Source organism: Streptomyces sp. NPDC090119, assembly GCF_044747085.1.
GTDB lineage: Bacteria > Actinomycetota > Actinomycetes > Streptomycetales > Streptomycetaceae > Streptomyces.
In genome coordinates this window covers 284,655-399,997 of sequence record NZ_JBIVDK010000001.1, presented here as the reverse complement: position 1 = coordinate 399,997, position 115,343 = coordinate 284,655, and the positions used below count along the sequence as shown (strand labels likewise).

Here is a 115,343-nt window from a genome sequence, read left to right as displayed (position 1 = left end):
TCCTGGCGCTCGCTGATGGCGGCCGAGATCATCGCGTCCTTCCCCGATCTGGGTGTCGGCCTCGGCCAGTTGCTGGAGAACGGCCGCAACGCCCTCGACATGGCGATGGTGTTCGAGGCCATCCTGCTGATCCTGTTCGTCGGCATCGCGGTCGACCTGCTGATCTTCAGTCCGCTGGAGCGGTGGGTGCTGCGCAGCCGTGGCCTGCTGGTGAAGAGCTGAAGTCCCATGTTCCACAAGCCCGTTCTCCTCGTCGTCGCCCACGGCAGCCGTGACCCCCGGCATGCGGCGACCGTGCACGCCCTGGTGTCGCGGGTCCGGTCCATGCGGCCGGACCTGCGGGTGGTGACCGGCTTCCTCGACTTCAACGTGCCCTCGGTGCCCGCGGTCCTGGATTCCCTCGCGGCCGACGGTGTACGTGAGGTGGTCGCGCAGCCGCTGCTGCTGACCCGCGCCTTCCATGCCAAGGCCGACATCCCGGCGGTGCTGCGGGAGGCGCCGCGCGGGATGCGTATCCGGCAGGCGGAGGTGCTCGGCCCGTCGCCGCTGCTGGTCTCGGCGCTGGAACGGCGCCTGTACGAGGCGGGGCTGAGCCCTGCCGACAAGTCCTCGACCGGGGTCGTGCTGGCCTCGGCGGGGTCCTCCGACGCGGAGGCGATCGCGGTGATCGCCGACATCGCGCGGGAGTGGTGGCGCACCGGTTGGTGTGCCGTGCGACCCGCGTTCGCCTCCGCCCAGCTCCCGCGCACCGAGGACGCCGTACGGGAGCTGCGCGCCCAGGGGTGCGAGCGGGTGGCCGTGGCGCCCTATGTGCTGGCGCCGGGCTTCCTTCCCGACCGGATCGCCCGGGGCGCGGCGGACGCGGACGTCCTGGCCGACGTGCTGGGCCCCGCGCCGGAGGTGGCGCGGGTGCTGCTGGACCGCTACACGGAGGCGCTGCGGTCGCTCCCGGTGGCCGTGGGCGCCTAGAGGTTGAGCGCGGTGGTCAGGCGCCGGGTGTACTCGAGGGTGCCGGTACCGGCGGCGGCGCCGATGCACAGGTCGTCGAGCTGGTGCCGGATGCGGCCGCGGTTGGGCGGGAAGCCGTCGTCGGCCGCGAGGGCCAGCTCGGCCACGATGATCTCCCCGTGGGCGAGGAGCACCGGGTACTCGGCGTGCAGCGCGGCGACGAGCCCGTCGGCGAGCTGGATCAGGGTCTCCAGGTCGGTTCCGTCGCCGCCGGGTACCGGGCGGCCGGAGGTACTGCCGGGGTGGTTGTACGCGTTCACGTTCTGTCCTCACTCCTGATCCGGGGGCCTTACGGGGGCCGGGCTGCGGCGAGGGAAGCGTGCCGGGTCGGCTCGGTCGGCGACGTTACCCACGAAGCGGCCGAGGGCACCAGCAATCAACCTCTTTGGAGTGAAGGGGGGTTGACATTCTCCGGCTATCGACTAAGGGGGCCGGTTCAGCCGGTCAGCTCGACCAGTTTGCGCACGGTGTTCCAGTTGCGGGTGGTGGCGATCAGGCCCTTGGTGACGCGCGGGCGGGCCAGTTCCTCACCGAGCTTGGAGCGGCCGAGCCCGTCGGGGGCGTAGAGGTACAGACAGCGGTCGCCGAGGCGGAACTCCTCGGGGAGGCGGGCGGCGGTGTCGATCCCGGCGAAGCGCTCGGCGTCCACGGGGTCGGAGAAGTAGGTGACGTGCAGCTGCTTCGCCTCCAGCTCGTCGGCGGGGAAGGGGCAGGCGTCCGCGACGGCGGTCAGATAGGCGTGGTCCCGCACGATCACCTCGACGGGGAAGCCGAACCGCTTCTCGATGGCCGCGCTCAACTCCCCGGCGAGAAACCCCTCGTCCCCCTGGGAGGCGGTGAACACTGCCTGTCCGCTCTGGAGATGGGTGCGTACGTCGTCATGACCCAGCTCGGTGAGGAGAGTTCGCAGGTCGGCCATCGGGAGCTTCTTGTTACCGCCCACGTTGATCCCGCGCAGCAGCGCCGCGTACGTCGTCGTCATGCGCCCACGATAGAACGGCCGTCGTGCCCCGTGGGGGCGGGCACGACGGCCGTACCGGGCGGTACGCCCGTTGCGGGAAACTCTGTCGGATCGAGCGGGCCCGGAGCAACTCCTCCACGATCTTGTGACTGGTTCAACAACGTTTCTCCACCGAGGTCAGCGTCCCGGCAGCTCCGCCTCGATCAGGTCGGCGGCGCGCGTCGTGCCTCCTTCCCGCACCATGCCGGCCTGGATCTCCTTGAGCAGGCGGGCCACCTCCGGGTCGTCGGCCAGGGCGAGGGCGGTCGCGCGCAGACGGTCGGCCGTGGCGTCCTCGGTGGGCAGCACCCGGGCCACACCGAGCGCCTGGAGCATCTCGGCGTTGCCGAACTGGTCGGCGGCCTGAGGGACCGCGATCATCGGGGTGGCGGTGGCCATCCCCTCCTGGCTGCCGCCCGCACCCGCGTGGGTGACGAACAGGTCGGCCTGCCGGAGCACGGCCAACTGCGGCACCCAGGAGTGCACTTCGACGTTCCTCGGCAGCTCACCGAGTTCGGCCGGGTCGACGTGCCGTCCGATCTGGAGGACGAGATGCCAGCCGGGCAGGTCCCCGAAGGCCCGTACGCACTCGGTGTAGAAGGCGGCCCGCTTGGTGAAGGCGGAGCCGAGGGAGACGAGGACCACCTTCTCGGCGCCCTCGGGCCGCTGCCAGGTGCCCTGGTCGGTGCGGTCGCCCTGGCAGGCGCCGACGAAGCTGTACACGCGCTCGTCGACCCGGTCGGCGTTCGGCTGGAGCGCCTTGGGGATGAGGACCAGGGAGCGGGCGGGGCGGCCGGTGAACGGGTCCGGGTGCTGGGTGATGCCGTTCTCCACGAGCCATTCCGTGAACCGGGCGTAGTACGCCTGGCCGCGCTCGGTCTTCAGCGGCTCCGCCCACATGGGCTCGGCGACCTCCTCCTCGTACCCCTCCCAGGCGACGAGGTTCGGGGAGAGGGAGACGGCGGGCACGCCCCAGCGGTGGGCCAGGACGCGGGCGGGATAGGAGGCGATGTCGTGCAGGACCAGGTCGGGTTCGTCGCCCTCGTACGCCTTGATGAGCTGGGGAAGCGCCTGGATGGCGTCGGCGAGGAAGGGCTCGACGTTGTCCAGCAGCGTGGTCCCCCACGCCGAGGGGTCGGCGTCGGGGCCGGGCAGGGTGGAGGTGTAGGGCACGGGTACGGCGCCCGTGGCGGCGACCTTCTCGGCGAAGAGCGGCGGGATGGCGTAGGTGACGCGGTGGCCGCGTGCGACGAGTTCCCGGATCACCTCGATGCTGGGGTTCACATGGCCGTGCTGGGCGATGGAGAACATGGCGATGTGGGCGGGGCGTTGGGGGGTCATGACCTTGAGGCTAGGTGGGGCCCGGTGGGCCGCTCCAGCGAATTTCGCCCCGACCGGTCAACGCTGGTAGCGGGCGAGGACCAGGTTGCCGTCCTTCTCCAGGCGCTCGCGCAGCTCGGTGAGGCCGATGGCGCCGCTGTAGTACTCCTGGAAGGCCGGGGTGGCGATCTTGTCCTTCCATTCCGGGTAGCCGCGCACCGACTGGGCGGGCGCCGGGCGGAGGTGGGCGGCCAGGGCGGTGCCGGTGGCCCAGCCGTGGTCGGTGGTGTGCAGGGCGGGGTCGGCGAGGGCCTCGGTGCCCGTGGGCAGCATCCAGTCGCCGAGGGCGAGCCGGACCATGTTCTTCGGCCGCAGCAGGAAGTCGATGAACTGGGCGGCCTCCTTCTTGTGCGGGCAGTCCTGGGCGATGGAGAGGGTCTGCGGGCTGACGCCCTGGGTGAGCCCGTCGGCGCCGGCCGGGGCGGGCAGCACCTCCCACCGGAAGCCCTTGGGCGCCTGCTGCTCGATCTGCTGGCGGTAGGAGAAGCCCAGCGGGACCATCGCGTACCGCCCGCCGAAGAAGCCGGGCAGCGTGTCCGAGCCCCCACTGCCGAGCGTGGAGGTGGGCGCGCTGCGGTCGCGGGCCACCTGGTCGTGCACGGTGCGCGGTACGACGGCGTCGGCGGCGCCGAACCGCACGTTCACCTTGCCGTCGCCGCCCCGCTGGAAGAGGGTGCCGCCCGCCGAGAGCCCGAGGTTGAGGGTGACGGACACCGGCTCCTTCAGCGGCCAGGCCACGCCGTACTTGCCGTCGCCGCTGAGTTCCCCCGTGATCTGCCGGAACTCGGCCCAGCTCCAGGGGTGTTCGGGGGTCGGGATGCGCACTCCCGCCTTCCGCAGCCAGGCGGAGTTGGCGATCAGCACGCGGGGTTCCTGGAGGAAGGGCACGCCGTAGACGCCCTTGCCGAAGGTGGTCGCCTGCCAACTGCGCTGCGGGATGTCCGACTTGAGCCGGGCGGGGAGCAGCTCGCTCAGGTCGGCGAGGTCGCCTCCGTAGGCGAAGTCGGCGAGGTCGTCGGAGGCGTCGTGGATGACGTCGGGGGCCTCACCGCCCTCGAAGGAGGTGAGCAACTGGTCGTGTACCCCGTCCCAGTTGCCCTGTACGTACTCGACCCGGACGTCGGGGTGGGCGGCGTTCCACTCCCGCACGAGTTCCTTGTTGGCGGCGACCGACTCCTGCTGCCAGGCCAGGGACTGGAAGCGCAGGGTGACGGGTCCGCCGTCGTCGTGGCCGCCGGAGGAGCAGCCCGCGAGGAGCAGCAGGAGGGCGGCGACCGCCGTGGTGACCTTGGTCCGCATCAGCTCTTCACCGCTCCGGCGATCAGGCCCCCGGTGATCCGCCGCTGGAGCAGGCCGAACACCACGAGGGAGGGCAGGGTGGCGAGGAACGCGGCCGCGGCCAGCGGGCCGAGGTCGGCGACGCCCTCCGCGCCGATGAAATGGGTGAGCACGACCGGCAGGGTCTGGTTGCCGGGGCTCTTGAGCAGCACGAGCGCGAAGAAGAACTCGTTCCACGCGGTGACGAACGCGAACAGCGCGGTGGCCGCGATCCCCGGCGCGAGCAGCGGCGCGGTCACCGAGACGAGGGTCCGCAGCCTGCCCGCCCCGTCGAGGGCGGCCGCCTCCTCCAGCTCCACGGGGACCGCCCGCACGTACCCGACGAGCATCCACAGCGCGAACGGCAGCGACCACACCACGTACACCAGGGTCAGTCCGGCCAGGGAGTCGATCAGCCGCAGCTCCTTCAGCACCAGGAACAGCGGGATGATGATCAGCACGAACGGGAACGCCTGGCTGACCACGACCCAGGCGCTCGCCGCCCGCGCGAGCCGGTTGCGGTGCCGGGCCATGACGTACGCCATGGGGGTGGCGATCAGTACGGCGACGACGGCCGCCCCGAGCGCCGCGAGCAGGGAGTTGAGGGCGGCGTGCAACAGGGGCTGCTCGTCGAACGCCTGCCGGAAGTTGGCGAGGGTGGGGTGGCGCGGAATCCAGGTGGGGTGGAGGCTGCCGAGTTCGCGCGGTGGCTTGAACGCGGTGGACAGCAGCCACAGGAACGGGAACGCCAGGAAGATCAGATAGGCCAGCAGGGCGGCGTACTGCCCCGCGCGGGCCGCGGGCCGGGTCCTCACGCGTCCTCGCCTCCCCTCAGCCGTCCCGCGAGGAACACCGCGAGCACGATCGAGATGACGGCGACCATCACGCAGCCCATCGCGGCCGCGTAGCCGAACTGGCCGTAGCGGAAAGCCTCCTCGTAGGCGAACAGCATGGGCAGCCGGGTCTTTCCGCCGGGTCCGCCGCTGGTGAGCACGTACACCAGGGCGAAGGAGTTGAAGTTCCAGATCAGGTTGAGCGCGGTGATGGAGAGGGCGACGGGTCTGAGCGCGGGCCAGGTGACCGTGCGGAACCGCCGCCAGGCTCCGGCGCCGTCCACGGCGGCCGCCTCGTGGAGTTCACGCGGGGTGTTCTGCAGCCCGGCGAGCAGGGCGACCGTGGTCTGCGGCATCCCGGCCCAGACGCCGACGACGATGACGGCGGGCAGCGCGGTGGCGAGACCGCTCAGCCAGTCCCGTCCGTCGCCGAGGCCGAGGTCGCGCAGCGTCTCGTTGAGGATGCCCGCGTCCGGGTTGTAGACCAGCCGCCACATGATGCCGACGACCACCTCGGGCATCGCCCAGGGGACGATGGCGAGGGCGCGGGCCAGCCAGCGCAGCCGCAGTTCCTGGTTGAGCAGCAGGGCGAGGCCCAGCGCCAGCAGGAACTGGGGCACGGTCACGCCGACCGCCCACACCAGGCCGATCCGGAACGACTCCCAGAACAGCGTGTCGTGCAACAGGTCCTGGAAGTTCAGCGCGCCGATCCAGCGGGTCGGCGCGGTGCGGCCGGACTGGGCGTCGGTGAAGGACAGCAGGATGCCGTACAGCAGCGGGCCCACGCTGAGCACGAGGATGGGGATCAGGGCGGGCAGCACCAGGAACCAGACGGCGTGGTCGCGGCCGCCGGGGCGCGCGGGCGGTCGCCGCGCCTCGACCGGTGATGTCACCGGCGATCTCACCGGTGATGTCATGGGATCAGCCCCTTTGCCTGGCTCGGTTGGCGTGCTCATGTTCGTGAACACAGCGCGCCCCGTCAAGTGACCGCACACCGTCCGACCTGTGCGAATGCGAGACTGGCCACGCGACAGGGCAGGGATCACAGACACAGGCCATGGAGGCGGACGATGGACGAGGCACGGGCGCGGGCGGTACTGGCCGGGGCGAAGGTGCTGCCCCCGGCGGCGGACGCCCGCCTGCTCGCCCTCGGCGAGAACGCCGTGTTCGCCGCCGGGGACCTGGTGGTCAAGGTCGGCCGGGACGCCGAGTTGCTCGACCGGGCCCGCCGCGAACTGGCCGTCGCCTCCTGGCTCGCCGAGTCCGGGGTGCCCGCGGTACGCGCGGCCGAGCCCGAACCGCTGCTGGTGGACGGCCATCCGGTGACCGTCTGGCACCGGCTGCCCGACGCCGTACGCCCCGCCGAACCCCGCGATCTGGCCGAGCTGCTGCGGCTGGTGCACGCGCTGCCCGCGCCGCCGGTGCCGCTGCCGCCCCGTGAGCTGCTGGGCGGGGTGGAGCGCTGGCTGCGGCTCGCGGGCGACGCGATCGACCCCGAGGACGCGGCCTATCTGCGCGCCCGCCGCGACGGCTTCGCCTCGGCCGCCGCCGCGCTGACCCCCCGCCTGACGCCGGGTCCGATCCACGGGGACGCGCTGCCCCGCAATGTGCACCTCGGCCCGGACGGCCCGGTCCTGGTGGACCTGGAGACCTTCTCCGCCGACCTGCGCGAGCACGACCTCGTGGTGATGGCCCTCTCCCGCGACCGCTACGGCCTGCCCGCAGACGCCTACGACGCCTTCACCTCGGCCTACGGCTGGGACGTACGCGAGTGGGACGGCTGCTCGGTGCTCCGCGGCGCCCGCGAGACCGCCAGCTGCGCCTGGGTCGCCCAGCACGCCCCGGCCAACCCCAAGGCCCTCACCGAGTTCGAGCGCCGTGTCGCGTCCCTCCGGGACGGGGACGAGTCGGTGCGCTGGTACCCGTTCTGAGCGGGGCCGGTACCGCCTACGGCACGGTGACGTCCGTGAGTTCGCGCACCGGCCAGATCCGGTCGATCACCGCGTCCGTCTCGCCCTTGCGCCGCAGGAACGCCTCGAAGTCGGCGGCCCATTCGGCATACCACTCGACCTGGGAGCGATGCAGCTCCGCCGGGCCCAGCTCGGCTATCTTCGGGTACCGCTCGGCTATCGCGGTGGCGAGCCGGGCGGCGGCCAGGGCGTCGGCCGAGGCGTCGTGGGCCGCGTCCAGCAGCACCCCGTACTCCGCACAGACCGCCTCCAGGTTCCGCTTGCCCCGGCGGTAGCGGTCGACCCGGCGGTCGATGGTGTACGGGTCGACGACCGGGGCCGGGGCGCGGCCGCCCAGCCGCTCGGCGAGCGAGGGCAGGCCGTAGCGGTGCAGCTCGGCGGAGAGCAGGGTGAGGTCGAAGGCCGCGTTGTACGCGACGACCGGCATGCCGGTCTCCCAGGCGGTGACCAGTGCGGACGCGATGGCGTCGGCCACCTGGTCGGCCGGGCGGCCCTCGGCCGTGGCGCGTTCATTGGTGATGCCGTGCACGGCGACCGCGTCGGCCGGTATCTCCACGCCCGGATCGGCCAGCCACTCGCGGCGCGCCACGGGCTCACCGGCCCTGACCTCCAGCACGGCGCCCGTGACGATGCGTGCCTGGCGCGGATCGGTTCCGGTCGTCTCCAGGTCGAAGCCGATCAGCGGCTCCCGGTGCCAGCCCATGGGCGGCCCCCCTTCTTGGTGGTGCTTTCCCCCAGTGGCCTCCACCATGACACGGGGCACTGACAACGCCCCCGGCCCCCGTCGGCGGCGGGCCTCAGGACACCGGCCGCGAATCCGCCCAGGCCATCTCGAACTCCTCCCGATAGGTGGGGAAGAGTCCGGAATCTACCGAATGGTCCGACTTGACCACGCGGCTGCCGCCCCGCAGCACCAGCACCGGCGACTCCATGCCGCGCGCCCCGCGCAGATAGGACTGCACCACGCCGATGCCGTCGGCGCCGTCGCCGTCCACCAGGTAGGCGGTGAAGCGCGGTGTCTCGTCGTACACCTGGATCTCGAAGGCGCCGGGGTCGCGCAGCCGGGAGCGGACTCGGCGCATGTGCAGGATGTTCATCTCGACCGAGCGGGCCAACTCGCCTCGCTTCATGCCGAGTTCCCGCTCACGGCGCTTGACCGCGCTGGAGGCCGGGTTGAGGAAGAGCAGCCGGACCCGGCAGCCGGACTCCGCGAGGCGGACCAGGCGGCGGCCGGAGAAGTTCTGCACCAGCAGGTTGAGCCCGATGCCGATGGCGTCCAGCCGACGGGCCCCGCCGAACAGGTCCTCGGCCGGGAACTGGCCCATCAGCCGCACCCGGTCGGAGTGCACGGCGACCACGTCCGCGTACCGGTCGCCGACCAGGTCCTCGACCGCGTCGACCGGCAGGCGGGCCGCCGAGGGCACGTCACCGGCGGCGCCGAGCAGCTCCAGCAGCCGTGCGGACGCGCGCTCGGCCTGGTTCAGCACCGCCTCGGACAGGGCGCGGTTGCGGGAGACGACATTGCGGGTCACCTCCAGCTCGTCCAGGGCGAGTTCGAGGTCCCGGCGCTCGTCGAAGTACGGCTCGAAGCACGGCCAGTGCTGCACCATCAGCTCGCGCAGCTGGGGCAACGTCAGGAAACTGAGCACGTTGTCGTCGGCCGGGTCGAGCAAGTAGCCCTTGCGGCGGCTGACTTCGCGCACCGCGACGGCCCGCTGCACCCACTCCTGCCCGGCCGGTCCGGCGGCGGCCACCACCCAGTCGTCGCCGTGCACGGGTTCGTAGACCGGGCGCAGCACGGCGGCCACCACGGCGCGCAGCCGCTGCTCGACAAGGTTGAGCCAGATGTAGGCGCGACCCGCCCGCTGGGCCCGGGTGCGCACCTCCAGCCAGGCGCCCGCGTCCCAGTCGAGTTCCGGTCCGATCGACCCCGCGCCCATCGGACGTGCCAGGGACACCGCGCCGGGCGGGACATCCGTGGAACCGCTCCCCTCGTGACCCTCGCCACCAGGGGGCAGCTCCAGCCCTCCCGAGCCCACCCTGCACCGCCTTCCGTCCCCCGGACCTTCCCCGTCCCAACGATCAAGGAAGGGTACTCCGCGAGCGGTCGGCGGTGCAGCCGGATGGACAGGTCGGTTTCTCAACTTCCGTGCCGTCAGTGGCCGTTCCGGCCGCCCGGCAGCGGATGGAGTGAGCGGAGTCATAGCGGCGCGAAGCCCGCTCACCGGGGCGCACCGCTGGTGAGCGGCCCGTATGCCGGTGGCCCCCGCCCGGAGCACCCCGTCCGGCCGGGACCGGGTACGGCTCGCCGGGCCTACGGCGGCTTCCCTCCTTCGGGTGGGGGTAGAGGTGATCCATGACCACGGGTCGGCCGGCAGCGGAGGGCGGTAGTCGTCAGGTGCCCTCACTTTCGGGGAGACTCGCCGCCAACGCGCCCCCACCGGGGCCCCGCACCTGGAAGAGTCGAGCGCATGCAGGTCTGGCCTGGAGAGGCGTATCCCCTCGGCGCCACCTATGACGGTGCCGGTACCAATTTCGCGGTCTTCACCGAGGCCGCGGACCGAGTGGAGCTGTGTCTGCTGCACGACGACGGCTCCGAGACGGCGGTGGAACTGCGCGAGAGCGACGCGTTCGTCCGGCACGCGTACCTGCCCGGCGTGATGCCGGGACAGCGGTACGGGTTCCGGGTGCACGGCCCCTTCGCACCCGAGCGGGGGCTGCGCTGCAACTCGGCGAAGCTGCTGCTCGACCCGTACGCGAAGGCGGTCAGCGGGCAGGTCCAGTGGGGCGAGGAGGTGTACGGCTACCACTTCGGCGCCCCCGATCAACGCAACGACCTGGACTCCGCGCCGCACAGCATGAGTTCGGTGGTGATCAACCCCTACTTCGACTGGGGTGACGACCGCCCGCCCCGCACCGACTACCACCGCACGGTGATCTACGAGGCCCATGTGAAGGGCCTGACCATGCGTCATCCGGGGTTGCCGGAGGAGCTGCGCGGCACCTACGCGGGGCTCGCCCACCCGGCCGTCATCGAGCATCTGACCCGGCTCGGCGTGACGGCGCTGGAGCTGATGCCGGTCCACCAGTTCGTCAACGACCACCGTCTGGTCGACATGGGCCTGAACAACTACTGGGGCTACAACACCATCGGCTTCTTCGCCCCGCACAACGCGTACGCCTCCTGGGGCGACCGGGGCCAGCAGGTGCTGGAGTTCAAGTCGGCGGTGCGGGCGCTGCACGAGGCCGGGATCGAGGTCATCCTCGACGTGGTCTACAACCACACCGCCGAGGGCAACCACCTGGGCCCGACCCTGTCGTTCAAGGGCATCGACAACCCGTCGTACTACCGCCTCACCGACGATCCCCGGTACTACATGGACACCACGGGCACCGGCAACAGCCTGCTGATGCGCTCGCCGCACGTCCTCCAGATGATCATGGACTCGCTGCGGTACTGGGTGACCGAGATGCACGTCGACGGGTTCCGCTTCGACCTCGCGGCCACGCTGGCCCGGCAGTTCCACGAGGTGGACCGGCTCTCGTCCTTCTTCGACCTGGTCCAGCAGGACCCGGTGGTCTCCCAGGTGAAGCTGATCGCGGAGCCGTGGGACGTCGGCGAGGGCGGCTACCAGGTGGGCAACTTCCCGCCGCTGTGGACCGAGTGGAACGGCAAGTACCGGGACACCGTACGGGACCTGTGGCGCGGGGAGCCGCGTGCGCTGGCGGAGTTCGCCTCCCGGCTCACCGGCTCCTCCGACCTCTACCAGGACGACGGGCGCCGCCCGCTGGCCTCGATCAACTTCGTCACCTGCCACGACGGCTTCACCCTGAACGACCTGGTCTCGTACAACGACAAGCACAACGACGCCAACGGCGAGGAGAACCGGGACGGCGAGAGCCACAACCGGTCCTGGAACTGCGGGGTGGAGGGCGACACCGACGAGGCGGACGTGCGTGAGCTGCGCGCCCGGCAGATGCGCAACTTCATCGCCACGCTGATGCTGTCCCAGGGCGTGCCGATGATCAGCCACGGCGACGAGTTCGCCCGTACCCAGCGCGGCAACAACAACGCCTACTGCCAGGACAACGAGATCTCCTGGGTGGACTGGCCCGAGCTGGAGGAGATGGAGGGTTCGGAGGGGGAGGACGAGCGGGCCGCACTGCTGGAGTTCACCCGGGCGATGGTGGGGCTGCGCAGCGAGCACCCGGTGTTCCGGCGCCGCCGCTTCCTGCACGGGCGCCCGGTGGAGGGCACCCGGGACGAGCTGTCGGACGTCGCCTGGTTCACCCCGGAGGGCGAGCGGATGGCCCAGGCGGACTGGGACTCGGCGCCCGCCTCCGCGCTGGCCGTGTTCCTGAACGGCAACGCGATCTCCGAACCGGGACCGCGCGGGGAGCACATCGCGGACGACTCGTTCCTGCTGATGTTCAACGCCTCGCACGAGCCGCTGGACTTCCTGGTGCCGGTGGACCACGGCAGGCAGTGGCAGGTGGTCGTGGACACCGCCCAGCCGGAGGGGGTACCGCCGGGTCAGGGTCCGAAGGTGGCGGCCGGTGACCGGCTCACGCTGCCGGACCGCAGCCTGACCGTGCTCCAGCGCCCGGCGTGACGCGTACCGGCCGGGGACACGGAGGTGTGTCCCCGGCCGGTGTCCGGATCGCGTGGGCCGGATGCGGACCCGGATGACACGAAGAGCCGCAGGCGGGGTACGTAGCTCTGCATGACTTCAGTGCGACCCGGACCAGGGGTGCCCACGGCCACCTACCGCCTACAGCTCCAGCCCTCGTTCCCCTTCGCCGCCGCCGAGGCGGCCGTGCCTTATCTGGCGTCGCTGGGCGTCTCGCACCTGCATCTGTCCCCCGTCCTGGAGGCCGTCCCCGGCTCCACCCACGGTTACGACGTCGTGGACCACGCGCGCGTACGCGCGGAGCTGGGCGGCGAGGACGGGCTCAGGGCGCTGTCGCGCACTGCGCGGGAGCACGGGCTCGGTCTGGTGGTGGACATCGTGCCGAACCACATGGCGATGGCCCCTCGCTACAACCGCGCCCTGTGGGAGGTGCTCCGGGAGGGCCCCGAGTCGCCGTACGCGCGCTGGTTCGACATCGACTGGGCCTCGCGCGGCGGCCAGGTGCTGCTGCCGGTGCTCGGCGGGCCCGTCTCCGCCGAGCGGGAGCACCTGGTGGTCGACGGCGACATGCTGCGCTACCACGACCACCTCTTCCCGCTGCGCTCCGGCACCGAGGGGCTGCCGCTGCCCGAGCTGCTGGACGCCCAGTGGTACCGCCCGGTGTGGTGGCGGCTGGCCCGCACCGAGCTGAACTACCGGCGTTTCTTCAGCATCTCCGAGCTGATCGGGGTACGGGTGGAGGACCCCGAGGTCTTCGACGCCACCCACGGCAAGATCCTCCAGCTGCTGGCGGAGGACGTGATCGACGGCCTGCGCATCGACCACCCGGACGGTCTCGCCGACCCGGACGCCTATCTGGCCCGGCTCGACGAGGCGACCGGGGGCCGCTGGACGGTGGTGGAGAAGATCCTCGCCGACGAGGAGGAGCTGCCCGACTCCTGGCCCGTCGCCGGAACCACCGGCTACGACGCCCTGCGCCGCATCGACGGCGTCTTCACCGGCCCGGCCGGTGCCGCCGAACTCGAAGCCCACTACCGGGCGTTCGCCGCTCCGCAGCTCGACCGGGGCGGCGACTGGGACGCCACGGTGCGCCGGGCCGCGTACAAGGTGCTCACCCATGAGCTGGCCGCCGAGGCCGACCGGCTCACCCGCTCGGCGGTCCGGCTGTGCGCCGCCTCTCCGGACCTGGCGCTGCGCGACCGCGCGCCCTGGGCGCTGCGCACGGCCCTGGAGGAGCTGCTGGTCCGGATGCCGGTCTACCGGCCGTACACCTCCCAGGACGCCGCGGGCATCGTCACCGCGGAGGCCGCGACGGAGGCCCGGCAGGCGTTCGCGGTGTCGGAGGAGGCCGACGCGGTCGACCTGGTGCGCGGGCTGCTGATCGGTCCGGACGACAAAACCGTGCCCGAACTCACCGAGTTCCGCGCCCGGTTCGCCCAGACCGCCTCCGCGCTGCGGGCCAAGTCGGTGGAGGACACGGCGTTCTACCGCTACGTGCCGCTGCTCTCGGCGACCGAGGTGGGCGGCGATCCGGGCCGGGTGGGGGTGTCCCCGGCGGAGTTCCACGCCTACTGCGCCCGACTGGCCCGCTACTGGCCGGACACCGGCACCGTGGTGACCACGCACGACACCAAGCGCAGCGCGGACGTCCGGGCGGCGCTGAACGTGCTCACCGAGTGCCCCGGCCGCTGGGCCAAGCTGCTCGCCGAGGTGAGCCGGGAACCGGAGGTGGTACCCGACGGCCAACTGGCCTGGGCCGCCTGGCAGACGGTGTTCGGGCTCGGCCCGGCCGAGGAGGAGCGGGTCCGCGAGGCACTGCTCAAGCACGTCCGCGAGGCGGGCATGTACACCAGCTGGACCGAGCAGGAGCCACCGTACGAGGACGCGGTGACGGCGTTCATCGCCGCCGGGCCCTGCGGGCCGCCCGGTGAGCGGGTGGCCGCCTTCCGCAAGGCGCTGGAGCCGCACATCCGGGCCAACGTGCTGGGCACCGCACTGGTCCACCTGACGATGCCGGGCGTGCCGGACGTGTACCAGGGCACGGAGAGCGAGTACCGGGCGCTGGTCGACCCCGACAACCGCAGGCCGGTCCCCTTCCCGCCGACCGCGCCGGGCGAGAAGGAGGCGCTGACCAAGGCGGCGCTCCAGCTCCGGGCACGCCGTCCGGAGGTCTTCGGCACGACGGGGACGTACGCCCCGCTGCTGGCGGAGGGTCCGGCGGCCGAGCATGTGCTGGCGTTCTCCCGCTCCGGGGACGTGATCACGGCGGTGACCCGGCTCTCCGTCCACCTCGACGAGGCGGGCGGCTGGCACGACACCCACCTCGCGCTGCCGCCCGGCCGGTGGCGTGACGCGCTCGCGCCGGACCGCGAGTTCAGCGGGGAGGTGCGCGCGGAGGATCTCTTCGCGGCGCTGCCGGTCGGGCTGCTGGAGCGGATCGACGAGCAGGGCTGAGCGAGCGAGGAGGGCCGGGTGGCGGAGGTCCTGGGGAGCCGCCACCCGGCCTCGCGTTCAGCCCTCCAGGGCGAACACGTCACCCGTCTCGGCGCGCAGCTGGCACGCGTTGCCGAACGTCCGCTCGAACTCGATCGGCCGGCCGTTCCAGCGGCCCTGGGCGTGCGCGCGGACCGGGGCGTAGATCAGCGGGCAGAGGGTGTCCGGGTCACTCAGGCGGCTGAAGTCGCCGTCGGCGGCAGCGAGTTCAGCGCACGCCTCGGCGGCCTTCGGGTGGCCCTGCGGCGGGTCGCAGAGCAGCAGGGCGGCGCGGGTGCCGCCGCCGGTGGTGCCGGGCCGGGTGACGGTGAGGGAGAGCCAGTCACCGGACGCCGCGTGGGCGGTGGTGCCGGGGGCGAGCAGACAGGTAGCCATGAGGGTGGCGGCGAGCGCCGCCGTACGTGTCAGACGGTTCATGTACGGTGCATCGGCACGATGGCCGGGCCGCGCCAGCCCGACTCACCCGAACGGAAGCCGGAACGTCGGTTCCAGCACACCAGTTCGGGTCCGGTCGGTCAGTCGGCCGCGAGCCGGTAGGAGACCGTGCCGAAGCCGACGAGGTCCCCCTCGCGCACCGCCACGGCGCCCAGCACCCGGCGCCCGTTGACGGTGGTGCCGTTGGTGGAGCCGAGGTCCCGCAGCACCCACATGCCGTCCTGGTGGCGGAGTTCGGCGTGCACGCGGGAGACGGTCTCGTGGTTCAGCCGCAGCCCGCTGGCGGGATCGCGGCCGATGCGCAGCGGGTGGCCGTGCGTCGGGTGGGGCAGCAGCAGTTTGGGCAGCCGTTCGGCGTGCCAGGCCCGGCGCAGCCGGACGCCGAAGCCCGACACGGCCCCGACGGTGCCGAACAGGGCGCGGCTCAGCCGGTTGCCGTCCCGCAGATCGGCGGTGAGCACGGCGAGTTCGCGGGGACTGCGCGCGGCGAGCGCCAGTTCCATCCGGTGCACGAACGTGTCGTGCGACAGCTTGCCCAGGGCGACGCCGTCCCGCAGTACCCGCAGCGCCTTGTCGCGTTCCGCGTCGGAGACCCGGGCGGGATACACGGGGAATTCGAAGGACGACGTCACATTCGTGATTGTCGGGCAGCGCACCCCGAGGTGTCCAGAAGAGACAACCGGCGCCCCGACACGTCCCCTTCCACGACACCCGGCCGAAAAGCCCGGATTCGAAAGCGGATTGATCGAATTCACGGCACGATGGACCGACTGCATCACGGTGAGCAGACGAAGGGGAACCGTCCGTGAAGTTCGAGGTGTGGGCACCACAGGCAGACCGGGTCGCGCTCAGTTGCGAGGGCGCCACGCGGACGATGGAACCCGATCCGCAGCGGACGGGCTGGTGGACGGCGGAGGCGGACGCGACGGACGGCGCCCGGTACGGCTTCGCGCTGGACGACGGCCCCGTCCTGCCCGACCCGCGCTCGCGCCGCCTGCCGGACGGCCCGGACGGGCTGAGCGCGGTCGTCGACCAAGACCGGTACGAGTGGCGCGCCGACTGGCCGGGGCGCGGGCTGCCGGGCGCGGTGCTGTACGAGCTGCACGTGGGCACGTACACCCCCGAGGGCACGCTGGACGCGGCCGCCGACCGGCTCGGCCACCTGAAGGAACTGGGCGTCACTCACGTCGAGTTGATGCCGCTGTGCTCCTTCCCCGGTCGGCACGGCTGGGGGTACGACGGGGTGGCGCCGTGGGCGGTGCACGAGCCGTACGGCGGGCCGGAGGCGCTGAAGCGGTTCGTGGACCGGGCGCACGACCTGGGCCTCGGTGTCGTGCTGGACGTGGTGCACAACCACCTGGGCCCCTCCGGCAACCAACTCCCGGCCTTCGGACCGTACTTCACGGAGACGCACCAGACCCCGTGGGGCGCCGCGGTGAACCTGGACGCGCCCGGCTCGGACGAGGTGCGCGCCTACTTCCGGGACAGCGCCCTGGCCTGGCTGCGGGACTACCGCCTCGACGGGCTCCGGCTGGACGCGGTGCACGCCCTGCACGACGACCGCGCCCTGCACTTCCTGGAGGAGCTGTCGGCGGCCGTGGACGCCCTGGGCGAGGAGGAGGGCCGCCCGCTGTTCCTGATCGCGGAGTCCGACCTGAACGACCCCCGGATGATCACCCCGCGCACCGAGCACGGCCTGGGCCTGCACGCCCAGTGGAACGACGACTTCCACCACGCCCTGCACACCGCCCTGACCGGCGAGTCCCAGGGCTACTACGCCGACTTCGCCGAGGCCCCGCTCGCCGCGCTCGCCAAGACCCTGACCGGCGGCTACTTCCACGACGGCAGCCACTCCAGCTTCCGGGGCCGGGCCCACGGCCGCCCGCTGGACCGGGCCCGGCTGAGCGGGCACCGGCTGCTCGGCTACAGCCAGACCCACGACCAGATCGGCAACCGCGCCCAGGGCGACCGCCTCGCCGCCACCCTCTCCTCCGGCCTGCTGGCCTGCGCGGCCACGCTCACCCTGACCTCGCCGCTCACCCCGATGCTGTTCATGGGCGAGGAGTGGGGGGCCGGCACGCCCTGGCAGTACTTCACCGACCACACCGACCCCGAGCTGGCGGAGGCCGTACGGCGGGGCAGGCGGCGGGAGTTCGCGTCGCACGGCTGGGCCGAGGAGGACGTCCCCGACCCCCAGGACCCGGCCACCCGCGATCGCTCCTGCCTGGACTGGTCCGAGCCCGACAGCGCCCCCCACGCCCGCCTCCTCGCCTGGTACCGCCGTCTCATCGCGCTGCGCCACGAGCGCCCCGACCTCACGGTCCCCGACCTCGCGGACACCAAGGTCGCCTACGACGAGTCCGCCCACTGGCTGGCCTTCCGCCGGGGTGACATCCGCGTCGCGGTCAACCTGGGCAAGGAACCGGCCGCCATCCCGCTGGGCACGGGCCACCTGGAGATCCTGGCCGCGTGGGACGAGTCGGTGGAACCGCCCGGCCCGGACGGGCTGCTTCAGGTGCCCGGGGAGTCGTGCGTGGTGCTGTCCCAGCCTTAGGGCCCGCGTCCGGGCTCGGGGGCTACTCCTCGTCCTTGAGCTCGGTGACCCGCTCCAGCATGATCGGCTCCCACGCCCTGAGCAGCGCGGACCGCAGCGGCGCGGCGGCCGGGGTGTCCAGGTGCTCGGTCAGGGCGATCACCGTGTCGCAGCGGGCGAGCCAGAGGCCGCGCAGGCAGGGGCGGGGGCCGTAGCCCGCGAGGGTCGCGGCGCGGACGGCGGCGGGGGCGCCGACCGAGGTGGCGAGGGCGGCGATGTCCTCGGCGGGGTCGCCCAGGGACGCGCCGGTCCAGTCGAGGACGGCGCGGACCCGGCCGTCGGCGCTGATCAGCACGTGGTCGTCGGTGAGCCGGTGGTGGGTGAGGACGGCCGAGCCGGGCTGCGCCGCGAGCTGCGTGGCCCCGGACGGGGTGAGCTGGCGCAACTGCCCGGCGTCGAACTCGTCGGCGGCGGCGAGCCGTTCGGCCGCGTGTGCGGCGATACGGCGCAGCGCCCCCAGGGACCGTGCCGCCACGCGCGGCACACCGAGTGTCTCGGCCTGCCGCACCGGGACCGCGCGGAGTCCGGTGAGCAGCCCGGCGAGGTCGGCCTCGCCGAGCGCGGACACCTCGTGCCCGCCGCCGAAGTCACCGGGCAGCCGGGCGTCGAGCGTGCAGGCGAGACCGGGCGTCCAGTCGCCGTAGGCCACTCCGGCCGGGACGGCAACGGGCAGGTGCGGCCGCACCAGGTCGCGCAGCCGTGCCTCGCGCCGCAGCCGCGTGGACGCCTCCCGGTCGGGCGCGAGCCGCAGTACGTGCCGGGCGCCGACCCACCAGGTGTACGGCCGCCCGTCCACGACCGGCCGCACCTGGACCCCCTCCGCCGTACCGCTCCTGAGCAGGGAGCGGACCAGTGCGCGCACGGTGTCCGGGGTGGGGGTCGGTGGCCGGGTCATGGGTCGTGTCTCGCCGTTCCGGAGGGTCGGCGCGGAAGTCTCCGCGCGGGTCTCGTCAGTCCACCACGACCATCTCACGGGTGGTGTCGTTCAGGCGGCGTCCGCCGTCCTCCGTCACCGTCACGATGTCCTCGATCCGCACCCCGAACCGGCCGGGCAGGTAGACGCCGGGCTCGATCGAGAAGCACATGCCGGGTACGAGCGGCTGCTCCTCGCCCTCGATCATGTACGGCGGCTCGTGCGTGGTGACGCCGATGCCGTGCCCGGTGCGGTGGATGAAGTACGGCCCGTACCCCGCGTCCTCGATCACCGCGCGGGCGGCACGGTCGACGTCCTGGCAGGTGGCGCCCGGCCGGACGGCCCGGAACCCGGCCTCCTGCGCGGCCCGCACCACGTCGTGGACCCGGCGCTCCTCCTCGGTCGGCTCGCCCACGTGGACCGTGCGCGTGGTGTCGGAGCCATAGCCGTCCTTGAGGCCGCCGAAGTCGAGCACGACCATGTCGCCGCGCTCGATGACCCGGTCGCCGACCTCGTGGTGCGGGTTGGCGCCGTTGGGGCCGGAGCCGACGATGGTGAAGTCGACCTGGGAGTGCCCGAAGCGGCGCAGCAGTCCGGCGAGGTCGCGGCCCACCTCGTCCTCGCGGCGCCCGGCGAAGGGCAGCGTGCGGATCTCCGCGAACGCGGCGTCGGCGGCGGCACCGGCGGCGGCCAGGAGTTCCAGCTCGGCCGCGTCCTTGACGGCGCGCAACATGGGCAGGGCGTCGGTGAGGGCGGCGCAGGTGAGGTCCGGCAGGGCGCGCTGGAGGGCGAGCAGGTGCAGTGCCCACGCGTTGTCGCTGACGCCGACGGTGCCCTTGGGGTCGAGGAGGTCGGCGGTCAGGGCGTGCGGGTCCTCGCCGTCGGTCCACCTCAGCAGGGTGAGTCCGGGGGCGCCCGCGGCCTTCTCGGCGTCGGGTGCCTCCAGCGCGGGCACCACGAGCACGGGCTCGCGGCCGGGCACCAGGACCAGCAGGGTGAGCCGCTCGGTGACGGGGGGCGCGTACCCGGTGAGCCACACCAGATCCGGTCCCGGCGCCACCAGCAGCGCCGCGAGCCCCGCCTCGGCGGCGGCATCGGCCGCGCGCGCCATGCGGGCGCGGTAGTCGTCGGCGGTGAAGATCGCGGGCGTACTGCCGGTCATCCGGGCCTCCGGGTGTGGTCGTGCTGGCGGGACAGTGGGCCGACGCCCGGTCGCACGGCGCGCGTGACTGCTCGGCGGGGCTGTGGGCGGGCGGTCGGCATGAGGCCATCATGGCGCGCGGCACATACGGCGACCACCGGGTTCACCGGGTTTCCAGAGGTGACGGCGGCTGTCGGGCACGGGTCAACCAGGCGCCCCACGCTCCGACCCGAACGAGTGAGACTGGCCAGCGCGTGGCGGAGGGTAGTCAACGGGTGAAGGTCAGCAGGCGCCGCGCCATCACCGCGGCGGCTCCGGTGGGGGTGCCGGTGTACAGGAGTTCCGTGCGGTGCACGAGACGGGGGGAGGTGAGCGGCAGGGGGACGGTGCCGGGGATGCCGGTGGCGGTCGACAGCGGGAGTAGGGCGAGGCCGTGTCCGGCGGCGGTGAGGGCGGTGAGGGTGCGCAGGTCGGTGCCGGTGTAGCGCAGGGCGGGACGGAAGGCGCCGCCGCCGTTGGCGGTGCGCAACTGGTCGAGGGGGAGGGAGGCGTCGGGGGCGTCGATCCAGCGTGCGTCGGTGAGGTCGCCGAGCCGTAGTCCGGTGCGGCGCGCGAGGGGGTGCCCGGTGGGCAGCAGTACGGCGACGGGCTGTTCGTCGACCCCGTGCGCGGTCAGCGGGGCCACGTCCGGCAGGCTCAGCGGATCGCTCGGCGCGGCCAGCCCGTCGACCAGGCCCAGGTCGGCGGTCCCGGTGGCCACGGCCGTGAGCACCTCGTCCCGGCCCACGACGGAGAGGGCGAGCCCGGTGGCGGGGAGGGCGCCGAGGGCATGGGGGCCGAGCGCGGTCGGGGTGGTGACGAGGGTCAGGCCCTGCGCGGGGGCGCCGGCCAGGCGTGCCACATCGGCGCGGGCCGCGTCCAGGCGGAGCAGCAGCGGGCCCGCGTGCTCCAGCAGCCGTTCCCCGGCCGGGGTGGGGGCGACGGGGCGGCGGGTGAGCAGCGGGGCACCCAGGTCCAGTTCGAGGGCGGCGATGTGCTGGGAGACCGCCGACTGCGTGTACCCCAACTCCCGTGCGGCGGCGGAGAAGGAGGCGAGGCGCACCACGGTGACATAGGTGCGCAGCAGATGCGGGTCCATGGGCCTGCTCCCCCGAAACTGCCGCGAAGTGAAAGTGATTCGTTGTGTCGTCAGGGCCTCGGCCTCGACGGCTTCAGAGTACGCGATGTGCTGATTGGTCCCTCGTGGGAGGCGTCCGCAGCGCCCATCAGCAACGCTTATCGACCGTGCATGAATCATCGTTGGACGTGAACGTCAACAGCCGCCCAGGATGGCTGTCATGACCGATACCGCAGTTCGTACCGCCACCGTCGCCCTGGTCGGCGACCGCTCCCCGCATGTCGTCTCGCACACCCGGATACCGCGCCTCCTCGAAGCGCTCGCCGAGCGGGACCGGGTGGTCCTGGACGCCTACTGGATTCCCTCGGAGGACGCCGAGGCGGAGGGCGCGGTGCGGGGCTTCGACGCTGTGTGGGTGCTGCCGGGGAGTCCGTACCGCAGCGAGGCGGGTGTGCTGGCGGCCGTCCGCACGGCACGCGAGGAGCGCATCCCGTTCCTCGGCACGTGCGGCGGCTTCCAGCACACCCTGCTGGAGTTCGCGCGGAACGTGTGCGGCCTGACCGGTGTGGCGCACGCCGAGAACGACCCCGGTGCCGACGACCTCCTGATCGAGCCGCTGTCCTGCTCCCTGCTGGGCCACGAGGCCACGGTGGTCCTGGAGCCGGGCTCGCTGGCCGAGTCGGTGATCGGCTCGACCCGCACCGTCGAGCGGTACTTCTGCTCCTACGGCCCCTCCCGCCACCTCGGCACGCTGCGCGCCCACGGCATGCGCTTCTCCGGTCACGACACCGACGGGCAGGTCCGGGTCGCCGAACTCCCGGACCACCCCTTCTTCCTGGGCTCCCTGTTCCAGCCGGAGCTGTACGGCGACGGTTCCCGCCCGCACCCGATGATCCGGGCGCTGGGCCGGGCCGCGGTCGAGCACGCCGCGACGGCACCGCGCCCGGCCTGACCCCGCTCCCGCTCGGCTCAGCCGATCAGCTGGAGCCGGGCCGGGCCCTGGCCCGGTACGAAGCCGTGTGCCCGGCTGCCCAGCCACTCGGCCTTGTAGCGGTCGACCTCGCGGTGCCAGTTGAGGATGCCCGCGAGCCAGTTCTGGAGGTCGAGGACATAGTTGCCCATCGCCGTGCGCGCTTCCTCGGACAGCTGGAAGTCGTCGTACAGCACGGGCAGTTCGTGGGCGGCGACATGCTCGAACTGCCGCATGCGCTGGGTCATCAGGTCGTGGACGACGGCGAGCGCGGCCGGGTAGTCGATGCCGAAGAAGCTCTGCACGACGAGGATCGCGTTGTGGATCTCCCCCTCGTACTCGATCTCCTTCTGGTACGAGAAGACGTCGTTGAGGAGGCAGGCGTAGTCGATGGCCGCGTTCTCCAGGGAGCGCACCGGACCGCTGCGGTACACCTCGGGCGGGATGGCGGGACCTTGGCCCATCCGGCACATGCTCAGGGTGAGGTCGGAGCCGAAGGTGGCGCGGCGCATCTCGAGATAGTCGACCGGGTCGGGGACGCGCTGCTGCACCTGGTTGGACAGCTCCCACACCCAGCTCTCGGTCATCACGTCGACGGCGGCCTTCAGGGTGTGCCGCTGTTCGACGCTCATCGGCGCGGTGGTCCGCGTCCACAGGTCGACGAGCCCGCGTTCCATGGCGTTGGCGGGGACCACGGCCGGTTCGCCGTCCACGGACATGCACTGGGAGAGCCGGGCCGTGGTCAGGCGGGCGGCGGCCAGGTCGCGGCGGTGGCCGTACACGAGGGGGTAGTAGTCGTCGCCGTACGTCCCCCAGGCCAGCCACCGCGCGCTCAGGTCGAGGGCCTCGGGCGTGGCGTCGGGGTCGAGTCCGGCGGAGCACAGCGCGAGGTCGTACGCGGCGAGCTTGTCCTCGTCCCAGACGCCCTCGCTCAGGATGCCCATGTCCTGGCACCAGGTGACGAGGCTGCGGCGGGCGGCGTCGACGTGCGGGCTCAGCGCCAGCGGGAACGGCATGTGGAAGTCGGGCAGCAGCGACGGGCCGACCTTCTGGAACGGCACATGCGTGTACGCGCGCAGCCGTTCGGCGCCCGCCGAGGCCAGCAGGGCGCGGACGTCGGCGGCCGAGGTGCCGGGGCCGCTCGGCACCCGCCAGGGCGTCCCGGAGCGGGCGCCCTGGTTCATGTACCGGCTGGAGCGCAGATGCCACTCGTGGCCGCCGGACTGCCAGTCCTGGAGGCCCTTGGTGTAGGCGGCCACCGCCGCGACCTCGTCCGGCCGCAGGCCGTTCTCCAGCGCGACGGCGGGTACCTCGGTGAGCGCGGTGTGCTCGAACTGGTGCAGCCGTGAGGTGAGGACGTCGTTGACGGTCTCGGCGGCCTCCTGGGTGGTGCAGCCGAAGAACTTCTCCAGTACCAGCACGCCGTTGCTGTTCTCGCCCTCCTCCTCCACCTCCCGCTGGTAGGAGAACAGGTCGTTGCGCAGATGGACGGCGTCGGAGAAGGTCTCCATCAGCACCCGGAGCGGGCGGGTCCGGGCGACCGCGGCGGGCACCTCGGCGGTCGCGTACTCCACGAGCCCCGCCGACCAGGGCGCGCCGCCCACCTTGCGGCGCATCTCGATGTACTCGACCGGGTTGGCGATCCGCCCCTCGTTGATGTTGGACAGCTCCCACATCGACTCGTTGAGCAGGTGCTCGGTGGCCACGGCGAACCGGCGCCGCCAGTCCGCGGACATCGCGGGGACCGTGCGTGCCCACAGATCGGCGAGGCCCGCCTCGACCGGGTTCTCCGGTTCGGGTACGGGGGTGGCGGGGTCGAGCGGCATGAACAGGGGCAGTCGGTCCAGGTGCGCCTTGCCGGCCGCCCGGTCCTGGGTGCGCTTGAACATGTCGAGGAAGTGGTCGTCGAAGAAGAACACCCACACGTACCAGTCGGTGATCAGCGAGAGCGCCGGGCCGTCGCAGTCGGGGTGGGTGTAGGCGCACAGCAGGCCGTAGTCGTGTGCCTCCAGGTCGGCCTGGTCCCAGACCCCGGAGCCTTCCAGCATGCCCATCTCGCGTGCCCACGCGGTGGAGTGGGCACGGGCCTCGTCGAGATGCGGGTTGAGCCGCGCGGGATACGGCATGTAGAAGTGCGGGAGTTCGAACGGCTGCGTCATGGCGGGGGGCTACCCGGCGGGCAAATGGGTCATCCGTCGCGACTTGGATGATCACACCATCGCGTGAACCGGTACCGAAACCGGGAACTCGCACCGCTCTGTGTGGCGTTGACCGTCACAGCCAGCCCTCTGCCCAGGGCCCGTTTTCCGGCCCTGCCGTCGACATCCGGCCAGCCCTCCACCGGAGGCCGTCACTCCCCTTGCCCGCCCCTCGGGCCGGGGCCACGGTATGGGCCATGATCCCCTCCCCGCCTCCCCGGCACCGATTACCGCACTCCTCCGGCCCGGTGTCCTGGCAGGACGAGCCCGGCACGGCGGACCACCCGCCCGGTCCCGGCTTCTGGGCGGTGACCCGGCACGCCGACGCCCGTCACGTACTCCAGGACGCGGCGACGTACTCCTCCCTCCCCCACCCCGGCGAACTCCCCCTCCTGAGACAGCTGCTGTCCCACCTGGACCCGCCCCAGCACACCCGGCTCAGAGAACACGCGGCCCGCGCCCTCACCCCCGAGCGCGTCGCGCGCTTCACCGGAACCGCCCGCGAGCGCGCCCGCACCCTGCTCGCGCGGGCACTGGACACGGCCCGCTCGGCCGACGGCGTCCTCGACCTCGCCGCGGCCGTGTCCGATCCGTACACCTCGCTCAACCTGGCCGATCTGCTGGGCATCCCGCACGCCGACCGGCGCCGTCTGCCCCGCTGGACCGGGCCGCACGCGCCGGAGGACATGAGCGGCTACGCCCGTCAGCTCATCGTCCACCGCCGCCGCTACCCGGACGACGACCTCACCACGGTGCTCGCCCACAACGCCCAACTCACGTCCGCCGAGCTGGAGATGCTCGTCCCCCTGCTCCTGACCACCGGCCTCGCCCCCATGCGCGACGCGGCGGCGGGCGGCCTGCTGACCCTGGCCGAACACCCCCAGGCCTACCGGAAGCTGCGCGAGGGAGCAGCGGAACTCGATTCCGCCGTGGAGGAGTTGCTTCGTCGGCACCCGCCTCTGCTCACGATGCGCCGTACCGCCGCCACGAACACCGAACTCTCCGGCCGACGCATCCGGCGCGGCGACGAGGTCGTCGTCTCCCTCGCGGCCGCCAACCACGACGAGCGGGTCTTCGCCGACCCCGACCGGCTGGACCTGGCCCGCACGCCCAACCCGCATCTCTCGCTCGGCGTGGGCCCGCACCTGTGCCTGGGCGCCGACTTCGCCCGACTGCAACTGCGTGTCCTCTACGAGGAGGTGCTGCGCGTCCTGCCGACCCTGCGGCTCGCCGGGCCGGTGCCGCGGTCCGGCTCCGGCGTCACCAACGGGGTCGCGTCACTGCCCGTGCGGGCCGTGTGACGGGTTGACCTGGATCAGGGCGTGGCTGCCGCCGGTGAGCCACTTCGTCCCCTCCGCCTGGTCCAGCGCGGCCTCGGTGGACGGGGAGAGACCGGTGATCACCTCGGACTTGAGGGTGCGCAGCGCGGCCACCGGGCCGGGGAAGTAGGCGGTCACCTCGTCGAAGGGCGTGGTGGGCGGCCAGTACCGGTCGCCCACCAGACGGCGGTAGTTGAGGTCGCCCTTGAACACGGTGAGGGTGGCGGCGGCGAAGTCGGCGCGCAGGTCGTCCGGCATGTCGGCGTAGGGCAGCGGCGAGCAGGAGAAGGGGTGGGCGCGGACGGTGAGGCGGCCGTCGCCCAGGGCCGACCAGAGCGTGTCGCCGTACTCCCGCGCCAGTCCGGAGGCGGAGCGCAGGCGGCGCAGGGCGTCGATCACGTCGGCGGTGGTGGCGTCGGAGACGTAGTACGGGTCCGGCTTGACGTGCAGGACCGCCCGGCCGACACGCGGCTCGGTGAGGAGCGCGGCGATGAGCAGCAGGTCGGGGACGAGTTCGCGGCCGGCGTTGTCCGCGACGAGGCAGAGGGTGCCGGTGCCGCCGGGCGGAAGGAGGGACCAGAGGAGGTCGCTGTCGTCGGCCACCAGGCCGGGGGCCGCCTCGCGCCGCTCACCGCCCTCCGAGGAGAGCTGGAAACTGAGGTCGGCGCGGTTGCCCCACAGGGAGCCGCTCAGCAGGGCCCGGACGCGTTCGTCGGCCGGACGGTCCCGCAGTGCGTCGAGCGCGGACAGTTCGTCGTCGGTCTCGGCGGAGTCGAGTTCGCCGGTCTTGGACGGGCGGAACGGGTCGATGCCGCGCCAGGCGCCGGGCCCGAAGTAGCCGACGGCGCCGAGCAGCAGGCGGTAGAAGTAGCTCTCGGACCACAGCCAGGGCACGTCGAACCAGGACCGGCCCGCGTAGGTGTCCATGCCCCAGTCCACCCAGCGCGCGTGGTCGGGGGCGTCGGCGGGGAGGGGTTCGATGACGCCCTCGGTGCAGTTCTTCAGCAGGGCGTCCAGCGCGCGCCGCTGCGGGGGCTCGTAGGGAAGGGCGTCGCGGACCTGGCGGATGATCGCGGGGTGCCGTTCGGCGAGCGTACTGTGCGGGAAGGAGCCCGGTTCGTCGGCGCGGATGACGGGCGCGGTGGGGGCGGCGTCGGACATGCCGTCACCGTATCGCGCGGGTCAGCCGATCCTGGTCTCCCGCTCCAGCTGTGCCGCGAGGGCCAGATAGCGGGGGCGGCGGTGCACCGGGACCAGGCTGCGGAGCATGAGGTACCACATCTCGGCGACCCTGCGGGGCAGTCGCGCGGGCGGTTCCAGGGTGCGCCCGGCGACGCGGGTGCCGACGAAGAAGCAGACCAGGGAGTGGGCGACGATCCCGGCGTCCAGATCGGCGTGCACATCGCAGTCCCGGACCGCGCCGTTCAGCTTGCGGGAGGTGAACTCCAGCCACTCGGTGAAGGGGTGCCGCAACGGTGGCCGCATGGTCAGGTCGGTGGTGACCAGGCGGAGTCCGGCGCGGGGCACCGGGTCGTGCACGGCGAGGCGGGCGAGGGCGAACGTGGCCCGCATCAGCGCCTCCAGTGAGGAGCAGCCCCGGTTCTCGACCTCGGCCACCACTTGGCGGGCGGCCGCCGACTGGAGTTCGAGGATGGCGTGGGCCAGGTCCTCCTTGGCGGCGAAGTGGAAGTACAGGGCGCCCTTGGTGACGTTCGCGTGTCCGACGATGTCGCTCAGACTGGTGGATTCGTACCCTTGCCGGTCGAACAGGTCGGCCGCGGCCGTGATGATCGTCGTCCGGGTCTGTTCAGCGCGCAACTGCCTCGCCATCGGCCGACCCCTCTTCCTGCACGAACGGGACACGCGGTTTGTTTTGATGCCTCGCATACGATAACTCACCCAGCGGCAACGGGAGTCACGCGGGACGCACCGGGATTCCGCGTTCTTCCACACTTCCTCCCCTGCTCCACCGGGGTGAACTGGGCCTTCCGCTTTTATCCGACTCCTGGCCTTCCGGGTGCACCGCGTCACTTACGCGAAGATTCACCGGCGGCGGGGGGCACGTCAAAAACAGCCGACGCGGTCGGTGAATTGACTTCTTCGGCTCGCCGGGGCGTGAACGCCCAAGCGCCGTAAGCCGTATTGGGGGTCGCGACCCTTCCACCCGCCCCGCCGAGGAGACGTTCCGGATGACTCGGATGACCGCCCGCCTGAGCACTCTGGCGGCCGCGGCCGCGACCCCGCTCCTGCTGCTGCCGTGGACGGCGGGACCGGCCCAGGCGCACGGTGCCCCCACCGATCCGGTCAGCCGGGTCTACGCCTGTTCGCCCCAGGGCGGCAGCGCCAACGGGACGGCCGCCTGCCGGGCCGCGATCGCGGCGAACGGCGCCCCCTTCACCGCGTGGGACAACCTGCGGGTGCCGGGCGTCGACGGCCGCGACCGGCAGGTGATTCCGGACGGCAAGCTGTGCAGCGGGAACCTCTCCGCCTACCGCGGTCTCGACCTGGCCCGCGCCGACTGGCCCGCCACCCGGCTGACCCCGGGCGCCCGGATGACCCTGACGTACGCCTCCACGATCGCCCACGAGGGCACGTTCCGGCTGTACTTGACCAAGCCCGGCTACGATCCGGCGAAGCCGCTGAAGTGGTCCGACCTGCCGGACCGCCCGTTCGCGGAGATCAAGAACCCGCCGCTGAGCAACGGGGCGTACCACCTTCAGGCGACGCTGCCCTCGGACCGGACGGGGCGTCAGATGCTGTACACGATCTGGCAGAACACCAGCACGCCGGACACCTACTACTCGTGCTCCGACGTGGTGCTGGCGAGCAAGAAGGCTGCCTCGGGCGGCGGTTCGGGCACCACCCGGCGGCCCGCACCGACCAAGAGGCCGGCCTCGAAGGCGCCGACCCCCTCCGCCCATGCCTCGCACCCGGCGTCCGCGCACCCCTCGACGGAAGCGTCGACTCCCGTGCCGCGCAAGGACTCCTCGTACGCCGCCGTACCGGACGACGGCAAGCCGGTGGCCGAGGCGACCCGCGCGAAGTCGGGTCCCTCGGCTCCACTGCTGGCGGGCGGTGCGGCCGCGGTGCTGGTGGTCACCGCGGCCGCCGCCCTCCTCCCGCGCCTGCGTCGGCGCTGAACGAGGTCTTGAGAGAGGTCAGTTGACGAAGACCGGCGCGCCCGCGTCGGTGACGGGGGCGTACTTGGCGGTGAAGTAGCCGCTGGCGAAGCACAGCGACGAGCCGGACACCTTCGTGAACTGCTGGTTGGTGAAGGTGATGCTGCTGTCGGCGTTGTCCGCCTTCCCGGTCAGACTCGGCGCCTGGTAGACGCAGTTGATCGAGCCGAGCAGGGTGCGCAGCTTGACCGTGGTCTGGATGGTCGAGCCGCTCGCCGGGGCGACGGAGAGGGTGCCGTCGGAGGCGACGGACGCGGTGTAGGGCAGGTGGTCGACGGTGATGCCGCTGACGCCGAGGACCCCGGTGACGTTGCTGGTACAGCTGGAGCTGTCGAAGGTGTGACCGGTGACCGACTCGGTGGCGGCGCCCGGCGCGGCCGGGTTGCCGGTGACCTGGGCCGTGAACTGGGACGCCGTGCACTTCACGCCGCTGGTGCCGGTCGCGCTGGAGTACAGGGTGGCGGAGGTGCCGGTGGCGAGCGGCGCGGTGAGGGTGTCGCCGACGGCGACGGCGGTGCCGCCGACACCGCCCGTGGTCAGCACGGCGCCGCCGTCGGCGGCGGCCGGGACGGCCGCGGCCAGGGTGAGCGCGGTGACGGTTCCGGCGAGAGCGAGGAGGGTGCGCATGCGGGTGCCTCTCTTCCGAGGTGGGGGACGGAGAGCAGGGTGTGCCGTGATGCGATGCGGGATTCGTTCGGGTTCGGCCTACGGGACGGCCGTCCGGAGAAGCCGGGAAACGGGCGCGTGCCGTTCGTCGGGCCCGGCGCCACGGTCCCGAGGAGATCAGGCAGAGTTGTAGACCGGATGTGTGGTCAACGTCAATACACAGAAGGCGAGTTGGGGCAGCCATCGGCCGTTCTCGCAGGGCCGGGAGCTGCTTTTCACCACTCCCTTGACCCTCCATGTAACCGGCGGTAACTTCCGAGCAGGCTACCGCCGCGTAACCGGCGATCGCCCTTGTCCGCGCCAGGACAACGCGCCACCTGGAACCACATGGACCCGCACCCATGGGAGCAGACATGGCCTCGTCCCCGGACCTCTCGTCCACCGACCCCACCCCCACCCCCGAGCCCGGCCCGGCAGGCGGCGAACGGCGCGGACGCGTCCGGTACCGCCGGGCCGCCGTACTGGCGATCCCCGCCACCCTGGTCGCCGCCGGTCTGGCGATCCTGACCGCCGAGGGCGCGCTGGGTGTGCAGTTCGCCATCTCCGGCATGCCGTTCACGGTCACCGCGACCGAGCTGAACGGCACCGGCTTCGAGCAGTTCGGCGGCCTCGACAACATGGCGGACGGCAGCCCGAACGCGGGTGACACCGGCGGGCAGGTCCTCGTCGTCACCTCCGCGATCAAGAGCGCCACCCTCACCAAGCTCTGCCAGAGCGTCGACCTGGGCGGCACCAACCTGCTGATCAAGGCGGGCCAGGGCGAGAAGAAGGTGACGGCGACCGATCTGACCACCGACTCCACCGAGCTGTCGGGTGACGCCTCCTTCGACAACATCGAGATCGGCAACGACGCCAGCACGCTGAACAAGGCCAACGCCAAGGGCCCGATCGGCGTCTTCTCCCAGCAGGCCGACACCGTGCACATCGCCAACCTGCGCCAGACCAACTACGCGACCACCGCGGCCGTGTTCAAGCTGCCCGGTCTGAAACTGGGCTTCAGCGACTCGGGCTGCTGAGCCGGTGCCGGAGCGTGCGCGCCGGGGAGCGCGGGCGTCCTTCCGTGACTGGCGGGGGCGTCGGCCGTTCTGGGGCGGGCTGCTGCTCGCGCTGGGCGGCGCCGAGATCCTGCTCACCGAGAAGGCGTCGCTGAAGGTCGTCATGCACATCGGCATGCAGGGGCTGGCGGGCTATCTGCTGCCCACCCTGATGGTGCTGCTGGGACTGCTGATCCTCTTCAACCCGGCCCAGCGGCTGTTCTACTCGCTCGCCGGAGTCCTGGTCACCCTGGGCACCTGGCTCACGTCCAACCTGGGCGGCTTCTTCATCGGCCTGCTGCTCGGCGTCGTCGGCAGTTGCCTGACCTTCGGCTGGCTGCCCGACCAGGAGGCACGCGTGTCCCGACGGCAGCGCCGCCGGGAGCGGGCCCGCGCCTGAACAGCGGCTTCCTCGGACCCGACGGCACCCTGCCGCCGGGTTCTCCCTCTTTCAGGTGATACGGGAACTTCTCCCCCGGCATGGCGAGTTCACTGGGCAGCGGGGTCGACCGGCGCCGGGGCGGCGCTCTCGTCCTTCATCGCCTTCGCCTCGCTCTTGAGGATGCGCAAAGACCGGCCCAGCGAGCGGGCGGTGTCCGGCAGCTTCTTGGAGCCGAACAGCACGATGAAGACGATCGCCACGACCAGCAGATGCCAGGGTTCCAGTCCGTTCCGGAGCACGGCCACCCTCCCTTTTCTCACGCGATTCCTGACGGCCGGGGCTCCCGCGCCTCCGGCCCGTTCAGCGATGATTGCTACATTGCGCAACTGTACAACCCAGGGAGAGGCACAAGAGGGCGGCCGATGAGCATCACGAGCAGCCGGGGAACGGCACCGTCACGGCGACGCGGCGGCGGGCGGGGCACCCCGGACGGCGAGAGCGGTCCCGGCGACGCGGGCCGCGGCACCCGGTCCGGCGCGCGGGACCAGCGGCGGCGCCGTGCGCGCAGAGCACGGGTGGCCATCCTCGTCTGCCTGTCGCTGGTGGTCCTCGGCGGCGCGGGCGCGGGCTGGGTGTATCTGAAGCTCAACGGCAACATCCAGACCTTCGACGCGGGCGGCCTCTCCGACAACCGCCCGGCGGGCTCGTCCAAGGGTGAGAACGTCCTGCTGATCGGCTCGGACGCGCGCACCGACGGCAACGCGGCGCTGGGCGGCGGCGACAAGGACGGCGTCGGCCGCTCCGACACCACGCTGCTGCTGCACATATACGCCGACCACAAGCACGCGCTGGCCGTGTCCATACCGCGCGACACCCTGGTGTCGATCCCGCCCTGCAAGCTCCCCACCGGTGGCTGGACCCAGGCCCAGCCCGACACCATGTTCAACGCGGCCTTCTCCGTCGGCGAGACCGACAAGGGCAACCCGGCCTGCACCCAGAACACGGTGGAGCAGCTGACGGGGCTGCGGGTGGACCACACGGTGGTCGTGGACTTCAAGGGCTTCGCCGCGCTCACCCAGGTCGTCGGCGGGGTGAAGGTGTGCCTGCCCAACGACGTCTATCAGAAGGACCTGAACCCCAACCGGGCCACGAAGGGCACGCTGCTCTTCCGGCAGGGCGAGCAGACGGTCGCGGGACGGCAGGCGCTGGACTACGTCCGCCTCCGGCACGGCATCGGCGACGGCTCCGACATAGGCCGGATCAAGCGGCAGCAGGCGTTCGTCGGCAGCCTGCTGAAGGAGGTCAAGGACAAGGGGTTCACCCCGACCAAGCTGCTGCCCCTGGCCGACGCGGCGACCAGGTCGATGACCGTCGATCCCGGACTGGGCAGCGCCGACAAGCTGCTGTCGTTCGCCATGTCGCTGAAGGACGTCGACCTGCACAACACCAAGTTCGTCACCGTGCCCTGGCGGTACGCGGGTTCGCGGGTGGCGGTCGTGGAGCCGGACGCCGGTGAGCTGTGGGCCGCGCTGAAGGCGGACCGTACGATCGACGGCGCCGACGCCAGCGGTGGGAAGGGCAAGGCGACGAAGAAGCCCGGCCCGGCCACGCACTCCCCCGCCCCGGTCTCCGGCCAGGGCATCGCCGTGGCGGTCTACAACGGCACCACGGTGACCGGGCTCGCCGCCAAGGGCTCGGCCACGCTCACCGCGTCCGGCTTCACGGTCACCGGTACGGCCACCGCGCTCTCCCAGAACCACCTGGCGACCGTCGTCCAGTACGGCCCCGGCATGGCGGACCGCGCCCAGACCGTGGCCAAGGTCTTCCCCGGCGCCCAGCTGGAGCAGATCGGCGCGCCCCGGATCAACGTGGTCCTCGGCCAGGCGTACGCGACCGACCCGACACCGTCCTCGACATCGGCCTCGGTGCCCAGCGAGGTGGCCAACGGGGCGCGTTCGGCGGACGACAACCCCTGCGCGAACCTCACCTACGGCTGACGCCGGTCGTGGCGCACCCGCGCCACGGTCAGCGCGAGCGCGTACGGCACGAGGACGACGGCCAGCAGGAGGTAGCGGTCGGCGGGCAGGGCGGTCAGGCCGAGGAGCGCGCCGAGCGGGGTGGCGGGCAGCAGCAGTCCGGCACCGGCCAGCGCGGCCGAGGCCCAGCCGACCGGGCCGGGGCGGGGCCCGGCGAGGTGCCGTCCCGAGCGCAGCAGCAGCATCGCCAGGGCCTGGGTGAGCAGGTTCTCGGTGAACCAGGCCGAGTGGAACAGCACCGGGTCGTCCAGGACGGCACCGCCGTGCGGGGCGAGCGTGAGCACGGCGAAGGTGGCGAGGTCCGCGACCGCGTTCAGCAGGCCGAAGCCGGTGAGGAAGCGCAGGAAGGCGGGTGGCCGCAGCCGGGTCGGCCGGCGCAGCGCGCCGGGGTCGGGGCGGTCGTCGGCGAAGGCGAGCTGCGAGGCGTCGAAGCAGAGGTTCTGCGCGAGCACCTGGACGGGGAGCATCGGCAGGAACGGCAGCAGCAGTCCGGCGGCGAGCATGGCGAGGACGTTGCCGAGGTTGGAGGAGAGCGTGACGCGCAGGTAGGAGGCGATGTTGGCGCTGCTGTGCCGGCCGGCGAGCACGGCGTGCCCGAGGGCGCGGAGGTCCTTCTCGCCGAGCACCACGTCCGCGCTCTCGCGGGCCACGTCGACGGCACCGCGCGGTGCCACGCCCACGTCGGCGGCGAGCATCGCGGGCCCGTCGTTGACGCCGTCCCCGAGGAACCCGACCGTGTGCCCGGCCGCCCGTAGTCCGGCCACGACCCGCGCCTTGTCCTCGGCGGTGCACCGGGCCACGACGGTGACGGCGCCCGGTGTCCCGGCCGCCTGCGGAGCGCCGCCCGCGCGCACCTCCCCCACCGTCAGTCCCAGGTCCCGACAGGCGCGTTGCGCGGTGGCGGGGTGGTCGCCGGTCAGGACGCGGACCTCGATGCCGAGGCCCATCAGGGTGCGCAGTGCCTCGGCGGCGCCGGGGGCCAGGTCGTCGCGGAAGGTGAGCAGGCCGCGGAAGGTGAGGCCGCGGGCGTCCTCGGGCCGGTAGGGCCGGGTGCGGGCGGGGAGTTCGGCGGTGGCGACGGCGAGGACGCGCAGCCCGGACTCCGCCTGCCGCGCGGCGAGGGCGAGCAGCCGGTGGCGCTCGGCGTCGGGCAGCGCGCACCGGTCGAGCACGTCCTCGGCGGCACCCTTGGTGATCAGCACATGCCGCCCGAGGGCGCCGGTGACCACGGCGGTGGCCAGCCGGTGGGCGGGGTCGAAGGGGAGCGCGGCGACCCCGTCGTACTCCTCGCCGACCGGTCCGGCGGCGGTGAGCAGGGCCTCGTCCAGGGCGTCCGGGGCGGGGAGTTCGGACAGGGTGAGGCCCCACCAGGCGGCGACGGCGGCCCGGCGCAGCACCTCGGGGTCGTCCCGGCCGTCCGGCCCGAGCGCGGCCACGAGGACGGGCCGGTCCCGGGTGAGGGTGCCGGTCTTGTCCAGGCACAGCACGTCGACCGCGCCGAGGTCGTGCAGCGCGGGGAGCCGTCGTACGACGACCCGGTGGGCGTCGGCCAGCCGGGACGCGCCGCGGGCCAGGCAGGTGGTGACGATCACCGGGAGCATCTCGGGGGTGAGCCCCACGGCCACCGCGACGGCGAACGGCAGGGTCTCCAGCATCCGGCCGTGCAGGGCGGCGCTCGCCATGAGGACGAGCGGCGGGGTGAGCAGCGCGAACCGGACCAGCACCCAGGAGATGCCGCGCACGGACCGGTCGAAGGCGCTCGGACCGCGCCGGACGGGGGCTGTCTGCGCGGCGGCGAACCGGGTGCGCGCCCCGGTCGCCACCACCACGGCGGTCGCGCTGCCCGCGACGACATGGCTGCCCTGGAAGCAAAGATGGGACTCGGCGAACCGGCGCGGCGCGTCCACGGCCTCCTTGTCGACGGGCGCGGACTCACCGGTGAGCGTGTCCTGCCGGACGGTCAGCCCGCGGGTGCGCAGCAGCCGTACGTCCGCCGGTACGAGGTCGCCGGGGCCGAGCCGGACGATGTCGCCGGGCACCAGGTCGGCGACCGGGACCTCGCGGGCGCGCGGCTCGTCGGTGCGGTCGGCGCGGCGCAGCACGGTCGCGGTGCCGGTGACCAGGTCGCGCAGCGCGGCCAGGGAGCGGTCGGCGCGGCGTTCCCCGGCGGCGCGCAGCGCGCAGCTGACGGCGACCAGGGTGAGGATCACGGCGGCGGCGCCCCAGGAGGCGACGAACGCGGAGACCAGGCCGAGGGTGAGTAGTACGGCGGTGAACGGGTCGCGCAGAGCAAGTACGCACCGGCGCGGCCAGGACGGCGGGGGCGGCGGGGCGGCCGGGGTGTTCGCCCCGTACGCGGCGGACCGGGCGTCCGCCTCGGTGTCGGTCAGTCCGCGCGGGCCGGTGTCCAGGCGCCGCAGCAGTCGCAGCGAGGTGTCCGGCACCGCGGTCACAGCCCGCGCAGGCGGCGGGCCGGGGCGGCGGGAGCGGTCTGTTCGGTGAGGCGGCCGACGAGGAGGTGGACGACATCCACGAGCGCGGCCTGTTCGTCGGCGTCGACGAAGTAGACCTGGCGGCGGCCCTCGCGGCGGGAGCGGACCAGTCCGGCGAGTTTGAGCTTGGTGAGGTGCTGGCTGACGGCGGGCAGCGCGCCGCCGACCCGTTCGGCGAGCCCGGTGACATCGCTCTCGCCCTGGGCGAGCGCCCAGACGAGGTGCAGCCGCGCCGGGGAGGCGAGCAGTCCGAAGGCGGCGGCCGCCTCGCCGAGGACCTGCGGGGACGGGTCCTGGTGGCCGGTTGCGGGCCCTGTCGCCACTGCTCTCCTCCTCACACGGTCTCGGCTGTCCGGTCGCTGTCCGACCAGTCAGTCTAGGTGCCGTGCGGGTACACGCGGACCGCCCGGCGACGCGGTGTGCGTCGGCCGGGCGGTCCGGGTGGCGGGGTGCGCGAGGCGCGGGGGTGCGGGCCGGGTCAGCCGAGGCCGTTGGCCTTCAGCCACTCCTTGGCCACGTCCAGCGGGTCCTTGTGCTGGACCTGCACCTGGGTGTCCAGGTCGAGCAGGGTCTTGGTGTCCAGCTTGGCGGAAACCGCGTTGAGCGCGTCCACACCCTTCTGCGGCACCGCGTTCTTGCGCACGAGGGGCTGGACGTTCTGGAAGCCGAAGAGGTTCTTCGGGTCGCTCAGGACGACGAACTTCTCCTTGGCGATCACCGGGTCGGTGGTGAAGAGGTCCGCGGCCTGCACGAAGTCCTTCTTCAGCGCCGCCTGGGTGAGCGGGCCGCCCGCGTCCAGGGACTTGAAGGACTTGAACTCCAGCCCGTACAGCTCCTTCAGGCCGCTCAGGCCCTGGTGGCGGGTCTGGAACTCCGGGGAGCCGCCGATGACCAGGTCCTTGGCGATGCCCTTGAGGTCGCCGATGGAGGACTTGGCGGTGAGGTTGTACTTCTTCGCGGTGGCCGCGTTGACCGTGACCGAGTCCTTGTCCTCCGCCGGGGAGGGGTTCAGCAGGGTCAGCTTGGAGTCCAGCTTGGCCTCGATGGCCTTGGTGGTCTCGTCGGTCGACTTGGGGGCCGCCTTCTGGTCCAGGTAGGCCAGCAGCGCGCCGTTGTACTCGGGCAGCAGCGTCACGGAGCCGTTCTTCAGCAGACCGTAGGTGGTCTCGCGGCTGCCGATGTTGGGCTGGTACTTGACCTCGACGCCCTTGGCCTTGAGGGCCTCGCCGTAGAGGTCGGCGAGCAGGATGCTCTCGGCGAAGTTGTTGGAGCCGACGACGACGGTGTCCCCGCTCGCCCCGCCTCCGGCCAGCGGGTTGTCGGACTTGCCGTCGGAGGAGCCACAGCCCGCAAGCAGCGTCGTCGCCGCCGCGAGGGCGACCAGCGCCGCCCCTCGGTTCCCCCGGATGGACTTGCTGATGCGGTTGTTGTAAGTCACCTGTTGATCCAAGCCAGTTCGTGATTTGTCAGTCAAGGGAACCGAGGTCACCGATTGGCCTCGATACGCGCGTGTTTGTGTCGGCGGCATGAACGCGCCGGTGAGGCGGTCAGCCACTGCGCCGCACTCCGGGCGACACGGTGAGCTTCGAAAGCGCCCAGAACACCAGCAGGGTCACCAGGGCGAGTCCGGCGACCAGCGTGGCGCCGCCGACGACCTTCTCGTAGTCCTTCTGGTAGAGCCCGTCGATGATGTACCGGCCGAGCCCGCCGAAGTTGACGTACGCGGCGATGGTCGCCGTGGAGACGATCTGGACGGCCGCGGTGCGCAGTCCGCCGAAGATCACCGGGAGCGCGACCGGGAGTTCGACCTGGAACAGGATGCGCGGCTCGGTCATGCCCATCCCGCGCGCCGCGTCCACCGGGGACGGGTCGACGGTCTGGATGGCCTCGTAGGTGGTGACGAGGATCGGCGGTACGGCGAGCACGACGAGCGGCACCATCACGGGCAGCGTGCCGAAGCCGAACCAGATGAACAGCAGCACCAGCAGACCGAAGCTGGGCAGCGCCCGGCCGGCCGTGGCGACCATCGACAGGGCGTTGCCGCCGCGCCTGAGGTGCCCGGCGATCAGGCCCACCGGCAGCGCGATGAGCGCGGCGATGGCGAGGGCCTCCAGGGAGTAACCCACGTGCTCCACCAGGCGCGTGGGGACGCCGTCGTAGCCGTGCCAGCGGGCCGGGTCGGCGAAGAAGGAGTGCGCGAAGTCCAGGACGTTCACCGGGTGGCCCCCTTCTTCGGCATCCACGGGGTCAGCAGGGTGCGGGCGAGCACCAGTGCCGCGTCGACGAGGATCGCCAACAGGGCCGTGGTCACCACGGAGTTCACCGCGAGTTCGGGGCGGTGGTAGAGGTTGGCGTCGTTCAGCATGTTGCCGAGGGCGCCCTGGTTGCCGATGAGCATGCCGACGCTGACCAGCGAGATGCTGGACACGGTGGCGACCCTCAGGCCCGCGATGATGGCGGGCACGGCGATGGGCAACTGCACCTGGAGATACCGCCGTACGGCACCCAGGCCCATCGCCTCGGCGGCGGCCAGGGTCTCCGGGGGCACCGAGCGGACGCCGTCCACGATGGCGGGGACGAGCACGACCAGGCTGTAGACGGCGAGCGGGATCATCACCGTCATCTCGCTCAGTCCGGTGTAGTCGATGAGGATCACGAAGAACGCCAGCGACGGGATCGCGTAGAGCACGGTGGTGACGCCGAGGACCGGCGGGTACAGCCAGCGGAAGCGGGCGCAGAGCTGGGCGATGGGCAGCGACAGCAGGAGCCCGGCGAGCACCGGCAGCAGCGCTTCGCGCAGGTGCAGGCCGATCAGGCCGAAGTAGCTGTGCTGGAGGTCGCTGGGGAGGTCGAAGAAGCCGTTCATCCGGCCGCCGTCACCTCCGGACGGTCCTCGGTGTGCGCGGTGCGGATGGCCTCGCCGATGGTCGCCTGCGAGACCACGCCGACCGCGCGCCCCTCACCGTCGACGGCCACGGCCCAGCCGGTCGGCGACAGCACGGCACCGTCGAGGGCGGTACGCAGCGAGTCCGTGCCCGGCCGGAACGGCCGCCCGTGCGACAGGAGTCGGGCCGGGTCGATGTCACCGGCGGTGAGCGTGCCCGGCTCGCCCCAGCCGAGCGGGCGGCCGTCGGCGTCGGTGACGAGCAGGTACGGGGCGCTGCCGCGCGGGGTGAGCCGGGTGGCGTCTGCGTCGAGGGGGACGACCGGCTCGGTGTCCAGCTCCAGCCCGTCGGACGGGAAGAAGGACAGGCGGCGGATGCCCCGGTCGGCGCCGAGGAAGTCCTCCACGAAGGGATCGGCGGGCGCGGTGAGCAGTTCGGAGGGCGGCGCGAACTGGGCGAGGTGTCCGCCCGTACGCAGCACGGCGACCATGGTGCCCAGCTTCACGGCCTCGTCGATGTCATGGGTGACGAAGACGATGGTCTTGCCCAGCTCGTCCTGGATGCGCAGCAGTTCGTCCTGGAGTCCCTTGCGGACCACCGGGTCGACGGCGGAGAACGGCTCGTCCATGAGCAGGACCGGCGGGTCGGCGGCGAGCGCCCGTGCCACGCCGACGCGCTGCTGCTGACCGCCGGAGAGCTGGTAGGGGTAGCGCTTGGCGAGCGAGCTGTCCAGCCCGACCCGCTCCATCAGTTCGGCCGCGCGCTCGCGGGCCTTGCCCTTGCTCCAGCCGAGGAGGCGGGGCACGGTGATGATGTTGTCGATGATGGTGCGGTGCTGGAAGAGCCCGGCGTTCTGGATGACGTAACCCATGGAACGGCGCAGGGAGTTGACGGGCTGCTGCCGGATGTCGGCGCCGTCGAGGAGGATGCTGCCCTCGCTGGGCTCCACCATCCGGTTGATCATCCGCAGGGTGGTCGTCTTGCCGCAGCCGGAGGGGCCGACGAGGACGGTGATCGCGCGGTCCGGTATGTCCAGCGACAGCCGGTCGACCGCGACCGTGCCGTCCGGGTATCGCTTGGTGACTGAATCTATCCGTATCAAAACGCCGCGCGCCCTTCGGTTGGCAGGAGTGCCAGGAACCGTGCCGGCCGAGTCTAGACGGCACGGGCCACGGCACCCGGAGAGCGCGAAAGGGCGACCGGACCGGGTGCGGGCGCGCGCACCCGTGGTCGTGCCACGGCCGGACGGTCCCATGAATCGGGAGGCTGCTACCCAGTCCCGGCCGTTCCATTCCTACGATCATGTGACGATGCCCACCTCCCGTTTCCGGCAGGTGGGCATCGCGGGGGTGCGGTGTCAGCCCTCTTCGGGCGTGAGGCGCAGCGAGATGCTGTTGATGCAGTACCGCTGGTCGGTGGGCGTCGGGTAGCCCTCGCCCTCGAAGACGTGCCCGAGGTGGGAGCCGCAGTTGGAGCAGCGGACCTCGGTGCGGACCATCCCGTGCGAGCGGTCCTCGATCAGCTCGACCGCGTCGCTGTCCTTCGGGTCGAAGAACGACGGCCAGCCGCAGTGCGAGGCGAACTTGGTGCCGGAGGTGAACAGGTCGGCACCGCAGGCCCGGCAGGAGTAGACACCCTCGGTCTTGGTGTCCGTGTACTCACCGGTGAAGGCCGGTTCGGTGCCCGCCTGACGGAGCACCGTGTACTCGGCGGGGCTCAGCTCCGCCCGCCACTGCTCGTCCGGCTTCTCGACGTCGTACGCCATGAGGATCAGCCCCTTCTACTTCTGCGACAGGCGGTCCAGGATCAGCGGGCCCAGGTCGGTGACGTCGCCCGCGCCCATGGTGAGAACGAGATCACCGGGCTTGGCCATTCCCGCGACGACCTCGGGGATGTCCGCCTTGTCGTGCACGGCGGTGACATCGGCACCGGCCGCGCGGGCGGCCTCGATGATCAGCGCGCTGGTGATGCCGGGGATCGGGTCCTCGCGCGCCGGGTAGATGTCGAGCACCACGGAGGCGTCGGCGAGGGTGAGCGCCTGGCCCATCTCCTTGCCCAGCTCCTGGGTGCGGGAGAACAGGTGCGGCTGGAAGACGACGAGGATGCGGCGGTCGTCCCCGGCGGCGCCGCGCATGGCCTCCAGATCGGCGGTCATCTCGGTGGGGTGGTGGGCGTAGGAGTCGATCACCTGCACGCCCGCCTCCTCGCCCTTGAGCTGGAGGCGCCGCTTGACGCCGGTGTACGCGGCGAGGGCGGGGGCCAGCTCGTCGGCGGGGATGCCGAGGGCGGCACCGGCGGCGAGCGCGGCGACGGCGTTGAGCGCGTAGTGGCGGCCGGGCACGGAGACGGCGAAGGTCAGCTCACGGCCGCCCATCAGGACGGTGACCTGGCTCTTCAGCCCCTGCGGCACGATCTTCAGGACCCGTACGTCGGCGTCCTCGGCCTCGCCGTAGGTCACCGTCTGCACCCCGGTCACCCGGCGGGTCAGCTCGCGGGCGCCCTCGTGGTCGGCGGAGATCACCAGGGTGCCGCCGGGCACGATCTTCTGGGCGAACGTCTCGAAGGATTCGTAGATCTCGTCCATCGAGGCGTAGTTGGCGTGGTGGTCCAGCTCGACGTTGAGGACGATGGCGACCTCGGGGGCGTACTTGTGGAAGCTGCGGTCGCTTTCGTCCGCCTCGGCCACGAAGATCTCGCCCGCGCCGTGCAGGGCGTTGGAGCCGGGCGCGTCCAGGTCGCCGCCGATGGCGTACGACGGGCAGGCGCCCAGCTCGGTCAGCGAGACGGCGAGCATCGAGGTGGTGGTGGTCTTGCCGTGCGTACCGGCGACGGCGATCGGCCGCAGGCCCTCCATCAGCGCGGCGAGCGCGTCGGAGCGGTGCACCACGGGGATGCCCAGCTCGGCGGCGCGGGCCAGCTCGGGGTTGTCCTGCCGGATCGCGGAGGAGACGACGACACAGCTGGCGTCGTCGGCGAGGTGGTCGGCCGCGTGCCCGATGTGCACGGTGGCGCCGTGCGCCCGCAGCGCCTCGGCGGTCGCGGACTCCTTGGCGTCACTGCCCGCCACCCGGGCGCCGCGCTGGGCGAGGATCTTCGCGATCCCCGACATCCCGGCGCCCCCGATGCCGATGAAGTGCGGTCGGTCCATGGCGGTAGGAAGGCCGGGTGCCATGCGATGTTCTCCCAGATACGAGCGGGCCAGAGGGTCTACACCCTATGCGTTGCTCCCCCATGAGTTGCTCCCGCGACTCCCGCACCCCCGGCCGGGGTGCGCCGGGCGGGGCCGTGGGGATGGCGCCGCCCGGCTGACGGTGGCGAGGCGGCCGGGGCCGGGCGCGACGCGCGACCCCGGCCGGACCGGGGGCCGGCGTGCGGGCCCCCGGCACAGGTCCGGACGCCGCACGCCGGCCCCCGGCCCGGTACGGCCGCACGAGGTCCCCGCCCGCGTACCCGGTGCCCGATCAGCCGCCGAAGCCCCGCAGGGCTACGCCTTGCTGTGGGAGAACAGCTTCAGTACCGGTACACCCACCTTGTGGCGGGCGCGGGAGGCCCAGTCGCGGTGGAAGAACTCCTCCACGTAGTGCGGGTCGGTCAGCACGATCACCTCGTCGGCGTGCACCTCGGCGACCAGCGCCTTGAGCGCGTCCAGCGGGTGGTTCTCCACGAGCCTGCCCTCGGCTTGGCTCCCGGCGGCGCGCAGCGCCTGGAGGGACACCTCCAGGGCCTTCTCCGCCACGCTCCGGGCGTCCGAACCCTCGGGCGTCTCACCCTCGTGCACGGCCTCGTCCAGTTCGCCGAGCGCGATGTCGTCGATGGCCCGCAGCAGGCGGTCGGCCTGATCGCCGCGTGGCTGGAGCAGCACGTGGAAGAAGACCGGCTCGTCGCCGTGCAAGGTCGTGACGAACTCCACGTCGGCCGACGTCAGGGCTTTCTCGATCATCAGAACGCTTGTGAACACCAGCCGCCTCTTCTCCTTCGAGGGCCCTCATGACCCTCTGTCCCTCCGTTGGCCCGAACAGGCCCTGCGGAAACCATCCTGCCGCGTAACCGCACGGGGAGCCGGGACTAAGTGTGCCCCCCGGAAGCTAAACGGAACGGTAGATTCCGCTGTTTCAGGGACGGCGGTACCGTCCGAACAGAAATCCGTCCTCCTCCAGCAGGGACGCCAGCGCGAACCGGCGTGGCACCGACACACCGGGACCGCCCGCGATGCGCTGCGCGTCGCCCGCCGTGAGCATGGGCGACAGCGTCAGACACAGCTCGTCCAGCACATCGGCGGCGACCAGTTGGCCGAGCAGCCGCGGTCCGCCCTCGGTGAGCTGCCGGGTGTACCCGAGCCCGGTGAGCGCGCGCACGGCGCGTACCGGGTCGACCCGCCGCCCCTCCCCCGCGACGATCACCCGCGCCCCGGCCCGCTCGGCGGCGGCCACCCGGCCGGCGGGCGCGTCCGTACCGGTGAGGACGACCGTCGGGACCAGCGGCGAGGTGTACAGCGGGAGCGAGAAGTCCAGGTCGAGGCTGCCGGAGACGACGGCGACGGCCGGGGCCGGACCCTGCCCGGCGGCCTCCCGGGCCCGCGCGAACTCGGCTCGGGCGCGAGCGGGCCGGTACCCCTCCTGCCGAACCGTTTCCGCACCGACCAGGACGACATCCGCGAGGGCCCGCAGCGTGCCGAAGATCCGCATGTCGGCGGGGCAGGAGATGGGCTGGGAGCGGCCGTCGTGCTGGGCGGCGCCGTCGAGGGTGGAGACCATGTTGGCCCGCAGCCAGGTGCGGGGTCCGCCGTCGTCGGAGGCGGGATAGGCGTAGGCGGCGGCCAGTTCGGCGAGACTCCACTCACCGGTCCCGTCCGGCTCCTCGCCCTCCCGGTCAGGGGCCCGAGCTGCTGTTTCGTCGGTCACAGGGAACAGGCGTCGCATTCGTGCAGTGTGACATGGCGATTAGCATGGGTAACCGTGTCCTCCACCGCAGCCTCCGGCTCCAGTCCGCTGACCGAAGCGGTTCCGCTGTCCCTGTGCGCGCGCGAGCCGCACGTCCCGGCCGACCGTCTGGTCGCCGAGATGGTGCCGCCGCCCCGCTTCGACTCGGTGCGCTTCGCCACCTACATCCCGGACCCGAACCAGCCCAGCCAGACCGACGCCGTGGGCGTGCTGGAGGGCTTCGCGGCGGGACTCGGCGGCGCCCGGCCCGGTGAGGCCAAGCGGGGCCTGTTCGGCTTCGGCCGCGCGAAGGCCAAGGCCCCGACCGGCCCGCGCGGTGTCTACCTGGACGGCGGCTACGGCGTCGGCAAGACCCACCTGCTCGCCTCGCTCTGGCACGCCACCCCGGCCGAGCCCTCCCGCAAGGCGTTCGGCACCTTCGTGGAGCTGACCAACCTGGTGGGCGCCCTCGGCTTCCAGCAGACGGTGCGGACCCTGTCCGGCCACGCCCTGCTGTGCATCGACGAGTTCGAGCTGGACGACCCCGGTGACACCGTCCTCGTCTCCAGCCTGCTCGGCAAGCTGGTCGAGGCGGGCGTGGCGCTGGCCGCCACCTCCAACACGCTGCCCGGCAAGCTGGGCGAGGGCCGGTTCGCGGCGGCCGACTTCCTGCGCGAGATCCAGGGCCTGTCCGCCCACTTCCGCGCCCTGCGCATCGACGGCGAGGACTACCGCCACCGCGGTCTGCCCGAGGCCCCGGCGCCGTACTCCGACGAGCAGGTGACCAAGGCGGCGTACCGCGCGGAGGGTGCTTCGCTGGACGCGTTCCCGCGGCTGCTGGAGCACCTGGCCAAGGTGCACCCGAGCCGGTACGGTGCGCTGACCGACGAGCTGCGCGCGGTGTGCCTCACCGATGTGCGGCCGGTGCCGGACCAGTCGACGGCGCTGCGGCTGGTGGTGCTGGCGGACCGGCTCTACGACCGCGAGGTCCCGGTGCTGGCCTCGGGGCTGCCTTTCGACCAGCTGTTCAGCGAGGAGATGCTGAACGGCGGCTACCGCAAGAAGTACTTCCGCGCGATCTCCCGGCTCACCGCGCTGGCGCGCGACGCGAAGGCCCTGGTGGCGGAGTAACCGACCGGCCACCCTGTTTCTGATATCTCATCGACTTATGCGGGTCAAGTGCTGATTTCAGCCATTTGACCCGCTTTTTTCACGCTTCCTGCGGCATGTAACCCGCCGTTAACCCTGCAAAGCAGCTCGCCGGGTTAACGTGTTTCTTGACCATCCATTGACCAATGTTTGGTGCGTACAAGAGATACGGATTCCGCAGGGGGGTGCGCATGTTCCGAGGCAGGACGCTCGGCGGGGTGCTCGCCCTGTTCGCGGTCGCGCTGCTCTCCCTCCAGCTCTTCGCACCCGCCGGACCCTTCGCCACCGCACATACGCTCGGTGAGGCAGGGGCCAACGACGCGCCGGGGATCGTCCTCGTCGCCCAGTCGGCGGGCGAAGCCGCGGACACCGTCCGCGAACCCCGCCACCCCAAGACACCGCCCGTCGCCACCCATGCCGACCGGCACCGCCAGCGCGGCACCGCGCCCACCCCGGCGCTGGAGCGCCCCCTCATATCCCGGCGCCCGGCCGAGCCCGCGCCGCCCTCGGGTTCCGGCTCCACCGGCGCCCACGTCACGAGATCCTCCGGAGCCCAATCCCCGGCAGTCCTGCAGGTCTTCCGCTGCTGAGGGGCGGGCTCGCTCCCCCCACCACAGCCGTGCACGTCCGACGCGCCATCGAGGCGCGCCAGGAGGAATCCAGACATCATGCAGCCCCTCATCGACTACGCCCGCACGTTCGGCCGGCGCCCCGAGGAGTTCGCCCGCCTCGCCGAGGGCCAGTCACCCCAGGTCCTGTTCATCACCTGCTCCGACTCCCGGGTCGTCCCGGCCCTGATCACGGGCGCCCGCCCCGGCGAGCTGTTCGAGCTGCGCACTGCGGGCAACATCGTCCCGCCCCACGACTCGCAGCACCCCACCAGCGAGGCCGCCACCATCGAGTACGCCGTCGAGGTGCTCGGCGTGCGCGACATCGTCGTCTGCGGTCACTCGCACTGCGGCGCGGTCGGCGCCCTGGTGCGCGGCGACGACCTCACCGCCGTACCCGCCGTGCGCGACTGGCTGGCCGGTGCCCCGCGTCCGGCCGGGGCCGCCGAGGACCCGGAGGTCGCCGAGGGTGTGCAGTGCCACGCCCTGACCCAGCTGCTGCGTCTGCGCTCGTACCCCTGCGTCGAGCGCAAGACGGCGGAGGGCACGCTCGGCCTGCACGCCTGGTACTACGAGGTGCACACCGGGTCCGTGCGGACGCACCGGGCCGGGACCGACACCTTCGAAGCCCTGTGAGCGCGCCGATGACCGGGCGGGGTCTCATATCCCGCGCGCCGCATCTGCGGCAGGACTTCGCTGCCTCCCTCGTCGTCTTCCTGGTCGCGCTCCCGCTGTGCGTGGGCGTGGCCGTCGCCTCCGGGGTCCCGGCCGAACTGGGGCTCGTCACCGGCATCGTGGGCGGTCTGGTCACCGGGGTGATGCGCGGCAGCAGCCTCCAGGTGTCCGGTCCGGCGGCCGGGATGACCGTGCTCGTCTTCGAGGCGGTCAAGGAGTTCGGGCTGCCGGTGCTGGGCGCGATCGTGCTCGCCACCGGCCTGATCCAGGTCGCGATGGGCGCGCTGCGGCTCGGGCGGTACTTCCGGGCCATATCGCTGGCGGTCGTGGAGGGGATGCTGGCCGGAATCGGCCTGGTCCTGGTGGCCGGGCAGCTGTATCCGGCCATGGCGGCCAAGGCTCCGGACGCCGGGCTGGACAAGATGCTCGGTCTGCCGCGCGGTCTCGCGGGCGCGTTCGGGGACGGCCGGGCGCTCGCGTCGCTGGCGCTGTGCGCGGGCACCATCGCCGTCATGGTGCTGTGGAAGCACCTCCCGGCGAAGGTGCGTACGGTGCCCGGACCGCTGGCCGCGGTGGGGCTCGCCACGCTGGCGGCGCTGGTGTTCGGCATGCCGGTGGCGATGGTGGAGGTGCAGGGGCTGCTGGGGTCCGTCCAGCCGCCGCCGCTGAGCGCCTTCGCCGAGTTCGCGGACGTGGCGGTGCTCGGCACGATCGTCGCGTTCACCCTGATCGCGTCGGCCGAGTCGCTGTTCAGCGCGGCGGCCGTGGACCGGCTGCACGACGGGCCGCGCACCGAGTACGACCGTGAGCTGACCGCCCAGGGCGTCGGCAACACGGTGTGCGGGCTGCTCGGCGCGCTGCCGCTGACGGCGGTGATCGTGCGCAGCGCGGCCAATGTGCAGGCGGGCGCGCGGACCAAGGCGTCCCGGGTGATGCACGGTGTCTGGCTGCTGCTGTTCGCGGCGCTGCTGCCGGGCGTCCTCGCCTACATCCCGCTGCCGTCGCTGGCGGGCATCCTGATCTACTCGGGGGCCAAGCTGGTGCCGGTCAAGTCGCTGGCGGGGCTGTGGCGCGAGCAGCGGGGCGAGGCGCTGGTGCTGGCCGTGACGGCGGTGTCCATCGTGGCGGTCGGCATGTTCGAGGGCGTGCTCATCGGGCTGGCGCTGGCGATCGTCAAGACCGCCTGGGAGGCGTCGCACATCAAGGTCACCGTCATAGACAAGGGCGCGGGCCCGGTCGACGCCTACCTCTCGGGCAACGCGACCTTCCTCCGGCTGCCGAAGATACTGGACAGCCTGGAGGCGCTGCCCAAGGACCGTCCGGTCCGGCTGGACCTCTCCGGCCTGCTGCACCTGGACCACGCCTGCCGCACCGCCCTGGAGAACTGGGCCGAGCGGCACAGCGCGGCCGGTACGGAACCGGTGCGGCTGACCACTCCGGTCAAGCGGGACGAGCACGCCGAGACCCCGGCGGGCTGATCCACCACGGCCGCCGACGGGGCCGGGGCGACGGGAGCGATCCCGGGGCCCCGGCCCTGTCCTCATGTACAGGCCATAGCTTCCGCTCGCATACAGGACGTACTGTTGAGTAAGTGAGCAAATCGGACCTCTCGGTGAGGGGGGCGACCATGTTGGAGATCGTGATCACGCTCATAGCGGTGGCCGGTGGGATAGGTCTCGTCCTGCTGGCCTCGGCCATGCGAGTCGTCAAGCAGTACGAACGAGGGGTCCTGTTCCGGCTGGGGCGGATCACGGGCGAACCCCGTTCGCCCGGACTGACGTTGATCCTCCCGTTCGTGGACCGGCTGCACAAGGTGAACATGCAGATCGTCACGATGCCGATCCCGGCGCAGGAGGGGATCACGCGGGACAACGTCACCGTGCGGGTGGACGCGGTGGTCTACTTCCGGGTCGTCGAGCCGACCAGCGCGCTGGTGCGGGTGGAGGACTACAAGTTCGCGGTCTCGCAGATGGCGCAGACCTCGCTCAGGTCGATCATCGGCAAGAGCGACCTCGACGATCTGCTGTCCAACCGGGAGAAGCTCAACGAGGGTCTTGAGCTGATGATCGACAGCCCGGCCGTGGGCTGGGGCGTCCAGATCGACCGGGTGGAGATCAAGGACGTCTCCCTGCCGGACACCATGAAGCGGTCGATGGCCCGCCAGGCCGAGGCCGACCGGGAGCGCCGGGCCCGGATCATCAACGCCGACGCCGAACTCCAGGCGTCCAAGAAGCTGGCCGAGGCCGCGCAGCAGATGTCGGACACCCCGACGGCACTCCAGCTCCGGCTGCTCCAGACCGTGATGGCGGTGTCGGCCGAGAAGAACTCGACCCTGGTCCTGCCGATCCCGGTGGAGCTGCTCCACTTCCTGGAGCGGGGCGCCCGCGACCCGGCACCCGCCGAGCAGACCACGAAGCCGGAGGAACCACCCGCCCCGGTCGAGCCGGTCCCCCTCTCCGGAACCCCGGATCTCGACGCCGTCACCAGGACCCCGGAACTCGGCGCGATACTCGACCAGCCACCGGAGCGCCTCAGCACCACGGACGGCCCACCGGGGCCCCGGTAGAGCGCGTTCCCCTGCGCCCCGAACACTTGTCCGACCGTTCGTGCGATCACTAGGGTCGGCGCGCGGGGATGTTCCGGTGCTTCCGGCAGCGGACGGCGGACGGGGGGCCTGTGGAGAATCGACGCCTGCACGGATGCCTCGGGACGGCGGTGACACTGGCCGTCGCGCCGGCCACCGGTCTGCTGCTCGGCAGGTCGTGGCGCACCTGCGACTCGGGGACGAACGCCTCGGCCGACAACCTCTTCCTGCTGGTGATCTTCATCCCCGGCCTCTGGACGGTCTCCCTGCTGGCCTGGGTCGCGGTGGGCACCCTGCTCGGGAGCCGTCCCCTCCCCCACGCCATCGCCCTCGCGGTGACGCTCCTGGGCCTCGCCTGGTGCGCCGTCTCCGTCTTCCTGGACGGCACCCCCACCCCCTTCTGTCCCGACGGCGTGCCCCCGTGGTGGCCGAGCCTCGTTCCCGTCCCGGGCTTCTGAGAGATCGCTCCGCGAAGACGCCGCGCGGGTGACCGTGCCGCCGCGTCGGTGGGGGGATGAACAGAGAAGCAACTCGGTAGTCCTATTTTCATACGGTGATTGCACTCGCACGCCGTCTCACCGCCGTCTGCGTCCTGGGCGCGGCTCTCGCCGCCTGCGGTACCGCGGACCCCGCCAAACCCGTGCGCCCGGCCCACGCCGAGCCCCATGCCTCCGCCTCCCCGTCCCCGTCGCCGTCCGGTCCGCCCACCATGGCGGCGGGTCCGGGCGGCCTCACCCCCGTGTTCGAGCACGGCCCGCGCGACCGGGGCAAGACCGTCGCGCTGACCTTCGACGCCGACATGACCGCCGACGAGGGGCCCCGCGCCGCCGCCGGTGAGCGCTTCGACAACCCCGGTCTGATCAGCGCCCTGCGCACGCTGAAGGTCCCGGCGACCGTCTTCATGACCGGCCGCTGGGCCGAGGAGTACCCGGACCAGGCCCGCGCCCTCGGGCACGACGCCCAGTTCGAGGTGGCCAACCACTCCTACAGCCACTACTCCTTCACCGGCGACTGCTACGGCCTGCCGACCGTCGCCCCGGACGGCAAGCTGACGGAGGTCCAGCGCACGTACGCCGCCCTGCGCAAGGCGGGCGTGCCGCACCCGATGCCGTACTTCCGGTTCCCCGGCGGCTGTTACGACCGGGACGCGCTGCGCGCCATCAGCGGCGCCGGAGTCACGGCCATCCAGTGGGACGTGATCAGCGGCGACGCCTTCGCCACGGACGCCGACGCGGTCGTGCGGCAGGTGCTGGACGGGGTGAAGCCCGGTTCGGTGGTCGTCATGCACTGCACCCGCAGCGCCGCCCCGACGACCGAGAAGGTCGTCCGCTCGGTGGTGCCGGAGCTGCGCAAGAAGGGCTACCGGTTCGTGAAGGTCTCGGAGCTGATCCGGGAGTCCGGCACCCCGCGCTGACCGGCGCCGGACTGCTCGTAGGGTTGGCCGACGTGACCCATGTGCCAGCCGCCCCCGGCGACAGCCCCTTCCAGACCGAGCCCACCCCGCGCGACGAGGCCCCGCAGTTCGTGCTGCCCCTCGTCGTACGGATCGAGAAGAGCGCGCCGCCCGACCGTACCGACGCGCTGGAGACCGCCGCACGCGCCGTGCTCGTCCTGCTCGGGGACGAGCGGGCGCGCGGCGACGGCGAGTGGGCCGAGGCGGTACGGGACTGGGAGGACGCCCGCATCCGCAAGGTGGTCCGGCGGGCGCGGGGCGCGGAGTGGCGCCGCGCGACGGAACTGCCCGGCATCACGGTACCCGGAACCGCCGCCGAGGTACGGGTCTTCCCGCCGATCCCGCTGGACGGCTGGCCCAAGGAGCTGGCCAAGCTCCAGGTCTCCGGCACCGAACTGGACGACCCCGAGCCCCCGGCCGACCCCGACCGCACCGCCCCCGTGCTCTGGCTGAACCCGGACCTGAAGATGTCGGCAGGCAAGGAGATGGCCCAGGTCGGCCACGGCGCCCAGGTCGCCTGGTGGGCCCTGTCCGACGCGGCCCGCGAAGCCTGGCGTGCCGACGGCTACCCCCTCACCGTCCGCACCGCCACCCCCGCCCACTGGCGCGAACTCACCTCCGGTGGCCTGCCGTTGGTCCGCGACGCGGGCTTCACGGAGATCGCCCCGGGCTCCGCCACGGTGGTCGCGGACCATCCGGCGCTCCGCTGACCGGCGAACCTCAAATATTGCTCTGAACCCCCCGCCCCGGCGGTTCACGGGCCCGCGCCGGGGCCATACCCCCGGCAGACGAAGGAGGGGGACGGGGATGCGGCTCGGGACGGGGATCGGGTGGCGGCCGGAGATCGCGGACGCCGTGGCGGGCATGCCGGGGATCGACTGGGTGGAGGTCGTGGCGGAGAACGTCTGCCCCGGCCATCTCCCGGAGCCGCTGCTGCGGCTGCTGGAGCGCGGGGTTACGGTGATCCCGCACGGTGTCTCCCTCGGCCTCGGCGGCGCGGACCGGCCCGACGAGGGGCGGCTGCGGGCGCTGGCCGAGCGGGTCGAGGCGCTGGGGGCTCCGCTGGTCACCGAGCACATCGCGTTCGTCCGCGCGGGCGGGCCGCTCACCGCGTCGCCGCCGCTGGAGGCGGGCCATCTGCTGCCCGTGCCCCGCACCCGGGACGCCCTCGACGTGCTGTGCGAGAACGTGGCGATCGCGCAGGAGGCGCTGCCGGTGCCGCTGGCGCTGGAGAACATCGCCGCGCTGTTCTCCTGGCCCGGCGAGGAGATGAGCGAGGGCGAGTTCCTGGCCGAGCTGGTCGAGCGGACCGGTGTACGGCTGCTCATCGACGTGGCCAACCTGCACACCAACCACGTCAACCGGGGCGAGGACCCCGCCGAGGCGCTGGACCGGCTCCCGCTGGAGGCGCTGGCCTACGTGCATGTCGCGGGCGGCTTCGAGCGGGACGGCGTCTGGCACGACAGCCACGCGCACCCCGTACCGCGTCCGGTGCTGGACATCCTGACCGACCTGGCGTCCCGCGTCGCACCGCCCGGCGTGCTGCTGGAGCGGGACGAGAACTTCCCCGAACCAGCCGAGTTCGAGAGGGAGTTGACGGCCATCGGGGAGGCGGTACGGAAGGGGGGCGGGGCCGCGCGCATCCTCCGGGAGAAGACTCTCCCCGTCCCGCCGGACGCCTCCGCCGAGGCCCGGCAGCGGGTGGCCGTGGCCCAGACCGCCGTACTGTCGGCGCTGGTGGCGCGGACGCCGTTGCCCGAGGGGTTCGACCGGGGGCGGATGGGCGTCCAGGCGCGGTCGCTCGCGGTGAAGCGGGCGGACGTGGTGGCCAAGGTGGCGCCCGAGCTGCCGGTGATCCTCGGCGCCGGGTACCGGGAGGCGTTCCTCGGCTACGCGCGCACCCGGCCGATGCGCGGCGGATACCGGCAGGACGCGCTGGAGTTCGCCGCCCAGCTCCTCAAGACGGGCCGCCCCACCGACGCGCGGGCCCGCAGGAGGCTGCGGGAGTGGTGGCTCGACCGCGCGGGCCCGGCACCCCGTACCCCTGGCCCGGCCGCCCGGCTGGCCAGGCGGGTGCTGCCGGGGCGGCGCTGATCCCCTTCCCGACCTGCGGGAAAAACGGAACGTCACATATCGGCAACGCTCTGTCCGCATATTGAACAAGCCATGGTTTTTCAGGGGCCGTTGGCATAGAAAAACCTCATGTTCTGGGTCCTCCTCCTGCTTCCGGCCTGGGCCTTCGCCGCCATCGCCTGCACCCGGCTCTGTCTGGCCGCCGTCCGCGCGGCCGTCGCGGACCGCGCGGCGCGGGCGACCGGCCACGACCGCGAACTGACTTTGTACGAGACGGCGTTCCTGTCCGGCGGCCCCTCCCGCGTCGCCGACCTCGCCATGGTGCGGATGGCCCGGCAGCGCCGTCTACTGCTCGCGCACACCGGCTGGGCCACCGTGGTGGACCCGCGCGGGCGTGACGAGATGGAACGTTCCGTCATAGGCGCCATCGGCCCGCGGGGACAGTCCCGGATCGCCCCCGTACGGGCGGCCGCGGCCGGTACGGAGGCCGTGCAGCGGCTCGCCGACCGGCTGATCGGCGCCGGACTCGCGGTCCCCTACGACACGGGCACGACCGTGGCCGCCGGGGTGCGCCAGGTGCGGGCCGCCGCCGTGGCGGTGCTCGCGCTGGGTACGACCGCGCTGCTCATGCCGGTCCCGGTGAACCTGCCGCGCTTCCAGCTCGCCATGTGGTTCGCGCTGCCCCTCGTCCTCACCCTGAGCTGTCTGGCCATCGCCCGTGTCGAGGTGCACCCCTACCCGCGCTGGGCCTCCCCCACCGGGCAGCGCCTCCTCGGGGAGGTGGCCCGGCGTCCGGCCGAAGACGGCGACGAGGGCTCCTTCCTCACCCGGCTCGCGATGCGGGGCGTGCGCGCCCTGAACGAGCCCGAACTGCGGGCCGCGTTCACCCACCGCGATGCGCCGGGGGCGCACCGGGAGCACTGACGCCGACACACGCGTGCCGGTGCTTGCCTTCCCCGAGGCCGCTTCCGAAACATCCCTTCTGTCGCCGCCGGGCCATGGCAGCCGTGCCATCGCCGGAGCGCACCGAAGGGATGCCCGATGAGAGCTGCCGCCCTGTACTCGGCCGCCGGTTCCTTGCTGCTGACCGGCCTCGCCGTGCCACCGGCCCACGGCGCCCACGGCACGGCCGAGCGGCACGGCACCGCCGTCGCCGCCGCCCGGGCGCGCGCGGCGGGCCTCGACTTCGGCGCCTGCCCCGACGAGGCCCCGGCCGCGATGCGCTGCGCCACCGTACGCGTCCCCCTGGACTACGCCCGCCCCGGCGGCAGGCAGATCGAGCTGACGATCAGCCGGATGCCCGCCACCCAGCGCGACCCGGCCAACAGCAAGCGCAAGGTGCCCCGGCAGGGCGCACTGGTCTACAACCCCGGCGGCCCCGGCGCCTCCAGCCTGAACTTCCCGATGATCGGCGTGGTCCCCGAGTGGCGGCGGATCGCGTCCGCCTACGACCTCGTCGGCTACGCCCCGCGCGGGGTGACGCCCTCGGCCCCGCTGTCCTGCGAGAAGCCGGAGGAGTTCTTCAAGGCGCCCTCACTCGCCCCGGTCCACCCCAACGAGGCGTACAAGCGGGAGCGGATCGCGCGGGCGAAGGCGTACGCGCGCGGCTGCGCCGAACGGTCGGGCAGCGGGCTGGAGTTCTACAACTCGCTCAACAACGCCCGTGACCTGGACGTGCTGCGGGCCGCGCTCGGCGAGCCCCGGCTGACCTTCATGGGCGGCTCGTACGGCACCTACGTGGGCGCGCTGTACGCCACCCTCTTCCCCGGCCATGTGCGCCGGATGGTGCTGGACTCGGCGGTGGACCCGGACCCGGCAAAGGTCTGGTACCGCGAGAACCTGGACCAGTCGGCCGCGTTCGAGGACCGCTGGACGGACTTCCGCACCTGGGTGGCCCGCCACCACAGTGTGTACGGCCTCGGCACGACCCCGGCCGCCGTCCAGCGCTCCTACGACACCGCGAGCGACAAGCTCCAGGCGCACCCCGCGGACGGCAAGGTGGGCCCCGGTCAGCTCCAGAACACGTTCCTGATGGCCGGGTACTACGACGACTACTGGCCGAGCCGGGCCGCCGCCCTCGCCGCCTATCTGAAGGGCGACGCCAAGCCCCTGGTCCGGCTGGCCGCGCCGAGCCCGGAGACGGCCGCCGAGGCGGAGAACGGCAGCGCGGTGTACACGGCCGTCGAGTGCAACGACGCGCCGTGGCCGACCGACTTCCGGGTGTGGGACCGCGACAACACCCGCCTCGCCCGCACCGCGCCCTTCGAGACCTGGGACAACGCCTGGATGAACCTGCCCTGCGCCTACTGGTCCGCGCGCCGTCAGGTGCCGCTCGACGTGCGGACCGGCCCCGGTGAGACCCCGCCGGTGCTGATCCTGGCCGCCGAGCGGGACGCGGCCACCCCGTACGACGGGGCGCTGGAGCTGAACCGGCGGCTGGCCGGGTCGACGCTGGTCACCGAGCGGGACGCGGGTACGCACGGCGTCGGCGGCGGCCCCAACAAGTGCGTCAACGCCCACCTGGACGCCTACCTGCTCGAGGGCCGCCTGCCCGGCCGCCGCGCCGCCTGCGCCCCGCGCCCGGAACCGCGCCCGGAGCCGCGCCCCATCGAGCCGGCCGGACGCGGCACCCTGGAGCGGGACGCGCTGAAGGGCAAGAGCGCCTAGGCGAGCCCCGCCACCAGCTCGGCCACCGACTTGCGGCGGCCGGTGTAGAACGGCACTTCCTCGCGGACGTGCATGCGGGCCTCGGAGGCGCGCAGGTGACGCATGAGGTCGACGATGCGGTACAGCTCGTCGGCCTCGAAGGCGAGCAGCCACTCGTAGTCGCCCAGCGAGAAGGAGGCGACGGTGTTGGCGCGCACGTCCGGGAAGCCACGCGCCATCTTGCCGTGGTCGGCGAGCATGCGGCGGCGGTCCTCGTCGGCCAGCAGGTACCACTCGTAGGAGCGCACGAAGGGGTAGACGCTCACGTAGTCGCGGGGCGTCTCGTCGGCGAGGAACGCCGGGATGTGCGAGCGGTTGAACTCGGCGGGGCGGTGCAGCGCCATGTTCGACCACACGGGCTCGAGCGCGCGGCCCAGCTTGGTGCGGCGGAAGAGGTTGTACGCCTCCTGGAGCTGGTCGGCGGTCTCGGCGTGCCACCAGATCATCAGGTCGGCGTCGGCGCGCAGGCCGGACACGTCGTAGGTGCCACGGATCTTGACGTCCTTCGCGGCGAGCTGGTCGAACAGCTCCTGGACCTCGTCGGCGTAGCCCGCGCGGTCCTCCGGCAGCACGTCCTTCAGCTTGAAGACGGACCACAGGGTGTAGCGGATGACCTCGTTGAGGTCCTTGGCCAGCTTGCCCTTGTTGGGGATGCGGCCGGGCTCGGTGGTGGGGGCGTCGTCACTCATGCCCCCTATTCTCCCGCTCCGCCGTGCAGGCTCTGCACCGGGTTGGCCGTCAGCTCGCGCACCCCGGCGAGGTCACCACCCAACTGGTCGACGGCCGCGTACGCGCCGGCGATGCAGGCCGGGATGCCCACGCCGTCGTACTGCGCGCCGCACACCGCGAGGCCGGGGAGCCCCGCGATGTGCTCGCGAACGCGGGCCACGCGCGCGTGGTGGCCGACCGGGTACTGGGGCAGGCCGTCGGTCCAGCGGGTGACGCGGGTGGCGACGGGCTCGGCGTCCAGGCCGGTCGCGGCGCGCAGGTCGTCCCGGGCGACCTGGACGAGGTCGGTGTCGTCGCGCTGGAGGATCTCGGTCTCGTGGTGGCGGCCGACCGAGGTGCGCACCACCAGGAGGTCCGGGTCCTCGGCGCCGACCCAGCCCCACTTCTGGGAGGCGAAGGTGGCGGCCTTGATGGTGCGGCCGTCCACCGGCGGCACCAGGAACCCGCTGCCCTCGGGCAGGGCCGCGGCGGCGCGGCGGTAGGCGAGGGTGATCAGGGCCATGGAGGCGTACTCGACGGCGGCCAGCTCGGCGGCGGCCGCCGGGGCCTCGGCGCGCAGCAGCGCGGACGCGGCCGGGGCGGGTACGGCGACCACGACCGCGTCCGCGTGCAGCGTGCGGTCCCCTGCCGTGACGCGCCAGCCGGTGCCGTCTCGGCGCAGCTCGGTCACCGGGGTGCGGGTGAGGATCTCGCCGCCGCGCGCCCGTACCGCGTCGGCGACGGCGAGCGGGAGGGTGCCGACGCCGCCCTCGATGCCGAGGAAGACCGGGCCGGTCTGTCCCGCCTGGGCGGCCTTGGCCTGGAGGGACTGGACGGCTGCGGTGAGGGTGTCGTGGGCGCGGGCGGCCTGGTAGAGCTGGGGGACGGCCGAGCGCAGCGAGAGCCGGTAGGCGTCGCCCGCGTACACACCGCCGAGCAGGGGTTCCACCAGCCGGTCGACGACCTCGCGGCCCATCCGGGCGGCGACGTACTCGCCCACGGCCACGTCGTCACCGACCTCGGCGGGCGGCAGTTCGGCGTCCTGCTCGATCCGGGCCAGGCCCTCGGCGGTGAGTAGCCCGGAGAGGGCTTCGGCGGTGCCGGGTACGCCCATCACATGGCCCTTGGGCATGGGGCGCAGGGCGTCGCGGGTCCAGATCGACGCGGTCGCGGTGGCGGGCGGCTGCAGGCGGTCGCCGAGGCCCACCTCGCGGGCGAGGCCCACGGCCTCGGGGCGGCGGGCGAGCATCGACTCGGCACCGAGGTCGACCCTCAGGCCCGCGATCTCGCCGGGCAGCAGCTTGCCGCCGACCCGATCGGTGGCCTCCAGCACCGTCACGCGCGCGCCGCGCGCGAGCGCCCGGTGGGCGGCGGCCAGTCCGGCGACACCGGCTCCGATGACGACGACATGGCCCTTGCTCGCTGCGCTCATGCCCCCCACTCTCTCAGACCGGGCGGGCCGTCCCGGTGGCCGGTACGTCACCGGACCGTGACCGCATCGGGACCGGAAAACGCGGCCGTTCCCGCAGGCCGGGCGTCTAAGGAGGGACAGCACCGCATCTCATCGGGGGGTAACCGACATGCGTACACAGGTCCGGGTCCTGGCGGGGGTCCTGCTCGCCGCCTCACTCGCGCTCGCCGGGTGCAGCGAGTCGGGCGGCGACTCCAAGGCGTCCACCGCCGACGCCCCGACCGCCGCTCCCGGCGCGGGCGGCGGCGCTTACGAGGACGGCAAGTCCGCCCGCCGCGCGCCCCGGCTCACGCCGAGCGTCATCCGCACCGCCTCCCTGGAGGTCGAGGTCCGCGACGTGCCCGGCGCCCTGGCGAAGGCCCGCCAGGTCACCGAGGACGCGGGCGGCTACGTCGGCGAGGAGAGCACCGACCGGGACGACGACGGCAGCGAGCGCACCCGTGTCGTCCTGCGCGTTCCCGCCGAGCGGTACGAGGAGGTGCTCGGCTCGCTCCAGGGCACCGGCAAGCTGCTGCGGCGCACCGCGCGGGCGCAGGACGTCACCGACCAGGTGGTGGACGTGGACAGCCGGATCACGTCGCAGCGGGCCAGTGTCGCCCGGGTCCGGAAGCTGATGGACCGGGCGGAGAAGCTGAGCGACGTCGTCGCGCTGGAGGGCGAGCTGAGCAGCCGCGAGGCCGACCTGGAGGCGCTGCTGGCCCAGCAGGCGTCGCTGAAGGACCGCACCGGCCTGGCGACGATCACCCTGTCGCTGGCCGGTAAGGGCGCGCATCCGGCCGCCGACGACGACACGCCCGGCTTCCTGGACGCCCTGTCGGGCGGCTGGCACGCGTTCCTGACGATGCTGCGCTGGATCGCGCTGGTGGTGGGCGCGGTGCTGCCGTTCGCGGCGCTGCTCGCGCTGCTGGTGTTCCTGTGGCGCCGGGTGGTCCGGCCGAGGCTCCCGCGCCGTTCGGCGCCCGCCCCGGTTCCGGGCTCGCTGCCGCAGGCGCGCCCGGTGCCGGAGAGCGGCGAGCATACGTGACAGGACGTCAGCACCGCTCGCCCCGTAGCGTGTTCCCATGGACAAGCGTGAGGGGCCGCAGCGGCTGGTCGTGATCGGTGGCGACGCCGCGGGGATGGCCGCGGCGTCGCAGGCGCGCAGGCTGCGGAAACCGGACCAGCTGGAGATCGTGGCGTTCGAGCGCACCCACTTCACCTCGTACTCGGCGTGCGGCATTCCCTACTGGGTGGGCGGCGCGGTCGAGGACCGCGATCAGCTGATCGCGCGTACCGCCGAGGAGCACCGGGCGCGCGACATCGACCTCCGGCTGCGCACCGAGGTGACGGAGATCGACGTGGCGGGGAAGCGGGTGCGCGCCCACGACCTGGAGTCCGGCACCGAGTCCTGGACCTCGTACGACAAGCTGGTCATCGCCACCGGGGCGCGGCCGATCCGGCCGGACATGCCGGGGATGGAGGCGGCCGGGGTGCACGGGGTGCAGACCCTGGACGACGGCCAGGCGCTGATCGACACGCTGGCCCGCACGGAGGGCCGGCGTGCCGTGGTCGTCGGGGCGGGCTACATCGGCGTGGAGATGGCCGAGGCCCTGCTGCGTCACGGCTTCGAGGTGACCGTGGTCAACCGGGGCGCGGAGCCCATGGCGACGCTCGACCCGGACATGGGCGCTCTGGTGCGGCGGGCCATGGAGGGCATGGGCATCACGATGGTGGACGACACCGAGGTGACCGGCCTGCGGACCGGCGCGGACGGCCGGGTCCGCGCGGTGGTGACCCCGGACGCGGAGTACCCGGCCGACGTGGTCGTCCTGGGCATCGGGGTGGAGCCCGTCACCGACCTCGCCCGCGCGGCGGGCCTGCCGCTGGGCACCCGCGGCGGACTCCTCACCGACCTCGCCATGCGGGTGCGCGGCCAGACCGACATCTGGGCGGGCGGTGACTGCGTGGAGGTGCTGAACCTGGTCTCCGGGCAGGAGCAGTACATCCCGCTCGGCACGCACGCCAACAAGCACGGCCAGGTCATCGGCACCAACGTCGGCGGCGGTTACGCCACCTTCCCGGGCGTCGTCGGCACCGCGGTCAGCAAGGTCTGCGAGCTGGAGATCGCCCGCACCGGCCTGCGCGAACGCGACGCCGACCGGGCCGGGCTGCGGTACGTGTCGGTCGTCATCGAGTCGACCAGCCGCGCGGGCTACTACCCCGGCGCCTCCCCCATGACCGTCAAGATGATCGCCGAACGCGACACCGGCCGCCTGCTCGGCGTCCAGATCGTCGGCGGCGAGGGCGCGGGCAAACGCGTCGACATCGCGGCGGTGGCCCTCACGGCCGCGATGACGGTGGAACAGATGACCGCCCTCGACCTCGGCTACGCCCCACCCTTCTCCCCGGTCTGGGACCCGGTCCTGGTGGCGGCGCGCAGGGCGGTGAAGAAGGTGCGCGCGAGCAGTTAGCGGCGGCCCCGCGCCGGACTGGCGGGCGCGTACGTGGGCACTGTTCCTGTGTGGTCATACCCGTCCATGACGTCAATCCCGCGCGTCGTACGCCGTATGTGACGTATGCGCTCATCGCCGCCAGTGTGCTGGCGTTCCTGCTGACGCCCGGTGCGGCCGGGGCGGCGGGCGGGGAGAGCCATGTGGCGCAGCTCTGTCAGTTGCACGCGTTCATGGATCATTACGCGGCGATCCCGCGAGAGATGATCCATCATCAGCTGCCCAAGCTGGTGCCGACCGGCCAGGTGGGGACGGGGGCGGCCGGGCCGGGGTGTGTGATGGGGCCGCCGGGCTACGACAAGTCGCCGGTGCTGTCGGTGTTCACCGCGATGTTCCTGCACGGCGGCTGGCTGCATCTGCTGGGCAACATGCTGTTCCTGCTGATCTTCGGCAACAACGTCGAGGACCGCATGGGCCACGTCCGCTTCGCGCTCTTCTACCTCGTCTGCGGCTACGCGGCGAGCTACGGCTTCGCCCTGCTGAACGCCGGGTCCGGAGATCCGCTGATCGGCGCGTCCGGCGCGATCGCGGGGGTGCTCGGCGCCTATCTGGTGCTGTATCCGAAGGCCAGGGTGTGGGTGCTGGTCCCGTTCCTGGTCTTCCTGCCGCTGAGGCTGCCCGCCTGGATCGTGCTGGGCTTCTGGTTCGGCCTCCAGGCCGTGTACTCGTCCGGGCGCGGTGTCGAGGCCGGGACCGGGACGGTGGCCTACGCGGCCCATGTCGTCGGCTTCGTGGCCGGGATGCTGCTGGCCTGGCCACTGAAGGCGGGCACCCCGCCCCCGCCGGAGCCGGGCCGCCTGCTGTTCGGCAGGCGGGCGCGGCACCGTCAGGCGTGGTGAGCGGAGGGTGTCAGCGGGCGCTCGCCCGGTGGACGTAGTCGACCAGGTGGGTCAGCGCGTCCGGCTCGATGTTCGGCATGACGCCGTGGCCGAGGTTGAACACGTGGCCCTCCAGACCGGCGGCCGCGTCCAGCACCTCCTGCGCCTTGGTCTCCACCGTCTTGCGGTCGGTGAACAGCACCGTCGGGTCGAGGTTGCCCTGGAGCGCCTTGCCGGGGCCGACCCGGCGCGCGGCCTCGTCCAGCGGGACCCGCCAGTCGACGCCGACGACGTCCGCGCCCGCGTCGCCCATGAGCTTCAGCAGCTCACCGGTGCCGACGCCGAAGTGGATGCGCGGGACGCCGTACCCCGCGACGGCGTCGAAGACCTTCGCGGAGGCGGGCATCACCGAGGCGCGGTAGTCGGCGGGGGCCAGCGCGCCCGCCCAGGAGTCGAAGAGCTGCACCGCCGAGGCACCGGCCTCGATCTGCACCTTCAGGAACGCGGCCGTGATGTCGGCGAGGCGGTCCAGCAGGTCGGCCCACAGCTCGGGGTCGCCGTACATCATCGCCTTGGCGTTCTCGTACGTGCGCGACGGGCCGCCCTCGACCAGGTAGCTGGCGAGGGTGAAGGGGGCGCCCGCGAAGCCGATCAGCGGGGTGGACCCCAGCTCACGGGTGAGCATGCCGACCGCCTCGGTGACGTAGGACACGTCCTCCGGGGTGAGGTCGCGCAGCCGGGCGAGGTCGGCGCGGGTGCGCACCGGCTCGGCGACGACCGGGCCGACGCCGGGCTTGATGTCGAGGTCGACACCGATGGCCTTGAGCGGGACGACGATGTCGCTGTAGAAGACGGCCGCGTCCACGTCGTGACGGCGCACCGGCTGGAGGGTGATCTCGGTGACCAGCTCGGGCCGCGTGCAGGACTCCAGCATCGGGATGCCCTCGCGCACCTTGCGGTACTCCGGCAGGGACCGGCCCGCCTGGCGCATGAACCACACCGGGGCGTGCGGCACGGGCTCACGCCTGCACGCCTTGAGGAAGGCGCTGTCGTACGTCGCTGTGGGCTGCTGGCCCGTGGGGATCGCGTTGGCACTCACGTCGGCAAGTCTCGCACGGTCCGCCGAAGAGAAGTGCCGCCGCCCCCGGGGGGTGTCATGCCCTGCGCGAAGGCCCGCTTCCCCTTACTCTTCCCCGCATGGCTGCGGCTCAGGGACGATCGTCGGACGGCACCGGCGGAATGGACGACGTGAAGGACACGCAGACGGAGGAGAGAGAGGGGGCCGGGGTGCCCGGGGTTCCCCCTGCCTTCAGCAGCGCGGTGGAGGCGCTGCGGAGCGCGCGGCTGCGGCCGCAGGTGGAGGTGGAGTCGACGCCCGCCCCGCAGCGGCTCGCGCCCTACGCGCACGCGCTGGAGGCGGTGGTCCTCGAGGGCGAGCAGGAGCTGGCCGACGGACGGCTGGTGCTGCTGCACGACCCGGCCGGGCACGACGCCTGGCGCGGGACGTTCCGGCTGGTGACGCTGGTGCGGGCGGAGCTGGAGGCCGAGATGGCCGCCGATCCGCTGCTGCCGGAGGTGTGCTGGTCCTGGCTGACCGGGGCGCTCCAGTCGCGCGGACTCACCTATGGGGAGCCGAGCGGCACGGTGACCCGCGCCAGCTCGCACTACTTCGGCGGGCTGTCGGAGCGGCCCGCCGCCTCGCAGATCGAGATCCGCGCCTCCTGGACGCCGCTGGAGGGCCGGGGCGGGGTGCCGGACACCGCGGCGCATCTCGCCTCGTGGTGCGATCTGCTGGCCCAGGTCGGCGGGCTGCCCCCGGCCGCGCCGGGCGACGCCTCGGTGGTGACGCTGCCGCAGCGCAGGGGTCCGCAGTCCCGATAGCCGCACGAACAGATCATCTTCTCAGCGCCCCGCCGGATCGGCGGGGCGCTGCTTTGTGATCACTTCCCGAACCATCACTTTGTCGATACGGCCACTTTCCGCACTCGAATCGCCTCACCCCGGAGCCGATTCGATCTTCGGATGATCGATCGCGTGTCCGAATTGCACAGATTGTGACTCACTAGATCGTGATCATTCTCTAAAGGCGGACGGGTTTGCTGCCGAAGACGACTGTGACCTTGAAAGCACGGTTCCCCCCGGCTTCTTCCCCACAAGCCGGCCCCCGTCCCCCCACCCAGGAGGCCTGGTGTCCGTTCTCCTCGAGCAGCCCGCAAGCCTGGTCGCCTACCGCCCGAACAAGCCGACCGCCATGGTGGTCGTGGCCGACCCCCGCGTCCGTTCCACCGTGACCCGCCATCTGTGGGCGCTCGGTGTGCGTGACGTGATCGAGGCCTCGTCCGTCGCGGAGGCTCGTCCCCGCATCGGCAACCCTCGCGACATCTGTGTCGCGGACGTCCACCTGCCCGACGGCTCCGGTCTCACCCTGCTGTCCGAGACCCGCGCCGCGGGCTGGCCCAACGGGCTGGCCCTGTCCGCCGCCGATGACATCGGCGCCGTCCGCAACGCCCTCGCCGGGGGCGTGAAGGGCTACGTCGTCACCGGCACCCGTACCAACATCGGCCTGCCCACCCGCCCCGGCGCCGCCCCCATCGGCTCCGCCGCGGCCCGTATGGGGCACCGTCGTCCGCCGGGTGCCCCGAGCCACCCCGGCGGCTACCGCGAACTGTCCGGCCGCGAGGTCGAGGTGCTCCGCCTCGTCGCGGAGGGCCAGTCGAACAAGGCGATCGGCGTCTCCATGGGCCTGTCCGCCCTGACCGTCAAGAGCCACCTGGCCCGCATCGCGCGCAAGCTCGGCACGGGCGACCGCGCCGGCATGGTCGCGGTGGCCCTGCGCACCGGCATCATCCACTAGCCCACTCCCCCAGCCCCCCCCAGCCCCCAATCCGCGCCCTCCTGACCCCCGGTGCCCGTCGGCGGAACGTTCCGCCGACGGGCACCGGCGTGTGCGCCGTGCCGAGTGCGCCGTGCGCCGCGCGGTGTGCGCCCGCGTGCGGCGCGTTTTGGCCGGTCAGTGGGGATGTCGGTCGAACGTGCAGGCCAGCGGCGCGGGCATGCGGATACCCTTGGCATGTGACGGACGCCCAAGAGACCGCAAGCGACAGTTCCCGGCGCGACACCGGGGGTACGCCCCCGGACGCGGGACCTGCTGAGGCGGCGGCGCCCACCCCCCTGCTCGAACCCCGCGAGGGGATTCCGCCGGTCATCGCGGACGCGGCGGCCCTCGCCGAGGCCATCGCCGCGTTCGCCGCGGGGACCGGCCCCGTCGCCGTGGACGCCGAACGCGCTTCCGGTTACCGGTACGGCCAGCGGGCCTATCTGGTGCAGCTGCGCCGCGAGGGCGCGGGTTCCGCCCTGATCGACCCGGTGGCCTGCCCCGACCTCTCCGGCCTCGGCGACGCGCTGGCCGGTGTCGAGTGGGTGCTGCACGCCGCCACCCAGGACCTGCCCTGCCTCCGCGAGATAGGCATGGTGCCCACCAGCCTGTTCGACACCGAGCTGGCCGGGCGGCTCGCCGGATTCCCCCGCGTCGGACTCGGCGCGATGGTGGAGAACGTGCTCGGCTTCGTGCTGGAGAAGGGCCACTCCGCCGTCGACTGGTCCACCCGCCCGCTGCCCGAGCCGTGGCTGCGGTACGCGGCGCTCGACGTGGAGCTGCTGATCGACCTGCGCGACGCCCTGGAGAAGGAGCTGCAGCGGCAGGGCAAGCTGGAGTGGGCGCTGGAGGAGTTCGCCGCGATCGCGGCCGCGCCGCCCGCCGAGCCCCGCAAGGACCCGTGGCGCCGCACCTCCGGGATGCACAAGGTGCGCAGGCGTCGGCAGCTCGCCGTGGTCAAGGAGCTGTGGGAGGCGCGGGACCGGATCGCGCAGCGCCGGGACGTCTCGCCCGGCAAGGTGCTCGGTGACGCGGCGATCGTGGAGGCGGCGCTCGCGGTTCCGGCCAACGTGCACGCGCTGGCCGCGCTGAACGGCTTCGGGCATCGCACGAACCGTCGCCAGCTGGAGCAGTGGCAGGCGGCGGTGGACCGGGCGAAGGCGCTGCCGGAGTCGGCGCTGCCGCAGCAGGGCCAGCAGCTCACCGGCCCGCCGCCGCCCCGCGCCTGGTCGGACAAGGACCCGGCCGCCGCGGCCCGGCTGTCGGCCGCCCGTGCCGGGGTGTCGGCGCTGGCGGAGCGGCTGGAGATGCCGCAGGAGAACCTGATCTCCCCCGACACCGTGCGCCGGATCTGCTGGGAGCCCCCGGCCCCGGCCGACGAGCGGACCGTGGCCGCCGCGCTCGCCGGGTTCGGCGCCCGCGCGTGGCAGGTGGAGCAGGTCGCGCCGGTGCTGGTCGCGGTGTTGTCGGCCAAGCCGGAGTAGGGGCGATTTCGCGCCAAGATCCGTCCGGTCGGCCGGGACCCGGTGTGACGTTCGCCGCTCGCCGGGGTGGGACTGTGCAGCTACGTTACTCATAAGTAGCATGGGGCTTAAGCAAGCGCTCAGCGTCCCGCACCCTGGAGGAGAGCCATCGTGCCTCGTACCGTCAAGGACGTCGTCTTCGTCGACGGCGTCCGCACCCCGTTCGGCAAGGCGGGCCCGAAGGGCATCTATCACGAGACCCGCGCCGACGACCTGGTCGTGAAGGCGATCCGGGAGCTGCTGCGCCGCAACCCCGGTCTGGACCCGAAGAAGATCGACGAGGTCGCCATCGCCGCGACCACCCAGATCGGCGACCAGGGCCTGACCCTCGGCCGCACCGCGGGCATCCTCGCGGGCCTGCCGCAGTCGGTGCCCGGTTACTCCATCGACCGCATGTGCGCGGGCGCGCTGACCGCCGTGACCGCCGTCTCCGGCTCGGTCGCCTTCGGCGCGTACGACGTGGCCATCGCGGGCGGTGTCGAGCACATGGGCCGCCACCCGATGGGCGAGGGCGTGGACCCCAACCCGCGCTTCGTCTCCGAGAAGCTGGTCGACGAGTCGGCGCTGTTCATGGGCATGACCGCCGAGAACCTGCACGACCGCTACCCCACGATCACCAAGCAGCGCGCCGACGAGTACGCGGTCCGCTCGCAGGAGAAGGCCGCCAAGGCGTACGCCGACGGCAAGATCCAGCAGGACCTGGTGCCGATCTCGGTGCGCCGCACCGACGAGGCGGCCGGTGAGACGGGCTGGGGCCTGGTCACCGCCGACGAGCCGATGCGCCCCGGCACCACGCTGGAGAACCTCAGCGGTCTCAAGACCCCGTTCCGCGTGCACGGCCGGGTCACCGCGGGCAACGCGGCCGGTCTGAACGACGGCGCCACCGCGTCGATCATCGCGTCCGAGGACTTCGCCCGCGAGCACGACCTGCCGGTCAAGATGCGCCTGGTCTCCTACGCCTTCGCGGGCGTCGAGCCCGAGGTGATGGGCTACGGCCCGATCCCGGCCACCGAGAAGGCCCTCGCCCAGGCCGGTCTGTCGATCTCCGACATCGGCCTGTTCGAGATCAACGAGGCGTTCGCCGTCCAGGTCCTCGCGTTCCTGGAGCACTACGGCATCGCGGACGACGACAGCCGCGTCAACCAGTACGGCGGCGCCATCGCGTTCGGCCACCCGCTGGCCTCCTCCGGCGTCCGGCTGATGACCCAGCTGGCCCGCCAGTTCGAGGACCACCCGGAGGTCCGCTACGGCCTGACGACGATGTGCGTCGGCTTCGGCATGGGCGCGACGGTCATCTGGGAGAACCCGAACTTCGAGGGGGAGAAGTGAGCAACACCACCGAGCTGCTGAAGGGTGCCGCCGAGCTGTTCCCCGGCGAGGTCGTCACCCAGGCCCACGTACGGCACTTCGAACTGCCCTTCAACGCGGGCAAGTTCGCGCTGATCACGCTGGACAACGGCCTGGACCACACCAAGCCGACCACCTTCGGCCCCGCTTCGCTGGCGAACCTGGACGCCGCGATCGACCAGGTCGAGAAGGAGGCCGCCGACGGCTCCGTCGTCGGCGTCGGCATCACCGGTAAGCCGTTCATCTTCGCGGTCGGCGCCGACCTCAAGGGTGTCGAGCTGCTGAAGCGGCACGAGGACGCGCTCGCCATCGGCAAGGGCGGCCACGAGGTCTTCAAGCGCCTCTCCGGCCTCGCGGTCCCGACCTTCGCCTACTACAACGGCGCGGCGATGGGCGGCGGCGTCGAGGTCGGCCTGCACTGCTCCTACCGGACCGTCTCCAAGGCGATCCCGGCGTTCTCGCTGCCCGAGGTCTTCCTCGGCCTGGTACCCGGCTGGGGCGGCTGCGCGCTGCTGCCGAACCTGATCGGCGCCGAGAAGGCCGTCCAGGTCATCATCGAGAACAGCCTCAATCAGAACCGCCAGCTCAAGGGCAAGCAGGTCTTCGAACTCGGCATCGCCGACGCGCTGTTCGAGGGTGCCGACTTCCTGGAGCAGTCGCTGCTGTGGACCGCGCAGGTCCTCAAGGGCGACGTCACCGTCGAGCGTCCGGCGATCGACCGGGGCGAGGCGTGGGACCAGGCCGTCGCCAAGGGCCGCTTCGTCGCGGACTCCAAGGTGCACGGCGCGGCCCCGGCCGCCTACCGCGCGCTGGAGATCATCGAGGGCGCCAAGGACGGCGACCTGCAGAAGGGCTTCGACGCCGAGGATCAGGCCCTCGCCGACCTGATCATGGGTGGCGAACTGCGGTCCGGCATCTACGCGTTCAACCTGGTGCAGAAGCGCGGCAAGCGTCCCGCAGGTGCCCCGGACAAGGCGCTGGCCCGTCCGGTCACCAAGGTCGGTGTCGTGGGCGCCGGTCTGATGGCCTCCCAGCTCGCGCTGCTCTTCCTGCGCCGCCTGGAGGTGCCGGTCGTGCTGACCGACATCGACCAGGAGCGCGTCGACAAGGGTGTCGGTTACGTCCACGCCGAGATCGACAAGCTGCTCGGCAAGCGCCGGATCAACCAGGACAAGGCCAACCGCCTCAAGGCGCTGGTGACCGGTGTCCTGGACAAGGCCGAGGGCTTCGCGGACGCGGACTTCATCATCGAGGCCGTGTTCGAGGAGATGGGCGTCAAGCAGAAGGTGTTCGCGGAGGTCGAGGCGGTCGCCCCGGCGCACGCGATCCTCGCCACCAACACCTCCTCGCTGTCGGTGTCGGAGATGGCGTCGAAGCTGAAGCACCCCGAGCGGGTCGTCGGCTTCCACTTCTTCAACCCGGTCGCGATCCTGCCGCTGTTGGAGATCGTGCGCGGCGAGCAGACCGACGACGCGTCGCTCGCGACCGCGTTCGGTGTGGCCAAGAAGCTGAAGAAGACCGCGGTGCTGACGAAGGACGCCCCGGCGTTCGTCGTCAACCGCATCCTGACCCGCTTCATGGGCGAGATCCAGAACGTCATCGACGAGGGCACCCCGGTCGAGGTCGCGGAGAAGGCCGTCGAGCCGCTCGGCCTGCCGATGTCTCCGCTGGTGCTGCTGGAGCTGGTCGGCCCGGCGATCGGCCTGCACGTCTCGGAGACCCTCAACCGGGCCTTCCCGGACCGCTTCACGGTCTCCCCGAACCTGAAGCGGGTCGTCGAGGCGGGCAAGCGCGGCTTCTACGTCTACGACAGCGGCAAGCCGGAGCTGGACCCCGAGGTCGCCGCGCTTCTCCAGCAGGGCGACACCGTCCTCACCGAGGAGCAGGTCCGCGACCGCGTCCTGGACGCGGTGGCCCAGGAGATCGGCCTCATGCTGGACGAGGGCGTCGTCGCCGAGGCCCAGGACATCGACCTCTGCCTGATCACCGGCGCGGGCTGGCCCTTCCACCTGGGCGGCCTCACGCCGTACCTGGACCGTGAGGGTGTCTCCGAGCGGGTGAACGGCAAGCGGTTCCTGGAGCAGGGTGTGGCGTCGGTTCCGGCGTAACGGCCTTACGACACATGTGAAGAGGGCCTCCGCTCCCTGGGTTCCAGGGGGCGGCGCGGCACCGCGTGGTTCTAGGTGTTGACCACATCACGCGAGACGCTCGGCTGGGACATCCCAGCCGAGCGTCTTGCGTGGGGGCCATCGCGTTCCTGGACGAGCCGCCCCGCCCCGCCTTCCGAGCTCCGGCGGGGCCCTCTTCCGCGCCGCGGTTCACCAGACGGGCATCGCCGGGTAGTGCTCGCAGGTACCGGAACAGGGTTCACGGGAGGACAGTGACGCGTGCAGCCAGCTGTCCTCGGGGATGCCGTGCACGCGCAGGGTCAGCGGGGCGGGGGCGGAGTGGATGGCGCTGAACACCGACACGAACTCGACCGCGTACGTGCCCGGGCGCCAGTCGTGGGCGTGGGAGACGCGCCAGGTTCCGTCCTCCTGGACGGGGGCCTCGGCGATGAGCCGTCCCTGTTCGAGGACCATCACCTTGTGCACACCGCGCGGCGCAGTACCGGAGAAGCGGGGGCGCGGACCGGACCAGGCATCGGACCTCGGCTCCACGACCTGCGGAGGGTCGAGGCGGTCGAGAACCTCGAACTCCACCGCGGAGGTCGTGGAGACCTCGTTGCCCGAGATTCCGAGCACCTCGACCTTGTGCGGCCCGGCGGACCAGTTGACGACCCGGCGCCACTGCCAGGTGCCCGAGGCGGAGACGGCGGTCCCCCCGAGGTAGCGACCCGCTTCGTAGAAGAGGACGTAGCGGGTCCCGGCCGGTGCCTTGCCGGTCAGCTTGCGGGAGGCGCCGACGATCTGTCCGTCCGCGGGCGAGTCGAAAACGGGCGCGGCGGGGAGGCTCGGCGCCATGGTGAGGGCCAGCTCGGGCCGCTTCACGGTGAATTCGGTGAGCACCGGGGGAACCATGCCCGGTTCCAGCCGCTGCGGGTCGATCAGGCCCTGGGGCAACCCGGGAGTGTGGGCGAGGCACTCGGCCAGCCGCCGGGCCACTTCACGGGCTCCCATGTCGTTGAAGTGGGTGGAGTCGATGATGCCGTCGGGGTGGTTCGGGTGCTCGCCCGGGTCCAGCCACCGGAAGATCCGACGCGCGCGCTGGGGCCCCAGCTGTGCGAGCAGATTGGCGGTGAAGGCGTGCATGTCGACCAGTACGGCACCCGTCTCCACCGCCGCCTTGCGGGTGAGCTCGGGGTAGGCGTCGTTGGTGTCCACCACGTTGCCGGCCTCGTCGAAGGCACAGCGAGCCGTCGCGGTGACCAGCACCGGGATGGCCCCCTCGCCCCGGATGGCCTCCACGTACAGGCGCATGTACTCCATGTACTCGCGCGGCCCGTGGTGCCGGTTGAGCTGGTTGATGCGCTGCTCGACGCTGCCGAAGGCGATGAGCACCAGGTCTCCGGTGCCGACGAGGCTGAGGAGCGCGGCCAGCCGCTCGGTGAAGTAGCCGCGCAGGGTCATGGCGTCCCGGGCGTAGTTGCGCACCTCCTGTCCCTCCGCGAGGAACTCGCCGAGATACTGCCCCCAGCCGGCGAGCGGTGCCTCCTCCTCGGACCGCGGGGCGGCGACCGAGTTTCCGATGATGCAGATCTTCCTCATGTGTTCCCCATATCTTCCTGATGTCTCCAGCAGCCGCCTGTGTCCGGCCCGTTCACCCGGCCCAGGACGCCGCCGACGGCTCCGGGCCGTCGGCGGCCGCTGCCGTACGCACCGCGCACGCCGGTCCACCCCGATCCGGCATCACGCGGCAGCCCCGTGCGCGTTCCGGTCAGCCGACGATCGTCCAGTCGTCGAACTCAGGTGCGCCGGGTTCCGCCTGGTGAGCGGTGGCCAGCCGGGCGTCGGCACCGATCACCGCGATCACGGCGCGGCCCCGCACGTCGAACGCGGCCGCTGGGGCGCCGACGAAGGCGCCGCCCAGTGCCTCTGTGGACAGTTCTCGCCAGGGCTGGTCGCCGGGCAGGAAGCGGTGGGCGACGCCGCCGAGGTCACTGCGGCACGCCACGAGCGTGCCCGCCTGCTCGGACGGTCCCGCGGCCAGCGCCACGGCGCCGTAGCCGCCCCGGCCTCCCACCGACTTCGCGGGCTCCGCCCAGTTGCCCCCGGGGGCGTCCTCCTGGGCGACGAGCACGTTCCCCGTGTCGGGCTCCCGGTATGCGACCATGACCCGGCCGCTGGGCTGCAGCACGGCGGTCACCGGACCTGCGGACGGCGCGAGCCGGAAGCGCGGGGCGCGGACGAGCGGTTCGCTCAGAGACCGGTGTCCCCAGCGGAACACGGCCTCGCGACTGGCACCGAACACGTCGACCCGGCCCCCGGCCGCGGCGACCGCCGTGAGTCCTTCCTGCAGCTCGTGCCCACGCAGGTCGGTCCAGCCGCTCCAGGTGCCGTCAGGCATCACGACGCGGGTCTGCAGTCCCTGTCCGGCGTTGCGCGCGAAGAGGTGCACCCGGCCCGCGCCGTCCCGGACCGCGACGGGCGTACCGAGGTGCCGGTCGCGGTGCGGTGCCCCGGCGGAGGGGTTGCCGAGGCTGGTCCAGGTGCCGAACCCGCCACCGGGCTCGGTCTGTTCGAGCAGCACGATCTCCCGCGTGTGCGCGTCGTCCGCCGCGAGGCGGGACAGCCGCTCGGCGAAGATCTGCCAGCGCCCGTCGGGCGTGAGGCAGACCGCGAGGCCCGGGGCGAGCGGTCCGCCGCCGAGGAAAAAAGGACCCCGCCACTGACCGGTGCCGGGCTGCGTCTCCAGCCACACCGCGGCCTGCTGGTTGACCACGGCGAAGGCGGTGAGCCGCCCGGATCGGTCGGCCTGCAGCCAGTTGGTGCCACCGGGATACCGCGGGTTCGTGCTCTGCACCCACCCGGTCATCCGGGCGGCCAGCCCGACCGAGTAGTCCCCGCTGCCCGCCGGATCACCGCAGTCGTAGCCGTCGGCCGCCGCGTAGAGGTTGAGGAACAGCTCCTTCTGGGCGACGGCCCGGACGCCGAGGTTGTGCGGCCAGCGCTCGTTGTAGTACCCGCGGAAGGCCTCCACCGTGAACGTCCGCCCCTCAGCGGGCCCCTGGTAGCGGTCCAGGGCGAGCCAGGTGAAGAGGGCGGCCGCGGTGTGGTCGCAGTGGTCGGCCAGATCGCCGTAGTCGTGGCGCTGCGGGAACCGCTCGTCGTGCACGAGGCGGTCGGGGTCCGGGTCCAGGCTGCGGATCACGGTGGGACGGACGATGTCCATGATCTGGACGAGGGTCTGGACCAGGCCGGTCCGGGTGTACCAGTGCTGTTCCTGGACCAGCCCGTCGCTGAGCACCAGCGTGGGAACCCGCTCGGTCTCCTCGCGCCACAGCACGTGCAGGCTCCGGGGGAGTCCTACGGGGGTCCCGTGCTGCCGGATGTTGAGGAAGATCAGGGTCACCCAGGGCGCGCCGTCCAGCGAGAAGACCTCCGCCACCGCGCCCTCCGCCGTGGTCAGGGTCATGGGCTTCCACGGTGTGGTGCGGTCGCCCAGCGCCATCGCCGCGTAGGCGGCCTTGATCCCGTTCTGCCGGGCCTTTCCGTAGGCCGCCCGGTCCTCGGTCACCGGATCCGACTGCCAGGGCCGGGGGTTGCGCCCGTCGGAGTCCCCGCTCGTCAGGTAGACGGTCGTGGTGCGGGTGCCGTTCTTCAGCCCCTGGAGGATGGCGGGGTTCACGAAGAACAGGTCGTCGTCCGGATGCGCCATGACCTGCAGTGTCGACGCGGGGGTGTTCACGTTGTCGCTCCTCCCGGTGACGGGACTCGGGGTGTTCACATCGGCCAGCCGGGCAGATAGCCGAGCCGGGCGCGCTCGTTGCGTGTCGATCCGGTCTCGAACTGGCTCGGCACCGGGAAGTAGCTGGGCAGGAAGGCGGCGAGGATCGCGTCCTGTTCGTCCGCGGTGATGTCGCCGTCGTGGTAGTCGTTCAGGCAGAACACGTCGTGCGGCCGCACCGCGAGGAGGCGGCTGAGCCGGGGCTTGTGCTCGGTCAGGCCTACGTTGACGAAGCCGCAGGAGATGCTGCCGGGCACGCTGCGCAGGGTGTGGTAGGCGTAGTAGTGGTGCAGGGACGAGGGGATCGAGATGTCGTCGTGACTGCGCAGCTGGTGGGTGGCGGTCGCGGCCGACTCCTCGTGGTAGTGCTCCGCGATGTCCTCAAGAACACTGCGCCGCAGCGGGTACGGCGCGTGCAGGAAGCCGTTGACCAGGGTCTGGCCGAAGTCCCGCTCGATCAGCTCCCTGTTGTTCTTGGCACCCGCGATGTTGAACTCGTCCTCCGCCGAGACCGGGGCCATCGGTATGGAGGTCGGTGACATGAAGTGCTTGGCCTGGCCGTTGCCGAGGAAGAACAGGTCGGGTCGCACGGTGCGCCCGATGAACATGTCGTCGTTGAAGTACAGGACGTGCTCGGCCAGCCCCTCGATGTGGTGCAACTGGCTCTCGATGGCGTGGGAGTTGTACGTCGGCAGCGTGCCCCGGTCGCCGAAGATCTCCGTGTGGTCCACGACGCGGACCCGCGGGTGGCCGACGTCGAGCCAGTGGGGAACCTGTCGGTCGGTGACGATGTAGATGTTGCGGATCCAGGGGGCGTACATGTCGATGGACCGCAGGGAGTAGCGCAGTTCGTCACGGTCCCGGAACCGGGCCGCGCTCGTCGCCGAGTCCTCCGTGTCCAGACCGAGTGCCGCGAGGGCGGCACTCTTGCGCTCCAGCCACTCCACGTCGCCCCCGTTGACCCAGGTGTAGACGGCGTCGACGGGGAAGGTGATGTCTCCGTGCAGCGTCCGGGTGAACGGCTCGATGCTCGGGTAGGCGCGGCCCGCGAGGGGAAGTGCCCTGCGGCGCAGGGCCTTTCCCGGCACCCGGTCGCCGATGAGCGTCCGGGTGGGGCTCTGCAGCCACGCCGGGTCCTCGGGGTCGGTCTCCCAGAACGAGATCGTGCAGCCGTACACGGCGCCGAGGCGCAGCGTGCGCGAAGGTGAGACCAGATTCTGGTGGACGCGGACGCCGGAGACGGTCGGCGACGCGTACGGGGCGACCAGTCCGGCGAGGACGGTGGCGACCGTCTTCTGCCCCTCGTTCAGGACCCCGGCGTACACGGCCTCCCCCGCATGGGTGCTCACCAGCGCCTTGAACACGGCGTCCCGGTACCCGGCGTGCACGGCGACCGTGTGCCGGATCATCTGGTCACGTACGACGAGATGGGGGATGCCCGCGGCTTCGAGGGCATTCACCGCCAGGGCGAGATTCTTCTGGACGACATCCCAGGGCGACTCCCAGTCCAGCAGTCGGCACACCTGCCCGCCGTCCTTGACGAGGTCGTCCCGCTGGAGCAGCCGCTCCTCCGCGGCCTGCTGCTCGGCCGAGCGCACCATGGTGGCGGGGGTCGGGGCCGCGGACGGCAGGATGCCGTCGGGACCGCTGCGGTGGGCATGCACGGCCTGGCGTTCGGCCTTGACGGCGGCGCGCCTGCCACTGTCCCGTTCGGCGACGAGCTCGTGGAAGATGCGCTCCCACTGGGCGGTGACCGTGGCGGGCGCGAAGCGGTCCACCGAGTCCAGGGCCGCGGCGCCCATGCGCAGCCGCAGTTCGGTGTCCTCGATGAGCAGCATCAGGGCGGAGGCGAGGGCGTCGGTGTCGCCGGGCGGGACGAGGAGGCCGGTCTCCCCCTCGATCACGACCTCACGCGGTCCGTTGGGCGAGTCGTAGGAGACGACCGGCACACCGGCGGCGTGCGCCTCGGCGAGCACCAGGCCGAACGCCTCGCTGCGCGAAGTCAGGGTGGCGATGCTGGCCTTGGCCCACTCCTCCGCGAGATGGCGGGAGTTGCTGTTCAGCTGGACACAGTCGTGCAGTCCGAGCATGTCGATCTGGCGGCGCAGGGCGCCGCTGAGCGGTCCGTCGCCGAAGATCCTCAGCTGCCAGTCGGGGTGGTGCCGGGCGACCGTCGCCCAGGCCGTGATGGCGTGGTCGATCTGCTTCTCGGCGACCAGCCGACCGGCGATCACCACCGTGCGGGTGCGCAGCGTCGAGCGCGGCCGGAAGCCACTGGGCAGGGCGTTGGGAACGACCTCCAGGCGCGGCGCGGCATCGCCCAGGGTCTCGGCGAACCATTCGAGGGTGCGTTCGCTGAGCACGGCCAGGGCGTCGAGCTGGGCCGCGTAGCGGCGCAGGGGCTCCCCGGTGGGGCCGCGCAGCTCCGAGACCCGGTGCTCCTGGTGGACGGTGACGACGTGCGCGGGGGCGTAGCGGACGGCCAGTGCCATCAGCGCGGGAGTAGTGCTGATGAGGATGTCGGTGTCGGTGTCCTGGAGAGCCAAGCCCAGCTCGAGGTCCGACAGCCGGTTGAACACCGGCTCCCAGGGACGCTCGACCACCTGGCTCGGCTGGGCCGCGAGACCGGCCCACACCGAGTCCTCGACCGGGGTGTCACGAAGCGGCCGGGGAGGCGTGGAGGTCAGGTCGACGAGGTAGTCGACGCGGACCCTGGTGTCCGGGGTGAAGAACTGCTCGGGTCTGCTCTTGAAGACGCTGAGCACGCGCACGTCGTGGCGCGCCGCGAGCTCGGACGCCTGGTTGAACACCGCGCGTTCGGTACCACCGACGGCGTCGGCCGTGGTCAGCAGGAACGTGATCTTCATCTGTCGGTTCAGCCTGCCTCGGGCATGCGCGTGCAGGTCACCCGGAAATTCCCTGCGGGGGTGTAGCGCGGTTGGACGATCATGGTGGTGAGCCCCGCCGGGGTGACGGCGAGCCGACGGACGGCGAAGACGCGCAGCGGATTACGCACGTCGTGCAGTCGGCGCCCCAGACGCAGCGACCTGCCGGTGGCGTCGCGCAGGCCGACGTCCCAGTGTTCGGGCGCGACACCACGGGGCGCCATCTCGCCCAGGGGCACCTCGACGCGAAGGATGTCGGGTCCGAGGGCGGTGACGGCCCGCTCGACGGTGCGTCCGGAGGCCCTGAACTCGGCCCACGGCTCGTCGAACCGGGTACCGAGCACCCGGAAGTCGACGGTGAGTCCCGAATGTTCGAGGTGCACCTTGGCCACCTCGACGGCGGCACGGGCGTCGGCGCTGACCACGCGGACGCTGCCACGGACGGAGCGGCCGATGCGGTGGCGTTCACCCGTCACCGGCGAGGCCTCCATCGGCTTGGTGGGTCCGGCGTAGGGAACCGGTGGTTCCACCAGCAACAGCGACAGCGTGCGCGTGCGCCGTCCGGTGCGGACTCGCAGTCTCACGCGCCAGCGTCCGGTGCCGATGGGCAGCCCGCCGACCGCGGCGCCCAGCAGGACGGCGGCGTCCACGAAGATCTCACCCTCGGCGCCCCGGTAGACACGGGCCTCGGTGGGGTGGCTGTGCCGTCGGCGGCTCAGGACGATCTCCGCCTGCTCGGGCAGTCCGGCCGAGGCGGGCAGCTGGACATGCAGGTTCACGGTCTGACCGTCGAGGATGCCGACGTAACGGACCTGCGCGGCCCGCCTGCGCAGCGGGATCAGAAAGCCCATCAGCCAGGCACGCAGGAGCACGGCACGGGGGCGCAGACGGCGCGGGACCGCCCTCGCGCGCCGGGTGACGGCCGAGGTTTTGTGACGGAGCGTCATGACTCGGTGTTCCCCAGTTCTCCCATGCGGGCCGCACCACGGAGCGGCGCGGCTTCGGGGGCGGCCTCGAAAGGACTGGGGACCGGGAAGTAGGAGTCCAGGAAGGTGGAGACCATGCGAGCCTGCGCTTCGGGATCGGCGGCGGTGACGGTGTCGTTCATGCAGAAGGTGTCGAAGTTGCGGCGCACCAGGAGGTTGTTGAGCCGCCGCTGGGCGAGTTCGTCGGCCAGGTCGACGTAGAGGTACCGGATGTCGCCGACGGTGGCGCGCGCCGATCCGTAGGCGTAGTAGTGGTGCAGCGACGAGGCGATCGGCACGTCGGTGGGCGACCGGAAGCGCGAGTGCTGGGTCACGCGGTGGGCCTTGCCGTACACGTGCTCCATCTCCGCGAGGATGCTGCGCCGGAGCGCGTGCGGAGTGTGCTTCATCTTCTGGGAGATGACCGTGCCGAACTGCTGGGCGATCAGGCCCCGGCTGTTCTTGCCCGCCGCGTTGACGGGGAGGTCGTCCGAGCTGGCGCCCCCGGACGGGATCAGCGCCTTCGACTGGAAGAACTTGGTCAGCCCGTTGGGATGGAAGAACGTCCCCGGCGACACGGGACGCCCGAAGAACACGTCGTCGTTGAGGTAGAGGAAGTGCTCCGACAGGTCCTCGATGTGATGCAACTGGCTTTCGATGGCATGCGAGTTGAACGTCGGAAGCGCGTCCAGGTCGGAGAAGATCTCCCGGTGGTCCACCACCCGGATGCCAGGAAAGTCCGTACGCAGCCACGACGGCGCCTGACCGGCCGTGACCAGGAAGATGTTGCGCACCCACGGGGCGTACTGGTGGAGCGACCGCAGTGAGTACTTCAGCTCGTCCCGGCTGGTGAACCGGGCGTCGTTGACCGCCTGCTCGTGCGGTACGTCCCCCTGGCCCGCCGCGAGCTGCCTGCGGGCCGCGTCCCTGCGCATACGCCACCGCGGGTCCGAATCGTCGACCCAGGTGTAGACGACGTCGATCGGGAAGAGGTGGTCGTCGGGCAGCGCGGCGAGGAACTCGGGGAGGGTACGGGTACGGCCGGTCACGTAGGGGTCCGGCACTGTGCTGAAACGTTTCTGCCCCGCCCAGCACCTCCCCGCGTCCACGGGGATCTCGGTCACCACCTTGTTGGGGCGCGGCGCCACGAGCTTGCCGTCGACCTCGTCCCAGAACTCGATGTCGCAGCCGGACTCGCCGCCGAACACCAGCTTTCCGGTGGGATCGCAGACCACCCAGGCCAGCCGCAACACGCTCTGCCTGCGCAGCGCACGCCAGCTCGTCGCCGAACCTCCCGGCCGTAGGCGCAGCGGGGACGCCGTCCCGACATATCCCGGATACCGCGCGCAGGCGGCCTGCAGCAGTTCCTCGAACTGCCCACGCCACCGGGCGGGTATCGCCACGCACGGCACCCGCGGCGAACTCGTGCCGCGGACGCAGAAGTAGTCGATCTCGGCCTCTTCGAGGAAGGAGACGAGGAGATGGAGGTTGCGCGCCCGCGCGGCCCACTCCGTGGCACCGTCCACCTCCACGGCCTGGAGGTGCTTGCCGCCCACCCGTACAACGCGCCGGACGTCGTCGGCGGCACCGTCCTCGCCCCGGCGACGGCCGCCCATCGCCCGGACCACGGCCGCGGAGCGGACGGCGTCGGCCGTGGCGAAGGACCGCTTCACCGAAGTACGCATGGGGGTGGGGACCTTCTGGACGATCCAGCGCCGGGCCCCCACCGGCACGACGGATCGATATGTCGACACAAGCGCGCTTGCTTCAGGGTTGTTCAGGCTCACTCGACGTCCACACCATCCAATTCGAAGTCCGGAGTCGGTCACACGGACAGCAACTCCATCCCGAACCGGGGCCCGTCGCCCCCCACACACACCACGGTCGCCCCCACCGTCGGCCGCATCCTCACCCGAGGCGCGCCCGAATCCCGCGTTCACAGGGCGGTCGGCACGGTCGATCACACCTGGCGCGCCCCATCGCGCGCGGCGTCAGCGCGGAACCGACCCGTCCCGCCGAACGGTATCAAGTCCGATGGAACCGGACTCCGCCCTCCCCGGCGCGACGAAACAGCAGCAAGCGCGTCACGACCAGGCCCCCTTCGATCCGAAAATATTGAGCCGTCACATAATATGCACGCCGCGTGCACATCAGGGCCACGCGCCGGTCATCTCCCCTGTGCGATCGACGACCGCACCAGGTTCGCATGTGCGACCTACTCAGACATGCCATGTGATCTACATCATTGCCGTACAACGTCCGTCGCGGCTGGTCGGTCTGTCCGAGCACTCAGCACGATATCGCCCTGGTATGAGCAGACGAGGACAGCCACTTCATGACAACTCCCAAGGCCGAGGCGCCGACCGGTCGGCCCCGGACGCCCGAGAAGGACGCGCCCCGCCGTCGGCGCCGTACCGGCCGGTGGATCCTCCTCACGCTGGCGGTGCTCGTCCTGGCGGGAGCCGGCACCGGCTACTGGCTCTACGACAGCCTCGACGGCAACATCAAGGGCGTCGACCTCGACCAGTCCCTCGGCGACGACCGGCCCGCGAAGCTGCCCACCTCCGGGCAGAACGTGCTGGTCCTCGGCTCCGACTCGCGCGCGGGCGCCAACGCCGCGACCGGGACCGGGCACGTGGCCGGAGCGCGCTCGGACACCGCGCTGGTGATCCACATACCCGAGGGGCGGCAGAAGGCCGTCGCCGTCAGCATCCCGCGCGACACCCTCGTCACCCGCCCCGAGTGCGCCAAGGCCGACGGCTCGAAGCTGCCCTCGGCCGACCGCGTCATGTTCAACTCGGTCTACTCGGCGGCCGGTCCGGCCTGTGTGGTCAAGACGGTCGAGAAGATGTCGGGCGTACGGCTCGACCACTTCGTGGAGATCGACTTCGCCGGGTTCCAGGGCCTCGTCGACGCGATCGGCGGCGTGCCCGTCACCGTCGACCGCGACATCCACGACTCCTCCAGCGGCCTGGACCTGGCCGCGGGCACCCACCGGCTCGACGGCACCCAGGCGCTGCAGTTCGTCCGCACCCGGCACGGCATCGGGGACGGCAGCGACCTGGGCCGGATCGGGATGCAGCAGAAGTTCCTGATGGCCCTGCTCGCCGAGATCAAGCGGCAGGACCTGATGGGCAGCCCGGCCAAGGCGTACGCCGTGGCGGACGACCTCACCACCGCGCTCACCACCGACTCCGGGCTCGCCTCGCTCAGCAAGCTCGCCGAGTTCAGCCGCAGCATGAACGGTGTGGACACCTCCACCATGGAGACGATCATGCTCCCGGTGCGGTACGACACCCAGGACCCCAACCGGGTCGTGGCCGCCGAGCCCCAGGCCAAGCAGCTCTGGGCGGCCCTGCGCACGGACGGGACCATCCCCGACTCCGCCAAGAAGTCGCCCGCGCGCGGCGGCGCCACCCCGTAAGGGACTTCGCCGCCCCACGCGGGCGCGGGGTCAGATCTCCTGCCAGGGCTCCAGCGCGAGGCCCGGCTCGTCCTTGCGCCGGGTGAGGACGAACCGTCCGGTCGACGGGGAGAGCGCGGCCGCGGCCAACCGGCCGGAGTGCGCGTCGCCCGCGAGGAAGACCCGCGCGTCCTCGGGCAGTTCCGGGCCCGACTCGGCCCACCAGGCGCCCGCCGACTCCGCCTGGGTCGGATAGGCGGCGATGACGACCCGGCCGTTGGCCGCGCGCTGCGCGAGCACGGTGCAGTCGTGGCCGTCGAGCAGGCAGCGCGTCGCGCTGACCGGGCCGGGACCGGCCGCGTACAGCAGTGCGACGGGCGCGGAGCCGGGGCGCCAGGCGCAGAGCAGGCCCTCGAGGTCGGTGTAGAACACCGTCGTGCTGTGCGCGGAGGTGGCGAGCGCGGCCAGGGTGCCGGGCCTGACCCGCGCCTCCAGCGACTCCGTCATGACGGGCGGCTCGCCCGGCTTCTCCTGGGCCCAGTGCAGGATGCCGCCGGGCACCGCCGCGTACACCTCGACCAGGCCGGACTCCCCCGTCAGCGCCGCCAGGCCGTCCTGGACGCGGGAGCCCTGCAGGTCGCGCCAGGGGTCCCAGCCGCCCTTCTCCCGCTGGGCGACCATGCTCAGGCCCTGGCCGCCGTTGACCACGAAGACATGGGCCCGGCCCTGGGCGTCGACCGCGACCGCGGGCTCGGAGGTGCGGGGGCCCTTGCGGTTGGGGTGGCCGACCGGGGCCCAGTCCAGGGCGGCGAGGTCGGCACGGTAGTGGGTGGAGTGCGTCAGGACCGCCTCGTCCTTCGCCGCCGGGCGCCAGGAGACGAGGTGGGCATAGCCGTCCGCGCCCTGGCCCACCGCGAGGCCGGGGCGCAGTTCCTGTTCGCCGCCCACCCTGCGCGGGGCGGTCCAGCCGCCGCCCGGCCGGTGTTCCGCCCGGGACAGCACGCCGTCGGCCGTGGGGTGGTAGACACCGAGTCGGCCGTCGCGGCCGCGTATGAGCCAGTCGCCGTTCACCGCATCACCATAAGCTGCCTGGTCAAGGCCGCGGACCGCGCCCCCGTGCGGCTCCCGTGGGACCCTGGGCGCATGGACGACGTACGCGGTGTTCCGGATCAGGGCGATCCCGTGCTGGCGATCGTGGACTGCGCCAATGTGATGGGCTCCCGGCCCGACGGCTGGTGGAAGGACCGCAAGGGGGCCGCCGAGCGGCTGCGGGACCGGCTGGCCAGTGCCGGACTGCCGGGCAGGACCGACCCGGCGGAGATCGTGCTGGTGGTGGAGGGCGCGGCACGCGGGGTCGAGTCGGTGCCGGGGGTGCGGGTGGAGTCCGCGCCGGGCAGCGGGGACGACTGGATCGTGGAGCTGGTCGCCGGGTCCGCCGACCGGGACCGGCTGGTGGTGACCGCCGACCGCGAACTGCGGCGCCGGGTCGGCGAGCTGGGCGCCGACGTCGCCGGTCCGCGTACGGCCCTCGGCTGAGGGTCTCCGTAGCGCGGACCGGCGTACGGCTCAGGTCGCCTTCGGGGTTTCCGCGGGCTGGTCCTCGCCCCGGGCCAGACGGCTGTGCGTGCGGCCGTAGAGGAAGTAGACGACGAAGCCGATCGCCATCCAGATGGCGAACCGCAGCCAGGTCTCGGCGGGCAGGTTGAGCATCAGCCACAGCGAGGCGGCGACCGACACGATCGGCAGCACCGGGACCCACGGGGTGCGGAAGGCGCGGGGCAGGTCGGGGCGGGTCCGGCGCAGGATGATCACGCTGATCGCCACCACGATGAACGCGAACAGGGTGCCGATGTTGACCAGTTCGGCCAGTTCGCTGAGGCTGGTGAAGCCCGCGATGATCGCGATGATCACGCCCAGCAGGATGGTCGGCCGGTGCGGGGTGCGGAAGCGCGGGTGGACGCGGGAGAAGAAGCGGGGCAGCAGTCCGTCGCGGCTCATGGCGAAGAACACCCGGGTCTGCCCGAGCAGCAGGATCATGCACACCGTGGTCAGGCCGACGGCGGCGCCGAAGCTGATGATGCCCGCGTACACGGGATGCCCGATCGCCTTGAAGGCGTCCGCGAGCGGTGCCTCCACCGACAGCTCGGTGTACTTCTGCATGCCGGTGACGACGAGGGACACCGCCACGTACAGCACCGTGCAGATGACCAGCGAGCCGAGGATGCCACGCGGCATGTCCCGCTGCGGGTTGCGGGTCTCCTCGGCGGCGGTGGCGACGATGTCGAAGCCGATGAACGCGAAGAACACCACCGAGGCGGCGGTGAAGATGCCCAGCACACCGAAGTTGGCGGGCGCCCAGCCGAACATGAGCTGGATCAGCGGCGCCTTGAGGTTGCCACCCGCCTCCTGCGCCTGGGCCGGGGGGATGAACGGCTTGTAGTTGTCACCGGTGACGAAGAAGGCTCCCGCGACGATCACGATGAGGACGACGACCACCTTGATGGCGACGACGGCCGAGGTGATCCGCGCCGACAGCTTCATCCCGACCACCAGCACGGCGGTGAGCACCAGCACCAGCAGGGCGGCGAGCACGTCGAAGCCGAACCCGTGGGCCCCGTCCCGGCCCGACAGGTACTCGGGCAGGTGCCAGCCCCAGCTGTCGAACAGCGAGCGGATGTATCCCGACCAGCCGACCGCCACCACCGCCGTGCCCAGCGCGAACTCCAGCACCAGGTCCCAGCCGATGATCCAGGCGGGCAGCTCGCCCAGCGACGCGTACGAGAACGTGTACGCGGACCCGGCCACCGGGACCGTCGAGGCGAACTCGGCGTAGCAGAGCGCGGCCAGGCCGCAGACCACACCGGCGACGACGAAGGCGATGGCGACCGCGGGACCGGCGTTGTTCCGGGCCACCTGGCCGGTCAGCACGAAGATGCCGGTGCCGATGATGACACCGACACCGAACACGGTCAGGTCGAGGGCGGAGAGGGACTTCTTGAGCGAGTGCTCCGGTTCCTCGGTGTCCCGGATGGACTGCTCGACGTTCTTCGTACGGAAGAGCGTGCTCACGTGCCTACCTCCCACGCTTGTCGTCCTCGACATGGTCGAGAGGGACGGGGTGCGTGTGCCCCGGCAATGGCAGATTCACGCAAGCGGGCCGGTTCCGCCACCTGAGAAGGGTGCGGAACCGGCCCGTGAGCCGTGGCGTTCGGGTGGTCAGTCGCGCGCGGACTCCACCGAGTCCATGGCGTCCGTGTCCTGGCCGAAGCGGCCGTCGATCTTGGCGACCAGGCCGGTGACCTGCCGGGCGATGTCGGGAGCGGTCAGCCCGATCTCGGCCATGACCTCGGCGCGCGAGGCGTGGTCGAGGAAGCGGGGCGGGATGCCGAAGTCGCGCAGCGGCATGTCCACGCCCGCGTCGCGCAGCGCCTGGGCGATCGCGGAGCCGACACCGCCGACGCGGCTGTTGTCCTCGACGGTGACGACGACCCGGTGCCGCTCGGCGAGCGGGGCCATCGCCTCGTCCACCGGCTTGACCCAGCGGGGGTCGACCACGGTGGTGGAGATGCCCTGCTTGTCGAGGAGCGTGGCGATCTCCAGGCACATCGGGGCGAGCGCGCCGACCGACACCAGCAGCACGTCGGGGCGCTCGGTGCCCGGCTCGCGCAGCACGTCCATGCCGCCCACCCGGCGCACGGCCGGTACGGCGGGGCCGACGGCGCCCTTGGAGAAGCGGACCACGGTCGGCGCGTCCTCGACGGCGACGGCCTCGCGGAGCTGGGCGCGGACCTGGTCGGCGTCGCGCGGCGCGGCCAGCCTGAGGCCGGGCACCACCTGGAGGATGGACATGTCCCACATGCCGTTGTGGGAGGCGCCGTCGGTGCCGGTGATCCCGGCCCGGTCCAGGACGAAGGTCACACCGCACTTGTGCAGGGCGACGTCCATCAGGACCTGGTCGAAGGCGCGGTTGAGGAAGGTGGCGTACACCGCGAAGACCGGGTGCACCCCGCCGTGGGCGAGACCGGCGGCGGAGACGGCGCCGTGCTGCTCGGCGATGCCGACGTCGTAGACCCGCTCGGGGAAGCGCTTGGCGAACTTGTCCAGGCCGACCGGCTGGAGCATGGCCGCGGTGATGGCGACGATGTCCTCGCGCTCCTCGCCGAGCTTCACCATCTCCTCGCCGAAGACCGAGGTCCAGTCGGCGCCGGAGGAGGCGATCGGGAGGCCCGTGTCGGGGTGGATCTTGCCGACGGCGTGGAAGCGGTCGGCCTCGTCCTGGAGGGCGGGCTGGTAGCCGCGGCCCTTCTCGGTGAGGCAGTGCACGATGACCGGGCCGCCGAACCGCTTGGCACGCACCAGCGCCGACTCCAGCGCCTCGATGTCGTGGCCGTCGATCGGGCCGACGTACTTCAGGCCGAGGTCCTCGAACATGCCTTGCGGGGCGATGAAGTCCTTCAGGCCCTTCTTCGCGCCGTGCAGCGTCTCGTAGAGCGGCTTGCCGACGACCGGGGTGCGGTCCAGGAGGTCCTTGGTGCGGGCGAGGAAGCGCTCGTAGCCGTCGCTGGTGCGCAGGGTGGCCAGGTGGTTGGCCATGCCGCCGATGGTGGGCGCGTAGGAGCGCTCGTTGTCGTTGACGACGATGACGAGCGGGCGGTCCTTGGCCTCGGCGATGTTGTTCAGCGCCTCCCAGGCCATGCCGCCGGTCAGCGCGCCGTCACCGATGACGGCCACGACGCGGTCGTCGGACTTCTTCAGCTCGTTGGCCTTGGCGATGCCGTCGGCCCAGCCGAGCACCGTGGAGGCGTGGCTGTTCTCGATGACGTCGTGCTCGGACTCTCCTTGCGCGGGGTAGCCGGAGAGGCCGCCCTTCATCTTCAGGCGGGAGAAGTCCTGGCGCCCGGTGAGGAGCTTGTGCACGTAGGACTGGTGGCCGGTGTCCCACAGCACCTTGTCGGCGGGCGAGTGGAAGACCCGGTGCAGGGCGATGGTCAGCTCCACCACACCGAGGTTCGGGCCGAGGTGACCGCCGGTCTTGGACACGGCGTCCACGAGGAAGGTGCGGACCTCCTCCGCCAGCTGGTTCAGCTCCTCCAGGCTGAGCCGGTCCAGATCGCGCGGTCCCGTGATGCGGGTCAGCAGCGGCACCCGTGCCTCCTTGCAAGTATGAGCTGATCGAGCTGTTGCCGGGCTTGATGAGTCTAATGTTCCGCTCCGGCGGCCAGTGGCCCGGGCGGTGCCCCCGCGGTCACGCGAACGGCCGCACCCCCGATGGGCGGGGACGCGACCAGGGGAAACACAGGAGCCCGGCGCTCCATCGCGCCGGGCTCCCGAAGCCTGCCGAGCTTACGCGCGGCCGGCCGACTTCTGGGTCTTGCGGGTGACGGCGTCGATGACGACGGTCGCCAGCAGGACGCCACCGGTGATCATGTACTGGACCGGCGAGGGGATGCCCTGGAGCGCCAGGCCGTACTGGATCGAGACGATGACCAGCACACCGAGGAGCGCGTTCCAGGTGCGGCCGCGGCCGCCGAAGAGGGACGTGCCACCGATGACGGCCGCCGCGATGGCGTTCATCAGGAGGTCACCGCCGCCCGCGCCCTGGTTGGCGGAGGCGATCTTGGAGGCGATGAACAGACCGCCCAGCGCCGCGAAGGTGCCGGAGATGGCGAACACCGAGATGCGGACCAGATCCACGTTGATACCGGCACGGCGGGACGCCTCGACGCTGCCGCCGAGCGCGAACACCTTGCGGCCGTAGGCCGTGCGGCGCAGCACGAAGTCGGTCACGAAGAGGACCGCGACGAAGAGCACGACCGCCAGCGGCAGGCCCTTGTACTGGTTGAACATGATCGCCACGGCGAAGGAGACCAGGCCCAGCAGCACGGTGCGCAGGATGATCTCGCTCAGCGGCTTCGACGGCACCCCGGCGGCGTCACGGCGCTTGTTGCCGAGGAAGGAGCTGACGAAGAACAGCACCGTCACCACGGCGGCCAGGCCGTAGGCGGCGGCCACGTCGGAGAAGTAGTAGCTGGTCAGGTTGGCGACCAGGCCGTCGCTGTTCAGGTTGATCGTGCCGTTGTCGCCCAGGACCTTGAGCATCAGGCCGTTCCAGAACAGCAGCCCCGCCAGGGTGACGGCGAAGGCCGGCACACCGATCTTGGCGAAGAAGAAGCCCTGGACGGCACCGGCGACGGTGCCCGTGAGGATCGCCAGCACGAAGGCCAGCACCTCGTTCATGCCGTTGGAGATGTTGAGCACCGCGAAGGTGGCGCCCGCGACACCGGAGAGGGAGCCGACCGAGAGGTCGATCTCGCCGAGCAGCAGGACGAACACGATACCGACGGCGATCATGCCCGTGCCGACCATGGCGACGGAGATGTCGGTGAGGTTGCCCGCGGTGAGGAAGTTGGAGTTCAGGCTCTGGAAGATGATCCAGATGACGATGAGTCCGACGACGACGGGCATCGAGCCCAGGTCGCCGGCCTTCATCTTGCGCTTGAACTCGCCCACGTAGCCCGCGAGTCCCTGCTCGCGCACGAGCAGCCGGGGGTCGACGGCGACACCGGCGCCGGGGGCGGCCTCCGGGTTCATCGCGGCCGCGTCGGCGGAGGGCTTGGGGGCGGCGTCGCCCGGAGGGGTGGAGGTCTTCTCGATGCTCACTTCTTGATCTCCCCATTGGTGCGCGCCGCACGACGGGTGACGGCATTGTCCGAGGCGCCGGTGATGGCGGAGATGATCTCTTCCTGCGAGGTCGACTTGACCTCGAAGACGCCGTTGTTGCGGCCGAGGCGCAGCACGGCTACCTTGTCGGCGACCGCCTTGACGTCGGCCATGTTGTGGCTGATCAGGATCACGGCGTGGCCGCGCTCCCGCAGCCGCTCGACCAGGTCGAGGACCTGCGCGGTCTGCTCGACGCCGAGCGCGGCGGTGGGCTCGTCGAGGATGACCAGCTTGGGCTCGCCGAGCATGGACCGGGCGATGGCCACGACCTGGCGCTGACCGCCGGAGAGCGAGGCGATCGGGATACGGACGCTGGGGATACGGATCGAGAGCTGGTCCAGCAGCTCACGCGAGCGCCGCTCCATCTCGACCTCGTCCAGGACGCCCGCGCGGCGGATCTCCCGGCCCAGGTAGAGGTTGCCGACGACATCGATGTTGTCGCACAGCGCGAGGTCCTGGTAGACCGTGGCGATGCCCAGGTTCTGGGCGTCGTGCGGCTTGTTGACCTGGACGGTCTTGCCGTCCCATTCGATGACACCCTCATCGATGGGGTGCACGCCGGCGATCGTCTTGACCAGCGTGGACTTTCCGGCACCGTTGTCGCCGACCAGGGCGACCACCTCACCGGCGTGGACCTCAAGCGTGACATCGGTGAGCGCCTGGACGGCACCGAATCGCTTGGAGACTCCGCGCAACGCCAGCACGGGCGTAGCGGACACGTGAACCATCTCCTTCGCCGCCTGACCCGGCGGGAGGTTGTGCAGAAGTTTGGGGGAATTCCGTCCGGCGCCCCGCGCCGAGCTTGCGGGGCTGTGTAGGGCGCGGGGCGCCGGAGGAGCCTGAGCGGGCCTCACCGCCCCGTCGGCGGGAATCCGGCCGACGGGGTGGAGGAGGGGTCCGTCGGGGTTAGTTGAGGCCGGCCTTGGCGCAAGCGGCCTTGTACTGGGCGGTGCAGATGTCGGCCACCGTGTAGACGCCGTCCTTGATGACGGTGTCCTTGATGTTGTCCTTGGTCAGCGAGGTGACGGCGACCAGGATCGACGGGACGGCCTTCGTGGTGGGGCTGTCGACCTTGTCCTTGGCGACGGAGTCCAGGGACTTGCCCTGCGCCAGGTTCACGGCCATCTCCGCGGCGGCGTCGGCCTCCGGGGCGTACGGCTTGTAGACGCTCATGTACTGGGCACCGGAGACGATGCGCTGCACACCGGCGAGCTCGGCGTCCTGGCCGGTGACCGGGACGTTGGCGATGCCCGCGGACTTGAGGGCGGTGATGATACCGCCGGCCATGCCGTCGTTGGCGGAGTAGACGCCGACGATGTTCTTCTTGCCCAGAGCCGAGATCGCGGCCGCCATGTTGGCGTTGGCGTTCTCCGGCTTCCACTCCTTGGTGTCGTACTCCTTGCCGACGTTCACCTTGCCGTCGAGGACGTCGTGCGCGCCCTTCTTGAACTGCCCGGCGTTCGGGTCCGTGGAGGAGCCGTTCATCATGACGACCTTGCCGGACTTGGCCTTGCCGCCCAGCGCCTTCAGGAGGGCCTCGCCCTGCGTCTTGCCGACGGTCTCGTTGTCGAACGAGGTGTAGGCGTCGATCGGACCCTGCGCCAGGCGGTCGTAGGCCACGACCGGGATGCCCTGGTCCTTGGCCTTCTGCACCGAGTTCTTGATCGCCGCGGCGTCGACCGCGTCGATGATCAGGACGTCCACCTTGTTGGTGATCATGGTGTCGACCTGCTGGTTCTGCTGGGTCGCGTCCTGCTTGGCGTTGGCGTAGACGACCTTGCCCTTGCCGTTCGTCAGCTCCGAGACCTTCTTCTCGATCAGCGGACGGTCGAACTTCTCGTAGCGCGCGGTCTGGTTCTCCGGCAGGAGCAGGCCGACCGTGATCGCGTCGCCCTTCTTCTTGCTGTCCGCGGACTTGGCGGCACCGCCACCGGACTCCTTGGCACTGCCACAAGCGGCGAGCGAGACGGCCATGGCACCAGCAGCAACGGCGAAGGCCGCACGACGCATACGCGTGTTCACTTCAGAAACCTCCCTGACGAGGCCGCGTCGTTGCGGCCGAGGTGGCTGGAAGTCAACTCGGCCACGCGTTCGGCGTCAAGAAGTAAATCCTTAACGAGATGGCAACGGTGCCATCCGTTATCTAAGTGAAGGCAGGAGCGACCACGGGCAGCGAGGCCGTGGCAGACCCGTCGAGCAGGGTCGAATCGCCCATTTCGCTCAGTGCCAGGGCGAGTGCCCCGAGCACCTCGGCGCGACCCCCAAGTGCCCCTGGAAGCACGGACAGTTGACGTCCCGCGCTGGGGATCGCATAGCGTCCCACGGACTCCCTGATGGGGGCCAGCACCAGTTCCCCGGCCTCGGCGAGATCGCCGCCCAGGACGACCCGGCTGGGGTTCAGCAGATTGCACAGGTTGGCCACGCCGCTGCCGATGTGACGGCCCACGTCGGCGATCACCCGGCGGCAGCCGGGGTCCCCGTCCCTGGCCAGCCGTACGACGCCCTCCATGGTCAGGGAGGTGCCGTGGCTCGGCTGGAGCAGCGGGAGGACGTAGCGCGCGGCCGTGAAGGTCTCCAGGCAGCCGCGGTTGCCGCAGCGGCACACCGGGCCCGACTCGTCGATGGTGATGTGTCCGATCTCGCCCGCCGTCCCGCCGGGCCCCCGGTAGATCTGCCCGTTGATCACCAGGCCCGCCCCGACCCCGCTGGCCACCTTGATGTAGGCCAGGTCACGGACGCCCTTGCCGCTGCCCCAGACCAGCTCGCCGAGGGCGCCCAGGTTGGCGTCGTTGTCCACGTGCACCGGCACGCCGAGTCGTTCGCGCAGCTCCTCGGCGGGGCGGGTGCCGCTCCAGCCGGGCAGGATCGAGGTGGACCCCAGGGTGCCCGACTCCACGTCGATGGGACCCGGTACGCCGAGCCCGACCCCGGCCACCTTGCCCCGGTCCACGCCGGTCGCGGCGATCAGCCGGTCGATCAGCTCCTCGGCGCGGTCGAACCCCTGCGTCGAGGAGGCGTCCACGTCCAGCGGCTCGGAGTCCTCGGCGAGCACCTGGTGGGCCAGGTTGCCGATGGCCACGCGCAGGTGGGTGTGGCCGAAGTCGATGCCGATCACTATCCCGGCGTCCCCGCTCAGCGACACGCTGCGGGCCCTGCGGCCCCCGGCCGAGGTGGGGGTGACCTCGACGGTTCCGCCGTCCTTCAGCTCGCGCACGATGTTGGAGACCGTCGCGGCGGACAGGCCGGTCGTGCGGGCGATCTCCGCCTGTGTGAGCGACCCGGCCAGCCGCACCGCCCGTACGACTCTTTCCAGGTTGGCTCGGTGCAGCGACGACTGCGACCCCGGAGTCTCCATCGACCCATCCACTCCCGACATCGGTGGGCGGCCCCATCGCCACCCGTGGCCCAGGTCACATCTGCGGAACCGGGCCACTTACAAGTTATGAACTCCAAGCTCTGCTGAAGGGGTAACCGCAGTCAAGTCCTTGACGGAAATCGCTGTCACTCGCCGCCGTCCGCCCTCCCTCCCCCGAGTGGGTTTCATCGCGTGACGGAGCTGTGACCAGGAGTGGCTTCACGGGCTGACGGCAGGGTTCGCGCGGGGTGATCGGTAACGATCGCAAAGTGACCGCCGGTGTCCGGATGTGCTTCGGCCCCGGCGGGGTACACCGGGGCCGGTCCGAGGGAGCGGTGCGCGGGGTCGGCCTACTTCAGCGCCCCCGCCGTCAGCCCCGCGACCACCTGTCGCTGGAAGACGACGTACGCCGCCAGCACCGGGAGCATCGCCATCACCAGGCCCGCGAAGAGGCCGGACCAGTCGCCCTTGTAGCCCTGGCTGACGGCGAGTTGGACGAGTCCCTGGGTGAGGACCTTCTTGTCCGGGTCGGTGTTCAACACCGTCGGCAGCATGTACTGGTTCCACTGGCCGAGGAAGTTGAAGATGCCCACGCTGACCAGGCCGGGCTTGGCCATCGGCAGCATGATCTGGAAGAAGGTCCGGCCGTGCGAGGCACCGTCCACGAAGGCGGCTTCCGCCACCGAAGTGGGCAAGGTGCGGAAGAAAGCGGTCAGGAAGAAGACGGTGAACGGCAGTGAGTAGGCGATGTAGACCAGGATCAGTCCGTGGATCGTGTTCAGCATCCCCATGTTGTTCACGACGTAGAACAACGGGACCAGCGCGAGCATGATCGGGAAGCTCATGCCGCCGACGAACAGGTAGTAGATGAAGCGGTTGCCCGGGAAGTCGAAGCGGGCCAGCACATAGGCCGCCATCGAGCCGAGCACCAGGGTGCCGATCAGCGAACCCCCCACCACCAGCACGGTGTTGAGGAAGTAGTCGCTCATGTGGGCCTGGGTCCAGGCGCGGGAGAAGTTGCCGAAGTGCAGCTTGTCCGGCAGTGACCAGGGCGAGCCGAAGATGGAGCTGTCGTCCTTGAACGAGGTCATCACCGCCCACAGCAGCGGCAGCACGACCATGATCGCCCAGATGACCAGCACGCCGTGCGAGAAGACGTTGAGGACGGAGCCCTCGGAGCCGCGGCGGGCACCGGGGCGGGGCGGGACCGCGTCGGTCTTCACGACGGGCGCGGGGCGCGGGGCGGGAGCGTCGGTGGTTGTCATGGGGCTCAGTACTCCAGCCGCTCGCGGCGGCCCAGCCGCATCACGATCGCGGCGAACGCGAGCGTGACGACCAGCAGGGCGACGCCGATGGTGGTGGCGTAGGCGGCCTGACCGTCCCGGAACGCCTTCTGGTACACGTACAGGACCAGCACGGTGGTCGAGTAGTCGGGGCCGCCGGGGCCGGTCGTCATGATCTGGACGACCGCGAACGACTCGGCGCCCAGCGCGAGGATGCCCATGTAGACCCAGCCGGACTGCACGGTGTCCCAGAGCAGCGGCAGGGTGACCCGGAAGAAGGTGGTCGCGCGGCCGGCCCCGTCCAGCAGGGCCGCCTCGTACAGTTCGGCCGGGATCGAGGCCATGCCCGCGGAGAACAGCACCACGAAGAAGCCCGTGGTGGACCACACCAGCACCGCCATCACGCACCACAGCGCGAGGTTCGGATCACCCAGCCAGAGCGGCTGGAGGGAGTCCAGCCCGATACCGCGCAGCAGCGAGTTGATGGCGCCGCTGTCCGGGTTGTAGGCGAAGGCGAAGAGCAGGGCCACGATGGCGATCGAGAGTACCTGCGGAAAGAAATAGACGATCTTGTAGAAGCCGGAGCCGCGCACTCCGGTGACGACCGGTCCGCCCTTTCGGTGCCGCCCGCCCACATTGATCATGAAAGCGAAGAACAGGGCCATGCCGAGCGTCACCAGCGGCAGCAGCAGCGCGAACACCAGGCTGTGCGTCAACGACTTCCAGAAGATGTCGTCGTGCAGCAGCCGGGTGTAGTTGTCGGTGCCGACCATGCTGAATTCGGGGCTCAGGCCGGTCCAGTCCGTGAACGAGTAGTAGATGGACTGGATGAACGGCCAGATCACAAAGAGTGCGTAGAGCCCGAGCGGGGCCGCGAGGAACCCCGTGATGAACCCGTACTTGCCGTGCTGCATTGCCGGACGACCCCGTTCCTGGAAACGTACTGGGACACGTGATGCCGCTGGTGACGAACCCTTGAAAGGGGGCGTTACTTGTGCTTGTAGTGCTTGATGGAGGAGTCCTTGGCCGCGTCGTCCGCGAAGCCCTGGATCTTCTTGACCGCCTCGGCGGGGGTGAGCCGCCCGGCCATCATCTCGCCCAGTCCGCCGGTCCCGATCTTCTCCTTCTCCAGCTGGACGTACCAGTCCGGGATACGCGGGTTCACCACGTTGTCCCCGGCCTTCTCCAGCGCCGCGACGCCCGCCTTCAGACCGGGGGTCAGCTCGATGCCGTCGATGCCGCCGTTGAGCGCGGAGAGCGACTTCACCTTGGAGGTGAAGTTCCGCGAGGACGCCTCGGAGAGCATCACGCGCAGCTGCTCCATGCCGCCCTCGGGGTTGGCCGCCTTGGCCGGGACGACGAAGGGCTCACCGCCGGACGCCCAGATGGTGCCGAACGGCATCTTGTCGGAGCTGTCGATCCCGGTCGGCGCGGACACCGCCAGATTGAAGTCGGCCGGAATGACGTTGGCCGACTCGTTCTCCACCCAGGAGCCGTTCGGTATGAACAGCGCCTTTCCCTTGGCCCAGGCGGTCTGCGACTGGATGTGGTCCAGACCCGGGGTGCCGCGCAGGATGTAGCCCTTCTTGAACAGCTCGTAGTACGCCTCGAAACACGCCTTGACGGCCGGGTTCTTCCAGGCGTTCGGCTCCAGGTTGTCGATCGCGTCCAGCACCTCGCGGCCGCCGACCTTGGCGATCATCGGGTAGAGCGAGAAGGGCAGGTAGTACGGGTACTTGCCCGCGTACGTCCAGCCCGCGATGCCCTTCTTCTTGGCCTTGGCGCAGACCGCGAGCATCTCGTCCCAGGTCTCGGGGTACTTCTCGTCCAGCCCGTCCAGCGCCTTCTGCGAGTACCAGACGCCGTACACGGTGTAGGCGTAGTTGAGTATCCACACCGGGTCGCCGTCGAACTGGCCCATCTCCACGATGCCGGGGCGCAGGGTGTCGCGGACCTTCTTGGAGGGGTCGTCGTAGGACGGCGCGTCCAGCAGCGGGGTGAGGTCGGCGAGCTGCTTCTTGCCGACCAGGACGCCCATGTCCATCTGCTCGGCACCGGAGTTGTCGATGAGGTCCGGCGGGGTGCCCTGGTTGAAGCGGGGCTGCAGGGTGGACTGGATCTTCTGGGTCGCGGAGAACTTCACCTCGGCCTTGGGGAAGTCCTTCTTGTACAGCTTGACCGCGTCCTCGGCGTACTCCTTGCCGAAACCGCCGTCGAACAGGACGAATTCCAGCTTCGCGGTGTCGTTGACGCCCAGCGGGTTCTTCGCGGTCTTCTTGCCCGCCTTCGCCTTGTCCTGTCCGTCGCCGCCACTGCTCGCGCAGGCCGACAGCAGCCCCATTCCGGGTGCGGCCACCAGGCCGATCGCCGCGGTTCGCTTGATCAGATCACGACGGCCGACGCCCTCGCTGCCACGCTGTCCGGTAGACCCCATGCTCAAGTCCTCGCCTTCTCCAGGACTCAGGCGGTGAACCGGATCTCCCCCCGGCACCGCGGTCGGGTTGTGCTGGCTCGTGCAGGAAACGCCGACAGGTATAGTCCACTTCCCGCCAATGGGGCAAGATCGAATGCAAGGTCGGCCATCGGTCTTTTCCGAGTTGAGACCTGGTGGAAATATCGCCGGACTCCGCACGGCCTGCCGGATGAACCACCGAAATGACCCCCTGAATGCCACGCTCAACACCCTTGACATCACGCATCACTTGACCACCTACTGGTTCCTGCGCAGCAAGTTGACAACGTTGTCCGCAGTAAGCGCGGGAGGGGAATCCGTAGATGCGACGGAGATCTCGGCACAGCTGGACTCCGGCGGTCGTCCTCACGACCGCCTTTGTCCTGGGCGTCGGCGCGCAGGGGGCGGCGGTCGCCGTGCCGTCCCGGGCCCCGGCCGCCGCCACGGAGTTCGCGTCCTCGTTCGAGTCCGGCGAACCGGCGCCGGACTGGCTGAACACCGTCGAGACCGGACCGGGCGGCGCCAAGCGCTCCTCGGGCGTGGACGGCGGCTACAGCAACGACATTCCGGGCAATGTCACCGACCACGTCACCGATCTGCGGGCGAGCGGTGAGAACACCGGCGCGGGCGAGGTGAAGGAGAACCTCACCGATGTCGATCCCGGTAGCAAATGGCTGACGTTCGCACCCACCGGCTGGGTCGAGTTCGACCTGGACCAGCCGGTGAAGCTCGCCGCCTACGCGCTCACCTCGGCCAACGACCACGCCGAGCGCGACCCGAAGGACTGGCGGCTCCAGGGCTCGGCGGACGGCAAGGACTGGCAGACCCTCGACACCCGGACCGGCGAGACCTTCCCGGACCGGTTCGGCACCAAGTCGTACCAGCTCGACCAGCCCGCCGAGTTCGCGCACTTCCGGCTGGAGGTGACGAAGAACAACGGCGCCTCGGACGCGCTCCAGCTGGCCGATGTGCAGTTCTCCACCGGCGGCGGTGACGGACCGGCCCCGCAGGACATGCTGGCCCTCGTCGACAAGGGCCCCAGCGGCTCCCCCACCGCCAAGGCGCGGGCGGGCTTCACCGGCACCCACGCGCTGCGCTACGCCGGACGGCACACCGCGGACGGCCGGGGCTACTCGTACAACAAGGTGTTCGACGTCGATGTGAAGGTGGCCCGCGACACCCGGCTGTCGTACCGCCTCTTCCCGTCGATGGCCGACGGCGACCGGGACTACGACGCCACCAACGTCAGCGTGGACCTGGCCTTCACCGACGGCACCTACCTCAGCCAGCTCGGCGCGAAGGACCAGCACGGCTTCCCGCTGACCCCGCAGGGCCAGGGCGACGCCAAGGGGCTGTACGTCAACCAGTGGAACGACGTGGCGTCCCGGATCGGCGACGTGGCGGCGGGCAAGACCGTCGACCGCGTGCTGGTGGCGTACGACTCCCCCAAGGGCCCGGCGAAGTTCCGGGGCTGGGTGGACGACGTGGCGCTGAGGCGGGTGGCGCCCGAGCGGCCCAAGGCGCATCTGTCGGACTACGCGCTGACCACGCGCGGCACCAACTCCAGCGGCAGCTTCTCGCGCGGCAACAACTTCCCGGCCGCCGCGATGCCGCACGGGTTCAACTTCTGGACCCCGGTGACCAACGCGTCCTCGCTGAGCTGGCTGTACGAGTACGCGCGGGCCAACAACGACGACAACCTGCCGACCGTGCAGGCGTTCAGCGCCAGTCATGAGCCGAGTCCCTGGATGGGCGACCGGCAGACCTTCCAGCTGATGCCGTCGGCCGCGCAAGGCACCCCGGACACCGGCCGCGAGGCCCGTGAGCTGGCCTTCCGGCACGAGAACGAGACGGCCCGGCCGTACTACTACGGGGTCAAGTTCGAGAACGGTCTCAAGGCCGAGATGGCCCCGACCGACCACGCGGCCGTGCTGCGCTTCAGCTACCCGGGCGACGACGCGAGCGTGCTGTTCGACAACGTCACCGAGCAGGCGGGGCTGACGCTGGACAAGGAGCACGGGATCGTCACCGGCTACTCCGACGTGAAGTCGGGGCTGTCCACGGGCGCGACCCGGCTGTTCGTGTACGGCACCTTCGACAAGCCGGTCACCGAGGGCTCCTCCAGCGGCGTCAAGGGCTATCTGCGGTTCGCCGCGGGCGCCGACCGCACGGTGACCCTGCGCCTGGCGACCTCGCTGATCAGCCTGGACCAGGCCAAGGACAACCTGCGCCAGGAGGTCCCGGACGGCACCTCCTTCGACACCGTCAAGGCACGCGCCCAGCGGGCCTGGGACAAGATCCTCGGCAAGGTCGAGGTGGAGGGCGCCACCCCGGAGCAGCTGACCACGCTGTACTCCAGCATGTACCGGCTGTACCTCTACCCGAACTCGGGCTTCGAGAAGGTCGGCGGCAAGGACCAGTACGCCTCGCCGTTCTCCCCGATGCCGAACCCGGACACCCCGACGCACACCGGCGCCAAGATCGTCGACGGCAAGGTGTACGTCAACAACGGCTTCTGGGACACGTACCGCACCACCTGGCCCGCGTACTCCTTCTTCACGCCCTCCCAGGCGGGCGAGATGGTCGACGGGTTCGTGCAGCAGTACAAGGACGGCGGCTGGACCTCCCGCTGGTCCTCCCCCGGCTACGCCGACCTGATGACCGGCACCTCCTCGGACGTGGCGTTCGCGGACGCCTACGTCAAGGGCGTGAAGTTCGACGCGAAGGCGGCGTACGACGCGGCGGTGAAGAACGCGACCGTGGTGCCGCCGAGTTCGGGCGTCGGCCGCAAGGGCATGACCACCTCGCCCTTCCTCGGCTACACGAGCAGCGACACCCACGAGGGCCTGTCCTGGGCCATGGAGGGCTACGTCAACGACTACGGCATCGCCAAGATGGGCGAGGCGCTGTACAAGAAGACGGGCGAGAAGCGGTACCAGGAGGAGTCGGCGTACTTCCTCAACCGGGCCCGCGACTACGTCAACCTCTTCGACCCGAAGGCCGGCTTCTTCCAGGGCAAGGACGCGCAGGGGAACTGGCGCGTGGACTCCGCCAAGTACGACCCGCGCGTGTGGGGTTACGACTACACGGAGACCGACGGCTGGGGCTACGCCTTCACCGCCCCGCAGGACAGCCGGGGCCTGGCCAACCTGTACGGCGGCCGCAAGACGCTGGGCGACAAGCTGGACGAGTACTTCGCCACCCCGGAGACGGCCTCCCCCGAGTTCACCGGCTCCTACGGCGGTGTCATCCACGAGATGACCGAGGCGCGGGACGTCCGGATGGGCCAGTACGGCCACTCCAACCAGGTCGCCCACCACGTCAACTACATGTACGACGCGGCCGGTGAGCCCTGGAAGGCGCAGAAGAACGTGCGCGAGGTGCTGTCCCGGCTGTACACGGGCAGCGAGATCGGGCAGGGCTACCACGGCGACGAGGACAACGGCGAGCAGTCGGCCTGGTACCTGTTCTCCTCGCTCGGCTTCTACCCGCTGGTCATGGGCAGCGGTGAATACGCCATCGGCTCACCGCAGTTCAAGAAGGCCACCGTCCACCTGGAGAACGGCCGGGACCTGGTGATCAAGGCCCCGGACAACAGCGACCGCAATGTGTACATCCAGGGTGTCCGCTTCAACGGCCGCTCCTGGAACTCCACTTCGCTCCCCCACTCGCTGCTCTCCAAGGGCGGGGTGCTGGACTTCTCGATGGGGTCCAAGCCCTCGTCGTGGGGTTCGGGCAAGGACGCCGCTCCGGTGTCGGTCACCGAGGACGACAAGGTGCCGACCCCGCGCGCGGACGTGCTGAAGGGCGACGGCGCGCTGTTCGACGACACCTCGGCGACGAGCGCGGCGGTCACCTCGGTGGACCTGCCGACCGGGTCGGCCGGGGACGCCACCAAGGCGGTCCAGTACACGCTGACCTCGGCGGCGGACCGTACGAAGGCGCCCACCGGCTGGACCCTCCAGGGCTCCACCGACGGCACGACCTGGCAGACGCTGGACAAGCGCTCCGGCGAGTCCTTCGCCTGGGACCGCCAGACCCGGGCGTTCAGCGTGGCCACGCCGGGTGCGTACACGAAGTACCGGCTGGTGCTGGACGCGGAGTCGACGCTGGCGGAGGTGGAACTGCTCTCCTGACGACTCCTGCCGGACGGTGAAGGGGCGGTCCCGCACGCGGGCCGCCCCTTCGTCGTGGCTCCTGCCGTCTGCTTGGCCGTTCAGGGGGCATTAGCCGGTGGGTCGGGCCCGTGCGGTCCGGCCCGGCCCACCGACCCAGCCGAGGAGTTGCACCGATGCCGACCGCCGTACCGGAGAGATCAGCGGGCCTGCCCGAGGACGGGACCCGTCCCGTCACCACCGGGGCGACGGCCACCGGGAACCGCCGGACGATGCCGCGCGGTGTGGCGCGGGCGGCCGCGTCCATCGGAGCGCTGGCGGTGTGCCAGGCCGTCCTGATGATCGGCATCGGTTTCCTGCTCACCGGCCCCGCCCGGCATGTGTGGCCGCTGACGGCCGAGGACGGCGTGAACCGGGGCCTGGAGCGGCTGCGCACCTCCACCCTGACCACGCTGTCCTCCATCGGGTCCGAGCTGGGCAACACGGGCACCGTGATCGGCGTGACGCTGGCGGCCTGCCTGGCGATGATCTTCATACCCAGGCTGCCGTGGTGGCGGCAGGTGTCGTTCCTCGCGCTCGCGGTCGCGCTCCAGTCGCTGGTGTTCCTGGTCATCACCATCGCGGTGGACCGCCAGCGCCCCCATGTGCACCGGCTGGACGGCTCCCTGCCGACCTCCAGCTACACCTCCGGCCACACCGGCGCGGCCACCGCGATCTACGGCGGTCTCGCCGTCCTCGTGCTGTCCCGCGTACGGAGCCCCTGGCGGCGCGTGCCGGCCGCGCTGCTGCTCCTGCTGCCGGTCTTCGTGGGCCTCTCCCGCCTGTACCGGGGCATGCACCACCCGACCGACGTGGCGGGCGGCATGATCAACGGCGCGCTGGCCCTGCTGATCGTCGGGCACGCCCTGCTCCGCGACGGCCGGGTGTCGGCGCCCGCCGCCCTGCCCGAGGTCTCTGAGGCCGCCCCCGCCGAGCCGCTGCCGGGCCGGGTCGCGGTGGTCGTCAACCCCACCACGGTCGACGAGAGCGCCCGTGACGAGCTGCTCCAGGTCCTCGCCCAGCACGGCCACCACGAGCCGGTGTTCATCGAGACGACGGCCGCCGACCCCGGCGGCGGCCAGACCGCCCGGGCACTCGCCGAGGGCGCCGAGCTGGTCGTGGTCTGCGGCGGCGACGGCACGGTCCGCGCGGCCGCCGACCGGCTGGCCGGCAGCGGGGTCCCGCTCGCCGTCGTGCCCTTCGGCACCGGCAACCTCCTCGCCCGCAACCTCGGCCTCCCGCTCACCCCGGCCGAGGCGCTCGACGCGGCCCTCGGCGGCGCGCCCCGCGTCCTGGACCTGGCCCGGGTCGAGGGCGACGGCCTGCCCGCCACCCACTTCGCCGTGATGTCCGGTGTCGGCCTGGACGCCGCGATGATGAAGTACGCGGAGGAGCACGACCGGGCCAAGGCGACGCTGGGCTGGCCCGCGTACGTCCTCGCCGCCCCCAAGGCGATGCGCGGCCCCCGGATGAGCCTGAGCGTGCGTCTGGACGGCGGGCAGCCGCTGCGTCGCAAGGCCCGCATGGTGCTCGTCGGCAACACCGGCGAGCTTCAGGGCGGCCTGCGCCTGATTCCGGACGCCCGGCCCGACGACGGGGTGCTGGACCTGCTGATCCTCGACCCGCGGGGCCCCGGCGGCTGGCTGCGCACCGTGAGCACGCTGCTGCTGCACCGCAAGGGGGACGGCGGGGCGGGCGCCGGGCAGCCGGAGTTCCACACCTTCCGGCGGGCCGAGTTCACCTTCGACGCCCCGGAGCCCCGCGAGATCGACGGCGACCCGGTCGGCACCGGGACGCGGCTCTCCGTGGAGGTCGTGCCGGGCGCGCTGACCGTGCTGGTCCCGAACCGGGAGCACTGACATGGGCAGCGCCACCAAGGTCCCGGAGACCCGGGACATGAGCGGGGACGAGCTCTCGGCCGACGAGGCGTGGGTGACCCTGCGCCGCTACGGGAACTGGTCGCTGCTGCGCGACGCGTTCCTCCGCTTCCGGTACGCCGACGGATTCAGCCACTCCCGCGCGCTCGCCCTGCAGACCGTGCTCTCCGTGATCCCGCTGGCCATCGCCTTCGTCGGCCTCTCCACCAGCCTGCACACCGAGGACATCGGCAGGATGGCCGAGCTGACCATCCACCGCATCGCCGAGGGCCCCAGCGCCGAGGTCGTCGACGACGCGCTCGACCGCAGCCGCCGCAAGGCGGGCGACGGCTCCCAGGTCGCCCTCTGGTTCGGCGCGATCTTCTCGATCGTGAACGTCACCACGGCGATGTGCCAGATAGAGCGCGGCGCCAATCGGATCTACGGCAACGAACGCGACCGGCCCTTCCACCTCAAGTACTCGCGCGGTCTGGTCATGGCGCTGAGCGCCGGGTTCCCGCTCGGCCTCGGCTTCGTCGTGATGGTCGCGGGCGACGACCTCGCCTCGGCCGCCGGTGCGGTCTACGGGCTGGGCTCGGACGCGCAGATGACGTGGAGCATCGTGCGCTGGCCCTTCGGGCTGCTGCTCGCCCTGATCTCCGCCAGCGCCATCTTCCGGCGCTCCCCGCGCCGCAAACAGCCGGGCTACACCTGGCTGGCCTTCGGCGCGGCCGTGTACCTGGTGCTCTGGATGACCCTGACCTGGGTGCTCACGCTGTACCTCGACCTGAGCGGGTCCTTCGACACCGTCTACGGTCCGCTCAGCGCCTTCATGTCACTCTTGCTGTGGGCCTACCTGACCTCGCTCGCCCTGTTCCTCGGGCTGTCCTTCGCGGCCCAGCTGGAGGCGGCGCGCGGGCGGCGGCCCGAACCGATCCAACCCGACCCGGGAGTCTGATGCCGACGCGATTCACGACCCGACGCTCTCCGGGCCGCCGACGCCTGGCCGACCGCCGGTTCGGCATCCGGCTGCTGGCCGCCGCGGCCGTCGCGGCGGCCGCCGCCGTGCCGTTCGCGCTGCTGCTGGTCCTGGTGGAGGGCCGCTGGAGCCCGCTGCGCGACCTCGACCACGACGCGGCCAACGGCCTGCACCAGGTCGCCGTGGACCATCCGGCCTGGACGAGCACCCTGCGCGTGCTGTCCAACTACGTCTGGGACCCGTTCACCCTGCGCGTGGGCGTGGCGCTGCTGACCGGCTGGCTGCTGTGGCGCGGTGCCCGGCGGCTGGCCGCGTGGGCGGCGGCGACCGCGGTGACCGGAGGGCTGCTCGGGCTCGGGGTCAAGACGCTCGTCGAGCGGGCGCGGCCGGTGCTGGAGGACCCCGTGGCGCACGCGCCGGGCTATTCCTTCCCGTCCGGGCACGCGATGACCGCCACCACCTCCTTCGCGGTGTTCCTGCTGGTCCTGCTGCCCCTGGTGCCGCGCCGGGCCCGTGTCGTGTGCTGGGTGGTGGCGGTCGTGTCGGTGCTCGGCGTGGGCTTCACCCGGGTCGCGCTCGGCGTGCACTGGTTCAGCGACGTGCTCGGCGGATGGCTGCTCGGGCTGGCCGTCGTCGTCCTGACCAGCCGGGCCTTCGAGGCGTGGCGGTCGGACACCGGTCAGCGGCCCACGCACGTCGCGGAGGGGCTGGAGCCCGAGCTGACCAGCCCGAGCCCCGAGCCGGACACCGCCCCCCGCTGAGCCTCGTCACACGCCGGTCAGCCGCCCGATCTCCTGCGGGTCGAGCCCGGTCAGCCGGGCGATGCGCGGCGCCGGGACACCGGCGGTCAGCGCCCGGTGCACCAGGGTCTCCCAGCCCTGGGTGGCGTCCCGGAAGTCCAGCAGTTCCCGCTCCATGTCGGTGACCGACTGGGGCGCGCACTCCTGCTGGACCCTGACCTCCTCCTCGGCGGTCAGCGGGATCGGCAGCCGCTCGGCCTCCTCGGGGATGAGGATCTCCGACCCTGCGGGCAGAATCCTCAACTGCTCGGAGGACGGGGCGACATCGTGGGCGGAGATCCAGCCCCGCACGGCCGGGGTCTGGTCGCATTCCAGCGGGGCGACGGCGGCCATGGCCGCGCCGAGGCTCGGGTGACGGTCGGGGAGCAGGAAGAGGTAAGCCTCGTCGGCCATCGGGCGGTTCCGCCTTGTCGGTGTCGATTTGGGTGCGAAGGCCGATGCTACTGCCGCCGCACCGCGCCGTATCGCACCCAGGAGGCGGAACCGCCCCAGGTCACTTGGTGGCGAGGGCGAACACGTGCAGGTCGCCGTCGTCCGGCAGCTTCACGCTCCTGATCTCCTTCCCGTCCGGCGCGGCGAACGGCTTGGTGGCGAACACGTAGGTGGCCACCGGGTCCTTGTCGGCGCCCGCGACATTGCGGTACGCGGCCTTGGCGACGACCTCGTTGCCGTACTGCACGGTGCCGCCTCCGCCGCCGACGGTCCAGTCGGTGAAGGAGAGATCCGTGGTACCGGTACTGCCGTCCGTATAGGTGACGGTCGCCTTGGCCGTCTGGTTGCCGTTGACGGCACTGCCGACGAAGGCCAACGCGGTGGTTGGGTCCTTCAGTTCGACCGTCTGGCCGTGGGCGGAGGCGTTGTCCGGGCGACCGGCGGGCGAGTCGGGCCAGGTGAAGGCCAGGTCCCCGGTGGTGACCCGCTTGCCCGGAGTGAGCCCGGCCGCGCCGAGGGCCTGCTTGGAGTAGCTCCACCCGCCGCCGTCGTAGTCCGCCTCGTCGTGGTCGCCGGTGTCGTCGGAGACGCCGGTGTTGTCGTAGGCGGCCAGCAGGGTGCCGGGGGCGGCGACGGTCAGGGAGACGGGCTGCTCGTAGGAGGTGTCGCCCGAGGTCACCGTGACCTTGGCGGTGTAGAAGCCCTGGGTGGCGTCCTCGGCCGCGGTGAGGGTGATCCGCTGGTCGCCGCCGGTGACCGTGCCCTCGGCGGGGGTGGCCGTGACTCCGGCGGGCGTCTCGACCTTGAAGCGGACCTCGGGACCGGTGCCGCCGTTCAGCGACAGGGCCCGTACGTCGATCGCGGTGCTGTCGCCGGGGGCGAGGGTCGCGGTGGTCGGGCCGACGCCGATCTGGTACGGCTGCTCGCCCTGCCGGAAGGAGGGCGGCGGGTTCTGGGCGCCCCAGGTGCGGTTCGGGGTGGTGCCCAGCCGGTAGTCGAGCTTGCCGCCGTCCCGCACGAAGGACGTGGGCAGCCAAGCGCGGTCACTGGCACGGCCGTTGACCTTCAGGGACTGGACGTAGGGTGCGTCGGCGGCAGCGCCCTCGGCGTGGATCGAGATGTCGTTGCCCTGCGGGCGCTTGATCTCCACCCGCTCGAACAGCGGTGAGGCCAGCACCAGTTCGGAACGGGACGGCACCTGCGGGTACATGCCCATGGCGGAGAAGACGTACCAGGCCGACATCGCGCCCAGGTCGTCGTTGCCGGGGATGCCGCCCGGACCGGTGGACCAGAGCTGCCGCATCGCCGCGCGCACGGTGTCCTGCGTCTTGTACGGGGCGCCCGCGTACGCGTAGAGGTACGGCACGTTGATCGACGGCTCGTTGTCCATCTCGGACTTGGCACCGCCCTGGCCGGTGAAGGCCCACTTGCCGTCGGCGGTGTGGAAGAAGGAGTCCAGCCGGGCCAGCGCCTTGTCGGTGCCGCCCAGCGCGGCGAACAGCCCGGCCGGGTCGTGCTGGACCATCCAGGTGTACTGGGCGGCGCTGCCCTCCACGAACCCGTTGCCGGTGTCCGGGGTGAAGCCGGTGACCCAACTGCCGTCCGCCTTGCGGTTGGCGATGTAGCCGCCGGTCGCGTCGGCCGCGATGTTGAAGTTGTTCTGCCAGTACTGGGCGCGCTCGGCGAACTGCTTCTGCGTTTCCTTCTCCCCCGCCGCCTGGGCGAGTTGGGAGAGGGAGAAGTCGGCGGTGGACATCTCCAGCGTCTCGGCCGCGCCGCCCCAGGCGTTGGAGACGCTGGGCATGAAGTGCAGCTTCAGGTACTTGTCGAGCGAGGGGCGCTGGCCGACGGACAGCACCGGCTTCCCGGCCGCGGAGAGGTCCTGCTCGGTGGGCACGGTGGCCGCCTCGACCAGGGAGTTGAGGGCACCCTTGAGGTCGAATCCGGTGCCGCCGAAGGCGTGGATACCGGCGAGCGCGCTGGGCGAGGGGTCGCCGTTCATGACGTGGGTGCCGCCCGCGTTGTGCAGCCAGCGGTCCCAGATCCCCCCGTTCTGCTTGCTCAGTTCGTACAGCGACTGGGCGATGTCCGAGCCGGTGCGCGGGTCGAGCAGGGTGAGCAGCTGGACCTGGTCGCGGTAGACGTCCCAGCCGGAGAAGGTGCCGTACTGGGCGCGGTGGCCGCGGCCCACCCGGTGCACCTTGCCGTCGCTGCCCCGGTAGCGGCCGTCGGCGTCGCTGATCACGTTGGGGTGGAACAGGGCGTGGTAGAGCGCGGTGTAGAAGGTGGTGCGCTCGGCGTCGGTGCCGCCGCCGACCCGGATCGCGCCGAGCCGCTCCCGCCAGGCGGCACGGGCGGCGTCACGTACGGCGTCGAAGGAGCGGCGCGGGCCGTTCTCCGCGCGGAGGTTGGCCTCGGCGGCGTCCTGACTGACGTAGGAGATGCCGACCTTGACATTCACCGGGCCCTCGCCGGGCGCGAACTCCACATAGCCTCCGGCGCCCTTGCCCGCGACGGGTCGGCCACCGTGCGAGAAACCGCCGGTGCCGCCGGAGGCGTTGGTGGAGCCGGGGTTCAGCCTGTCGTCCTGCCAGGTGCCGGTGGACTTGAAGGCGCGGTCGAAGTGGGCGGTGAAGTACAGGGTGTAGTAGGAGCGTTGGCCCTCGGGGTCGAGGTAGCCGCAGAAGTTGCCGGAGGTGACCGAGCCGGAGACGGTACGGGTCTCGGGGTCGATGCTGACCTTCGAATCCTCCGACCCCACCTCGGAGTTGGCCGTACGCACCAGCAGCGAGGCGGGCTTGTCGGCGGGGTAGGAGAAGCGGGCCGAGCCGGTGCGGGCGGTCGCGGTCAGGTCGGCGGTGACCCCGGAGGCGAGGCCGACCTTGTAGTGGCCGGGCTCGGCTCTCTCGTCGGTGTGCTTGAAGTCCGAGGCGTAGACGGCGTCCTTGGTGTCGCTCGCCGGGGAGGAGGCGACGTCACCGACGTACGGGAAGAACGGGATGTCCCCGCTGCCGCCCGCGCAGCCGGTGCCGGACATGTGGGTCAGGCTGAAGCCCCGGGTACGGGTGGCGTCGTAGTGGTAGCCGCCGGGCGCGGTGGTGCGGGTGGCGTCGCCTCTGGTGGTCTCCGGGCTCCAGGAGAGCATGCCGAAGGGCACCACGGCGCCGGGGTAGGTGTCGCCGCCGTTGCTGCTGCCGATCAGCGGATCGACGTACCGGGTTGGGTCGTCGACCAGGCCGGGTGGTGCGGTGCCCACCGCCAGGGCGGGGGTGGCGCCGCCGACCGCGAGCGCGGCGGCCAGCAGCAGGGACATGGGACGGAAACGCATCACGCGGCCCTTCCTCCTTGCGGACGGGTCGCGCACCACTGGTCGCACAAGCCGCAGGGACAGTAGCGCGTGCCGGAGCCGCACGGAAGAGGGCCGCCGGGTTGCCCCAAGTGGCTTGACATCGTTGTCCGTTGGGCCGGTAGAGTCAGCAACGGACCCACCAGACAACGTTGTCGCGCCCCACCGCAGGCCAAGCCACCCAGCACCGCGCACGACCTCTGTCCGCTCCGGGCGGGCACCCCGTCCCCCCGGCCCCGCCCGGAGCACCCCGCGCTCACTTCCCCGAGCACGGCGAAGGGCCGCACCCCCGCGAGCGGGAGTGCGGCCCTCGACTGCGTTCCTGGTCCGCTTACTTGCGGATCAGGTTGCGCAGCACGTACTGCATGATGCCGCCGTTGCGGTAGTAGTCGGCCTCGCCGGGGGTGTCGATGCGGACGACCGCGTCGAACTCCACACCGGTGTCGGTGGTGACCTTGACCGTGCGCGGGGTGGTGCCGTTGTTCAGCTCCTCGACGCCGGAGAAGGAGAAGGTCTCCTCGCCGGTCAGGCCGAGGGAAGCCGCGGTGGCACCCTCCGGGAACTGGAGCGGGAGGACGCCCATGCCGATGAGGTTCGAGCGGTGGATGCGCTCGTAGGACTCGGCGATGACGGCCTTGACGCCGAGGAGCGCGGTGCCCTTGGCGGCCCAGTCGCGGGACGAGCCGGAGCCGTACTCCTTGCCCGCCAGCACGACCAGCGGGATGCCCTGGTCGATGTAGTTGCGCGAGGCGTCGTAGATGAAGGAGACCGGCGCGCCCTCGACGGTGAAGTCGCGGGTGTAGCCGCCCTCGGTGCCCGGCGCGATCTGGTTGCGCAGGCGGATGTTGGCGAAGGTGCCGCGGATCATGACCTCGTGGTTGCCACGGCGGGAGCCGTAGGAGTTGAAGTCACGACGCTCCACACCGTGCTCGGTGAGGTACTTGCCCGCCGGGGTGTCGGCCTTGATGGCACCGGCCGGGGAGATGTGGTCGGTGGTGACCGAGTCGCCCAGCTTGGCCAGCACGCGGGCACCGGAGATGTCGGTGACCGGGGCGGGCTCCATGCCCATGCCCTCGAAGTAGGGGGGCTTGCGGACGTAGGTGGACTCCGCGTCCCACTCGAAGGTGTTGCCGGTCGGGATCGGCAGCGCCTGCCACTGGGCGTCGCCCGCGAAGACGTCCTGGTAGGACTTGTTGAACATGTCCTCGCCGATGGCGTTCGCCACGACGTCGTTGACCTCGGCCTCGGTCGGCCAGACGTCGGACAGGTAGACCGGCTTGCCGTCCTGGTCGGTGCCGAGCGCGTCCTTGGTGATGTCCACCTTCATGGAACCCGCGAGGGCGTACGCGACGACCAGCGGCGGGGAGGCCAGGTAGTTCATCTTGACGTCGGGGTTGATCCGGCCCTCGAAGTTGCGGTTGCCCGAGAGGACCGAGGTGACGGCGAGGTCGTGGTCGTTGACCGCCTTGGAGACCTCGTCCGGCAGCGGGCCGGAGTTGCCGATGCAGGTGGTGCAGCCGTAGCCGACGAGGTTGAAGCCGACCTTGTCCAGGTAGGGGGTCAGGCCCGCCTTGTCGAAGTAGTCGGTGACGACCTTCGAGCCCGGGGCGAGGGTGGTCTTGACCCACGGCTTGCGGGTCAGGCCCTTCTCCACGGCCTTCTTCGCGACGAGCGCGGCGGCGACCATGACGTACGGGTTCGACGTGTTGGTGCAGGAGGTGATGGCCGCGACCGTCACCGCGCCGTGGTCCAGCTCGTACGTGGTGCCGTCGGGGGCGGTCACGGTGACCGGGTTCGACGGGGTGCCGTTGGGGGCGATGGCCGGGGAGTCGGAGGCCGGGAAGGACTCCTTGCCCGCCTCGTCCACGACGTCGACGTAGTTGAGGACGTCCGTCTTGAACTGCTCGGCGGCGTTCGCGAGGACGATGCGGTCCTGCGGGCGCTTCGGGCCGGCGATCGACGGGACGACGGTGGAGAGGTCCAGCTCGAGCTTCTCGGAGAAGTCGGGCTCGGCGGCCGGGTCGAGCCAGAGGCCCTGCTCCTTGGCGTACGCCTCCACGAGGGCGACCTGCTGCTCGTCGCGGCCGGTCAGGCGCAGGTACTTCAGCGTCTCGTCGTCGATCGGGAAGATCGCGGCGGTGGAGCCGAACTCCGGCGACATGTTGCCGATGGTGGCGCGGTTGGCGAGGCTCGTGGCCGCCACACCCTCGCCGTAGAACTCGACGAACTTGCCGACCACACCGTGCTTGCGCAGCATCTCGGTGATGGTGAGCACCAGGTCGGTGGCGGTGGTGCCGGGCTTCAGCTCACCGGTGAGCTTGAAGCCGACGACGCGCGGGATCAGCATGGAGACCGGCTGGCCGAGCATCGCGGCCTCGGCCTCGATGCCGCCGACGCCCCAGCCCAGCACACCGAGGCCGTTGACCATGGTGGTGTGGGAGTCGGTGCCGACCAGGGTGTCGGGGTACGCCTGGCCGTTGCGGACCATGACGGTGCGGGCCAGGTGCTCGATGTTCACCTGGTGGACGATGCCGGTGCCCGGCGGGACGACCTTGAAGTCGTCGAACGCGGTCTGGCCCCAGCGCAGGAACTGGTAGCGCTCCTTGTTGCGGCCGTACTCCAGCTCGACGTTCTGCGCGAAGGCGTCGTTGGTGCCGAACTTGTCGGCGATGACGGAGTGGTCGATGACCAGCTCGGCCGGGGAGAGCGGGTTGACCTTGGCCGGGTCGCCGCCCAGCTCCTTCACGGCCTCACGCATCGTGGCGAGGTCCACGACACAGGGGACGCCGGTGAAGTCCTGCATGATCACGCGGGCCGGCGTGAACTGGATCTCCTGGCTGGGCTGGGCCTGCGAGTCCCAGCCGCCGAGGGCGCGGATGTGGTCGGCGGTGATGTTCGCGCCGTCCTCCGTGCGGAGCAGGTTCTCCAGCAGGACCTTCAGGCTGTACGGCAGGCGGGCCGAGCCCTCGACCTTGTCCAGCCGGAAGATCTCGTACGACTCGTCGCCCACCTGCAGCGTGCTGCGGGCGTCGAAGCTGTTCGCCGACACGACAGTCTCCTTCTTTGATGTGCGCGTTCCACCGCATCCTGCCGCCACGCCGGTCGACCGATCCGCTAAGGTAAGGCTAAGTTAGGTAACCCTTACCGGGGTGGCTGCCGCGGTGCGCCTTCGGCAGATATCTCGATGTCGAGATAACTCTAGTACATGGGGGCTGGATGGTCATGCCCGGATGGCGGGTGACCGCTCTCATCCAATCGAGGCGTTTACTCACCGAACCCAGTCGTTCGGCCTTCCATCTCAGTGAACCTAGTCTTGCGGGCAATCGCGCTGGGGGTTCTGGGTGGCTGTACCGGCTGGGGTGGATCTTGCCTGCGCAAACAGGCTCCGCTCGGCGGCGAGATCAGCCCGGCGCAGCAGGCCCACTCAATCCACAGTCCGCGAGGCGACCGCGTCAATCCCGGATGCCCGCAGCCTGCGGGCCAGGAGCTCCATCTCGGGCAGCGTCCCTGAGTACTGTCCGCTGAGGACCTGCTCCAGCACGGCCTTCACACCGTCCAGGCCGATGCCGAGTTCCGCCCGCAGCACGCGCATAACAGTGGCGTTGCTCGCCGACCCGCTCACGCGCAACCTCGCGCACCCGTGCTCGGAGAGCAGTCGGCTGCGCATTTCATCCGACAGGTCACCGCCACAAACGGCCAGAGCGAACCCACAGGCCGAACACGTCGACTCAACATCCCACCGCAGCGTCTCGCCCACCAGCGCCTGGACTCCGCACCACTCCACTTCAACACCGCACCCCTGGCACACAGCGAAGTACCTGACGGACTCGACCAAGATCGACTTTTCCATGATTCCACCCCTCACCAGAGAAGAGGTTAAGCGGCAAGTCGAACGTCTTCCTGGGCTCCGCCTCTCGGCATCGAACCCGCCAGCCCGACGGTCCACGGCTGCACCGTTCCTCACGAAGCTGTCTCACTCAATCCAGTCCATGCAGGTCCACGAGATCAGGGCGACTGACTTCGCTGAGACAGGACAGGCGGGTGTGACCGGTCCGTCACGCCCGGGACGAGGAGGCCCACCGGGGCGGGCGGCCGGGACGATCACCGGTGTCCCGTCCCGGCGGACGCGGCACGGTCCCGGACGGAAACCGATTGCGCACCGGGGCCGCGGTCGGATAGACATCGCGGACGAGCTCCCGCCGCGAGGGCGAGGGGCACGACAGCGAGAGGAGGGGCAAGCCGATGATTCGCATGATCACCGCGCTCGCGTCCTCCCGGGGTACGGACCGCGTCTGACCCCGGAGCGGACGGGCGCCCTCACCGGAGCGTGCCTGAACCGTGAACCAGAACGACCTGACCATTCGTCCGATCGACGGACCCGAGGAACTCGACCTCTTCTCCCGGCTGCCCTACGTCCTCGACGAGGAACTGGCGGACGACCTTGCCGTCGGCCGACGGCGCCCGGAGTGGATGTGGGTCGCCCTGCGCGGCGACCACCTGCTGGCCCGAGCCGCCTGGTGGAGCCGCGTCGGCGGCGACTCCCCGCTCATCCTGGACGTCCTCGACATCGACGACGACGCCCCGCATCCCGAGACCATCGACATCGGGGTGCGACTTCTGCACACCGCGACGGCCGCCGTCCTGTCGGACGGGTCGCGTCCCCCCGAGTACAGCCGTTTCGTCCCGCCGGACTGGCGCGAGAGCACCCGGACCAGAGAAGCCGTCGAGAACCGCATGACGGTACTGGAACGGACCGGTGCCCGGCTCTTCGTCGAACGGCTGCGCATGGAGTGGCATCCGGAATCGCCCGTCCCGAAGCCCACCGAGCGCCTGGCGTTCCGGCCGATCGGCGACGCCGACGAACTCGTGGCCCTGATGACCTCGGCCATGGACGGAACGCTGGACGCACACGGCCGTGACGACCTGACCCGGATGACCGCCCGGGAGGCGGCCCGCAAGCACTACGAGGACGAGCTGGCGCGCTACACGAGCCCCCGGGACTGGTGGCGGATCGCCACACTGCCCGACGGGGAGCCGGTGGGCTTCGTCATCCCGGCCCACAACGGCTACAACGCGATCATCGCCTACATCGCGGTGCTGCCCACGCACCGCGGCGAGGGCTACATCGACGACCTGCTCGCCGAGGGCACCCGCGTCCTCGCCGGGCAGGACGTCCCCCGTATCCGCGCGTGCACGGACCTGGGCAACGTCCCGATGGCCAACGCCTTCCGCCGCGCCGGCTACGTCAATTTCGGGCGGGAGATCAACATGACCTGGAGCTGACCGACCACCGGGCACGTCACGCCCGGAACGGGGAGGCGCACCGGGGTGGGCGGCTGGGACGATCATCGGATGAGCCACTTCTCGTACCACCCCGCCGTCCCGGGCCAGGAGCCCGAATCGCGGACCTGTCCGGTCGAGCCCGGCAGCCGACCCGGCCTGGAGGCCGCGCTGGACGCGGTGAACCGCGACCTGGCGGCGACCTTGCCGGAGGCCGGACCGATGCGGCTGCTGTGGACGCCGTCGGACGACGAGGACATCCCGGACCAGTACCACGCGGCCCTGCCCGACGGCCGCTGGCACGGATACACGACCCACCCCGACCCCGCCGCGGACATCGCCGAGGCGGCCCAGGAGACGGTCCAGGCGGTGCTCTGGCAGGTGTGGCCGGTCTGCCCGGAGCACCGCACCGGGGTGCACTCGGCGCTCGGGGCGGACGGGCGGGACGTGTGGTGGTGCCGGGTCGGCGAGGGCCACGAGCTGTGCGAAGTGGGCGAACTGGCGCAAACCCTCCCCGGGAAGCAGCGCCGGGCGCTGCGCCGCAAAGAGCGCAGGCGAGAGGGGTGACAGGCGGTCATCAGTAAGCCATATGGGGGTATCCGAGTTGAGCGCCCCTCAGAGGCGCCGACAATCGGAGGAGACAGTCATGGGCCTGACGTTCCGCAAGAGCTTCCGCATCCTTCCCGGCGTGCGGCTGAACATCAACCGCCACTCCTGGTCCATCACGACCGGCGGCGGCAAGCACGGTCCCCGTCACACCCACAGCAGCACCGGACGCCGTACGACCTCGATGGACCTGCCGGGCCCGTTCGGCTGGCGCAAGACGACGACCAAGAAGCGCTGACCACCACCGGCGGCCGCTGACCCCGCGTCACCCGAACGGACCCCCCGAGAGGCGCGATCTCATATCTGAGATAGCCTCAACCTCATGTCAGACGACTACCTCGTACGCATCGGCAAGCTCATCCGTGACGCCCGGCAGCACCGTGGCTGGACTCAGGCGCAGCTCGCGGACGCACTCGGCACCAGCCAGAGCGCGGTCAACCGCATCGAGCGCGGCAACCAGAACATCAGCCTTGAGATGATCGCCCGGATCGGCGAAGCCCTGGACAGCGAGATCGTGTCGCTGGGCTACGCGGGTCCGATGCACCTGCGGGTCGTCGGCGGCCGCCGCCTGTCGGGCGCCATCGACGTCAAGACGAGCAAGAACGCGTGTGTGGCGCTGCTGTGCGCGTCCCTGCTGAACAAGGGCCGCACCGTGCTGCGCCGGGTGGCGCGGATCGAGGAGGTGTACCGCCTGCTGGAGGTCCTGAACTCCATCGGCGTGCGCACCCGCTGGATCAACGACGGCGTCGACCTGGAGCTGGTGCCCCCGGCCGAGCTGGAGATGGACGCGATCGACGCGGAGGCGGCCGTCCGCACCCGCTCGATCATCATGTTCCTCGGCCCGCTGCTGCACCGTATGGACCGCTTCATGCTGCCGTACGCGGGCGGCTGCGACCTCGGCACCCGCACGATCGAGCCGCACATGATCGCGCTGCGCCGGTTCGGTCTGGACATCGCGGCGACCGAGGGCCAGTACCACGCGGTGGTGGACCGCACGGTCCGCCCGGACCGCCCGATCGTGCTGACCGAGCGCGGCGACACCGTGACGGAGAACGCGCTGCTCGCGGCGGCCCGCCACGACGGCGTGACCGTCATCCGCAACGCCTCCTCGAACTACATGGTCCAGGACCTCTGCTTCTTCCTGGAGGCCCTGGGCGTACGGGTCGAGGGCATCGGCACCACCACCCTGACCGTGCACGGCGTCCCGAACATCGACATCGATGTCGACTACTCCCCCTCCGAGGACCCGGTCGAGGCGATGAGCCTGGTCGCGGCGGCCGTGGTGACGGAGTCGGAGCTGACGGTGCGCCGGGTGCCGATCGAGTTCCTGGAGATCGAGCTGGCGGTCCTGGAGGAGATGGGCCTCGACCACGACCGCAGCCGCGAGTACTTCGCCGACAACGGCCGCACCCGCCTGGTCGACCTCACGGTCCGCCCCTCCAAGCTGGAGGCGCCGATCGACAAGATCCACCCGATGCCGTTCCCCGGCCTCAACATCGACAACGTCCCCTTCTTCGCGGCGATCGCCGCCGTCGCCCAGGGCCAGACCCTGATCCACGACTGGGTCTACGACAACCGCGCCATCTACCTCACGGACCTCAACCGCCTGGGCGGCCGCCTCCAACTCCTGGACCCCCACCGCGTGTTGGTCGAGGGCCCCACCCGCTGGCGCGCCGCCGAGATGATGTGCCCGCCCGCGCTCCGCCCCGCCGTCGTCGTCCTGCTGGCCATGATGGCGGCGGAGGGCACGTCGGTGCTGCGCAACGTGTACGTCATCAACCGGGGATACGAGGATCTGGCCGAGCGGCTGAACTCGATCGGGGCGCAGATCGAGATCTTCCGGGACATCTGATCGGCAGGAGTGTCGTGCTCCTGGGAGACGAGGGGCACGACACTCACACGCTGGCGATGCACCGGGCCGACCTCCAGGTGGCCGTCCAGCCCCTTCTCGTCCAGGACATCGCCGCGCGCCACTCACTCGCGCCCACGTCGGCAGCGCGCCGTCAGCACGTCCAGGGCTTCGCCACTCACGGGTTCCCCATCAGCGCTGCCGCGCTCGCCATCAGTCCCGCCCGCGCCGACCTGCCGAGTATGGCGCCGGTTGCCGCGCCCGGCGTCTCCGGCCCGGCGACCCGCCCCGTGGACCCACGCATCGCGTTCTGCCGTGCGCTGCCCCGAACGAGCAACGTTCGTCGTCATCCCGAACGCCGTCTTCCCGCGCTCGCGCTTCAACACCTGTCGGGCTGAGGCCGGGCCGCGCACGGTCTCGTGCTCGGCCCGGCCATCGCGTCATCGCGTCCTCGGCGGGGGCGGAGGCGGCGGGGGAGCCGACGCACGCGGGGGCTTGACCTCCGGCACCGGATCGCCGAGCGGGTCACCGAGCGGGCCGTCCCAGTCGTCGGTCTCCTCGTCGAGGTCCCTCCCCGTGTCCGCCGCCGCTTCGACGGCAGCGGTGGTGGTGGCAGCGCGCTGGGGAACCGATCCGAACTCGGCTTCGTCATCCGGCACTTGTAGCTCCTTATGGAGTGCTAGGAATCTCTACGCGCATACTAATGACCGGCAAGTCGGTGAAGTGCGACTTCATCTCTGTTCGGTTCGGTTCGCCCTGAGGAGCGCCCATGCCAACGAACGTCGCCGGCTTCGTCATGCTCGTGGTGCTCGCACTGCCCGGTTACGTCTACCACCAGGCTCTCGACCGGCATGTGCCGAAGCGGGTGCACACGTCGTTCATGGAACTGGTGTCCATCCTGTTCGCCAGCGTGGTCGTCGATGCGGTGACGCTCGCCCTACTGACTGCGGGTTCACGCCTCGGGCTCTGGTACGGTCCGGCGTTCCGCCGGCTCTACCGGGACCCGCATTCCTACGCCGTCGACAACTTCACGGCCGTCTCTCTCTGGTCCGCCGCCGCTCTCACGCTCGCGTGTCTGATCGGATACGGCGTGGGCGCGGGTCGTTGGCGCGGCCTGCTCCCCGACGCCGTACGGAACCGGTTGCAAGCGCGGACCAGACGGCTCGAACCACAGCACTCCGCCTGGTGGCTCCTGTTCAGGGAACACCCGGACACGGACGTGTACGTCGGCTGTGTCCTTGATGACGGAAGCTATCTCGCCGGGCAGTTGCACAGCTACAGCCGGGTGCCCACGGAGCACGGTGACCGCGAGCTCACTCTGAGGGGCGACATCTCCTACCGTCCCCCCGGTGATGACGTGACTGTGGTGCTGCCCGAGGTCAACGCGGCTACGGTCAGCGCGCGACGGATCACCTTTCTGACGGTCAGCTACGTGCCTCGGGCCGAGGAGCAGCCCGAGTCTCCGGCCACGAACCCGCCGATCACGAGCCTGCCAGTCACCTCCGTCCCCGGCACCTCGACGAGCCAGGAGTAACCGTGACCGTCACCTTGAGTGAGCAGTGGGGCGGCTGCGAAACGAGTGACGCCGTCGCGGAGTTGCTGTTCCGTTCTCGCGCGCTGGCCGCGGAAGGGCGTTCGACGGAGGTGCTCGGCAGCCATCTCGTACGAGCGATGAGAGAAGCCCTCGGTGGCCCGAGGACCTCTTCTTCTCTGCACTCCCTGCGCGATGCCCTGGAAACCGTGGGCGTCTTGTACGAAGCGCCGCCTCCGCCCACGCCGACACCAGTATCCGCGCCGACGGGCGATCAGGGTCATGTGCCCCGCCCGGTGGTGCAGGACCCGCCCGTGCCCGACGTCGAGGTGCGCGCACTGCTGGGCACCCTGAACGCCTGGGCCGGCCTGACGGGCGACAGCCGGGCGACGAGTCTGCATCTCCTCGCAGCCCTCGTCGAGGACTGTCCGGAAGCGTCGGAGTTCAGGGAGTCGGGGCTGACGGCCGATGTCGTCCTTCGCGCGGGCGCCCGTGACCGGCACCGGGCACCGGACACTCACACCGACGAGGATGCTGCTTTCACTCCCGCACGCGGGACGACAACCGATCTGCTCACAGTGGAGAGACCACCCGACATCGAGGAACTGAGGCGGCACACACCCAAGTTCCTGCCGCCGAAACTGACCCGGGGCAACGACCTCCTCATGCCACAGTTCACCCCACGGCACAACACACCCAGCGGCGTACGGCGGATACGTCGGCTCATGTGGGTGCTGCAAGTGGACATGCTCGTCTGCTGGGCCACGATCCTCGCCCTGGTCGCGCAGGCACTCGGTCACGGACATTGGTGGCTGCTGCCCTGTACCTTCCTGGTCCAGCGCCGGGCGTACATGGTGCTTCCGCCCGTCTGGCTGATCATGAAGGCGACAGCGGTGCTGCTTGTCCCGACGCCACTGAACTACGCCGTCTGCTGCGCCGCCCTGACGGACCTCCTCCACACCTACGCCTGGCTGACTCTGAAGCGGCTGGACCTGGCCGAGCCCGGACTGCGCTTCGGCTGGTTCGCCCGACAGGCCTTGGAGGCGTGGAAGAAGGGCGACCTGACACAGACGGAGACGAACCGATGAGCGGGAGAGGAAGCGACGGACAACGGACATTCCGTAGAGCACCGGAGTTCGAGAACGAACAGGCGGCGCTCGGCTGGCTCGCGCGACGGGGCGGGCCGCAGGATCTGGCGGCCGAAGACCTCGTCGCACCGATCGATCTGTTGCTGACCAGACGGATGGCCCCCGACAAGGAACCCTTGGCCGGCCTCGTGGAGACATTGGCCGTGATTCCCGCGATCGTGCGGGACTTCCACGCACGGCAACGGCACAGAACGACCCGGCACCGCCTCGGCCTGTGGATGGTCGACGCTCAAGGGACATCCGCCCGCAAGGAGATGCTCCACCCGACACTGCTCCGGCTGTCGGTCGGGCTGACGGCAGCGACGCTCACACTGCTTCTGGAAGGCACCGGACCACGGGAACTGCTGGCTGCCTCGCTGGTCTTCGTCGCCGTCAACCTCTTCACGATCCGTAACGTCCGCTGGGCCGCGGGACCAGCTGCGGCGGCCGTGGTCGCGATCCCCGGCCTGTGGTGGCTGCCCATACTCACGATGCTCACCACGTTCCTCATGCTCAGCGCGTGGGACATGAGGCGGATCATGTGCCACCCGTGGTGGGTGCGCGGTCCGGCGCTCGGGTTCGTGCCGCTGCGCACGCGGCTGACGCTCAGGGCGCGCCGGCAGTGGTCGTCCTTCGCGACAGCGGTGGATCTCGCCTGTCACGGTCGCGCCGACACGGTCGCCCCCTTCGTCGCCGCGCTGACGAAACGGCCGGTGCCGAGAGCCTGCGAACCCGTGCTGCTCATGATCAGCGCCAGGCAGCAGTTGCACGCGGAGGATCCCGCGGGCGCGCTGCTCACGGCGAGGGAGGCCGCCGAGGCCGCGCGTAACGCACCGGAGCCGATGCGCGGCTGGTGTCTGGCCGAGCTGTCACGCGTGTTCGCCGCCAACGGCGAGGTCGAGCGGGCGGCAACCATGAGCGCCGAGGCCACCCGTCTCCTGCGAGGGCGCCGGTGCCGTACCCACCGCAGGCGGCTGATCCTCGAGGAACTGGAGCGCGGGATCGGAGAGAAGCCGCCTCACGAGGCACTGCGCGACATCCATC

Annotated in this window: 96 protein-coding genes (2 of these 96 cut by a window edge); 45 read left to right on the top strand and 51 right to left on the bottom strand. The window is 71.4% G+C overall.

All coding sequences use genetic code 11. From position 1 onward, the window contains the following. Both ACIPPM_RS01770 and ACIPPM_RS01765 read left to right on the top strand, forming a co-directional pair. Nucleotides 1-222, top strand: partial view of an ABC transporter permease gene (locus ACIPPM_RS01770; protein ID WP_401441944.1) — the end only. 663 nt of this gene lie to the left of the window's left edge; only the last 222 of its 885 coding nucleotides appear in the window; the start codon falls outside the window, past its left edge; it ends in the stop codon at nt 220-222. A gap of 6 nt (nt 223-228) precedes the next feature. Further along, the gene (locus tag ACIPPM_RS01765) at nt 229-969 is read left to right on the top strand and encodes a sirohydrochlorin chelatase (RefSeq protein ID WP_393592153.1); all 741 of its coding nucleotides are present in this window, start codon (nt 229-231) and stop codon (nt 967-969) included. On the opposite strand, the gene ACIPPM_RS01760 is transcribed toward ACIPPM_RS01765, so the two are convergent. The 6 genes from ACIPPM_RS01760 to ACIPPM_RS01735 all read right to left on the bottom strand — a co-directional run bounded on the left by ACIPPM_RS01760 (nt 966) and on the right by ACIPPM_RS01735 (nt 6,455). Further along, on the bottom strand, nt 966-1,268 hold the full coding sequence (locus ACIPPM_RS01760; protein WP_389002548.1) for a hypothetical protein: 303 nt from the start codon (nt 1,266-1,268) through the stop codon (nt 966-968). The genes ACIPPM_RS01765 and ACIPPM_RS01760 overlap by 4 nt on opposite strands. A 176-nt stretch (nt 1,269-1,444) precedes the next feature. Further along, nucleotides 1,445-1,990: a DUF1697 domain-containing protein gene (locus tag ACIPPM_RS01755; RefSeq protein WP_401441942.1), complete on the bottom strand. Its 546-nt coding sequence runs from the start codon at nt 1,988-1,990 to the stop codon at nt 1,445-1,447. A 156-nt stretch (nt 1,991-2,146) separates the two neighbouring features. Next, entirely contained in the window at nt 2,147-3,349 is a 1,203-nt protein-coding gene (gene mgt, locus ACIPPM_RS01750; protein ID WP_401441940.1) for a macrolide-inactivating glycosyltransferase, read from the bottom strand. 57 nt (nt 3,350-3,406) lie between these two features. Next, nucleotides 3,407-4,687 carry an ABC transporter substrate-binding protein gene (locus ACIPPM_RS01745; protein ID WP_401441939.1) on the bottom strand — a complete coding sequence of 427 codons (1,281 nt, stop codon included), beginning with the start codon at nt 4,685-4,687 and terminating at the stop codon, nt 3,407-3,409. Next, entirely contained in the window at nt 4,687-5,520 is an 834-nt protein-coding gene (locus tag ACIPPM_RS01740; protein WP_401441937.1) for a carbohydrate ABC transporter permease, read from the bottom strand. The genes ACIPPM_RS01745 and ACIPPM_RS01740 overlap by 1 nt, the downstream gene beginning before the upstream one ends. Then, nucleotides 5,517-6,455, bottom strand: coding sequence for a carbohydrate ABC transporter permease (locus ACIPPM_RS01735; RefSeq protein ID WP_401441936.1), 939 nt, complete (start codon nt 6,453-6,455; stop codon nt 5,517-5,519). The genes ACIPPM_RS01740 and ACIPPM_RS01735 overlap by 4 nt, the downstream gene beginning before the upstream one ends. A gap of 153 nt (nt 6,456-6,608) precedes the next feature. Between ACIPPM_RS01735 and ACIPPM_RS01730 the strand changes: the two genes are divergently transcribed. Then, nucleotides 6,609-7,469, top strand: coding sequence for a phosphotransferase enzyme family protein (locus ACIPPM_RS01730; protein WP_401441934.1), 861 nt, complete (start codon nt 6,609-6,611; stop codon nt 7,467-7,469). 16 nt (nt 7,470-7,485) lie between these two features. On the opposite strand, the gene ACIPPM_RS01725 is transcribed toward ACIPPM_RS01730, so the two are convergent. After that, the gene (locus tag ACIPPM_RS01725; protein WP_401441932.1) at nt 7,486-8,211 is read right to left on the bottom strand and encodes an exonuclease domain-containing protein; all 726 of its coding nucleotides are present in this window, start codon (nt 8,209-8,211) and stop codon (nt 7,486-7,488) included. A gap of 94 nt (nt 8,212-8,305) precedes the next feature. Next, complete coding sequence (locus ACIPPM_RS01720) at nt 8,306-9,547, bottom strand: SAV2148 family HEPN domain-containing protein (RefSeq protein WP_401441930.1); 1,242 nt, start codon at nt 9,545-9,547, stop codon at nt 8,306-8,308. 432 nt (nt 9,548-9,979) lie between these two features. On the opposite strand from ACIPPM_RS01720, the gene glgX reads away from it, so the two are divergent. Both glgX and treY read left to right on the top strand, forming a co-directional pair. Beyond that, nucleotides 9,980-12,121 (top strand): glycogen debranching protein GlgX, encoded by a 2,142-nt coding sequence (gene glgX / locus ACIPPM_RS01715; RefSeq protein ID WP_401441929.1) that lies wholly within the window; start codon nt 9,980-9,982, stop codon nt 12,119-12,121. Between the two features lie 111 nt (nt 12,122-12,232). Then, a complete protein-coding gene (treY, locus tag ACIPPM_RS01710; RefSeq protein WP_401441928.1) occupies nt 12,233-14,593 on the top strand; it encodes a malto-oligosyltrehalose synthase in 2,361 nt (786 codons plus the stop codon). A gap of 57 nt (nt 14,594-14,650) precedes the next feature. Here the strand turns inward: treY and ACIPPM_RS01705 are convergent, their stop codons facing one another. Both ACIPPM_RS01705 and ACIPPM_RS01700 read right to left on the bottom strand, forming a co-directional pair. Continuing rightward, entirely contained in the window at nt 14,651-15,049 is a 399-nt protein-coding gene (locus ACIPPM_RS01705; protein ID WP_401441927.1) for an SSI family serine proteinase inhibitor, read from the bottom strand. 98 nt (nt 15,050-15,147) lie between these two features. Continuing rightward, nucleotides 15,148-15,699: an FHA domain-containing protein gene (locus ACIPPM_RS01700; RefSeq protein WP_401441926.1), complete on the bottom strand. Its 552-nt coding sequence runs from the start codon at nt 15,697-15,699 to the stop codon at nt 15,148-15,150. 173 nt (nt 15,700-15,872) lie between these two features. On the opposite strand from ACIPPM_RS01700, the gene treZ reads away from it, so the two are divergent. Then, nucleotides 15,873-17,621 (top strand): malto-oligosyltrehalose trehalohydrolase, encoded by a 1,749-nt coding sequence (gene treZ, locus ACIPPM_RS01695; protein ID WP_401441925.1) that lies wholly within the window; start codon nt 15,873-15,875, stop codon nt 17,619-17,621. A gap of 22 nt (nt 17,622-17,643) precedes the next feature. Here treZ and ACIPPM_RS01690 read toward each other — a convergent pair whose 3' ends face one another. From ACIPPM_RS01690 to ACIPPM_RS01680, 3 genes are all read right to left on the bottom strand, one after another. Continuing rightward, nucleotides 17,644-18,555, bottom strand: a complete 912-nt coding sequence (locus ACIPPM_RS01690) for a phosphotransferase family protein (RefSeq protein ID WP_401441924.1) — start codon at nt 18,553-18,555, stop codon at nt 17,644-17,646. Nucleotides 18,556-18,610: 55 nt separating this feature from the next. Further along, nucleotides 18,611-19,735 carry an aminopeptidase P family protein gene (locus tag ACIPPM_RS01685; RefSeq protein WP_401441923.1) on the bottom strand — a complete coding sequence of 375 codons (1,125 nt, stop codon included), beginning with the start codon at nt 19,733-19,735 and terminating at the stop codon, nt 18,611-18,613. A gap of 247 nt (nt 19,736-19,982) precedes the next feature. After that, a complete protein-coding gene (locus tag ACIPPM_RS01680) occupies nt 19,983-20,852 on the bottom strand; it encodes a LysR family transcriptional regulator (protein WP_401441922.1) in 870 nt (289 codons plus the stop codon). Nucleotides 20,853-21,051: 199 nt separating this feature from the next. On the opposite strand from ACIPPM_RS01680, the gene ACIPPM_RS01675 reads away from it, so the two are divergent. After that, nucleotides 21,052-21,783: a hypothetical protein gene (locus ACIPPM_RS01675; protein ID WP_401441920.1), complete on the top strand. Its 732-nt coding sequence runs from the start codon at nt 21,052-21,054 to the stop codon at nt 21,781-21,783. A gap of 17 nt (nt 21,784-21,800) precedes the next feature. On the opposite strand, the gene cyc2 is transcribed toward ACIPPM_RS01675, so the two are convergent. Next, complete coding sequence (gene cyc2 / locus ACIPPM_RS01670) at nt 21,801-23,960, bottom strand: germacradienol/geosmin synthase Cyc2 (protein WP_401441919.1); 2,160 nt, start codon at nt 23,958-23,960, stop codon at nt 21,801-21,803. A 236-nt stretch (nt 23,961-24,196) separates the two neighbouring features. Between cyc2 and ACIPPM_RS01665 the strand changes: the two genes are divergently transcribed. Beyond that, complete coding sequence (locus ACIPPM_RS01665; RefSeq protein WP_401441918.1) at nt 24,197-25,300, top strand: cytochrome P450; 1,104 nt, start codon at nt 24,197-24,199, stop codon at nt 25,298-25,300. On the opposite strand, the gene ACIPPM_RS01660 is transcribed toward ACIPPM_RS01665, so the two are convergent. Further along, the gene (locus ACIPPM_RS01660) at nt 25,277-26,479 is read right to left on the bottom strand and encodes a damage-control phosphatase ARMT1 family protein (protein WP_401441917.1); all 1,203 of its coding nucleotides are present in this window, start codon (nt 26,477-26,479) and stop codon (nt 25,277-25,279) included. The genes ACIPPM_RS01665 and ACIPPM_RS01660 overlap by 24 nt on opposite strands. Nucleotides 26,480-26,500: 21 nt before the next feature. Beyond that, entirely contained in the window at nt 26,501-27,148 is a 648-nt protein-coding gene (locus ACIPPM_RS01655) for a ScbR family autoregulator-binding transcription factor (RefSeq protein WP_401441916.1), read from the bottom strand. Nucleotides 27,149-27,507: 359 nt separating this feature from the next. Between ACIPPM_RS01655 and ACIPPM_RS01650 the strand changes: the two genes are divergently transcribed. Further along, on the top strand, nt 27,508-28,458 hold the full coding sequence (locus tag ACIPPM_RS01650) for a lytic polysaccharide monooxygenase (RefSeq protein WP_401441915.1): 951 nt from the start codon (nt 27,508-27,510) through the stop codon (nt 28,456-28,458). Between the two features lie 18 nt (nt 28,459-28,476). Here the strand turns inward: ACIPPM_RS01650 and ACIPPM_RS01645 are convergent, their stop codons facing one another. After that, nucleotides 28,477-29,124 carry a Tat pathway signal sequence domain protein gene (locus tag ACIPPM_RS01645; protein ID WP_401441914.1) on the bottom strand — a complete coding sequence of 216 codons (648 nt, stop codon included), beginning with the start codon at nt 29,122-29,124 and terminating at the stop codon, nt 28,477-28,479. A gap of 392 nt (nt 29,125-29,516) precedes the next feature. On the opposite strand from ACIPPM_RS01645, the gene ACIPPM_RS01640 reads away from it, so the two are divergent. Together ACIPPM_RS01640 and ACIPPM_RS01635 are read left to right on the top strand one after the other, a co-directional pair. Continuing rightward, complete coding sequence (locus ACIPPM_RS01640; RefSeq protein WP_401441913.1) at nt 29,517-30,179, top strand: DUF6230 family protein; 663 nt, start codon at nt 29,517-29,519, stop codon at nt 30,177-30,179. Nucleotides 30,180-30,183: 4 nt separating this feature from the next. Continuing rightward, entirely contained in the window at nt 30,184-30,597 is a 414-nt protein-coding gene (locus ACIPPM_RS01635) for a DUF6114 domain-containing protein (protein ID WP_401441912.1), read from the top strand. An 89-nt stretch (nt 30,598-30,686) separates the two neighbouring features. Here ACIPPM_RS01635 and tatA read toward each other — a convergent pair whose 3' ends face one another. After that, complete coding sequence (tatA, locus tag ACIPPM_RS01630) at nt 30,687-30,878, bottom strand: Sec-independent protein translocase subunit TatA (RefSeq protein ID WP_401441911.1); 192 nt, start codon at nt 30,876-30,878, stop codon at nt 30,687-30,689. Nucleotides 30,879-31,001: 123 nt separating this feature from the next. Between tatA and ACIPPM_RS01625 the strand changes: the two genes are divergently transcribed. Next, nucleotides 31,002-32,576 (top strand): LCP family protein, encoded by a 1,575-nt coding sequence (locus tag ACIPPM_RS01625; RefSeq protein ID WP_401441910.1) that lies wholly within the window; start codon nt 31,002-31,004, stop codon nt 32,574-32,576. On the opposite strand, the gene ACIPPM_RS01620 is transcribed toward ACIPPM_RS01625, so the two are convergent. From ACIPPM_RS01620 to ACIPPM_RS01575, 10 genes are all read right to left on the bottom strand, one after another. Then, on the bottom strand, nt 32,567-35,059 hold the full coding sequence (locus tag ACIPPM_RS01620) for an HAD-IC family P-type ATPase (protein WP_401444113.1): 2,493 nt from the start codon (nt 35,057-35,059) through the stop codon (nt 32,567-32,569). The two genes, ACIPPM_RS01625 and ACIPPM_RS01620, sit on opposite strands and share 10 nt — an antisense overlap. A 5-nt stretch (nt 35,060-35,064) precedes the next feature. Beyond that, a complete protein-coding gene (locus tag ACIPPM_RS01615) occupies nt 35,065-35,430 on the bottom strand; it encodes an ArsR/SmtB family transcription factor (protein WP_401441909.1) in 366 nt (121 codons plus the stop codon). A gap of 155 nt (nt 35,431-35,585) precedes the next feature. Then, the gene (locus ACIPPM_RS01610; protein WP_401441908.1) at nt 35,586-36,545 is read right to left on the bottom strand and encodes an ABC transporter substrate-binding protein; all 960 of its coding nucleotides are present in this window, start codon (nt 36,543-36,545) and stop codon (nt 35,586-35,588) included. Nucleotides 36,546-36,654: 109 nt separating this feature from the next. Further along, complete coding sequence (locus ACIPPM_RS01605; RefSeq protein ID WP_401441907.1) at nt 36,655-37,323, bottom strand: ABC transporter permease; 669 nt, start codon at nt 37,321-37,323, stop codon at nt 36,655-36,657. Then, a complete protein-coding gene (locus ACIPPM_RS01600; protein ID WP_401441906.1) occupies nt 37,320-37,973 on the bottom strand; it encodes an ABC transporter permease in 654 nt (217 codons plus the stop codon). The genes ACIPPM_RS01605 and ACIPPM_RS01600 overlap by 4 nt, the downstream gene beginning before the upstream one ends. Then, nucleotides 37,970-39,094: an ABC transporter ATP-binding protein gene (locus ACIPPM_RS01595; RefSeq protein WP_401441905.1), complete on the bottom strand. Its 1,125-nt coding sequence runs from the start codon at nt 39,092-39,094 to the stop codon at nt 37,970-37,972. Before ACIPPM_RS01595 ends, ACIPPM_RS01600 begins: the two co-directional genes overlap by 4 nt. 255 nt (nt 39,095-39,349) lie before the next feature. Beyond that, nucleotides 39,350-39,757: a peptide-methionine (R)-S-oxide reductase MsrB gene (gene msrB, locus ACIPPM_RS01590; RefSeq protein WP_401441904.1), complete on the bottom strand. Its 408-nt coding sequence runs from the start codon at nt 39,755-39,757 to the stop codon at nt 39,350-39,352. Nucleotides 39,758-39,772: 15 nt separating this feature from the next. Then, complete coding sequence (murC, locus tag ACIPPM_RS01585) at nt 39,773-41,164, bottom strand: UDP-N-acetylmuramate--L-alanine ligase (RefSeq protein ID WP_401441903.1); 1,392 nt, start codon at nt 41,162-41,164, stop codon at nt 39,773-39,775. A 312-nt stretch (nt 41,165-41,476) separates the two neighbouring features. After that, nucleotides 41,477-41,932: an indole-3-glycerol phosphate synthase gene (locus ACIPPM_RS01580; RefSeq protein ID WP_401441902.1), complete on the bottom strand. Its 456-nt coding sequence runs from the start codon at nt 41,930-41,932 to the stop codon at nt 41,477-41,479. 172 nt (nt 41,933-42,104) lie between these two features. Continuing rightward, complete coding sequence (locus ACIPPM_RS01575) at nt 42,105-42,911, bottom strand: pyrimidine reductase family protein (protein WP_401441901.1); 807 nt, start codon at nt 42,909-42,911, stop codon at nt 42,105-42,107. Between the two features lie 36 nt (nt 42,912-42,947). On the opposite strand from ACIPPM_RS01575, the gene zapE reads away from it, so the two are divergent. From zapE to ACIPPM_RS01520, 11 genes are all read left to right on the top strand, one after another. Beyond that, nucleotides 42,948-44,042: a cell division protein ZapE gene (gene zapE, locus ACIPPM_RS01570; protein WP_401441900.1), complete on the top strand. Its 1,095-nt coding sequence runs from the start codon at nt 42,948-42,950 to the stop codon at nt 44,040-44,042. A 209-nt stretch (nt 44,043-44,251) separates the two neighbouring features. Then, a complete protein-coding gene (locus tag ACIPPM_RS01565) occupies nt 44,252-44,650 on the top strand; it encodes a hypothetical protein (RefSeq protein ID WP_401441899.1) in 399 nt (132 codons plus the stop codon). 78 nt (nt 44,651-44,728) lie between these two features. After that, nucleotides 44,729-45,304, top strand: coding sequence for a carbonic anhydrase (locus tag ACIPPM_RS01560; RefSeq protein ID WP_401441898.1), 576 nt, complete (start codon nt 44,729-44,731; stop codon nt 45,302-45,304). An 8-nt stretch (nt 45,305-45,312) separates the two neighbouring features. Further along, nucleotides 45,313-46,821 (top strand): SulP family inorganic anion transporter, encoded by a 1,509-nt coding sequence (locus ACIPPM_RS01555; protein WP_401441897.1) that lies wholly within the window; start codon nt 45,313-45,315, stop codon nt 46,819-46,821. A gap of 149 nt (nt 46,822-46,970) precedes the next feature. Beyond that, the gene (locus tag ACIPPM_RS01550; RefSeq protein WP_401441896.1) at nt 46,971-47,909 is read left to right on the top strand and encodes a slipin family protein; all 939 of its coding nucleotides are present in this window, start codon (nt 46,971-46,973) and stop codon (nt 47,907-47,909) included. A gap of 149 nt (nt 47,910-48,058) precedes the next feature. Further along, nucleotides 48,059-48,385 carry a hypothetical protein gene (locus ACIPPM_RS01545; RefSeq protein ID WP_401441895.1) on the top strand — a complete coding sequence of 109 codons (327 nt, stop codon included), beginning with the start codon at nt 48,059-48,061 and terminating at the stop codon, nt 48,383-48,385. Nucleotides 48,386-48,480: 95 nt separating this feature from the next. Further along, nucleotides 48,481-49,341 (top strand): polysaccharide deacetylase family protein, encoded by an 861-nt coding sequence (locus ACIPPM_RS01540; protein WP_401441894.1) that lies wholly within the window; start codon nt 48,481-48,483, stop codon nt 49,339-49,341. A 32-nt stretch (nt 49,342-49,373) separates the two neighbouring features. Then, nucleotides 49,374-50,090 (top strand): peptidyl-tRNA hydrolase, encoded by a 717-nt coding sequence (locus ACIPPM_RS01535; protein ID WP_401441893.1) that lies wholly within the window; start codon nt 49,374-49,376, stop codon nt 50,088-50,090. 97 nt (nt 50,091-50,187) lie between these two features. Continuing rightward, nucleotides 50,188-51,474 carry a DUF692 domain-containing protein gene (locus ACIPPM_RS01530; RefSeq protein ID WP_401441892.1) on the top strand — a complete coding sequence of 429 codons (1,287 nt, stop codon included), beginning with the start codon at nt 50,188-50,190 and terminating at the stop codon, nt 51,472-51,474. A 108-nt stretch (nt 51,475-51,582) separates the two neighbouring features. Beyond that, nucleotides 51,583-52,377 carry a TIGR04222 domain-containing membrane protein gene (locus ACIPPM_RS01525; RefSeq protein ID WP_401441891.1) on the top strand — a complete coding sequence of 265 codons (795 nt, stop codon included), beginning with the start codon at nt 51,583-51,585 and terminating at the stop codon, nt 52,375-52,377. A gap of 117 nt (nt 52,378-52,494) precedes the next feature. Next, nucleotides 52,495-54,120 carry an alpha/beta hydrolase gene (locus tag ACIPPM_RS01520; protein WP_401441890.1) on the top strand — a complete coding sequence of 542 codons (1,626 nt, stop codon included), beginning with the start codon at nt 52,495-52,497 and terminating at the stop codon, nt 54,118-54,120. On the opposite strand, the gene hemQ is transcribed toward ACIPPM_RS01520, so the two are convergent. Both hemQ and hemG read right to left on the bottom strand, forming a co-directional pair. Beyond that, a complete protein-coding gene (hemQ, locus tag ACIPPM_RS01515) occupies nt 54,117-54,848 on the bottom strand; it encodes a hydrogen peroxide-dependent heme synthase (RefSeq protein WP_401441889.1) in 732 nt (243 codons plus the stop codon). The genes ACIPPM_RS01520 and hemQ overlap by 4 nt on opposite strands. Before the next feature lie 5 nt (nt 54,849-54,853). Next, nucleotides 54,854-56,299, bottom strand: coding sequence for a protoporphyrinogen oxidase (hemG, locus tag ACIPPM_RS01510; protein WP_401441888.1), 1,446 nt, complete (start codon nt 56,297-56,299; stop codon nt 54,854-54,856). Nucleotides 56,300-56,447: 148 nt separating this feature from the next. On the opposite strand from hemG, the gene ACIPPM_RS01505 reads away from it, so the two are divergent. From ACIPPM_RS01505 to ACIPPM_RS01495, 3 genes are read left to right on the top strand one after another with little or no spacing between them, the layout of a single operon-like run. Further along, nucleotides 56,448-57,362, top strand: a complete 915-nt coding sequence (locus ACIPPM_RS01505; protein WP_401441887.1) for a DUF4349 domain-containing protein — start codon at nt 56,448-56,450, stop codon at nt 57,360-57,362. Between the two features lie 37 nt (nt 57,363-57,399). Then, nucleotides 57,400-58,788, top strand: coding sequence for an FAD-dependent oxidoreductase (locus tag ACIPPM_RS01500; protein ID WP_401441886.1), 1,389 nt, complete (start codon nt 57,400-57,402; stop codon nt 58,786-58,788). 50 nt (nt 58,789-58,838) lie between these two features. Then, nucleotides 58,839-59,666: a rhomboid family intramembrane serine protease gene (locus ACIPPM_RS01495; protein ID WP_401441885.1), complete on the top strand. Its 828-nt coding sequence runs from the start codon at nt 58,839-58,841 to the stop codon at nt 59,664-59,666. 10 nt (nt 59,667-59,676) lie between these two features. On the opposite strand, the gene hemE is transcribed toward ACIPPM_RS01495, so the two are convergent. Further along, entirely contained in the window at nt 59,677-60,744 is a 1,068-nt protein-coding gene (gene hemE / locus ACIPPM_RS01490) for a uroporphyrinogen decarboxylase (protein ID WP_401441884.1), read from the bottom strand. Nucleotides 60,745-60,842: 98 nt separating this feature from the next. Here hemE and ACIPPM_RS01485 point away from each other — a divergent pair, with 98 nt between their 5' ends. The 5 genes from ACIPPM_RS01485 (at nt 60,843) to ACIPPM_RS01465 (ending at nt 67,498) form a co-directional block, all read left to right on the top strand. Continuing rightward, nucleotides 60,843-61,526, top strand: coding sequence for a DUF3000 domain-containing protein (locus tag ACIPPM_RS01485; RefSeq protein WP_401441883.1), 684 nt, complete (start codon nt 60,843-60,845; stop codon nt 61,524-61,526). 307 nt (nt 61,527-61,833) lie between these two features. Then, nucleotides 61,834-62,499 (top strand): response regulator transcription factor, encoded by a 666-nt coding sequence (locus ACIPPM_RS01480; protein ID WP_031181634.1) that lies wholly within the window; start codon nt 61,834-61,836, stop codon nt 62,497-62,499. 218 nt (nt 62,500-62,717) lie between these two features. Continuing rightward, the gene (locus ACIPPM_RS01475) at nt 62,718-64,004 is read left to right on the top strand and encodes an HRDC domain-containing protein (RefSeq protein ID WP_401441882.1); all 1,287 of its coding nucleotides are present in this window, start codon (nt 62,718-62,720) and stop codon (nt 64,002-64,004) included. 150 nt (nt 64,005-64,154) lie between these two features. Further along, nucleotides 64,155-65,372, top strand: a complete 1,218-nt coding sequence (locus tag ACIPPM_RS01470) for a thiolase family protein (RefSeq protein ID WP_401441881.1) — start codon at nt 64,155-64,157, stop codon at nt 65,370-65,372. Beyond that, entirely contained in the window at nt 65,369-67,498 is a 2,130-nt protein-coding gene (locus tag ACIPPM_RS01465; protein WP_401441880.1) for a 3-hydroxyacyl-CoA dehydrogenase NAD-binding domain-containing protein, read from the top strand. Before ACIPPM_RS01470 ends, ACIPPM_RS01465 begins: the two co-directional genes overlap by 4 nt. Nucleotides 67,499-67,708: 210 nt before the next feature. Here the strand turns inward: ACIPPM_RS01465 and ACIPPM_RS01460 are convergent, their stop codons facing one another. The 5 genes from ACIPPM_RS01460 to ACIPPM_RS01440 form a co-directional block, all read right to left on the bottom strand. Further along, nucleotides 67,709-69,097 (bottom strand): hypothetical protein, encoded by a 1,389-nt coding sequence (locus tag ACIPPM_RS01460; RefSeq protein ID WP_401441879.1) that lies wholly within the window; start codon nt 69,095-69,097, stop codon nt 67,709-67,711. Between the two features lie 169 nt (nt 69,098-69,266). Then, nucleotides 69,267-71,207 (bottom strand): PIG-L family deacetylase, encoded by a 1,941-nt coding sequence (locus ACIPPM_RS01455; protein WP_401441878.1) that lies wholly within the window; start codon nt 71,205-71,207, stop codon nt 69,267-69,269. 65 nt (nt 71,208-71,272) lie between these two features. Continuing rightward, nucleotides 71,273-74,143 (bottom strand): stealth conserved region 3 domain-containing protein, encoded by a 2,871-nt coding sequence (locus ACIPPM_RS01450; RefSeq protein ID WP_401441877.1) that lies wholly within the window; start codon nt 74,141-74,143, stop codon nt 71,273-71,275. Nucleotides 74,144-74,151: 8 nt separating this feature from the next. Next, nucleotides 74,152-75,108, bottom strand: a complete 957-nt coding sequence (locus ACIPPM_RS01445; protein ID WP_401441876.1) for a hypothetical protein — start codon at nt 75,106-75,108, stop codon at nt 74,152-74,154. After that, a complete protein-coding gene (locus ACIPPM_RS01440) occupies nt 75,105-76,811 on the bottom strand; it encodes a stealth family protein (protein WP_401441875.1) in 1,707 nt (568 codons plus the stop codon). Before ACIPPM_RS01440 ends, ACIPPM_RS01445 begins: the two co-directional genes overlap by 4 nt. Nucleotides 76,812-77,461: 650 nt before the next feature. Here ACIPPM_RS01440 and ACIPPM_RS01435 point away from each other — a divergent pair. Continuing rightward, nucleotides 77,462-78,550: an LCP family protein gene (locus ACIPPM_RS01435; protein WP_401441874.1), complete on the top strand. Its 1,089-nt coding sequence runs from the start codon at nt 77,462-77,464 to the stop codon at nt 78,548-78,550. 30 nt (nt 78,551-78,580) lie between these two features. Here the strand turns inward: ACIPPM_RS01435 and ACIPPM_RS01430 are convergent, their stop codons facing one another. Then, entirely contained in the window at nt 78,581-79,600 is a 1,020-nt protein-coding gene (locus tag ACIPPM_RS01430) for a hypothetical protein (protein ID WP_401441873.1), read from the bottom strand. A gap of 72 nt (nt 79,601-79,672) precedes the next feature. On the opposite strand from ACIPPM_RS01430, the gene ACIPPM_RS01425 reads away from it, so the two are divergent. Further along, nucleotides 79,673-80,065 carry an NTP pyrophosphohydrolase gene (locus ACIPPM_RS01425; protein ID WP_401441872.1) on the top strand — a complete coding sequence of 131 codons (393 nt, stop codon included), beginning with the start codon at nt 79,673-79,675 and terminating at the stop codon, nt 80,063-80,065. A gap of 30 nt (nt 80,066-80,095) precedes the next feature. On the opposite strand, the gene ACIPPM_RS01420 is transcribed toward ACIPPM_RS01425, so the two are convergent. The 9 genes from ACIPPM_RS01420 to ngcE form a co-directional block, all read right to left on the bottom strand. Then, on the bottom strand, nt 80,096-81,598 hold the full coding sequence (locus tag ACIPPM_RS01420; protein ID WP_401441871.1) for an amino acid permease: 1,503 nt from the start codon (nt 81,596-81,598) through the stop codon (nt 80,096-80,098). Nucleotides 81,599-81,745: 147 nt separating this feature from the next. Beyond that, entirely contained in the window at nt 81,746-83,674 is a 1,929-nt protein-coding gene (gene dxs / locus ACIPPM_RS01415) for a 1-deoxy-D-xylulose-5-phosphate synthase (RefSeq protein WP_401441870.1), read from the bottom strand. Between the two features lie 198 nt (nt 83,675-83,872). Beyond that, a complete protein-coding gene (locus tag ACIPPM_RS01410; RefSeq protein ID WP_401441869.1) occupies nt 83,873-85,189 on the bottom strand; it encodes a sugar ABC transporter permease in 1,317 nt (438 codons plus the stop codon). Next, entirely contained in the window at nt 85,186-85,977 is a 792-nt protein-coding gene (locus ACIPPM_RS01405) for an ATP-binding cassette domain-containing protein (RefSeq protein WP_161149124.1), read from the bottom strand. Before ACIPPM_RS01405 ends, ACIPPM_RS01410 begins: the two co-directional genes overlap by 4 nt. A gap of 178 nt (nt 85,978-86,155) precedes the next feature. Beyond that, the gene (locus ACIPPM_RS01400) at nt 86,156-87,259 is read right to left on the bottom strand and encodes a sugar ABC transporter substrate-binding protein (RefSeq protein ID WP_401444110.1); all 1,104 of its coding nucleotides are present in this window, start codon (nt 87,257-87,259) and stop codon (nt 86,156-86,158) included. A gap of 133 nt (nt 87,260-87,392) precedes the next feature. Further along, complete coding sequence (locus ACIPPM_RS01395; protein ID WP_401441868.1) at nt 87,393-88,604, bottom strand: ROK family protein; 1,212 nt, start codon at nt 88,602-88,604, stop codon at nt 87,393-87,395. 350 nt (nt 88,605-88,954) lie between these two features. Continuing rightward, the gene (locus ACIPPM_RS01390) at nt 88,955-89,869 is read right to left on the bottom strand and encodes a carbohydrate ABC transporter permease (RefSeq protein WP_401441867.1); all 915 of its coding nucleotides are present in this window, start codon (nt 89,867-89,869) and stop codon (nt 88,955-88,957) included. Nucleotides 89,870-89,874: 5 nt separating this feature from the next. Next, a complete protein-coding gene (locus ACIPPM_RS01385; protein ID WP_393592272.1) occupies nt 89,875-90,801 on the bottom strand; it encodes a carbohydrate ABC transporter permease in 927 nt (308 codons plus the stop codon). Nucleotides 90,802-90,875: 74 nt separating this feature from the next. Next, the gene (gene ngcE / locus ACIPPM_RS01380; RefSeq protein WP_401441866.1) at nt 90,876-92,321 is read right to left on the bottom strand and encodes an N-acetylglucosamine/diacetylchitobiose ABC transporter substrate-binding protein; all 1,446 of its coding nucleotides are present in this window, start codon (nt 92,319-92,321) and stop codon (nt 90,876-90,878) included. Nucleotides 92,322-92,662: 341 nt separating this feature from the next. On the opposite strand from ngcE, the gene ACIPPM_RS01375 reads away from it, so the two are divergent. From ACIPPM_RS01375 to ACIPPM_RS01360, 4 genes are all read left to right on the top strand, one after another. Next, entirely contained in the window at nt 92,663-96,475 is a 3,813-nt protein-coding gene (locus ACIPPM_RS01375) for a GH92 family glycosyl hydrolase (RefSeq protein ID WP_401441865.1), read from the top strand. Between the two features lie 155 nt (nt 96,476-96,630). Then, nucleotides 96,631-98,352 (top strand): diacylglycerol kinase family protein, encoded by a 1,722-nt coding sequence (locus tag ACIPPM_RS01370; protein ID WP_401441864.1) that lies wholly within the window; start codon nt 96,631-96,633, stop codon nt 98,350-98,352. 1 nt (nt 98,353) lies between these two features. Then, nucleotides 98,354-99,307 (top strand): YihY/virulence factor BrkB family protein, encoded by a 954-nt coding sequence (locus ACIPPM_RS01365; protein ID WP_401441863.1) that lies wholly within the window; start codon nt 98,354-98,356, stop codon nt 99,305-99,307. Then, complete coding sequence (locus tag ACIPPM_RS01360) at nt 99,307-100,089, top strand: phosphatase PAP2 family protein (protein ID WP_401441862.1); 783 nt, start codon at nt 99,307-99,309, stop codon at nt 100,087-100,089. The genes ACIPPM_RS01365 and ACIPPM_RS01360 overlap by 1 nt, the downstream gene beginning before the upstream one ends. A gap of 6 nt (nt 100,090-100,095) precedes the next feature. Here the strand turns inward: ACIPPM_RS01360 and ACIPPM_RS01355 are convergent, their stop codons facing one another. The 4 genes from ACIPPM_RS01355 to ACIPPM_RS01340 form a co-directional block, all read right to left on the bottom strand. Further along, nucleotides 100,096-100,521 carry a DUF6003 family protein gene (locus ACIPPM_RS01355; protein ID WP_161188648.1) on the bottom strand — a complete coding sequence of 142 codons (426 nt, stop codon included), beginning with the start codon at nt 100,519-100,521 and terminating at the stop codon, nt 100,096-100,098. A 100-nt stretch (nt 100,522-100,621) separates the two neighbouring features. Further along, nucleotides 100,622-103,888 (bottom strand): GH92 family glycosyl hydrolase, encoded by a 3,267-nt coding sequence (locus ACIPPM_RS01350; RefSeq protein ID WP_401444108.1) that lies wholly within the window; start codon nt 103,886-103,888, stop codon nt 100,622-100,624. Nucleotides 103,889-104,237: 349 nt separating this feature from the next. Beyond that, a complete protein-coding gene (gene acnA / locus ACIPPM_RS01345; protein ID WP_401441861.1) occupies nt 104,238-106,955 on the bottom strand; it encodes an aconitate hydratase AcnA in 2,718 nt (905 codons plus the stop codon). A 375-nt stretch (nt 106,956-107,330) separates the two neighbouring features. Next, nucleotides 107,331-107,756, bottom strand: a complete 426-nt coding sequence (locus ACIPPM_RS01340; protein WP_401441860.1) for a hypothetical protein — start codon at nt 107,754-107,756, stop codon at nt 107,331-107,333. A 488-nt stretch (nt 107,757-108,244) separates the two neighbouring features. Between ACIPPM_RS01340 and ACIPPM_RS01335 the strand changes: the two genes are divergently transcribed. The 5 genes from ACIPPM_RS01335 (at nt 108,245) to ACIPPM_RS01315 (ending at nt 112,039) form a co-directional block, all read left to right on the top strand. Then, on the top strand, nt 108,245-109,189 hold the full coding sequence (locus ACIPPM_RS01335) for a GNAT family N-acetyltransferase (protein WP_401441859.1): 945 nt from the start codon (nt 108,245-108,247) through the stop codon (nt 109,187-109,189). Nucleotides 109,190-109,258: 69 nt separating this feature from the next. Continuing rightward, complete coding sequence (locus ACIPPM_RS01330) at nt 109,259-109,753, top strand: hypothetical protein (protein WP_401441858.1); 495 nt, start codon at nt 109,259-109,261, stop codon at nt 109,751-109,753. A gap of 79 nt (nt 109,754-109,832) precedes the next feature. After that, nucleotides 109,833-110,030 (top strand): DUF4236 domain-containing protein, encoded by a 198-nt coding sequence (locus ACIPPM_RS01325; RefSeq protein WP_031181605.1) that lies wholly within the window; start codon nt 109,833-109,835, stop codon nt 110,028-110,030. Between the two features lie 84 nt (nt 110,031-110,114). Continuing rightward, the gene (locus ACIPPM_RS01320; protein WP_031181604.1) at nt 110,115-111,644 is read left to right on the top strand and encodes a UDP-N-acetylglucosamine 1-carboxyvinyltransferase; all 1,530 of its coding nucleotides are present in this window, start codon (nt 110,115-110,117) and stop codon (nt 111,642-111,644) included. A 14-nt stretch (nt 111,645-111,658) separates the two neighbouring features. After that, nucleotides 111,659-112,039 (top strand): hypothetical protein, encoded by a 381-nt coding sequence (locus tag ACIPPM_RS01315; RefSeq protein ID WP_401441857.1) that lies wholly within the window; start codon nt 111,659-111,661, stop codon nt 112,037-112,039. Between the two features lie 42 nt (nt 112,040-112,081). Here the strand turns inward: ACIPPM_RS01315 and ACIPPM_RS01310 are convergent, their stop codons facing one another. Continuing rightward, nucleotides 112,082-112,300, bottom strand: a complete 219-nt coding sequence (locus ACIPPM_RS01310; protein ID WP_401441856.1) for a hypothetical protein — start codon at nt 112,298-112,300, stop codon at nt 112,082-112,084. Nucleotides 112,301-112,410: 110 nt separating this feature from the next. Here ACIPPM_RS01310 and ACIPPM_RS01305 point away from each other — a divergent pair, with 110 nt between their 5' ends. The 3 genes in view from ACIPPM_RS01305 to ACIPPM_RS01295 are tightly spaced (at most 2 nt apart) and all read left to right on the top strand, a layout consistent with a single transcriptional unit that may run on beyond the window. Then, on the top strand, nt 112,411-113,175 hold the full coding sequence (locus ACIPPM_RS01305; protein WP_401441855.1) for a DUF6338 family protein: 765 nt from the start codon (nt 112,411-112,413) through the stop codon (nt 113,173-113,175). A gap of 2 nt (nt 113,176-113,177) precedes the next feature. Then, entirely contained in the window at nt 113,178-114,260 is a 1,083-nt protein-coding gene (locus ACIPPM_RS01300; RefSeq protein ID WP_401441854.1) for a hypothetical protein, read from the top strand. Further along, nucleotides 114,218-115,343 carry the 5' end (the start) of a CHAT domain-containing protein gene (locus tag ACIPPM_RS01295; RefSeq protein ID WP_401441853.1) on the top strand. Its footprint extends 2,150 nt past the window's final position, so 1,126 of the gene's 3,276 nt are visible here — the first part of the coding sequence; its start codon is at nt 114,218-114,220; its stop codon lies off the right edge, out of view. The genes ACIPPM_RS01300 and ACIPPM_RS01295 overlap by 43 nt, the downstream gene beginning before the upstream one ends.

What these genes read in the sequence shown, in the direction of transcription:
- ACIPPM_RS01765 (WP_393592153.1), top strand. Translation starts at nt 229, where the DNA reads ATGTTCCACAAGCCCGTTCTCCTCGTCGTCGCCCACGGCAGCCGTGAC.
- ACIPPM_RS01755 (WP_401441942.1), bottom strand. Translation starts at nt 1,990, where the DNA reads ATGACGACGACGTACGCGGCGCTGCTGCGCGGGATCAACGTGGGCGGT.
- mgt (WP_401441940.1), bottom strand. Translation starts at nt 3,349, where the DNA reads ATGACCCCCCAACGCCCCGCCCACATCGCCATGTTCTCCATCGCCCAG.
- ACIPPM_RS01745 (WP_401441939.1), bottom strand. Translation starts at nt 4,687, where the DNA reads ATGCGGACCAAGGTCACCACGGCGGTCGCCGCCCTCCTGCTGCTCCTC.
- ACIPPM_RS01735 (WP_401441936.1), bottom strand. Translation starts at nt 6,455, where the DNA reads ATGACATCACCGGTGAGATCGCCGGTGACATCACCGGTCGAGGCGCGG.
- ACIPPM_RS01730 (WP_401441934.1), top strand. Translation starts at nt 6,609, where the DNA reads ATGGACGAGGCACGGGCGCGGGCGGTACTGGCCGGGGCGAAGGTGCTG.
- ACIPPM_RS01725 (WP_401441932.1), bottom strand. Translation starts at nt 8,211, where the DNA reads ATGGGCTGGCACCGGGAGCCGCTGATCGGCTTCGACCTGGAGACGACC.
- glgX (WP_401441929.1), top strand. Translation starts at nt 9,980, where the DNA reads ATGCAGGTCTGGCCTGGAGAGGCGTATCCCCTCGGCGCCACCTATGAC.
- treY (WP_401441928.1), top strand. Translation starts at nt 12,233, where the DNA reads ATGACTTCAGTGCGACCCGGACCAGGGGTGCCCACGGCCACCTACCGC.
- ACIPPM_RS01705 (WP_401441927.1), bottom strand. Translation starts at nt 15,049, where the DNA reads ATGAACCGTCTGACACGTACGGCGGCGCTCGCCGCCACCCTCATGGCT.
- ACIPPM_RS01690 (WP_401441924.1), bottom strand. Translation starts at nt 18,555, where the DNA reads ATGACCCGGCCACCGACCCCCACCCCGGACACCGTGCGCGCACTGGTC.
- ACIPPM_RS01685 (WP_401441923.1), bottom strand. Translation starts at nt 19,735, where the DNA reads ATGACCGGCAGTACGCCCGCGATCTTCACCGCCGACGACTACCGCGCC.
- ACIPPM_RS01680 (WP_401441922.1), bottom strand. Translation starts at nt 20,852, where the DNA reads ATGGACCCGCATCTGCTGCGCACCTATGTCACCGTGGTGCGCCTCGCC.
- ACIPPM_RS01675 (WP_401441920.1), top strand. Translation starts at nt 21,052, where the DNA reads ATGACCGATACCGCAGTTCGTACCGCCACCGTCGCCCTGGTCGGCGAC.
- cyc2 (WP_401441919.1), bottom strand. Translation starts at nt 23,960, where the DNA reads ATGACGCAGCCGTTCGAACTCCCGCACTTCTACATGCCGTATCCCGCG.
- ACIPPM_RS01665 (WP_401441918.1), top strand. Translation starts at nt 24,197, where the DNA reads ATGATCCCCTCCCCGCCTCCCCGGCACCGATTACCGCACTCCTCCGGC.
- ACIPPM_RS01660 (WP_401441917.1), bottom strand. Translation starts at nt 26,479, where the DNA reads ATGTCCGACGCCGCCCCCACCGCGCCCGTCATCCGCGCCGACGAACCG.
- ACIPPM_RS01655 (WP_401441916.1), bottom strand. Translation starts at nt 27,148, where the DNA reads ATGGCGAGGCAGTTGCGCGCTGAACAGACCCGGACGACGATCATCACG.
- ACIPPM_RS01650 (WP_401441915.1), top strand. Translation starts at nt 27,508, where the DNA reads ATGACTCGGATGACCGCCCGCCTGAGCACTCTGGCGGCCGCGGCCGCG.
- ACIPPM_RS01645 (WP_401441914.1), bottom strand. Translation starts at nt 29,124, where the DNA reads ATGCGCACCCTCCTCGCTCTCGCCGGAACCGTCACCGCGCTCACCCTG.
- ACIPPM_RS01640 (WP_401441913.1), top strand. Translation starts at nt 29,517, where the DNA reads ATGGCCTCGTCCCCGGACCTCTCGTCCACCGACCCCACCCCCACCCCC.
- ACIPPM_RS01625 (WP_401441910.1), top strand. Translation starts at nt 31,002, where the DNA reads ATGAGCATCACGAGCAGCCGGGGAACGGCACCGTCACGGCGACGCGGC.
- ACIPPM_RS01600 (WP_401441906.1), bottom strand. Translation starts at nt 37,973, where the DNA reads ATGAACGGCTTCTTCGACCTCCCCAGCGACCTCCAGCACAGCTACTTC.
- msrB (WP_401441904.1), bottom strand. Translation starts at nt 39,757, where the DNA reads ATGGCGTACGACGTCGAGAAGCCGGACGAGCAGTGGCGGGCGGAGCTG.
- murC (WP_401441903.1), bottom strand. Translation starts at nt 41,164, where the DNA reads ATGGCACCCGGCCTTCCTACCGCCATGGACCGACCGCACTTCATCGGC.
- ACIPPM_RS01580 (WP_401441902.1), bottom strand. Translation starts at nt 41,932, where the DNA reads ATGATCGAGAAAGCCCTGACGTCGGCCGACGTGGAGTTCGTCACGACC.
- ACIPPM_RS01575 (WP_401441901.1), bottom strand. Translation starts at nt 42,911, where the DNA reads ATGCGACGCCTGTTCCCTGTGACCGACGAAACAGCAGCTCGGGCCCCT.
- ACIPPM_RS01565 (WP_401441899.1), top strand. Translation starts at nt 44,252, where the DNA reads ATGTTCCGAGGCAGGACGCTCGGCGGGGTGCTCGCCCTGTTCGCGGTC.
- ACIPPM_RS01560 (WP_401441898.1), top strand. Translation starts at nt 44,729, where the DNA reads ATGCAGCCCCTCATCGACTACGCCCGCACGTTCGGCCGGCGCCCCGAG.
- ACIPPM_RS01555 (WP_401441897.1), top strand. Translation starts at nt 45,313, where the DNA reads ATGACCGGGCGGGGTCTCATATCCCGCGCGCCGCATCTGCGGCAGGAC.
- ACIPPM_RS01550 (WP_401441896.1), top strand. Translation starts at nt 46,971, where the DNA reads ATGTTGGAGATCGTGATCACGCTCATAGCGGTGGCCGGTGGGATAGGT.
- ACIPPM_RS01530 (WP_401441892.1), top strand. Translation starts at nt 50,188, where the DNA reads ATGCGGCTCGGGACGGGGATCGGGTGGCGGCCGGAGATCGCGGACGCC.
- ACIPPM_RS01525 (WP_401441891.1), top strand. Translation starts at nt 51,583, where the DNA reads ATGTTCTGGGTCCTCCTCCTGCTTCCGGCCTGGGCCTTCGCCGCCATC.
- ACIPPM_RS01520 (WP_401441890.1), top strand. Translation starts at nt 52,495, where the DNA reads ATGAGAGCTGCCGCCCTGTACTCGGCCGCCGGTTCCTTGCTGCTGACC.
- hemQ (WP_401441889.1), bottom strand. Translation starts at nt 54,848, where the DNA reads ATGAGTGACGACGCCCCCACCACCGAGCCCGGCCGCATCCCCAACAAG.
- hemG (WP_401441888.1), bottom strand. Translation starts at nt 56,299, where the DNA reads ATGAGCGCAGCGAGCAAGGGCCATGTCGTCGTCATCGGAGCCGGTGTC.
- ACIPPM_RS01505 (WP_401441887.1), top strand. Translation starts at nt 56,448, where the DNA reads ATGCGTACACAGGTCCGGGTCCTGGCGGGGGTCCTGCTCGCCGCCTCA.
- ACIPPM_RS01500 (WP_401441886.1), top strand. Translation starts at nt 57,400, where the DNA reads ATGGACAAGCGTGAGGGGCCGCAGCGGCTGGTCGTGATCGGTGGCGAC.
- ACIPPM_RS01485 (WP_401441883.1), top strand. Translation starts at nt 60,843, where the DNA reads ATGGCTGCGGCTCAGGGACGATCGTCGGACGGCACCGGCGGAATGGAC.
- ACIPPM_RS01460 (WP_401441879.1), bottom strand. Translation starts at nt 69,097, where the DNA reads ATGAGGAAGATCTGCATCATCGGAAACTCGGTCGCCGCCCCGCGGTCC.
- ACIPPM_RS01455 (WP_401441878.1), bottom strand. Translation starts at nt 71,207, where the DNA reads ATGGCGCATCCGGACGACGACCTGTTCTTCGTGAACCCCGCCATCCTC.
- ACIPPM_RS01450 (WP_401441877.1), bottom strand. Translation starts at nt 74,143, where the DNA reads ATGAAGATCACGTTCCTGCTGACCACGGCCGACGCCGTCGGTGGTACC.
- ACIPPM_RS01445 (WP_401441876.1), bottom strand. Translation starts at nt 75,108, where the DNA reads ATGACGCTCCGTCACAAAACCTCGGCCGTCACCCGGCGCGCGAGGGCG.
- ACIPPM_RS01440 (WP_401441875.1), bottom strand. Translation starts at nt 76,811, where the DNA reads ATGCGTACTTCGGTGAAGCGGTCCTTCGCCACGGCCGACGCCGTCCGC.
- ACIPPM_RS01435 (WP_401441874.1), top strand. Translation starts at nt 77,462, where the DNA reads ATGACAACTCCCAAGGCCGAGGCGCCGACCGGTCGGCCCCGGACGCCC.
- ACIPPM_RS01425 (WP_401441872.1), top strand. Translation starts at nt 79,673, where the DNA reads ATGGACGACGTACGCGGTGTTCCGGATCAGGGCGATCCCGTGCTGGCG.
- ACIPPM_RS01405 (WP_161149124.1), bottom strand. Translation starts at nt 85,977, where the DNA reads ATGGTTCACGTGTCCGCTACGCCCGTGCTGGCGTTGCGCGGAGTCTCC.
- ACIPPM_RS01400 (WP_401444110.1), bottom strand. Translation starts at nt 87,259, where the DNA reads ATGCGTCGTGCGGCCTTCGCCGTTGCTGCTGGTGCCATGGCCGTCTCG.
- ACIPPM_RS01395 (WP_401441868.1), bottom strand. Translation starts at nt 88,604, where the DNA reads ATGGAGACTCCGGGGTCGCAGTCGTCGCTGCACCGAGCCAACCTGGAA.
- ACIPPM_RS01390 (WP_401441867.1), bottom strand. Translation starts at nt 89,869, where the DNA reads ATGACAACCACCGACGCTCCCGCCCCGCGCCCCGCGCCCGTCGTGAAG.
- ACIPPM_RS01385 (WP_393592272.1), bottom strand. Translation starts at nt 90,801, where the DNA reads ATGCAGCACGGCAAGTACGGGTTCATCACGGGGTTCCTCGCGGCCCCG.
- ngcE (WP_401441866.1), bottom strand. Translation starts at nt 92,321, where the DNA reads ATGGGGTCTACCGGACAGCGTGGCAGCGAGGGCGTCGGCCGTCGTGAT.
- ACIPPM_RS01375 (WP_401441865.1), top strand. Translation starts at nt 92,663, where the DNA reads ATGCGACGGAGATCTCGGCACAGCTGGACTCCGGCGGTCGTCCTCACG.
- ACIPPM_RS01370 (WP_401441864.1), top strand. Translation starts at nt 96,631, where the DNA reads ATGCCGACCGCCGTACCGGAGAGATCAGCGGGCCTGCCCGAGGACGGG.
- ACIPPM_RS01365 (WP_401441863.1), top strand. Translation starts at nt 98,354, where the DNA reads ATGGGCAGCGCCACCAAGGTCCCGGAGACCCGGGACATGAGCGGGGAC.
- ACIPPM_RS01360 (WP_401441862.1), top strand. Translation starts at nt 99,307, where the DNA reads ATGCCGACGCGATTCACGACCCGACGCTCTCCGGGCCGCCGACGCCTG.
- ACIPPM_RS01355 (WP_161188648.1), bottom strand. Translation starts at nt 100,521, where the DNA reads ATGGCCGACGAGGCTTACCTCTTCCTGCTCCCCGACCGTCACCCGAGC.
- ACIPPM_RS01350 (WP_401444108.1), bottom strand. Translation starts at nt 103,888, where the DNA reads ATGCGTTTCCGTCCCATGTCCCTGCTGCTGGCCGCCGCGCTCGCGGTC.
- ACIPPM_RS01340 (WP_401441860.1), bottom strand. Translation starts at nt 107,756, where the DNA reads ATGGAAAAGTCGATCTTGGTCGAGTCCGTCAGGTACTTCGCTGTGTGC.
- ACIPPM_RS01330 (WP_401441858.1), top strand. Translation starts at nt 109,259, where the DNA reads ATGAGCCACTTCTCGTACCACCCCGCCGTCCCGGGCCAGGAGCCCGAA.
- ACIPPM_RS01325 (WP_031181605.1), top strand. Translation starts at nt 109,833, where the DNA reads ATGGGCCTGACGTTCCGCAAGAGCTTCCGCATCCTTCCCGGCGTGCGG.
- ACIPPM_RS01320 (WP_031181604.1), top strand. Translation starts at nt 110,115, where the DNA reads ATGTCAGACGACTACCTCGTACGCATCGGCAAGCTCATCCGTGACGCC.
- ACIPPM_RS01305 (WP_401441855.1), top strand. Translation starts at nt 112,411, where the DNA reads ATGCCAACGAACGTCGCCGGCTTCGTCATGCTCGTGGTGCTCGCACTG.